Origin of the sequence: Amycolatopsis bullii (assembly GCF_014654205.1) — a bacterium.
Lineage (GTDB): Bacteria > Actinomycetota > Actinomycetes > Mycobacteriales > Pseudonocardiaceae > Amycolatopsis > Amycolatopsis plumensis.
Genome location: NZ_BNAW01000038.1, coordinates 1 through 87,688, shown reverse-complemented (window position 1 = coordinate 87,688; position 87,688 = coordinate 1). Strand labels below are relative to the sequence as shown.

At 71.9% G+C, this 87,688-nt stretch carries 89 protein-coding genes; 48 read left to right on the top strand and 41 right to left on the bottom strand.

Features of this window, described 5'->3' with window-relative positions; genetic code table 11:
• Positions 1-52: 52 nt before the first annotated feature.
• From IE317_RS31935 to IE317_RS31925, 3 genes are all read right to left on the bottom strand, one after another.
• Positions 53-823: a mechanosensitive ion channel family protein gene (locus tag IE317_RS31935; protein WP_191315081.1), complete on the bottom strand. Its 771-nt coding sequence runs from the start codon at positions 821-823 to the stop codon at positions 53-55.
• A gap of 210 nt (positions 824-1,033) precedes the next feature.
• The gene (locus tag IE317_RS31930; RefSeq protein ID WP_229903026.1) at positions 1,034-2,245 is read right to left on the bottom strand and encodes an ABC transporter permease; all 1,212 of its coding nucleotides are present in this window, start codon (positions 2,243-2,245) and stop codon (positions 1,034-1,036) included.
• Complete coding sequence (locus IE317_RS31925) at positions 2,242-3,150, bottom strand: ABC transporter ATP-binding protein (RefSeq protein WP_191315080.1); 909 nt, start codon at positions 3,148-3,150, stop codon at positions 2,242-2,244. The genes IE317_RS31930 and IE317_RS31925 overlap by 4 nt, the downstream gene beginning before the upstream one ends.
• Before the next feature lie 118 nt (positions 3,151-3,268).
• On the opposite strand from IE317_RS31925, the gene IE317_RS31920 reads away from it, so the two are divergent.
• From IE317_RS31920 to IE317_RS31895, 6 genes are all read left to right on the top strand, one after another.
• A complete protein-coding gene (locus IE317_RS31920) occupies positions 3,269-4,483 on the top strand; it encodes a PucR family transcriptional regulator (RefSeq protein WP_191315079.1) in 1,215 nt (404 codons plus the stop codon).
• Between the two features lie 85 nt (positions 4,484-4,568).
• A complete protein-coding gene (locus IE317_RS31915; protein WP_191315078.1) occupies positions 4,569-5,024 on the top strand; it encodes a nitroreductase family deazaflavin-dependent oxidoreductase in 456 nt (151 codons plus the stop codon).
• 182 nt (positions 5,025-5,206) lie between these two features.
• Positions 5,207-6,130 (top strand): ACP S-malonyltransferase, encoded by a 924-nt coding sequence (locus IE317_RS31910; protein WP_191315077.1) that lies wholly within the window; start codon positions 5,207-5,209, stop codon positions 6,128-6,130.
• Positions 6,127-7,110 (top strand): beta-ketoacyl-ACP synthase III, encoded by a 984-nt coding sequence (locus IE317_RS31905; protein ID WP_191315076.1) that lies wholly within the window; start codon positions 6,127-6,129, stop codon positions 7,108-7,110. Before IE317_RS31910 ends, IE317_RS31905 begins: the two co-directional genes overlap by 4 nt.
• A gap of 74 nt (positions 7,111-7,184) precedes the next feature.
• Positions 7,185-7,430, top strand: a complete 246-nt coding sequence (locus IE317_RS31900; RefSeq protein ID WP_004559006.1) for an acyl carrier protein — start codon at positions 7,185-7,187, stop codon at positions 7,428-7,430.
• Positions 7,431-7,458: 28 nt separating this feature from the next.
• Positions 7,459-8,709: a beta-ketoacyl-[acyl-carrier-protein] synthase family protein gene (locus IE317_RS31895; RefSeq protein WP_191315075.1), complete on the top strand. Its 1,251-nt coding sequence runs from the start codon at positions 7,459-7,461 to the stop codon at positions 8,707-8,709.
• Between the two features lie 52 nt (positions 8,710-8,761).
• Here IE317_RS31895 and IE317_RS31890 read toward each other — a convergent pair whose 3' ends face one another.
• Together IE317_RS31890 and IE317_RS31885 are read right to left on the bottom strand one after the other, a co-directional pair.
• The gene (locus IE317_RS31890; protein ID WP_191315074.1) at positions 8,762-9,358 is read right to left on the bottom strand and encodes a hypothetical protein; all 597 of its coding nucleotides are present in this window, start codon (positions 9,356-9,358) and stop codon (positions 8,762-8,764) included.
• Positions 9,359-9,390: 32 nt separating this feature from the next.
• Positions 9,391-9,894, bottom strand: coding sequence for a DUF3145 domain-containing protein (locus IE317_RS31885; protein WP_191315073.1), 504 nt, complete (start codon positions 9,892-9,894; stop codon positions 9,391-9,393).
• Between the two features lie 269 nt (positions 9,895-10,163).
• Here IE317_RS31885 and IE317_RS31880 point away from each other — a divergent pair, with 269 nt between their 5' ends.
• Complete coding sequence (locus IE317_RS31880; protein ID WP_191315072.1) at positions 10,164-12,128, top strand: hypothetical protein; 1,965 nt, start codon at positions 10,164-10,166, stop codon at positions 12,126-12,128.
• Positions 12,129-12,131: 3 nt separating this feature from the next.
• On the opposite strand, the gene IE317_RS31875 is transcribed toward IE317_RS31880, so the two are convergent.
• Entirely contained in the window at positions 12,132-13,520 is a 1,389-nt protein-coding gene (locus IE317_RS31875; protein ID WP_191315071.1) for a dihydrolipoyl dehydrogenase family protein, read from the bottom strand.
• A gap of 142 nt (positions 13,521-13,662) precedes the next feature.
• Here IE317_RS31875 and IE317_RS31870 point away from each other — a divergent pair, with 142 nt between their 5' ends.
• Positions 13,663-14,085 (top strand): Lsr2 dimerization domain-containing protein, encoded by a 423-nt coding sequence (locus IE317_RS31870; RefSeq protein ID WP_229903024.1) that lies wholly within the window; start codon positions 13,663-13,665, stop codon positions 14,083-14,085.
• A gap of 101 nt (positions 14,086-14,186) precedes the next feature.
• On the opposite strand, the gene IE317_RS31865 is transcribed toward IE317_RS31870, so the two are convergent.
• The 5 genes from IE317_RS31865 to IE317_RS31845 form a co-directional block, all read right to left on the bottom strand.
• Complete coding sequence (locus tag IE317_RS31865; RefSeq protein ID WP_191315070.1) at positions 14,187-14,918, bottom strand: lipoate--protein ligase family protein; 732 nt, start codon at positions 14,916-14,918, stop codon at positions 14,187-14,189.
• A complete protein-coding gene (locus tag IE317_RS31860; protein WP_191315069.1) occupies positions 14,915-16,303 on the bottom strand; it encodes an NAD(P)(+) transhydrogenase (Re/Si-specific) subunit beta in 1,389 nt (462 codons plus the stop codon). Before IE317_RS31860 ends, IE317_RS31865 begins: the two co-directional genes overlap by 4 nt.
• On the bottom strand, positions 16,300-16,614 hold the full coding sequence (locus IE317_RS31855; protein ID WP_191315068.1) for an NAD(P) transhydrogenase subunit alpha: 315 nt from the start codon (positions 16,612-16,614) through the stop codon (positions 16,300-16,302). The genes IE317_RS31860 and IE317_RS31855 overlap by 4 nt, the downstream gene beginning before the upstream one ends.
• Positions 16,611-17,723, bottom strand: a complete 1,113-nt coding sequence (locus IE317_RS31850) for a Re/Si-specific NAD(P)(+) transhydrogenase subunit alpha (RefSeq protein ID WP_191315067.1) — start codon at positions 17,721-17,723, stop codon at positions 16,611-16,613. The genes IE317_RS31855 and IE317_RS31850 overlap by 4 nt, the downstream gene beginning before the upstream one ends.
• 123 nt (positions 17,724-17,846) lie before the next feature.
• The gene (locus tag IE317_RS31845) at positions 17,847-18,506 is read right to left on the bottom strand and encodes a TetR family transcriptional regulator (RefSeq protein WP_191315066.1); all 660 of its coding nucleotides are present in this window, start codon (positions 18,504-18,506) and stop codon (positions 17,847-17,849) included.
• Between the two features lie 94 nt (positions 18,507-18,600).
• Between IE317_RS31845 and IE317_RS31840 the strand changes: the two genes are divergently transcribed.
• From IE317_RS31840 to IE317_RS31815, 6 genes are all read left to right on the top strand, one after another.
• On the top strand, positions 18,601-19,659 hold the full coding sequence (locus tag IE317_RS31840; protein WP_191315065.1) for a ferredoxin reductase: 1,059 nt from the start codon (positions 18,601-18,603) through the stop codon (positions 19,657-19,659).
• Positions 19,660-19,670: 11 nt separating this feature from the next.
• Positions 19,671-20,777, top strand: coding sequence for a fatty acid desaturase family protein (locus IE317_RS31835; RefSeq protein ID WP_191315064.1), 1,107 nt, complete (start codon positions 19,671-19,673; stop codon positions 20,775-20,777).
• A 7-nt stretch (positions 20,778-20,784) separates the two neighbouring features.
• Positions 20,785-20,985, top strand: a complete 201-nt coding sequence (locus IE317_RS31830) for a hypothetical protein (RefSeq protein ID WP_191315063.1) — start codon at positions 20,785-20,787, stop codon at positions 20,983-20,985.
• 301 nt (positions 20,986-21,286) lie between these two features.
• Positions 21,287-22,585 carry a sensor histidine kinase gene (locus tag IE317_RS31825; RefSeq protein ID WP_191315062.1) on the top strand — a complete coding sequence of 433 codons (1,299 nt, stop codon included), beginning with the start codon at positions 21,287-21,289 and terminating at the stop codon, positions 22,583-22,585.
• A 9-nt stretch (positions 22,586-22,594) separates the two neighbouring features.
• Positions 22,595-23,239 carry a response regulator gene (locus IE317_RS31820; protein ID WP_191315061.1) on the top strand — a complete coding sequence of 215 codons (645 nt, stop codon included), beginning with the start codon at positions 22,595-22,597 and terminating at the stop codon, positions 23,237-23,239.
• Between the two features lie 16 nt (positions 23,240-23,255).
• Positions 23,256-23,666 (top strand): secondary thiamine-phosphate synthase enzyme YjbQ, encoded by a 411-nt coding sequence (locus IE317_RS31815; RefSeq protein ID WP_191315060.1) that lies wholly within the window; start codon positions 23,256-23,258, stop codon positions 23,664-23,666.
• On the opposite strand, the gene IE317_RS31810 is transcribed toward IE317_RS31815, so the two are convergent.
• Entirely contained in the window at positions 23,604-24,596 is a 993-nt protein-coding gene (locus IE317_RS31810) for an ABC transporter permease (protein ID WP_191315059.1), read from the bottom strand. The two genes, IE317_RS31815 and IE317_RS31810, sit on opposite strands and share 63 nt — an antisense overlap.
• 105 nt (positions 24,597-24,701) lie before the next feature.
• Here IE317_RS31810 and IE317_RS31805 point away from each other — a divergent pair, with 105 nt between their 5' ends.
• The 3 genes from IE317_RS31805 to IE317_RS31795 all read left to right on the top strand — a co-directional run bounded on the left by IE317_RS31805 (position 24,702) and on the right by IE317_RS31795 (position 27,867).
• Positions 24,702-25,397: an HAD family hydrolase gene (locus IE317_RS31805; protein WP_191315058.1), complete on the top strand. Its 696-nt coding sequence runs from the start codon at positions 24,702-24,704 to the stop codon at positions 25,395-25,397.
• 22 nt (positions 25,398-25,419) lie between these two features.
• The gene (locus IE317_RS31800; protein ID WP_191315057.1) at positions 25,420-25,596 is read left to right on the top strand and encodes a hypothetical protein; all 177 of its coding nucleotides are present in this window, start codon (positions 25,420-25,422) and stop codon (positions 25,594-25,596) included.
• Between the two features lie 144 nt (positions 25,597-25,740).
• Positions 25,741-27,867, top strand: coding sequence for a bifunctional lysylphosphatidylglycerol flippase/synthetase MprF (locus tag IE317_RS31795; RefSeq protein WP_191315056.1), 2,127 nt, complete (start codon positions 25,741-25,743; stop codon positions 27,865-27,867).
• Here IE317_RS31795 and IE317_RS31790 read toward each other — a convergent pair.
• Complete coding sequence (locus IE317_RS31790) at positions 27,845-28,435, bottom strand: hypothetical protein (RefSeq protein ID WP_229903022.1); 591 nt, start codon at positions 28,433-28,435, stop codon at positions 27,845-27,847. The two genes, IE317_RS31795 and IE317_RS31790, sit on opposite strands and share 23 nt — an antisense overlap.
• A 103-nt stretch (positions 28,436-28,538) precedes the next feature.
• Positions 28,539-29,780, bottom strand: coding sequence for a citrate/2-methylcitrate synthase (locus tag IE317_RS31785; RefSeq protein WP_191315054.1), 1,242 nt, complete (start codon positions 29,778-29,780; stop codon positions 28,539-28,541).
• Positions 29,781-29,847: 67 nt separating this feature from the next.
• On the opposite strand from IE317_RS31785, the gene IE317_RS31780 reads away from it, so the two are divergent.
• Positions 29,848-31,080 (top strand): MFS transporter, encoded by a 1,233-nt coding sequence (locus tag IE317_RS31780; RefSeq protein ID WP_191315053.1) that lies wholly within the window; start codon positions 29,848-29,850, stop codon positions 31,078-31,080.
• On the opposite strand, the gene IE317_RS31775 is transcribed toward IE317_RS31780, so the two are convergent.
• Both IE317_RS31775 and IE317_RS31770 read right to left on the bottom strand, forming a co-directional pair.
• Entirely contained in the window at positions 31,071-31,901 is an 831-nt protein-coding gene (locus IE317_RS31775; protein WP_191315052.1) for a hypothetical protein, read from the bottom strand. The genes IE317_RS31780 and IE317_RS31775 overlap by 10 nt on opposite strands.
• Positions 31,901-33,649 (bottom strand): proline--tRNA ligase, encoded by a 1,749-nt coding sequence (locus IE317_RS31770; protein WP_191315051.1) that lies wholly within the window; start codon positions 33,647-33,649, stop codon positions 31,901-31,903. Before IE317_RS31770 ends, IE317_RS31775 begins: the two co-directional genes overlap by 1 nt.
• A 123-nt stretch (positions 33,650-33,772) precedes the next feature.
• Here IE317_RS31770 and IE317_RS31765 point away from each other — a divergent pair, with 123 nt between their 5' ends.
• Positions 33,773-34,126, top strand: a complete 354-nt coding sequence (locus tag IE317_RS31765) for a VOC family protein (protein WP_191315050.1) — start codon at positions 33,773-33,775, stop codon at positions 34,124-34,126.
• A 53-nt stretch (positions 34,127-34,179) separates the two neighbouring features.
• Complete coding sequence (locus IE317_RS31760) at positions 34,180-35,082, top strand: 2-hydroxyacid dehydrogenase (protein WP_191315049.1); 903 nt, start codon at positions 34,180-34,182, stop codon at positions 35,080-35,082.
• On the opposite strand, the gene IE317_RS31755 is transcribed toward IE317_RS31760, so the two are convergent.
• Genes IE317_RS31755 through IE317_RS31745 form a run of 3 tightly spaced genes read right to left on the bottom strand, consistent with a single transcriptional unit; the run spans position 35,063 to position 37,104 of the window.
• Positions 35,063-35,233 carry a DUF397 domain-containing protein gene (locus tag IE317_RS31755; RefSeq protein WP_191315048.1) on the bottom strand — a complete coding sequence of 57 codons (171 nt, stop codon included), beginning with the start codon at positions 35,231-35,233 and terminating at the stop codon, positions 35,063-35,065. The genes IE317_RS31760 and IE317_RS31755 overlap by 20 nt on opposite strands.
• A gap of 16 nt (positions 35,234-35,249) precedes the next feature.
• Positions 35,250-36,083: a helix-turn-helix domain-containing protein gene (locus IE317_RS31750; RefSeq protein ID WP_191315047.1), complete on the bottom strand. Its 834-nt coding sequence runs from the start codon at positions 36,081-36,083 to the stop codon at positions 35,250-35,252.
• Between the two features lie 55 nt (positions 36,084-36,138).
• Positions 36,139-37,104 (bottom strand): GNAT family N-acetyltransferase, encoded by a 966-nt coding sequence (locus IE317_RS31745; protein WP_191315046.1) that lies wholly within the window; start codon positions 37,102-37,104, stop codon positions 36,139-36,141.
• A gap of 55 nt (positions 37,105-37,159) precedes the next feature.
• Here IE317_RS31745 and yaaA point away from each other — a divergent pair, with 55 nt between their 5' ends.
• Positions 37,160-37,906: a peroxide stress protein YaaA gene (yaaA, locus tag IE317_RS31740; protein WP_191315045.1), complete on the top strand. Its 747-nt coding sequence runs from the start codon at positions 37,160-37,162 to the stop codon at positions 37,904-37,906.
• 28 nt (positions 37,907-37,934) lie between these two features.
• On the top strand, positions 37,935-38,330 hold the full coding sequence (locus IE317_RS31735; RefSeq protein ID WP_191315044.1) for a VOC family protein: 396 nt from the start codon (positions 37,935-37,937) through the stop codon (positions 38,328-38,330).
• Between the two features lie 17 nt (positions 38,331-38,347).
• Here IE317_RS31735 and IE317_RS31730 read toward each other — a convergent pair whose 3' ends face one another.
• A complete protein-coding gene (locus IE317_RS31730) occupies positions 38,348-39,421 on the bottom strand; it encodes an NAD(P)/FAD-dependent oxidoreductase (protein WP_191315043.1) in 1,074 nt (357 codons plus the stop codon).
• Positions 39,422-39,503: 82 nt separating this feature from the next.
• On the opposite strand from IE317_RS31730, the gene IE317_RS31725 reads away from it, so the two are divergent.
• The 3 genes from IE317_RS31725 (at position 39,504) to IE317_RS31715 (ending at position 41,469) form a co-directional block, all read left to right on the top strand.
• Positions 39,504-40,058: a suppressor of fused domain protein gene (locus IE317_RS31725; protein ID WP_229903021.1), complete on the top strand. Its 555-nt coding sequence runs from the start codon at positions 39,504-39,506 to the stop codon at positions 40,056-40,058.
• A 62-nt stretch (positions 40,059-40,120) separates the two neighbouring features.
• Complete coding sequence (locus IE317_RS31720; protein ID WP_191315041.1) at positions 40,121-40,780, top strand: alpha/beta fold hydrolase; 660 nt, start codon at positions 40,121-40,123, stop codon at positions 40,778-40,780.
• Positions 40,781-40,797: 17 nt separating this feature from the next.
• Positions 40,798-41,469: a winged helix-turn-helix transcriptional regulator gene (locus IE317_RS31715; RefSeq protein WP_191315040.1), complete on the top strand. Its 672-nt coding sequence runs from the start codon at positions 40,798-40,800 to the stop codon at positions 41,467-41,469.
• A gap of 237 nt (positions 41,470-41,706) precedes the next feature.
• Here IE317_RS31715 and IE317_RS31710 read toward each other — a convergent pair whose 3' ends face one another.
• The gene (locus IE317_RS31710) at positions 41,707-42,552 is read right to left on the bottom strand and encodes a LysR family transcriptional regulator (protein WP_191315039.1); all 846 of its coding nucleotides are present in this window, start codon (positions 42,550-42,552) and stop codon (positions 41,707-41,709) included.
• An 82-nt stretch (positions 42,553-42,634) separates the two neighbouring features.
• Here IE317_RS31710 and IE317_RS31705 point away from each other — a divergent pair, with 82 nt between their 5' ends.
• Positions 42,635-43,519: an MBL fold metallo-hydrolase gene (locus tag IE317_RS31705; protein WP_191315038.1), complete on the top strand. Its 885-nt coding sequence runs from the start codon at positions 42,635-42,637 to the stop codon at positions 43,517-43,519.
• A 6-nt stretch (positions 43,520-43,525) separates the two neighbouring features.
• On the opposite strand, the gene IE317_RS31700 is transcribed toward IE317_RS31705, so the two are convergent.
• Positions 43,526-45,058, bottom strand: a complete 1,533-nt coding sequence (locus tag IE317_RS31700; RefSeq protein WP_191315037.1) for a phytoene desaturase family protein — start codon at positions 45,056-45,058, stop codon at positions 43,526-43,528.
• A 284-nt stretch (positions 45,059-45,342) separates the two neighbouring features.
• Here IE317_RS31700 and IE317_RS31695 point away from each other — a divergent pair, with 284 nt between their 5' ends.
• The 3 genes from IE317_RS31695 (at position 45,343) to IE317_RS31685 (ending at position 49,480) form a co-directional block, all read left to right on the top strand.
• Positions 45,343-46,299 (top strand): RIO1 family regulatory kinase/ATPase domain-containing protein, encoded by a 957-nt coding sequence (locus IE317_RS31695; RefSeq protein WP_191315036.1) that lies wholly within the window; start codon positions 45,343-45,345, stop codon positions 46,297-46,299.
• 325 nt (positions 46,300-46,624) lie between these two features.
• A complete protein-coding gene (locus IE317_RS31690) occupies positions 46,625-48,205 on the top strand; it encodes a DEAD/DEAH box helicase (RefSeq protein ID WP_191315035.1) in 1,581 nt (526 codons plus the stop codon).
• Between the two features lie 99 nt (positions 48,206-48,304).
• Positions 48,305-49,480, top strand: coding sequence for an 8-amino-7-oxononanoate synthase (locus tag IE317_RS31685; RefSeq protein WP_191315034.1), 1,176 nt, complete (start codon positions 48,305-48,307; stop codon positions 49,478-49,480).
• Between the two features lie 84 nt (positions 49,481-49,564).
• Here IE317_RS31685 and IE317_RS31680 read toward each other — a convergent pair whose 3' ends face one another.
• Together IE317_RS31680 and IE317_RS31675 are read right to left on the bottom strand one after the other, a co-directional pair.
• Complete coding sequence (locus IE317_RS31680) at positions 49,565-49,996, bottom strand: GNAT family N-acetyltransferase (protein WP_191315033.1); 432 nt, start codon at positions 49,994-49,996, stop codon at positions 49,565-49,567.
• 17 nt (positions 49,997-50,013) lie between these two features.
• Positions 50,014-50,829: a S1 family peptidase gene (locus IE317_RS31675; RefSeq protein WP_191315032.1), complete on the bottom strand. Its 816-nt coding sequence runs from the start codon at positions 50,827-50,829 to the stop codon at positions 50,014-50,016.
• 313 nt (positions 50,830-51,142) lie between these two features.
• On the opposite strand from IE317_RS31675, the gene IE317_RS31670 reads away from it, so the two are divergent.
• Both IE317_RS31670 and IE317_RS31665 read left to right on the top strand, forming a co-directional pair.
• Positions 51,143-51,862 (top strand): M15 family metallopeptidase, encoded by a 720-nt coding sequence (locus IE317_RS31670; protein ID WP_373309174.1) that lies wholly within the window; start codon positions 51,143-51,145, stop codon positions 51,860-51,862.
• A gap of 97 nt (positions 51,863-51,959) precedes the next feature.
• Complete coding sequence (locus IE317_RS31665) at positions 51,960-53,354, top strand: mycothione reductase (protein ID WP_191315031.1); 1,395 nt, start codon at positions 51,960-51,962, stop codon at positions 53,352-53,354.
• Positions 53,355-53,361: 7 nt separating this feature from the next.
• On the opposite strand, the gene IE317_RS31660 is transcribed toward IE317_RS31665, so the two are convergent.
• On the bottom strand, positions 53,362-54,579 hold the full coding sequence (locus IE317_RS31660; protein WP_191315030.1) for a CynX/NimT family MFS transporter: 1,218 nt from the start codon (positions 54,577-54,579) through the stop codon (positions 53,362-53,364).
• Between the two features lie 48 nt (positions 54,580-54,627).
• On the opposite strand from IE317_RS31660, the gene IE317_RS31655 reads away from it, so the two are divergent.
• The 5 genes from IE317_RS31655 to IE317_RS31635 all read left to right on the top strand — a co-directional run bounded on the left by IE317_RS31655 (position 54,628) and on the right by IE317_RS31635 (position 58,569).
• Entirely contained in the window at positions 54,628-55,311 is a 684-nt protein-coding gene (locus IE317_RS31655; RefSeq protein WP_191315029.1) for a FadR/GntR family transcriptional regulator, read from the top strand.
• An 81-nt stretch (positions 55,312-55,392) separates the two neighbouring features.
• Positions 55,393-55,881, top strand: a complete 489-nt coding sequence (locus IE317_RS31650) for a hypothetical protein (protein ID WP_191315028.1) — start codon at positions 55,393-55,395, stop codon at positions 55,879-55,881.
• A 55-nt stretch (positions 55,882-55,936) separates the two neighbouring features.
• Positions 55,937-56,779: a DUF4097 family beta strand repeat-containing protein gene (locus IE317_RS31645; RefSeq protein WP_191315027.1), complete on the top strand. Its 843-nt coding sequence runs from the start codon at positions 55,937-55,939 to the stop codon at positions 56,777-56,779.
• Between the two features lie 30 nt (positions 56,780-56,809).
• A complete protein-coding gene (locus IE317_RS31640; protein ID WP_191315026.1) occupies positions 56,810-57,766 on the top strand; it encodes an ATP-binding cassette domain-containing protein in 957 nt (318 codons plus the stop codon).
• A complete protein-coding gene (locus IE317_RS31635) occupies positions 57,766-58,569 on the top strand; it encodes an ABC transporter permease (RefSeq protein WP_191315025.1) in 804 nt (267 codons plus the stop codon). Before IE317_RS31640 ends, IE317_RS31635 begins: the two co-directional genes overlap by 1 nt.
• Before the next feature lies 1 nt (position 58,570).
• On the opposite strand, the gene map is transcribed toward IE317_RS31635, so the two are convergent.
• The 3 genes from map to IE317_RS31620 all read right to left on the bottom strand — a co-directional run bounded on the left by map (position 58,571) and on the right by IE317_RS31620 (position 62,162).
• On the bottom strand, positions 58,571-59,428 hold the full coding sequence (gene map, locus IE317_RS31630; protein WP_191315024.1) for a type I methionyl aminopeptidase: 858 nt from the start codon (positions 59,426-59,428) through the stop codon (positions 58,571-58,573).
• A gap of 23 nt (positions 59,429-59,451) precedes the next feature.
• Positions 59,452-61,245 (bottom strand): penicillin-binding transpeptidase domain-containing protein, encoded by a 1,794-nt coding sequence (locus tag IE317_RS31625; RefSeq protein WP_191315023.1) that lies wholly within the window; start codon positions 61,243-61,245, stop codon positions 59,452-59,454.
• A gap of 62 nt (positions 61,246-61,307) precedes the next feature.
• Entirely contained in the window at positions 61,308-62,162 is an 855-nt protein-coding gene (locus IE317_RS31620; RefSeq protein WP_191315022.1) for a GNAT family N-acetyltransferase, read from the bottom strand.
• A 99-nt stretch (positions 62,163-62,261) separates the two neighbouring features.
• On the opposite strand from IE317_RS31620, the gene IE317_RS31615 reads away from it, so the two are divergent.
• Positions 62,262-62,468, top strand: a complete 207-nt coding sequence (locus tag IE317_RS31615) for a DUF4177 domain-containing protein (protein ID WP_191315021.1) — start codon at positions 62,262-62,264, stop codon at positions 62,466-62,468.
• Positions 62,469-62,606: 138 nt separating this feature from the next.
• Here IE317_RS31615 and IE317_RS31610 read toward each other — a convergent pair whose 3' ends face one another.
• The gene (locus IE317_RS31610) at positions 62,607-62,999 is read right to left on the bottom strand and encodes a VOC family protein (RefSeq protein ID WP_191315020.1); all 393 of its coding nucleotides are present in this window, start codon (positions 62,997-62,999) and stop codon (positions 62,607-62,609) included.
• Positions 63,000-63,004: 5 nt separating this feature from the next.
• A complete protein-coding gene (locus IE317_RS31605) occupies positions 63,005-63,799 on the bottom strand; it encodes a helix-turn-helix domain-containing protein (RefSeq protein WP_191315019.1) in 795 nt (264 codons plus the stop codon).
• A gap of 83 nt (positions 63,800-63,882) precedes the next feature.
• Here IE317_RS31605 and IE317_RS31600 point away from each other — a divergent pair, with 83 nt between their 5' ends.
• Positions 63,883-64,137: a hypothetical protein gene (locus tag IE317_RS31600; RefSeq protein ID WP_003057586.1), complete on the top strand. Its 255-nt coding sequence runs from the start codon at positions 63,883-63,885 to the stop codon at positions 64,135-64,137.
• A 56-nt stretch (positions 64,138-64,193) separates the two neighbouring features.
• On the opposite strand, the gene ispG is transcribed toward IE317_RS31600, so the two are convergent.
• The 3 genes from ispG to dxr form a co-directional block, all read right to left on the bottom strand.
• Positions 64,194-65,345, bottom strand: coding sequence for a flavodoxin-dependent (E)-4-hydroxy-3-methylbut-2-enyl-diphosphate synthase (gene ispG / locus IE317_RS31595; protein ID WP_191315018.1), 1,152 nt, complete (start codon positions 65,343-65,345; stop codon positions 64,194-64,196).
• A gap of 118 nt (positions 65,346-65,463) precedes the next feature.
• Complete coding sequence (locus tag IE317_RS31590) at positions 65,464-66,687, bottom strand: M50 family metallopeptidase (RefSeq protein ID WP_191315017.1); 1,224 nt, start codon at positions 66,685-66,687, stop codon at positions 65,464-65,466.
• Positions 66,688-66,690: 3 nt separating this feature from the next.
• On the bottom strand, positions 66,691-67,893 hold the full coding sequence (gene dxr / locus IE317_RS31585; RefSeq protein WP_191315016.1) for a 1-deoxy-D-xylulose-5-phosphate reductoisomerase: 1,203 nt from the start codon (positions 67,891-67,893) through the stop codon (positions 66,691-66,693).
• 94 nt (positions 67,894-67,987) lie between these two features.
• Here dxr and IE317_RS31580 point away from each other — a divergent pair, with 94 nt between their 5' ends.
• From IE317_RS31580 to IE317_RS31570, 3 genes are all read left to right on the top strand, one after another.
• Positions 67,988-68,245: a DUF2631 domain-containing protein gene (locus tag IE317_RS31580; protein WP_043786955.1), complete on the top strand. Its 258-nt coding sequence runs from the start codon at positions 67,988-67,990 to the stop codon at positions 68,243-68,245.
• A 25-nt stretch (positions 68,246-68,270) separates the two neighbouring features.
• Positions 68,271-68,930 carry a peptidylprolyl isomerase gene (locus tag IE317_RS31575; RefSeq protein ID WP_191315015.1) on the top strand — a complete coding sequence of 220 codons (660 nt, stop codon included), beginning with the start codon at positions 68,271-68,273 and terminating at the stop codon, positions 68,928-68,930.
• A 117-nt stretch (positions 68,931-69,047) separates the two neighbouring features.
• A complete protein-coding gene (locus IE317_RS31570) occupies positions 69,048-70,847 on the top strand; it encodes a hypothetical protein (RefSeq protein WP_191315014.1) in 1,800 nt (599 codons plus the stop codon).
• 61 nt (positions 70,848-70,908) lie between these two features.
• Here IE317_RS31570 and IE317_RS31565 read toward each other — a convergent pair whose 3' ends face one another.
• A complete protein-coding gene (locus tag IE317_RS31565) occupies positions 70,909-72,678 on the bottom strand; it encodes an MFS transporter (protein ID WP_191315013.1) in 1,770 nt (589 codons plus the stop codon).
• Positions 72,679-72,960: 282 nt separating this feature from the next.
• Entirely contained in the window at positions 72,961-74,409 is a 1,449-nt protein-coding gene (gene pdxR / locus IE317_RS31560) for a MocR-like pyridoxine biosynthesis transcription factor PdxR (protein ID WP_191315012.1), read from the bottom strand.
• Between the two features lie 28 nt (positions 74,410-74,437).
• Here pdxR and IE317_RS31555 point away from each other — a divergent pair, with 28 nt between their 5' ends.
• The gene (locus IE317_RS31555; protein ID WP_191315011.1) at positions 74,438-75,220 is read left to right on the top strand and encodes an L-histidine N(alpha)-methyltransferase; all 783 of its coding nucleotides are present in this window, start codon (positions 74,438-74,440) and stop codon (positions 75,218-75,220) included.
• An 88-nt stretch (positions 75,221-75,308) separates the two neighbouring features.
• On the opposite strand, the gene IE317_RS31550 is transcribed toward IE317_RS31555, so the two are convergent.
• Together IE317_RS31550 and IE317_RS31545 are read right to left on the bottom strand one after the other, a co-directional pair.
• Positions 75,309-78,554, bottom strand: a complete 3,246-nt coding sequence (locus IE317_RS31550; protein ID WP_191315010.1) for a tetratricopeptide repeat protein — start codon at positions 78,552-78,554, stop codon at positions 75,309-75,311.
• A gap of 240 nt (positions 78,555-78,794) precedes the next feature.
• Positions 78,795-79,523, bottom strand: a complete 729-nt coding sequence (locus IE317_RS31545; protein WP_191315009.1) for an alpha/beta fold hydrolase — start codon at positions 79,521-79,523, stop codon at positions 78,795-78,797.
• 46 nt (positions 79,524-79,569) lie between these two features.
• Here IE317_RS31545 and IE317_RS31540 point away from each other — a divergent pair, with 46 nt between their 5' ends.
• From IE317_RS31540 to IE317_RS31530, 3 genes are all read left to right on the top strand, one after another.
• Entirely contained in the window at positions 79,570-80,823 is a 1,254-nt protein-coding gene (locus tag IE317_RS31540) for a cytochrome P450 (protein WP_191315008.1), read from the top strand.
• Positions 80,823-81,716, top strand: a complete 894-nt coding sequence (locus IE317_RS31535; RefSeq protein WP_229903020.1) for a LysR family transcriptional regulator — start codon at positions 80,823-80,825, stop codon at positions 81,714-81,716. The genes IE317_RS31540 and IE317_RS31535 overlap by 1 nt, the downstream gene beginning before the upstream one ends.
• An 83-nt stretch (positions 81,717-81,799) precedes the next feature.
• Positions 81,800-82,546, top strand: a complete 747-nt coding sequence (locus IE317_RS31530; protein ID WP_191315006.1) for an SDR family NAD(P)-dependent oxidoreductase — start codon at positions 81,800-81,802, stop codon at positions 82,544-82,546.
• Between the two features lie 17 nt (positions 82,547-82,563).
• Here the strand turns inward: IE317_RS31530 and IE317_RS31525 are convergent, their stop codons facing one another.
• A complete protein-coding gene (locus IE317_RS31525; protein WP_191315005.1) occupies positions 82,564-83,376 on the bottom strand; it encodes a carbon-nitrogen hydrolase family protein in 813 nt (270 codons plus the stop codon).
• Complete coding sequence (locus IE317_RS31520; RefSeq protein WP_191315004.1) at positions 83,373-84,152, bottom strand: DUF1295 domain-containing protein; 780 nt, start codon at positions 84,150-84,152, stop codon at positions 83,373-83,375. Before IE317_RS31520 ends, IE317_RS31525 begins: the two co-directional genes overlap by 4 nt.
• A gap of 30 nt (positions 84,153-84,182) precedes the next feature.
• Between IE317_RS31520 and IE317_RS31515 the strand changes: the two genes are divergently transcribed.
• Positions 84,183-85,394, top strand: coding sequence for a threonine synthase (locus IE317_RS31515; protein ID WP_191315003.1), 1,212 nt, complete (start codon positions 84,183-84,185; stop codon positions 85,392-85,394).
• On the opposite strand, the gene IE317_RS31510 is transcribed toward IE317_RS31515, so the two are convergent.
• Positions 85,391-85,744, bottom strand: a complete 354-nt coding sequence (locus IE317_RS31510; protein ID WP_191315002.1) for an arsenate reductase family protein — start codon at positions 85,742-85,744, stop codon at positions 85,391-85,393. The genes IE317_RS31515 and IE317_RS31510 overlap by 4 nt on opposite strands.
• Before the next feature lie 53 nt (positions 85,745-85,797).
• Here IE317_RS31510 and IE317_RS31505 point away from each other — a divergent pair, with 53 nt between their 5' ends.
• Both IE317_RS31505 and IE317_RS31500 read left to right on the top strand, forming a co-directional pair.
• Positions 85,798-86,391: a TetR/AcrR family transcriptional regulator gene (locus IE317_RS31505; protein WP_191315001.1), complete on the top strand. Its 594-nt coding sequence runs from the start codon at positions 85,798-85,800 to the stop codon at positions 86,389-86,391.
• Positions 86,388-87,011, top strand: coding sequence for an enoyl-CoA hydratase/isomerase family protein (locus IE317_RS31500; protein ID WP_191315000.1), 624 nt, complete (start codon positions 86,388-86,390; stop codon positions 87,009-87,011). Before IE317_RS31505 ends, IE317_RS31500 begins: the two co-directional genes overlap by 4 nt.
• A 309-nt stretch (positions 87,012-87,320) precedes the next feature.
• On the opposite strand, the gene IE317_RS31495 is transcribed toward IE317_RS31500, so the two are convergent.
• A partial coding sequence (locus tag IE317_RS31495; RefSeq protein ID WP_191314999.1) for an HNH endonuclease signature motif containing protein occupies positions 87,321-87,688 on the bottom strand: 368 nt, incomplete at its 5' end.

Sequence of the window (87,688 nt, the reverse complement as noted above, 5' to 3'; positions counted from 1 at the left end):
AGTGGGCGCCGGCGGAGGCGACGTCGATCGGGCCCGCGCCGCTCCTCGGGCCTCAGCCCTGCGGGCGCGGGGTGCCGACCGGCGAGGTCGGCGTGCTGTCGACCGTCGCGCGCGGGGCGGCCGGGCCGGTGCCCATCTCGCCCGTGCGCTGGGCCGGGGTCTCCAGCTGGTGCTCCATGCTCGCCATCCAGCCGCGCCAGCGGTCCTGGGCCGGCTTGATCAGGCCGCCGCCGAAGCCGACGACGATCACGCCGCCGATCGTCGCCAGCACCGCGATCAGGATCGGGCCGGTGATCGCCGTCGCGACGTTCACCTGGCCGAGCGCCGCGATGATGCCGAACGCCATGATCAGCCAGTAGGCCGCCAGCGACAGCGGGCGCGCCGCGCCGCGGCCGGACAGCGTGGACGCGACGACGTCCCGCACCACCTTCGCGATCGCCGCGGCCACCACGACGAGCACCAGTGCCACCACGATCCGCGGCAGGAACGCGATGATGTCGTTGAGCAGCTGGCTCACCGGGTTGGTCGGCCCGAACACGCCGAACGCCAGCTGCAGCGCGATCAGCAAAATGAAGTAATACACCAATTTGACGAGGATCCCGGTCGCGTCGAACTTCTGCTGGCCGATCTTTCCGCTCAGCCCGGTCCGCTCGACCAGTTTCCCGAATCCGGCTTTCCCGAGCACGAGCGCCAGCCCTTTCGAGACGGCTTTCGCGATCAACCAGCCGATCAGCAGGATGATCAGGAATCCCACGAGTTTCGGGACGAACGTGGCCACCATGGCCCACGCCTGCCCGAGCCCGTCCTTGAGTTGCTCGCCCATACCGACTCCCTCCACGGATTTGCACCGGATCGTCGATCAAGTACCCAGGGGCGGCAACTCGTGCGCTCCACGATCGAGTGAGACGACTGGCGCGCGAAGATCACTCGTGGCCATACTGGTTCTACCGGTGGGGACCGGGGAGACGAGGCCGTCCGGCGCAGCGTAAACCGCAAGCGCCGGGCGGCCTCGAGCATTACACCGACGATTGCCTCAGGCGGCGCGCAGGGCGTCCCGGAGCTTCACTTTCGCGCCGGTCCGCATGACCGCGTTCCGGTAGATCCGCGCGGCGAACCAGATCAGCCCCGGAATCAGCAGCACCACGAGCCCCACCGACACCACGGCTTCCCAAACGGGCACTCCGCCCATCGCCAGCCGCATCGGCATCAACGTCGGCGAGAACACCGGAATCACCGAAAGCACTTCGACGAACGTGTTGCCCGGATCCGACGGCAGCACGGAAATGCCGATCACGTATCCGGCGATCACGAACATCAGCGCCGGCGTCGTCGCGCCGCCGACGTCTTCCTGGCGCGAAACCAGCGCCCCGAGCGCGGCGAACACGATCGAGTACATCAAGAACCCGAGCAGGTACCACACGATCAGCCAGGCGACCGTGCCCACGGCGGCCGAGACCGAGATCGTCAGCACGTCCGTGGCCAGCCCGGTCACCACCCCGCCGATGCCGATCACGACCATCTGGATCAGCCCGACCAGGCCGATGCCGAGCACCTTGCCCGCCATCAGCTGCCACGGCTTGATCGTCGACAGCAGCAGCTCGACCACCCGCGAGGTCTTCTCCTCGACGACGCCCTGCGCGACGGTCTGGCCGTTCAGCAGCAGCGACATGTAGATCAGGATGCCCGCGATGATGCCCAGCACGAGCTGCTGGCCGTTGTAGTCGTAGGGCTGCTCCAGCGGCGGGTCCTCGACGAACTTCGCCGAGGCGATCGCGGCCTGGAACCGGGCGGGGTCCCCGCCCAGCGCGGCGACCTGCTGGTTGACCGCCACCTGCTGGGCCAGCACCTGCAGGATGTTCGCGAGCTTGCCGTCGAGGTCCTTCTTCACCTGGACGTGCAGGCTCCGGCCGTCCCCGGTGAGCAGCGCGTCGAGCGAGCCGTCGGCCAGTTTCGCCCGCCCGGCGGCTTCGTCGGAAACCTGCGTGGTCTCGATGTTCTGGTCGAGGGTCTTCCCCGTCGCCGTCAGCGGCGCCGAGAAGCCGGCGGTGGCGGCGGTGAAACCGACCTTCGCGTCGGCGCCCCCACCGGCGAACAGCTTGACCGCCAGGATGCCGACCACGATCAGCAGCAGCGTGACCGCGGTGCTGATGCGGTAGGCCTTCGACTTCACGCGGGTGCTGATCTCGCGGGAGGCAACCAGGCCCACCGCGGCCGCCGGGCTCATCCGGACGTCGGGGGTGCTCATGCGGGGACCTCCTCGGTCGAGACGACGGACCGGAACAGTTCGGTCAGCGACGGTTGCTCACGGGCGAACTCGCGGACCGGCCCGGTGGCCAGCGCCGCCTTGAGCACGGCCTGGTCGTCGGCGTCCTCGCCCAGTTCGAGCTCGGTCACCGAGCCCGTCCGGCCGAGCACTTTCACCCCGGGCAGGCCGTCGGCCCACCCGGCTTCGGCCTCGGGGACGTCGACCCGCAGCCGCACCGCACCGCCGGCCCGCAGCTCGCCGACCGTGCCGACGGCCACCATCTGTCCACTGCGGACGATCCCGACCCGGTCGCAGAGCCGTTCCACCAGATCGAGCTGGTGGCTGGAGAACACGACCGGCACACCCTCGGCCGCCTTTTCCTTGAGCACCTGGCTCATCACGTCGACCGCGACCGGGTCGAGGCCGGAGAACGGCTCGTCGAGCACCAGGATCCGCGGCTCGTGCACCAGCGCCGCGGCCAGCTGCACGCGCTGCTGGTTGCCCAGCGACAGCTTCTGCACCTCGTCGTCGCGGCGGCCGGCGACCCCCAGCCGCTCGGTCCACCGCTGCGCCGACGCCTGCGCGTTGGCGGCGGCCATGCCGTGCAGCCGCGCGAGGTACGTCAGCTGCTCGGCCACCTTCATCTTCGGGTAGAGGCCGCGTTCTTCGGGCATGTAGCCGATGTGGCGGCGCGTTTCGTGCGTCACCGGCGCGCCGTCGTAGCGGACTTCGCCGGCGTCGGCGGACAGCACGCCGAGCGCGATCCGCATGGTCGTGGTCTTGCCGGCGCCGTTGCTGCCGACGAACCCGAACAGTTCCCCCGGCCGGACGTCGAACTTCATTTCCCGCAGGGCGACCACGTCGCCGTAGCGTTTGGATATCCCGTCTATTTCCAAACCGGTCATTCCGGTTCCCCCGTTCTCGCGTGGCCCCGATCCTAGGCAGTGCGTACACGCACCGCCTACCCTCGCGCGTTGCCGCGAGGGGCTACCAAAGTTGCGGGCACGTAGGATCGCGGGCGCCATGGATGGAACCACCACCCCGCGCCGGGTGCCGAAGCACCACGGACTGTCCGCGAAGACGCTCCGGCGGCTGGAGCACGCGTCCGGCAGCCTGGCGAGCGCGAGCATCGCGGTGATGGAGCGGCGGCTGCCGTGGTTCGCCCGGCTGCCCGCCGACCAGCGCGCGAGCGTCCTGCTGATCACCCAGGCCGGGGCCGCCGGTTTCGTTTCCTGGCTGCGGGACTCCAAAGAGGCCCTCAAGCTCACAACCGAGGCGTTCCGCGACGCGCCGGCCGAGCTGTCGCGGTGGATCAGCCTGCGCCAGGCGGTCGGCATGGTGCGGCTGGCCATCGAGGTGTTCGAGGAGCAGCTGCCCGAGTTCGCGGCGACCGAGGCGGAACGCGCCGCGCTGATCGAGGGAATCCTGCGCTACGGCCGGGAAATCGCGTTCGCGGCGGCCAATTCCTACGCCGCCGCGGCGGAGGCGCGCGGCGCCTGGGACGCCCGGCTGGAGGCGCTGGTCGTCGACGGCATCGTCCGCGGCGACGCCGAGGAGTCGGTGCTTTCGCGGGCCACGGCGCTGGGCTGGGAGCCCTCGGCCGCCGCCACGGTCCTCGTCGGCAACCCGCCGTCGGAGGACCCGCCGACGGTGGTGTTCGAGGTCCGCAGCCGCGCGGCCCGCGTCGGGCGTCCGGTGCTGCTGTCGGTGCAGGGTTCGCGGCTGGTCGTCGTGGTCGGCGGCCCGACCGACGGCGGGGTGAAGGAGCGGGAGATCCTGACCCGGATGTCGGTGGCGTTCGCCGAGGGCCCGGTGGTCGCCGGCCCGACGGTGCCGACGCTGGCGGAGGCCCACCACAGCGCGACGGAGGCGTTGTCGGGGCTGCGCGCGGTGGTCGGCTGGCCGGGCGCGCCCCGCCCGGTGCGCTCCGGCGACCTGCTGCCCGAGCGTGCGCTGTCGGGCGACGCGGAGGCCGAGCGCCTGCTGGTGGACACGATCGCCCGCCCGTTGGAAGAGGCCGGGCCGACGCTGCAGCGCACGGTGGAGGCGTACCTGGAGAGCGGCGGCGTGCTGGAGACGTGCGCGAAGACGCTGTTCGTCCACCCGAACACGGTCCGGTACCGCCTGCGCAAGGCGGCGGACCTGACCGGCTGCCAGGCGACCGACCCGCGGGACGCGCTGGTGCTGCGGATCGCCTTGACCGTGGGACGGCTCGCGAGGGCCCGCGGCCTCTGGTGATCGCCGGACGTCGAAAGCCGGGCGCCGGCTTCGTCTCGAAGACAAGAGCGGTCGCGGAGGCCGTTCCGGACCGGAAGGACACACCATGGCCGTCGCCGACGACCTCGACCGCGCCACCGACTCCACCGACCCGGAGTGGACGTGGGTGGCCGAGCAGACCCGCGCCTACCTGGACTCCGGCGGCACCGTGGGCCACGAGTCGAACGGCGTGCGCACGCTCATCCTCGCCACCACCGGCCGCCGGACCGGCCTGCCCCGGCGCACCTGCTTGATCTACGGCACCGCGGGGGACGAGTTCGTGGTCGTCGCGTCCAAGGGCGGCGCCGACGACGACCCCGCGTGGTTCAAGAACCTCCTGGCCGAACCGAGCGTCGGCGTCCAGGTCGGCACCCGCCGGTTCACCGCCCGCGCCCGGGTCGCGTCGCCGGACGAGCGCGGCCCCCTCTGGGCGGAGATGGCGGCGATCTTCCCCCTCTACGACGAGTACGCGCGGAAGACCGATCGCGCGATCCCCGTCGTCGTGCTCACCCCGCAGGAGTGAGCGTTCCCGAGACGGGCGTCACGTGATGGACTTAACAGCGAAAGGTGATTGAACCCGACAAGGCATCCGGGTTACGCGCGAGCTTCCACGCCGCATCTTTGGAGGGTTCCGACAAAGACGCCGCACAGACACTGTGAACGTCGGCATCCCGGGAAACCCCGTTCGCCGTGTTGTCTTGAAGGGTGACAGCAGCAGTCCTCGCTCCCGGTCAGGGGTCCCAGGCCCCCGGTATGTTCACGCCCTGGCTCGACCTCGACGGCGCGCGCGAGCGCGTCGCGCAGTGGTCCGAGCGCGCGGAGCTCGACCTGCTCCGCCTCGGCACCGAGGCGGAGGCCGACGAGATCCAGGACACCGCGATCGCCCAGCCGCTGATCGTCGCGCTGTCGCTGCTCACCTTCGAGCACCTCCAGGCCACCGCCCCGGTGCCCGCGGACGCGCCGGTCGCCGGCCACTCCGTCGGCGAGCTCGCGGCCGCCGCGATCGCCGGGGTACTGCAGCCGGAAGACGCCGTTGCGCTCGCCGCCGTCCGCGGCGCCGAGATGGCGAAGGCGTGCGCGCTGGAACCGACGTCGATGGCCGCGGTCATGCTCGGGGACCCCGAGCAGGTCGTCGCGTGGCTCGAAGGACAGGGCCTGACCGCGGCGAACCGCAACGGCGCGGGGCAGATCGTCGCCTCCGGTGCCGCCGACACGATCGAGAAGATCGTCGCCGAGCCCCTCGAAGGCACGAAGATCCGCGCCCTCAAGGTCGCCGGCGCGTTCCACACGCACTACATGGCGCCCGCCGAGAAGGCCATGCGCGCCCACGCCGCCGGGCTGACCCCGGCCGACCCGGTCCGCCCGCTGCTGTCCAACGCGGACGGTACCGTCGTCACCAGCGGGGCCGAGTACCTGTCGCGGCTGGTTTCCCAGGTCACCCGCCCGGTCCGCTGGGACCTGACGATGGACGGCCTGGTCTCGCTCGGCGTCACCCGCACGATCGAACTCGCGCCCGCGGGCACCCTGACCGGCCTGGTCAAGCGGCAGCTCAAGGGCGTCGTCACCACTACCACCGCGCTGAAGACGCCGGCCGAGCTGGCCGCGCTGCGCCAGGAGGACGCCTCGTGACCGACCGACCGGCCCTGAGCCTCAACATCGGCTCCCGCGGCAGCCGCGTGCTGGGTATCGGCAGCGCGCAGCCGGAGAAGATCGTCACCAACGACGACCTCTCGAAGATCATGGACACCAGCGACGAGTGGATCCAGGCACGCGTCGGCATCGTCGAGCGGCGCTTCGCCGAGAAGGACGAGTCGCTGACCGACTTCGCCGTCGCCGCCGGCAAGGCCGCGCTCGAGGACGCCGGCGTCGACCCGTCCGAAGTGGACACGGTGATCCTGCCGAACTGCACGATGCCGACGCTCATCCCGAACGCCGCCGCGCAGGTGGCGGCCCGGATCGGGATCCCCAGCCCCGGTGCGTTCGACCTCAACGCCGCGTGCGCCGGGTTCTGCTACGGCCTCGGTGTCGCCTCGGACCTGATCCGGGCCGGCTCGGCGAAGAAGGTCCTGGTCATCGGCGCGGAGAAGCTCACCGACTCCGTCGACCCGGTCGACCGGGCCAACGCGATCATCTTCGCCGACGGCGCGGGTGCCGCGGTGGTCGGCGCGTCCGACGAGCCGGAGATCGGCCCGGTCTCGTGGGGCAGCGCGGGCGACCTGGTCGACCTGATCTACATGCGCGACCAGAAGTACATCTACCAGGAGGGCCAGTCGGTCTTCCGGTGGGCGACCACCCAGATCGCGCCGATCGCGCTGCGCGCGCTCGAGGTCGCCGGGCTGAAGCCGTCCGATGTGGACGTGCTGATCCCCCACCAGGCCAACCTGCGCATCGTCGAGGCGATCGCCAAGAAGCTGCGGGCCAACGGCGCCCGCGACGACATGGTCGTCGCCGACGACATCAGGTACTCCGGCAACACCTCGTCGGCGTCCATCCCCCTCGCGCTGGACCACATGCGCAAGGCCGGGACGGCCAAGCCCGGCGACGTGGTGCTGGCGGTCGGGTTCGGCGCGGGCCTGTCCTACGCCGGGCAGGCGTTCATCTGCCCCTGACCACCGTTACGCTCCCCGCGGGCATTCGCCCGAGGGAAACAGACCCCCAGTAAGACCGAGAAGGGAACACCCCCATGGCTGACAACGCTGAGATCCTCGCCGGCCTCGCCGAGATCGTCGAAGAGGTCGCCGGTGTGGCTCAGGACGACGTCACCGCCGAGAAGTCGTTCGTGGACGACCTGGACATCGACTCGCTGTCGATGGTCGAGATCGCCGTGCAGGCCGAGGACAAGTTCGGCGTCAAGATCCCGGACGACGAGCTCGCCAACCTCAAGACCGTGGGCGACGCGGTGAACTACGTGTCGGCCAACTCGAAGTAAGTCCTCTTCCCTCCTTGAGGAGACTCCCATGAGCAACATCGACGTCGTGATCACCGGTCTCGGCGCCACCACACCGCTCGGCGGGGACGTCACGTCCACCTGGGACGGTCTGCTGGCCGGGGCGAGCGGGGTTCGCGCGATCGAGGCCGACTGGGTCGAGGAGCTGCAGCTGCCCGTCAAGATCGGCGGCCAGCTGGCCGTCGATCCCTCGGAGGTCCTCCCGCGGGTGCAGGCCCGCCGGATGGACCGCTGCGAGCAGGTCGCGCTGATCGCCGCCCGGCAGGCGTGGGCCGACGCCGGGTACACCGAGCCGACCGACGAGCACACCGACGTCGACCCCGACCGCCTCGGCGTGTCGATCGGCACCGGCGTCGGCGGCCCGGTCACCCTGCTCACCCAGAACGACCTGTTGCACCAGCAGGGTCTCCGCAAGGTGTCGCCGCTGACCGTGCCGATGCTGATGCCGAACGGCCCGGCCGCGCACGTCGGCATCGACCTCAAGGCGCGGGCCGGGGTGCACTCCCCGGCCTCGGCCTGTGCCTCGGGTGCCGAGGGCATCGCCAGCGGCGTGGAGATGATCCGTTCCGGACGCGCCGACGTCGTGATCGCCGGGGGTGCCGAAGCGTGCATCCACCCGATCACGCTGGCCGGGTTCGCCCAGGCCCGCACGGTCTCCACGCGCAACGACGACCCGGCGAGCGCGTCGCGGCCGTTCGACGCCAACCGCGACGGCTTCGTCCTCGGCGAGGGCGCCGGCGTGGTCATCCTGGAGCGCGCGGACCTGGCGAAGGCCCGCGGAGCGCGCGTCTACGCGACGATCGCCGGCCACGGCATCACCTCGGACGCCTACCACATCACGGGCAACCACCCCGAGGGCATCGGCCAGATCGCCGCGATGCGCGCGGCGATGAAGATGGCCGGCGTCACCGCGGCGGACGTCGGGCACGTGAACGCGCACGCCACGTCCACTGTGGTCGGTGACATCGGCGAGGCGGCGGCGATCCGCAACGCGATCGGCGAGCACGTGGTCGTGACGGCGCCGAAGGCTTCGCTCGGCCACCTCGTCGGCGGAGCGGGCGCGGTCGAGGGGATCATCACGATCCTCTCGCTCTACCACGGCCTGGTGCCGGCCACCCGGAACCTGACCGACCTGGACCCGCGGGTGCAGCTCGACGTCGTCGCGGGCGAACCCCGCAAGGTCGAGCTGACCGCGGCGATCAGCAACTCGTTCGGGTTCGGCGGCCACAACACGGCGCTGCTGTTCACCCCGGCGGCCTGAACGTCCCGGAACTGAAGAAGGGCCCGGCTTCGGCCGGGCCCTTCTTCGCGTTTCAGCACTTTTCGTGTTCGGGCGGTGGCCCGCCGTCGACGGCGGCGACCTTCAGGGTCCCCTCCTCGACCACCAGCGGCATGACGAGCCGCCACTTGATGCACGGCTCGCGGAAGAACGGCGGGGCGTCCTCGATGTCCTGCCGGCTGGTGAACCCGACCAGGACCCGCAGCGAGTTCCCGGACGAGCGCTCGATCCGGTAGACGAGGGCATCGCTGTCCTTTGTGCTCCGAACGCCCTTTTTCCAGTCGCCCTGCGACTGGCCGGCGGCCCGCTCGTCGGTGACCACGGCGGTCCACTGCGGGTACTGCTTGGTGTTGATGGCCTCGAAGTACTTCTTCAGCACCTTGCGGACGGCGTCGGCCTGCGGGTGCGCCCGCGCGTCGTCGGTCATCCGGACGTCGTCGTCCACCGCGGCCGGCGCGCCGCTGCTGGACGGCGCCGTCGTCGGCACCGCGCTGGAGGCATCGTCGGCCGGCTGGTCGGGCCGGCGGTAGATTTCGCGCGCGAGCAGGCCGCCGCCGACGGTCACGGACAGCACCACGACCACGACGGGCACCAGCCAGCGCTGGCGAGAGCTGGGGGCGGGGGTGGTCACGCCGGAGAGCGTACCGGCCCCCGTCCCGGGGCTCAGCCGACCTGGTGCAGCCAGGTCACCGGCGCGCCGTCACCGGCGTGGCGGAAGGGCTCGAGCGCTTCGTCCCAGCTCGCGGCCAGGAGTTCGTCCAGCTTGTGCGCGAGGGACTCGCCCCCGCGGGTCATGCTGACGAGCGCGCGGAGCTGGTCCTCGCCCACCACGATATCGCCGTTGGCGCTGGTCCGGCCGTGCCAGAGGCCGAGGCCGGGCGCGAAGCAGAACCGTTCGCCGTCGACGCCCGCACTGGGCTCTTCGGTGACTTCGAACCGAATCATCGGCCACGCCTTGAGGGCGGACGCCAGTTTGGCGCCGGTGCCCGCGGGCGCGCGCCAGCCGCATTCGGCGCGAAGCTGACCCGGACTGGCCGGCTGCGCCGTCCACTTCAGGTCAACGCGGGCACCCAGGGTGCCCGAAATGGCCCACTCGACGTGCGGACACACCGCAGACGGCGACGAGTGGACGTACACCACACCTCGGGTGCTGCCACGGGTGCTCACTGCTACCTCCGCTTGCTCGACGAGGGACGTCTTCCCCTACGCCCTACTCCGAGCTGCAGCGCGGGCCTCAGCGCGGCTCCCGAATGCCGCCTCCGATGCGTTGTAGCACATTCTGCACCCCAACCGTGCCGTTTGGCCACATGAACACCACAAGTCACCCGCGGCACCACTTTCGGAGGGCAAGCGGCCGCGGCGCGCCCGTGTCGCGCGGATCATTGCGCTGCGCGCGCTAGCGTGTTGACCCGGACCGACGAGCAGGGAGGGAAGCGGTGCGACTGGTGCGCCTGGAGCGGCAGCAGTCCCGGGTGGCGGACGACATCCGGGCGGCACTGGCGTCCCTGGGCCGCGGCAGCACCGTGATCGGCGGGATCGCACTGGTGGGCGTGGGCGGGGTGGCCGAGCGCCCGATCGAGGCGGTGGTCCTGCTCCCCCACGGAGTGATCATCGTGATCGGAGTGGATCTCCCGGACCCGGCCCTCCGCCTGGAGGCGCCGTTGGGAGGCCCCTGGAAGGCGGACGGCTGGCCCCTGGTCGCCGACGACGATTCGGTGAACCCGGCCACGGAGGCCCTGGACGTTTCCCAGGCGTGCGAACGGCTGATCGCTTCCCTGGTCCCGGGGACGGCCCCGGTGGGCACGATCATCGCGGTGGGCCCATACGTGGAGACGGTCGACCAGCCGGCGGCCGACCTGGCGGGCCCGGTCCGCGTCCTGCACCCCACCCCGACGACGATGCTGGCGGCCACGGTGTCCTTGGCGACGGCCCACCGGCCCCGGTCGGTGGACCAGGTGCGGGCCCTGATCCGCGGGCTGGCGCCGTCGGCACCGGAGTTTTCGGACGAGGTCCTGCTGGGTGAGGGCTTCAGCAGGCTGACGGACGACTCGCCGCCGGAGTCCCTTTGGGACGATCCCGCGGAGGAGGTGCGGAGCGCGGCAGGTTCTGAGGCCGGTCCAGTCGCCGCGGGCACTCCGGCCACGGCGGGTCCGGTCGGCTGGCGGACCGAGACCCCGGTCGAAGCCCAGCCGGAGCCGCCTGCAGAGGGCAGTTCTCCGGCCGCCGAGGCCGAGCCCATCGTCGAGCCGGAGCTTCCCGCAGAGGCGGAAACCACTTCCCCGGCTGCCGAACGCACCGAAACTCTCCCCGCACCTGCCCAGCAGGAACCGGACAACCCCGCCGCACCGGCCTTTCCCGGCACCGAAACCACTCCCCCGCCCGCCGAAGCACTCCCATCCCCGGTCCAGCCGGAACCGGACCCCACCACGCGACCGGTCTTCCCCGGCACCGAGACCGCGGAGCCACCCCGGCCCCCGGATCCCACCCCCGCAGCGAAGCCGGACCCGGCCGAATCCGCCGCCGCCGAGGCCGAGGCCGAGGCCGAGGCCGAGGCCGAGGCCGAGGCCGAGCGGATCGAAACCGTCTCCGCCGAAGCCGGGCAAGCACCGGAAACTCCCGCGCCACTGGCCGAAGCCGAGCCGTCCAGCACTCTCCCGAGCGACGCCGAAGCCGAAACTAAGGCCGAACCGCAGCCGACCGGCTCCTACCCGAGCGAACCCGAGCCGCAAAGCTCCCCGCTCCCCGCAGCCGCCCCGCAACCCTTCCCCCGTCCGCGGCCGAAGCCCGAACCCACCTCAACCGCTCCGCGCACCGTCCGGTGGCTGCCTCTCGGTGCCATCGCCGTCCTCGTGCTCCTCGGCGTGGCCGCCATCGCGGTCGCCACCACCGGTGACGGCACCGCCGCCGCCCCCGCTCCGCCGCCGACGACGGCGACGGCCGTCAGCACTTCCAAGCCCACCCCCGCGCGCAGCCTCCAGTTCGCCCTGCGCGCCGCCGGCGGGGACCAGCGGTGTGCTTCCCACGCCTTCGGGGATGCCCAAGCCAGCCTGCAGCAGACCAGCTGCTCCGGCGTCAGCCGCGCCAGCTACGCCGCCACCGTCGACGGCCGCGCCGGGGCCGTCACCATCGGGGTCGTCGCCTTCCCCGATGCCGCTCAGGCCGCCGCCTTCAAGGCCGTGGCCGACACCCCCGGCGGCGGGGGCCTCCTCGACCTCGCCACCGAGACCAGCCAGTGGGGCGCCACGCCCGCCCCGCGCTTCGAGAACGCCGCCTACGCCAGCAAGCTCGACGGCTCCTCCGTCCGGCTCGTGCAGGCCGTCTGGGCGCCGGGACCGTCCACTCCGGACGATCCCGGCCTGGTCAGGGCCGCCCAGGCCGCCCTCGACCTGCCCGTTCAGTGACGTTCAGAGCCCGTACGCCTCCAGCAGCCGCAGCCACACCTCGCTGATCGTCGGGAACGACGGCACCGCGTGCCACAACCGGTCCAGGGGCACCTCGCCGACGATCGCGATCGTCGCCGAGTGCAGCAGCTCCGAGACGTCCTGGCCGACGAACGTCACACCCAGGAGCACGTTCCGCTCGGTGTCGACGACTATCCGGGCCTTGCCCGTGTAGCCGTCCGCGTGCAGCGACGAGCCCGCCACCGCGATGTCGATGTCGACGACCCGGTCGGATGACCCCGGCCGCGCGTCCGCCAGGCCGACCGCCGCCACCTCCGGGTCGGTGAACACCACCTGCGGCACCGCGTGGTGGTCGGCCGTGGCCGTGAAGCGGCTCCACGCCTCGGACGAGACCGGAGCACCCGTGGCCAGCGCCGCGACCGTGTCCCCCGCCGCGCGGGCGCCGTACTTGCCCTGGTGGGTGAGCGGCGCCCGGCCGGTGACGTCGCCGGCCGCGAACAGCCAGCCACCGTCCACTGCGGACACCCGGCCGGTGTCGTCGGTCTCCAGCGGGCGCCCGGGCTCGATGCCGAAGCGCTCGAGCCCGGCCGTCGCGGGACGGCGGCCGGTCGCCACCAGGAACTCGTCGACGACCAGCGCCGAACCGTCCTTCAGCGTCAGCTCGGTCCCGAACTGCCCGGCGGCCACCTGCGAAACACCCGAGTCCGTGTGCACGACGACGCCGGCTTCACGCAGCCCCGCCAGCACGAGGTCGCCCGCGAACGACGCGTTGCGCGGCAGCGGCCGCGGGCCGGTGATCACCAGGTGGACCTCCGACCCGAGCGACGCGAACGCCTGCGCCATCTCGACGCCGACCACGCCACCGCCGAGGACACCGAGCCGCGGCGGCACCGAAGACGCCGACGTCGCTTCCCGGGAACCCCACGGCCGGATCGTGTCGAGCCCGGGGATCGACGGCGTGCTCGGCACGCTGCCGGTGCAGACGATCACCGCGTGCCGCGCGGTCAGCACCCGGTCGCCGCCGACGGTCACCTCCTTCTCCCCGGTGATCTCGCCGTGCCCGCGGATCGGCTCGATGCCCGCGCCGCGCGCCCAGTCGACCTGTCCCGAGTCGTCACCCTTGCCGGTGAACCAGTCACGGCGCGCGAACACCGCCGCGGGGTCGATCCGGTCGCCGACCGGCACGCCGGGCACCCGCTTGGCGGCGGCGAGGAGATTTCCCGGCCGCAGCAACGCCTTGCTCGGGATGCAGGCCCAATAGGAGCACTCGCCGCCGAAGCGTTCGTGCTCGACGAGGGCGACCTTCAGGCCTCCGCGGGCCGCCCGTTCGGCGGCCACCTCCCCCACCGGACCCGCGCCGATCACCACTACGTCAAAAGTCTCTCCAGCCATGGCATCAGGTCACACCACCACGCGGGATCACGCAAGCCAGCGGCTATCCTCCGTCAGGAAGCTGCAAGTTTTCGGCGGCACCGCGTGCCGCCGGCCCGGTGCTCGCGAACACGTCACACGTTCGAAGCACGGGAGGTTTGTCGTGGCCAGGAACACGGCTGTGCAGGTGCTGGATGATCTGACCGGCGAGCCAGCGGCGGAGACCGTCGGCTTCGGCCTCGACGGCATCGATTACGACATCGACCTCTCCTTCGCCAACGCCGAGGCGTTGCGCGGGCTGCTGCAGCGGTACGCCGACGCCGGGCGCCGCACCGGCGGCCGCAGGAACCGGCCGCGGATCGTCCCCGGCGCGCAGAAGACCTCGCCCAAGAGAACCGCGCCCGCGAAGACCGCCCCGAAACCGGCCACCAAGGCCGCGCCCGCCAAGGCCGTCACGGCCAAAGCCACTACGGCGAAGGCCGAGCCCGCGAAGCCCACCCGCACCAGGAAGGCCGCGGAGCCGAAGACCACCACCCGGACGGCCGCCCGCAAGGTCCCGACCGTCACGTTCTCGGCGGCCGAGTAAGTCCACAGTAGACACGCTCTCCCCGGGGCGTGAGTGGTAAGGCGGGTTCTAACCCTCCTTACCACTCACGACCGGCCGCGGCAGAGGGCGGGGCCGGATGGTCAGGCCGCGCGCTGGGCGCCGTCGGCGTGCCAGGACGGGTAGCGGTAGCGGGTGTGCAGCAACGCCCGCTGCTGCGCCAGCTCGGCGGCCGACGGCGGCCGGGGCACGAACGTCCCGAGCAGCTGCGACGCCGCCGCGCGCACCGCGGCCTCGACCGCCGGGAACCCGGGCCGCAGGCCGTGCTCGGCCAGCGACGCCACGGGGCTGCGGTGCGAGTCCAGCGGGCGCGGGTCCGGCGGCGCGCTGGTCAGGTACCGGCCGACGAGCCCCGCCGACGTCTCGACCAGCAGCGTCGAATGGGCCAGCAGGCCGGTCCTGGTGCGGAACACGGCGAATCCGCACAGCTTCGCGTCGTCGATGAACAGCCCGCGGTCGCCGATCCGCGGCACCAGCCCGAGCTGGTCGACGGCGGCGCTCATCACCTGGCCGAGCGCCTCCAGGGGCCGGTCCGCCGGGCCGGGCAGAACCAAAGTCACGTTCAGGTTGCCGGGGTCGTGGAACACCGTGCCGCCGCCGCTGGCCCGCCGCAGCACCGGGACGCCGTCGCGCTCGCACTCCGGAACGCGCACCTCGCGGGCGATCCGCTGCCCGCGTCCCACCACGACGCACACCGGGTTGCGCCAGAGCCACAGCACGGGTGACTCCGGCGCAACCCGGAGGAGCGCTTCGTCGAAAGCGAGGTTTTCGGCCGGATCCGTGAACGCCGCACGAACATCCGACCCGGTCGTCATAGCGCCTTGAGTTCCTCCACGATCTCGCCCACCGACGACTTGGCGTCCCCGAAGAGCATGCTGGTCTTCGGATCGTAGAACAGGTCGTTGTCGATGCCGGCGAACCCGGAGGCCATCCCGCGTTTCAAGACGATCACGGACCGGCTCTCGTTGACCTTGAGGATCGGCATCCCGTAGATCGGCGAGCTCGGGTCGGTCTGCGCGGCCGGGTTCGTGACGTCGTTCGCGCCGATCACCAGCGCGACGTCGGTCTGGGCGAACTCGGAGTTGATCTCGTCCATCTCCTTGAGCTGCTCGTAGGGCACGTCGGCCTCGGCGAGCAGCACGTTCATGTGCCCGGGCATCCGGCCGGCGACCGGGTGGATCGCGTACGCGACCTGGATGCCCTTCTTCTCCAGCAGCTTCGCCATCTCGCGGACGGTGTGCTGAGCCTGCGCCACGGCCATGCCGTACCCCGGCACGACGACGACCTTGCTGGCGTACGCCATCTGGATCGCGGTGTCGGCCGCGCTGGTCGAACGCACCGGGCGCGCTTCCTTCTCCCCGCCGCCGGCCGCCACCGCCGGGCCGCCGCCGAAGCCGCCCGCGACGATCGCCGGGATGGACCGGTTCATCGCCTTGGCCATCAGGTTGGTCAGGATCGAGCCGGACGCGCCGACGATCATGCCGGCCACGATCAGCGCCGTGTTGTCCAGCGCCAGGCCCATCGCCGCGGCCGAGAGCCCGGTGAAGGCGTTGAGCAGCGAGATCACGACGGGCATGTCCGCGCCGCCGATCGGCAGCACGACCGTGAGCCCGAGGATGCCCGCCGCGACCAGCAGCCCGATGATCAGCAGCTCGTTGTCGTTGCCCGCGATGATGAGCACCGCGCACACGACCGCGATGGCCAGGAGCAGCAGGTTGACCGGCTGCTGGAGCTTGCCGAGGGTGATCGGGCGGCCGCTGATCAGCTCCTGGAGCTTGCCGAAGGCGACGTTCGAGCCCCAGAAGGAGATCGACCCGATGATGGCGGCGAACAGCGACGCGATCGCGATGTACGCCGGTTCGTGCGCGTAGCCGTCGGTGGAGTTGAACTCCACCCACGCGATGAGCGCGACCGCGCCGCCGCCGACGCCGTTGAACAGCGCCACCATCTGCGGCATCGCCGTCATCTTGACCTTGCGCGCCGACGGGACGCCGACGACCACGCCGATCCCGACGCCGAGGGCGATGAGCACCCAGTTGCCCATCCCCGGGGTGAGCAGCGTCGCGATCACGGCGATGCCCATGCCGACCGCGGCGATCCAGTTGCCGCGGACCGCGGTGCGCGGGCCGGTCAGGCCCATCAGGCCGTAGATGAAGAGGGCGAACGCGATGATGTAGAGGATCGCGATGAAGTCGGTCACTTCGCGTCCTCCTCGTCGGCCGGGGCGGGCTTCTTGGCCTTGAACATCGACAGCATCCGGTCGGTGACCAGGAACCCGCCGACGACGTTGATCGTGCCGAAGGCGATCGCGATCACCAGCAGGATCTTGTTGAACACGCCGTCGACGCCGAGGCCGAGCACGACCAGCCCGCCCAGCAGCACGATGCCGTGGATGGCGTTGGTGCCCGACATCAGCGGCGTGTGCAGCGTGTTGGGCACCTTCGAGATGACGGCGAAGCCGACGAACCCGGCGAGCACCAGCACCGCGAGGTTCTGCACCAGGGGACTCATGCCGGGCTCCCTTCGCGCCCGGCCACGCAGGCACCGGCGACGATCTCGTCTTCGAAGTTCAGCTCCAGCGCGCCTTCCTTCGTCACGAGCAGCTCCAGGAGCTCGACGACGTTGCGCGCGTACAGCTCGCTGGCGTGCGAAGGCATTTCGGCGGGCAGGTTCAGCGGGGACGAGATGGTGACGTCGTGCTCCACGACGTCCTCGCCCGGCTTGGTCAGCTCGCAGTTGCCGCCGGTCTCGCCGGCGAGGTCGACGACGACCGACCCAGCGGGCATGCCCTTCACCGCGTCCGCAGTGACCAGCGTCGGCGCCTTGCGGCCCGGGACCAGCGCGGTGGTGATCACGACGTCGAACTTCGTGATGGCTTCGGTGAGGCGCCGCTGCTGCTCCTCGCGCTCTTCCGGCGTCAGCTCGCGGGCGTACCCGCCTTCGCCGACCGCCTCGATGCCGAGGTCGAGGAACTGCGCGCCGAGCGACTTGACCTGCTCGGCGACCTCCGGGCGGACGTCGTAGCCGGTGGTCTGCGCGCCGAGCCGTTTCGCCGTGGCCAGTGCCTGCAGGCCGGCGACACCGGCGCCGAGCACCAGCACCTTGGCCGGCGGGACGGTGCCCGCCGCGGTGGTGAGCATCGGGAAGAACCGCGGGAGCTTCTGCGCGGCGAGCAGCACCGCGCGGTAGCCGCCGATGCTGGCCTGTGACGACAGCGCGTCCATCGCCTGCGCGCGGGAAATCCGCGGGATCGCCTCCATCGCGAAGGCGCGTAACCCATCTTCTTCGAGCTTCGCGAGCCCCTCCGGGTTGCCGCGCGGATCGAGGAACCCGACGAGCACGGCACCCCGGCTCAGCTTCGCGACCTCCTCCGGCGATGGCGGGTTGACCTTCACGACGATCGGCGCGCCCCAGGCGTCGCCGAGTTCGGCGCCGGCTTGGGTGTACGCGTCGTCACTCAGGTGCGCGCCGGATCCGGCGCCCGGCTCGACGACCACGCGCAGCCCGCGCTGCGCGAGCCGCCCGACGAGCTTGGGCACCAGGGCGACCCGCCGCTCCCCGGGGCGTGATTCGGCCACCACACCCACGGTGAGCTGCTGACTCTGTTCGCTGTCCGTCACACGACCTCCTCATCGGCGAGGCACGATCCGAGGGTTGTACCACGCCGGACCGGCAGTCCCCAGTGACCTGGGTCGCAAGTCTGCCGGTTGTGCCGGGAAATACGAGCGCCGTCGAGGAAACGTTCAGGTCGTTTTCCAGTGCGGGACGCCGAGCAGGACCAGCCGCAGCCGTTTTTCCGCCGTTCCGGTGATTTTCGCGTCTTCACCTGGGCGGGCTTCCAGCAGTTCGACAATGGTCGTCAGCATCACGGAAACGATCAAGTCGGCCAGCATGTGCAGGTCTTCGGTGCTCCACGACCGCAGCGGCGCGAACCGCGCGAGGTCGATCGCGAGGTCGCCGGAAAACATCCGCAGTTCGACGCCGATCGCCTGGGCGAGCGGGCCGCCGGCGTACCGCTCGCGGGTGAGGAACCGGAAATGGTCCTCGTGCGCCCGGACGAATTGGTGCACCGTGGCCACCGAGGCGCTGATCATCCCCTGGTAGGTGTCCGGATCCGTGCGGGCGGAGCGCATCATGCCGCGCAGCGTGCGCGTCGCCTCTTCGACGAGGGCGACGCCGAGGTCCTCCATCGTGGCGAAGTGCCGGTAGAAGGCCGTCGGGACGATGCCGGCGCCCTTCGCGACTTCGCGCAGGGAGAGCGTGGCGAACGGGCGGTCGGCCAGCAGCTCCAGTGCGGTGTCCAGCAACGCCTGGCGGGTGCGCAGTTTGCGCTCCTGGCGGCTCACCGGCGTCAGTGGTTCGGACACATCTTCCAGCGTACGGGTGTCCACCGCGTTGCTCACGTCACATCCTCGGGGTCTCGCGTTGACAGGCTGTCCACTCCTGCAGTGCACTATTGAGTGTACAGTCGTTCACTGTAACCGAGGAGGTTCGGAGATGACGGCGCTCATCCCCCGGCGGGTGCGCGGCCTCGCCTCGCTGGCCGAGGCGCTGCTGACGCCGCACGGGATGGACCGGTACCTGGAGCTCGTCGACCCGATGCTGGTCCGCCGCGAGATCCGCGGGCTGGTCACGGCGGTGCGCAAGCAGACGCCGGACACCGTCACCCTCACCGTCCGGCCCAGCCGCGCGTGGCCCGGCTTCACCGCCGGCCAGTACGTCCGCATGCAGGTCGAGATCGACGGCGTCCGGCGCACGCGCTGCTATTCGCCGTGCGGTTCGCAGTACGACCGCGAACTGGAGTTCACGGTCAAGGAGCAGGGCCTGGTTTCCGGGCACCTGAACCGCGCGATCGGCGTCGGCTCGGTGGTCAATCTGTCCACTCCGGACGGCGCGTTCACGCTGCCCGTGGCGCGCCCGGACCGCGTGCTGCTGATCAGCGGCGGCAGCGGCATCACGCCGGTGCTCGCGATGGCCCGCACCCTGGTCGCGGAGGGCCACCCGGGCGAGATCGTGTTCCTGCACTACTCGAACGGCCCGGCCGACGTGCTGTACCGCACCGAACTGGCCGAGCTCGCCGCCCGGCACCCCGGCCTGCGGGTCGTGCACGCCTACACCCACACCCCCGGCGGCGACCTCACCGGATTCTTCTCGGCCGAGCACGTCGAGCCGCGGTTCCGCGACGCGGAGACGTTCGTCTGCGGCCCGAAGCCGCTGATGGACGCCGTCCGGGCGGAGCTCGGTGAACGCGTGCACACCGAAGAGTTCACGCCGCCGGCGCTGACCTTCGACACCGCGGACGCCGAAGGCCGGGTGCGGTTCAAGCGCAGTGGCCGCGAATGCGCCAACTCGGGGAAACCGTTGCTGGAGCAGGCCGAGGAAGCCGGGCTGTCACCGGAGCACGGCTGCCGGATGGGCATCTGCTTCTCCTGCACCCAGCTGAAGACCGCCGGCCGCGTCCGCAACGCGCGGACCGGTGAGGTTTCCGGCGACGAAGACGAAGAAATCCAGCTCTGCATCTCCGTCCCGGTCGGGGACGTCGAGATCGACGCGTAGGGAGTTTCACCATGACCGGTCTGCAGGACCGCCTGACCCCGGAACAGGTCGAGGAGTTCGGCCGCGAGCTCGACGCGCTGCGGCAGCGGATCGTCGACGACCTCGGCCAGGAGGACGTCGACTACATCCACGACATCATCAAGACCCAGCGCGGCCTGGAGGTCGCCGGGCGGGCGCTGCTGTTCGCCGGGTTCTTCCCGCCGGCGTGGCTGGCCGGCGTCGGCGCGCTCTCGCTGGCCAAGATCCTCGACAACATGGAGATCGGCCACAACGTCATGCACGGCCAGTACGACTGGACGCGCGACCCGGCGCTGAGCTCGCAGCGGTTCGAGTGGGACACGGTGGCGCCCGCGGAGAACTGGCGGCACTCGCACAACTACATCCACCACACGTACACGAACATCGTCGACAAGGACCGCGACGTCGGCTACGGCATCCTGCGGATGGACACCGCCCAGAAGTGGCACCCGTACTACCTGGGCAACCCGGTGTACGCGACGCTGCTGGCGATCTTCTTCCAGTGGGGCGTCATGCTGCACGACCTCGAGGTCGAGAACGTCGTCAAGGGTTCCCGCAGCTGGGCCGACAACGTGCCGGTGCTGCGCCGCATCGTACGCAAGGCCTCCCGGCAGATCGGCAAGGACTACGTCCTGTTCCCGCTGCTGACCGGCCCGCTGGCCCCGCTGACGTTCCTCGGCAACGCGACGGCGAACCTGACCCGCAACCTGTGGGCGTTCGCGATCATCTTTTGCGGCCACTTCCCGGCGGACGTCGAGAGCTTCACGGAAGAGGAGACGGAGTCGGAGTCGCGCGGCCAGTGGTACCTGCGCCAGATCCTGGGCTCGGCGAACATCACCGGCGGTCCCCTGTTCCACATCCTGAGCGGCAACCTGTCCCACCAGATCGAGCACCACCTGTTCCCGGACATCCCGGCGCGCCGGTACCCGCAGATTGCCGGCGAGGTGCGCGAGATCTGCGAGAAGTACGGGCTGCCGTACCACACCGGGCCGCTGCGCAAGCAGCTCTGGTCGGTGGCGAAGAAGATCGTGAAGCTGGCCCTGCCCGCCCCGCAGTCCCCGGCTACCGTGGAACCCGACCGGCAGCTCCGAGCAGCGTGAGGGTGACATGGTGGGCCAGTTCGAACGCGAGAAGGACACCCTGCAGGTGATCACCGAATCAGCGGCGACGCACGTCGGCAACATAGCGAGCATCGTCACGGGCGCGATCCGCGACATCGCGCGGGAGACGGGCGAGTGGCTCACCGACGTGATCGAGATGCGGGAAGCCGCGCAACGGGCCCGGGAGGACGACCCGGACACGCCCTGACCCGAGTGCTGCTACCGGTGGGCACCGATGAGTCATCACCGGCCATCCGCTGAACCGGTCCGCGGCCTCCGGAATTGTGGATAACCCGGCCGGGATCGGCGGTGGGCCCCGAAAACTGTCGGTGCCCACCGGTAGCGTGGAATTCGGGGGGCGCCCCCGCGCGGGGGTTGCATGCGGGGGCTCGCAGCCCGGCCCCGCACGTCACCACCCCGAGCGGCACGACCCGCCCGCCACAACCCCGCGCGTCACAACCCCGAGCAGCACCTCCGGCCTTCCCGGGCCGAAGCCGGGGGAAAACCGGATGGGCCCACCGCCCGCCCCGGGCAACACTGAACCCGTGACCACCCTCGCCCCACCCCACCCGCTGCGCCGCGTCTTCGGCCCCCTCGCCACGCGGGACTTCCGGGCCGAGTACCTCTGGCTCTGGCTCGCCGCCCCGCTCACCGCCTTCGCGCTGCTCAGCTTCCTGGCCGTCCTCGTGCTCGGCCTCTGGCTCACCCCCGTGCTGCTGGGCTTCCTCGTCCTCGCCGGTGCCGTCTTCTACGCCCGCGGCCTCGGCGCCGCCCACCGCCGGCTCGCGAAAGGCCTGCTGGGCGTCAGCGTTCCCGCCCCGCGGCGGCCCGAACTCAAGCCCGGGCTGTGGAGCTGGTTCAGAGCGCGCGTCGGCGATCCCGCGGGCTGGCGGGCGGCCGGTTACCTGCTCCTGCGGCTGCCGCTGACCTTCGCCGGCGTCCTCACCGTCTTCGCCGCGACCCTCTACAGTTTCGCCGCCACCCCCTACTCCTTCTTCTGGTTCCCCATGGGCGAACGCCGGCTGCCCGTCTTCGGCATCCACGCCGACAACTGGGCCGGCGCGCTGGCCTGGTCGGCGTCCGGGCTGCTCGTGCTGGCCGCGCTGCCCCGCCTGACGCACGCCTTCGCCGCCCTCGACCGGCTGCTGGTCGTCGGGCTGCTCGGCGAACGCGAGCTGTCCGAACGCGTCCGCGACCTCGAAGCGAGCCGCGCGACGGCGGTCGAGGACGCCGCCCTGCGGCTGCGGCGCATCGAACGCGACCTCCACGACGGCGCCCAGGCCCAGCTCGTCGCGCTGGCCATGAAACTCGGCCTGGCCAAGGACGAACTGGCCGACGTCGACCTCCCGCAGGTCAAAGAGCTGGTCACCGCCGCGCACGCGAACGCCAAGCAGGCCCTCACCGAGCTGCGCGACCTCGCCCGCGGCATCCACCCGGCCGCCCTGGACGCGGGCCTCGACGTCGCCCTCGCCACGCTCGTCGCGACCTCCGGCATCGACGCGCGGGTCGCGGTCGACCTGCCACGCCGCCCACCGCCCTCGCTGGAGACGATCGTCTACTTCAGCGCCGCCGAGCTGCTCACGAACGCCGCCAAGCACGGCGGGACGACACTCGTCGAAGTCACCGAAACCCGGGACCTCCTCCAGCTGCGCGTGCGCGACAGCGGCCCCGGCGGCGCCCGGATCGTGCCGGGCGGCGGGCTGGCCGGCGTCGCGGAACGGCTGCGGACGGTCGACGGCGAACTGACCGTCACCAGCCCGCCGGGTGGTCCGACCGAAGTGACCGCGCGGGTGCCCCTGCCCCGCTAGGGTCGCGTCATGCGGATCGTCATCGCGGAGGACTCCACCATCCTGCGCCAGGGTCTCGTCGAGCTGCTGACCTTCCGCGGCCACGAGGTCGTCGCCGCGGTGAAGGACGCCGACGCCCTGCGCGAGGCGGTCACCGGCCACGCCCCCGACGTGTCCATTGTGGACATCCGGATGCCGCCGACGCACACCGACGAGGGCCTGCGGGCGGCGATCGCGCTGCGCCGCGAGCTCCCGGGCTGCGCGATCCTGCTGTTCTCCCAGTACGTCGAGACGAAGTACGCGGCCCAGCTGCTGGCCGGCCGCGCGGGCGGCGTCGGCTACCTGCTCAAGGACCGCGTCGCCGAGGTTTCGGACTTCCTCGACGCGCTGCGCCGGGTCGCGGACGGCGAAACGGTCCTCGATCCCGAAGTCGTCAGCCAGCTGTTCTCGGCGACGCGCCAGACCGACGCGCTCGGCGGTCTCACCCCGCGGGAGCGCGAAGTGCTGGGCCTGATGGCGGAAGGCCGGTCAAACTCCGCGATCGCGACCGGGCTGTTCCTCTCGCCCGGCTCGGTCGAGAAGTACGTGACGTCGATCTTCGGCAAGCTCGGCCTGCCACCGTCCGAAGGGGACAACCGCCGGGTGCTCGCGGTGCTGCGCTACCTCGAATCCTGAGCCTAGGCTGGACCGCATGTACTCCACCGAGATCGAGGTCCGCACCGGTTCCGAAGCCGTCGTCCACGACCTCACCCACGAGGCCGAGGCCTTCCTGCGCGACGCCGACGCGACCGACGGGCTGCTGCACGTCTGGGTCCCGCACGCCACCGCCGGGCTGGCCGTCCTGGAAACCGGCGCCGGCAGCGACGAGGACCTGCTGACCGCGCTTGACGAGCTGCTCCCCCGCGACGGCCGCTGGCGGCACCGGCACGGGAGCCCGGGTCACGGCCGTGACCACGTGCTCCCGGCGCTGGTACCGCCCTACGCGACGATCCCGGTGCTCGGCGGCGTCCTCGCCCTGGGCACCTGGCAGTCGATCTGCCTAGTGGACACCAACCTCGACAACCCCGTCCGCAAGGTGCGGTTCAGCTTCCTGGCGGGCTGACCGGACCGGCCACAGCGCCACCAGCAGGCCCGCGGCCAGCAGGGCACCGAGCACCCACAGGGCGGTCGTCACGTCCGGTGCGTCCGGCACGCCCTGCAGCAGGCTGCGCAGGCCTTCGGTGGAGAACCGGAACGGCGTCCACGACCACAGCAGCGCGCGGTAGGCCGGGTTCAGCAGCTCCGGCACCTGCCCGGCCACGGCCGGCGCGACCAGGTACAGCGGCGCGAGGACGGCCATCGCGCGCAGGCCCAGCAGGCGCAGCAGCCCGGCCTGCAGCGCCGCGAACGCCGTGGCGGCGAGGAAGACGAAGCCGAGGACCTCCGCGGTCAGCGGCAGCGTCGAATCCCATAGCGCGAAGAACCCGGCCACCACCGCCGTGATCAGCACGCCGGCCCCGATGACCTGCAGGAACCGGGCGCCGGCCCCGACCGTCCGGCCCGTCCGCTTCGCGAGCTGGATCAGCGCGAGGCCCGCGAGGAGCGCGCCGATCCACGCCAGCGCACTCGCGGCCAGCGGCGCGACCCGGCCCGCGAGCCCCACCGGGTGCAGGACCTCCTGCTTCGGCGGGCCGGCCAGCGCGGTGGCGGCGCCGGTCAGCGCCTGCTGCGCGACCTGGGTGCCGGCCGGGTTGACCGCCCCCGAAGTCACGACGGTGGCGGACGGCCCGGGCGCGAGTTCGAGCACGCCGTAGACCTTCTTGTCTTCCAGGAGCTGCCGCGCTTCGGCCGGGGCCGCGACGGTCCAGGCGAGCTGGCCGCCGCCGTGCGCGGCGATCCGCTGCGCGATCTCCGGCGGCGCGGCGACGGCGACCGGGACGCCGTCGGGCGCGACGGTGGCCTGCGCGCCGAAGGTGAGGAATCCGAGCACCACCGCCACCAGCGCGCCGGCCAGGGCGGCGACCAGGGCGAGCGCCCCTGCGGGACGGGTCATCACTGCCTCCACTTATTCGTCACTCGTTGAATTACGACTCAAGGTACGACCCGGCCGCCGAGAAGTCAACGCGCGTTGAATAGCCGTCCCGGTAGCCTCGGACCCGTGACGAAGAAGCGACTGGTGCTCTGGGACATCGACCACACGCTCGTGGACTTCTCCGAACTGGGCGCGGCCTGGTACGGGACCGCGTTCACCACCGCGACCGGGGCGGCCCTGCGCGTGCACCCGGTGTTCGGCGGCCGCACCGAACGCGCGACGACGACCGACCTGCTCACCGCGAACGGCTTCGAGGCCACGGAAGAGACGATCCAGGCGCTGTTCCAGGCCCTGGTGGCGGAGTCGGAACGCCACCGGCACACGTTCGCGGAGACGGCCCGCGCGCTGCCGGGCGCGGCCGAGGCGCTGACCGCGTTCGCCGCCGGTGGGGACGTCGTGCAGACGCTCGTCACCGGCAACCTGCCGGAGATCTCCCGGCACAAGCTCGTCCCCTTCGGCCTGGACGAGCACCTCGACCTGGAGATCGGCGGCTACGGCACGCTGTCGGTGCACCGCCCCGACCTGGTCCCGCACGCGGTGGAACGGGCGGCGGCCAAGCACGGCACCGAGTTCGCCGCGGACGCGGTGGTGGTCATCGGCGACACACCGAACGACGTGCGGGCCGCGGTGGACAACGGCGTGGTCTCCGTCGCCGTGGCCACCGGGCACTATTCGGCCGAGGAACTGCTGGCGGAGGGCGCGCACACGGTGCTGCCCGACCTGACCGACACCGAAGCGGTCCGGCGCGCGGTCCTCGGCTGAGCCGCATCGAGGGGGCGGAAGCGTGAGCAAGAACAAGAAGAACTGGATCATCGCCATCGCCTTGGTCCCGGTGGCGGCAGCCGGCTTCTACTACACCCTCTCGGATCCGCCGACCTGGTGGGTGGGCATCGCGGCAGCGGTCATCGGACTTGCTCTCATGCTGCTGATGGGCTGGATCGCCATCCGTCCCGAGAAGTAGCCTTGAGGCCGCCGACCACCTGCTGACCTGCGCGCATCAACCTTGGGAGGGGTAAACCCTCAGCCGAAAGTACGACACCCTTAGGGGAAATCTCGTTCCCTTGCCTGATGCCGGTGGCGCCGGGAACTCGACAGACTCTTCCCCATGACTCACGCAGGGGCGGCGGCCAGGCCCGCCGGAGGGGGACGCATCCGGAGCACGGTGGCCGTTCTCCGACAGCGGTTGCCGTTCACCAGCGGCGTCACGCTCGCGATGCTCGTGCTGGCCGTCGCGACCGGGGCACTCTGGAACGCGGCCGAGGAGCGGGCGGTGTACCCGTTCGTCGCCTACGGGCTGCCGTCGCTGGAGGCGGGCCGGTGGTGGACCATGCTCACCGGGCCGTTCTTCGCCGTCATCCCTTGGTACTACGTCCCGATGGTCGGCAGCTTCGCGCTCTTCGCCGGCTTCGCCGAGTGGAAGCTGGGGACGCGGCGCGCGATGGCCGTGACCATCGGCGGCCAGTTCGTTTCGGTGCTCGTCGCGACCCAGTTCCTCGCGCTGTGCCGCAACTCCGGCTGGCTGTGGGCCGAGCGGGTCGCGGGCAGCCTCGACGTCGGGTTCTCCGGCGGCGCGCTCGCCGCGGTCGCGATCGCCAGCGCGACCCTGCGGCCGCCGTGGGCGTTGCGCCTGCGGGCCGGGCTGTGCGTGTACGCCGGGGTCGCGATCGTCTACGTCGGCACGCTGGCCGACCTCGTGCACTTCTTCGCGCTGCTGCTGGCGCTCCCGCTGGGCAAGCGCCTGGTCGGCACGCGGCGGGCCGGGGCGCAGGCGACCCCGAACCTGCGGGAGTGGCGGGTGCTGGTGGTGGCGGGCCTGCTGCTGCTCACCATCGCCGAGATCGTGATGTTCCTGGTGCCCGGCGACGGCCCGTTCGGTTCCGACGACGGCGTTTCCCTGTCGGCGCCGGAGCTCGTCGTGCTGGTCCTGCTGGTGGTGCCGATGCTCAACGGCCTGCGCAAGGGCGGCCGGGTCGCGTGGCGCTGGGCCGTCGCGCTGTCGGCGTTCGTGACGCTGCAGGGGCTCGCGGTCGCCACGCTCGTCGGGCTGGCCGACGTCTTCGGCGGGGACTACGACACCGCGGGCCTGCCGCTGTTCTTCGTGGACAATCTCTTGTGGACGGTCGAACTGGCGGTCCTGATCGCTGCGCGGCACGCCTTCCGCGTCCCTTCGCGACGCCGGCTGCGGCGCCACGCGCAGGGTCCGGGGCCGGCGCTGGCCCGCAGCCTGCTGGGGCGCCACGGCGGCAGCACCCTGTCGTGGATGACGACCTGGCCGCGCAACACCTACTTCGTCCGCGAGGACGGCCGGTCCTACCTCGCCTACCGCCGCCACGCGGGGGTCGCGGTCGCGCTCGGCGACCCGATCGCCCCGGACGGCACCGCGGCCGCCACGGTCACCGAATTCGCCGCGATGTGCGAGAACTCCGGGCTGGTGCCGTGTGTGTTCTCGGCGACGGAAGCCACCGTCGCGGCGACGCGCGAGCTCGGCTGGCAGCACGTCCAGGTGGCCGAGGACAACGTGCTGGACCTCGACGGCCTCGAGTTCCGCGGCAAGGCGTGGCAGGACGTCCGCTCGGCGCTGAACAAGGCGGCCAAGCAGGACATCGAGTTCCGGCTGGTCCGCCTGGCCGACCAGCCCGAGCCGATCCTCGCGCAGGTCCGGGCGCTGTCGGAGGAGTGGATGTCCGGCAAGGCCATGCCGGAGATGGGCTTCACCCTCGGTGGTCTCGACGAGGCGATGGACCCGGCGACCCGGGTCGGCCTGGCGGTCGACGCGGAGGGCACGGTCCACGGCGTGACGTCGTGGCTGCCGGTCCACACGGGCGCGGGCAAGATCGGCGGCTGGACGCTGGACATCATGCGCCGCAGCGCCCACGGTTTCCGCCCGGTGATGGAGTTCCTCATCGCCTCGGCGTGCCTGGCGTTCCGCGACGAAGGGGCGCGGTTCGTCTCGCTGTCGGGAGCACCGCTGGCCCGCAGCGGCGACGGCTTCCCGGCGCGCCCGGTGGACCGGGCACTGGAGTCGCTGGGCCGCGTGATGGAGCCGTACTACGGATTTCGTTCCCTGCACGCGTTCAAGGCGAAGTTCCAGCCGCGGCACGTCCCGCTGTACCTGGCTTTCCGCGACGCGGCCGACCTTCCGCGGATCGGACTGGCGCTGAGCCGGGCTTACCTGCCGGACGTCCGGCTGCGGCAGCTGGCGAAGCTGGTCAGTAGCTCTCGGGCACGCTGATCCGCTGCGGGAAGCGGATTTTCCGCCTGGTCACGACGTTCTGCTCCTTCGGGATCAGCCGTCCGTCGGTCAGGCGGAGCCAGTGGCCGTTCCGCGAGTCGGTGAAGGCGAGCATCACGCCCGGGGTCATGCCCGGGCGCTGCCACTCCTCGCGGATCGGCATCCGCCACTTGCCGGGCGGCAGGATGGCGTAGAGGTACTCGTCGTCCTCGACGATCGGCCCCCGGTGCAGGGTGGACCCGGTCATCGGCAGGTTGTGCACCAGGTCGAACGAGACGACGACGTGGTTGACCGCCTCGGCGTTCGCGTTGGAGACGACCATGTAGCCGTCCTCGACCCACGCGGTGACCTTCGCGGCCTGTTCCTGCCTCTCCCGCAGGTCCCGTTCCCGCCGGTCGGCCTGCGCGATCCGCCCGTCGCGGATGGCGATCCACAACGCGACCACGACGGCGCCGATCGTGCCGATGCCCCCGACCCACTGGCCGGAGGCACCCCACCAGTCCGGATCCCGCGGCTCGACGAGCCAGCTCCAGGCCTTGGCCAGCAACGGTCCGAAGAGGAGCAGCACGCCGGAAACCGCGAGCACCCCGAACGCGGCGGATCTGATCCGCCTGAGCCGTCTCTCCGCATCCCCACCCGTCATGGGGACACAGCCTGCCGAATTCCGGCGATCAGCGGTAGGTGTCCGCCGAGGGTCCGCGGCGGGCCCGGGCTCCGGTGTAGATCCCCGTCGGCCGGAGCCGGTCCGGTGGTTCGCGGTACTCCTCCAGCGCGTGGGCGATCCAGCCCGCGGTCCGGGCGACCGCCCGGATGGTTTCTCCCGCTCCGGCGACCATCTCGTTCGCGTGGCACAGCACAGCGAGCGCGAAATCGACGTTGGGCCGGATCCGCGGACGGTCCGCGGTCGCGTCGCGCAACCGGACGACCGTGGACTTCAAATCGTTCGGCAAGCCCGTGTCGAGCAGGATTTCCAGGAGCCGGGCGGCGCGTGGGTCGCCCGCGGGGTAGAAGTCTTCGCCGAAGCCCGGCGCCTGTCCGCCGCCGTCGCGCAGGTGCTCCGACAGTTCACCGACCGGGTCCCCGCCGCGCAGAGCGTCCCGCAGGAACCGGTGCGCCAGCCCGGCCGCCGCGCCGTGCCGCGGGCCGTCCAGCACGCCGAGCCCGGCGCCGACCACGGCGTACGGGTGGGCTCGCGTCGACGCCGCGAGCCGGGCCGCCATCGTGGAGGCGGCGAGATCGTGGTCGGCCAGCAGCACCATTGCGGCGTCCAGCGCACGCAAGGCTTCGTCGGTGGGCGGTCGTGAGGTCAACGCGGGCCACAGCCGCGCGGCCAGGGAAGGCTGCCGCGGCTCGGCGCCGATTTTCGGCAATGCTTCGGCCAGCACCGCCAGCAGGGTGCGCCCGGTCCGCACGACAGTGTCCGGCTGGACGTCGTAGCGCAACGGATCGGCGGTGGCGGCGGCCGCGACGACAATCGGCAGCAGATCGCACGGACGAGCGTCCGCGGCGAGCGGCTTGATCGCGGTCTTGGCCCTCTTCGTCGTGGCGGCCGGCGCGGACAGCCTCTGTGGTTCGTCGAGTGAACCCGTCCACAGGAGAGCGACGACGGCCTCGAACCCGGCGGAACCCGCCAACCGGGCGACGTCCTCGCCGCGGTAGTACAGCCTGCCGTCCGTTATGGACGTCAGCCTGGTCTCGATCGATGACGTCGAGCCCTTGGCCGGGACGCCGCGGGCGTGCTTCGCGGCCAGCTGCCGCACCTCGTCCGCCGCGAACCGGCTCGACCTGCCGTCCTCTCCGCGCCGCCGGCTCAGGAGGCCCCGGCTGACGTAGGCGTACACCGTCTCCGGCTTCACCCCGAGCAGCCGGGCGGCCTGGTCGGTGGTGAGCGCCGCAGTTTCGTCCGTGGCCATGGGGATAGCTTCTCACATTGATTCAGTCAAGATTGACGAGGCTGATCAATGTGATGATGCTCAATACATGCGAGGGAAAACGGGATGGCGCGGCACGGCTCCCCTGCACGTCCCGGCCTACCGCCGGTTGTGGACCGTCGCCGCGCTTTCGCATTTCGGCACCTGGATGCACAACACCGCGGCCGCGGCCCAGCTCGCGAACTTCTCGGCCGTGCCGGCGGTCAACGCCCTGCTGCCGGCGGCCGCGACGCTGCCGGTCTTCCTCCTTGCCTTGCCGGCGGGCATGCTCGCCGACCGGATCGGCCGCGGCACGGTCCTGTTCTGGGCCAATGCGGCGAGTGCGCTGACCGCCGCACTGTTCGCCGCGCTCGATTTCGCCGGAGCGCTGGGACCGGGCGCGCTGCTGGCGCTGACGTTCGCGCTGAACGCGGCTTGGGCGGCGGCCTACCCGGCGTGGAACGCCGAGGTTTCCTCGACGCTGCCCGGGGAGCTGATCAAGGACGGGGCCGCGCTCAACAGCCTGTCGTTCAACATCGCCAGGACGCTCGGGCCCGCGGCGGGCGGCTGGCTGTTCGGCGCCGTCGGCGGGCTGCCGGTCTACGCGGTCAACGCCTTGTCGTTCGCCGGTTTCGTGCTGTGCTTCCGCGATTCCCGCCGGATCGGGCAACTGGACGACGGCCCGGATGGCTGGCGTGCGGGGTGGCAGGAAACCACCACGTTGCTGCGCGAATCCGTTCCGTACCGCGCTTTGCTGACCCGGACCTGGCTGTTCTTCCTCCTGGCCCAGGTGATGTTCGCGCTGACCCCGGTGTACCTGCTGACTGTGCGACGGCTCCCCGAACCCGTCGTCGGGCTGGCGCTGGCGGCGTTCGGCGTCGGCGCCGTCTGTTCGGCGGTCGCTTACCCGGCGGTCCGGCACGTCGTGACCGACCGCGTGCTGCGGGCAGGTTGCGCTTCGGCCGCCGCGCTCGGGCTGGCCGTGCTTCCGCTGGCGGAGCACGTCGGCCTGCTGCTCGTGGTGGCGACGGTCTTCGGCGCGGCCTTCGCCGGCACGATCACCATGAACAACGCCTTCCTGCAGCTTTCGGTGGCCCTGCGGCTGCGGTCGCGGGCGGTCGCGCTCTACACCGTCGTCCTCTACGGCGCGCAAACCCTCGGGGCGCTGGCTGCCGGCGCCCTGGCGAACCTGTGGGGTGTCGGCCCCGCGGCCTGGGTGGCGGCGGCCCTGCTCGTCGTCTCCGCGTTGGCCGGACTGCCGGCCGGATCGGAGCCCCGCGACCGTTCCGGCGATCAGCGGTAGGTGGTGGGTGGCGGAGTGGTCGTGCTGCGGGCCGCTACCGGGACGAACCGGTAGCTGCGCACGATCCGCTCCAGTTCCTCGCGCGCGGAACGGTCGCTGTCCGCGTAGGCCACCACCACGCCGGACGTCCCCGAATTCCCGCCGAAAGCCAGCGTCGCCACCGCGGCGTGCCGGGTCGCGCACTCCCCGGGTGCCGCCGGCGTCACCTCGGCGACCACGACCCGAGCGGGAATCGCCGTGCCGTCGGCCTTCGTGACCTGCGCGTCCGCACCCGGGCCGACCTGGGGTGATCCGCCGTACGCGGCCGTGGCCAGGTCCGTCGCCGCCTTGCGGGCTGCCGCGTCGAGGTCCGTCAGCGGCTCGGTCGTCACGCCCGCGCCGCCGCACTTGGCCAGGAACGCGCTCGTGATGAGCCGGATCCCGTCCCAGCCGTGCTGCGTGCCGGGCGACGGCTCCCAGTTCGGCGGGACGTCGTAGGCGTACGAGCCGTCGCGGCCCGCCACGGACTGCCACCCCGCGACCGCCGCCGGCACCGCCGCGCGCGGCGAAGGCGTCACCACCACCGGCGCGGGCGGCGGCGAAGAGGACGCCGGGTGCTGCTTGCCGACGCCCAGCGCGTTCAGCACGCCCGCGACCAGGGCGATGAACACCAGGCCGAACCACGGCGCCCGCCGCCACTTCAGCGGCTTCGGCCTCGCGCGGATGCGCTTCGGCTGGGCGCGCGGCGCGTCCGCGGGTTCGTAACCGCCGAACCCGCGAAGCGCCGCGTTGTCCTCATACCCCGGCGCCGGGTCTTCGGAGCGCCGGGAGAACACACCCATCAGGAGCGGACGAGCTTGACCAGGTGCTCGACGACGGCGTCGACCGCGATCTCCTCGCGCTCGCCCGAACGCCGGTCCTTGACCTCGACGACGCCGTTGGCCAGGCCGCGCCCGACGACCAGGATGGTCGGCACGCCGACCAGCTCCGCGTCCGCGAACTTGACCCCCGGGGTCGCCTTGCGGTCGTCGAGGATGACCTCGACGCCGGCCGCGTCCAGCTCGGCGGCGATCTTCTCGGCGCCGGCCGCGACCGTCTCGTCCTTGCCCGCGATGACGATGTGCACGTCGAACGGCGAGACCACCCGCGGCCAGATCAGGCCGAGGTCGTCGTGGTTCTGCTCGGCGAGCACGCCGACCAGCCGCGAGACGCCGACGCCGTAGGAGCCCATGGTGATCCGGATCGGCTTCGAGTCGGGGCCGAGCGCGTCGACCTCGAAGGCGTCGGTGTACTTGCGCCCGAGCTGGAAGATGTGCCCGATCTCGATACCGCGCGCGGCGACCAGGGTGCCGTGCCCGTCCGGCGACGCGTCGCCCTCGCGGACCTCGGCGGCCTCGATGGTGCCGTCCGGGGTGAAGTCGCGGCCGGCCAGCAGGTCGACGACGTGGTGGTCGACCTTGTCGGCCCCGGTGACCCAGGCGGTGCCGGGGACGATCCGCGGGTCGGCGAGGTAGCGCACGCCGTTGTCCTGCAGCGCCTTCGGGCCGATGTAGCCCTTGACGAGGAACGGGTTCTTCGCGAAGTCGGCCTCGTCGAGCAGCGCGACCTCGGCCGGCTCCAGCGACGCTTCGAGGCGCTTCATGTCCACTTCGCGGTCGCCCGGGACGGCGACGCAGACGAGCGTCCACTCGTCCGAGCCCGGCTGGCGCGTCTTGAGCATGACGTTCTTCAGCGTGTCCGCGGCGGTGAACGTGCGGCCCAGGCCGGCGTTGTTGAGGAAGTCGACGAGCGTGTCGATGGTGGGCGTGTTCGGCGTGTGGTGCACCTGCGCCTCGGGGCGGCCCTCGATCGGCTGCGCGGGCGGCGCGGGCGTGACGACGGCCTCGACGTTCGCCGCGTACCCGGACTCGGTGCTGCGGACGTAGGTGTCCTCGCCCGTTTCGGCGACCGCGAGGAACTCCTCGGACGCCGAGCCGCCCATGGCGCCCGACGTCGCCTTCACGACGACGTACTCGAGGCCGAGGCGGTCGAACAACTTGGTGTAGGCGTCGCGGTGGGCCTGGTAGGAGCGCGCGAGGCCGTCGTCGTCGAGGTCGAAGGAGTAGGAGTCCTTCATGACGAACTCGCGGCCGCGCAGGATGCCGGCGCGGGGGCGCGCTTCGTCGCGGTACTTGGTCTGGATCTGGTACAGCGTGACCGGGTAGTCGCGGTACGAGCTGTACTCGCCCTTCACGGTCAGCGCGAAGAGCTCCTCGTGCGTCGGGCCGAGAAGGTAGTCGGCGCCCTTGCGGTCCTTGAGGCGGAAGAGGCCGTCGCCGTACTCGGTCCAGCGGCCGGTGGCCTCGTAGGGCTCCTTCGGCAGCAGCGCGGGGAACTGGATCTCCTGCGCGCCGATGGCGTTCATCTCCTCGCGGACGACGGCCTCGATGCGGCGCAGCACGCGCAGGCCGAGCGGCAGCCAGGAGTACCCGCCCGGGGCGACCCGGCGGACGTAGCCGGCACGTACCAGGAGCCGGTGGCTCGGTACCTCGGCGTCCGCCGGATCCTCGCGCAACGTGCGAAGGAACAACGACGAAGTCCTGGTGATCACTGCGGGGCTCCCTGCGCCGGGCGGGTGTGAAAGTCCCGCTCAGGGTAGTCAATCCCCCCGCCGTGACTCCAACGGGTTACTCGGCGGCCCGTTTTTGTCGGTGGTGCCCGCTAGCTTCGTGGCATGGCGATCCACATGGGCATGATCACGATCGACTGCGCGGACCCGCGGGGGCTGGCGCGGTTCTGGACGGCGGCGCTGGGCACGACGGTGGCGCAGGACTACGAGGGCGAGTTCCTCATCCTCGCGCCGCCGGAGGGCGGGCTGCCCCTGGCGCTGCAACGCGTGCCGGAGCCGAGGGCGGGCAAGAACCGGGTCCACGTCGACTTCGGCGGCGACGATCGCTTGGCGGAGGTGAAGCGGCTGGTGGGGCTGGGCGCGAAGGAGGTGGCGGAGCACGAGGTGCCGGGCCTGGCGTGGACGGTGCTGACCGATCCGGAGGGCAACGAGTTCTGCGTGTCGGCGGGGGTGCACTGAGAGCTGAGCAGTTTCGCCCGGTTGCTGCCCGCGGTAGCGGGTAGAAAGGCGGCATGAGCGCTCGCGTACTGCTGCCGTGGACCGACATCGACGTGCCGGAGGAGCTCGGCGCCGCGTACTACGACGGCGTCGGCGCCCCTCCGGCGAACCTCGGCGACGTCGAGGTCTACGTGCTGCCCTACGACCGCGGGCCGGAGCCGCCGAAGCTGATCGGGGAACTGCCGTCGCTGCGGGTGGTGCAGTCGCTGTCGGCCGGGGTCGAGACGCTCGTGCCGCTGCTGCCCGGCGGCGTGCGGCTGGCGAACGGCCGCGGGCTGCACGACCTGAGCGTCGCCGAGCACGCCCTCGCGCTCATCCACGCGGCGCAGCGGGACCTGCCCCGGTGGTTCGCGCAGCAGGCACGCGGCGAGTGGGCGCGCGAGCACACCCGGTCGCTGGCCGACAGCCGGGTGCTCCTGGTCGGGTACGGCTCCATCGGGCAGGCCATCGAGCGCCAGCTCGTCGCCGCCGAGGCCGTGGTGACGAGGGTGGCGAGCCGCCCCCGTCCGGACCAGGAGGTCCACGGGGTCGCCGAACTGCCGGCGCTGCTGCCCGAGGCCGACATCGTGGTGCTGGTCCTGCCCGACACCCCGGCCACGCGAGGTCTCATCGGCCCGGCCGAGCTGGCCGCCCTGCCCGACGACGCCCTGGTGATCAACGTCGGCCGCGGCACGGCGATCGACACGGAAGCGCTGCTCGCCCAGACGAGCACCGGGCGCCTCCGCGCCGGTCTCGACGTCGTGGAACCGGAGCCACTGCCCGCGGACCATCTACTGTGGACGGTGCCGGGCGTGGTGATCACCCCGCACATCGCGGGCGGATCGGCGTCGTTCTATCCGCGCGCGAAGAAGCTGGTGGCAGAGCAGTTGCGGAGATACGTGAAGGGTGAGGAGCTGCTCAACGTCGTAGAGAGCTGACGGCGGCGGCCCACGCGGCGCGGGAGACGGTCAGTTCCCCGTGCTCCCGGGCCTTCGTGTCCCGGATGGCGATCGAGCGATCGAGCTTCACCTCGACGCACTCGGATTGGCCACCGCTGTAGCTCGACTTGCGCCAGGTGACGTTCTCCATGCGACAGCCTCCCGGGTTATCGTGCGACCTCCCGGAACAGGTCCCGGGTGGCGTCTTCGCTCAACGCCCTGTTAGCCAAGATCTTAGCCTGGCGCCGGTAGTCGCGGACAACATCTTCATCGTGCAGGAATGCGGTGGCATGGGAACTTTCCAGGTGCACGATGGGCGGCAGAGAACCGAATTCATACAGGACAAACGGGCCGATCAGCCCGGGGTGATAACCGATGTTCCGCGGCACTATCCGCAGCGAGACATTGGGAAGATCGGCCACCCGGGTCAGGTGGTCCATCTGATCGGACATGATCTCGGCGCTGCCGATCTGCTCGCGGATCGCCATTTCGCCGAGGAATGCGGTCAGCCGGACCGGTTCCGGCTTCACCAGGATCCGCTGGCGCTCCAGCCGCGCCACCAGCATCGCGTCGGCTTGCGCCAGGCCGATCTCGGCATTGGTCAGCACATCGCGGGCATAATCCGGCGTTTGCAAGATTCCCGGCAACACCGCCAGCGACCACATCGTGATGCGGGTGGCGGTGCGCTCGTACTCGACGATCCCGCTCAGCGCGGGCGGCAGGTCCGACGGGTTCGAGTCGAGCCAGTTGTCGTCGCGGGCGTGCCTGGCCAGGCGCATCATGCGGTCGTAGGTCACGTCGTCGACCCGCAGCGCGCCCAGCAACCTCGCCACGTCCTCGGGCTGCGGCACCCGCTGTCCCTTTTCCCACGCCGACAGCAACTGCGGCAGAATCCGGACCATCCGGGCGAGTTCGCGCAGCCCTTTTCCCCGCGCTACCCGCACTTCACGCAGCGAAGCGGCCAATGCCCTCGAACCGGGCGAGGTGGAAGTCGGCTTCATGTCGTGATGGTACGAATGCCGTCCATTCCCCGATCGGCGGTGGGGCGTCCCACATTCAGGACAGCACGTACACGTGCCATTCGTCGTCGACGCGATATCCGCACCGTTCGTAAACACCCAGCGCGCGGTGCGCATTGTCGACGTCGACGTTGAGGGCGGACCGGTCGAATCCCGCGTTCTTCGCCGCGCGGAGCGTGTGCCCCAGCAGCCCGGACGCGACGCCGCGGCCGCGCAGCACCGCCCGGGTTCCCACCCAGGTGGCGTAGTGCTCGCGGATGCCCGTCGCCTCGGTTTCGGACGCGTAGTGGTGGCTGAGGACGAACGCCAGCACCTTGTCACCGTCACTGTCGCCGTCGAGCACGAGGAACGACAGGTCCGGGCGGAAGTCCTTCGAGCCGGTGACCAGGTGGCGCCAGGCGTCGGGCCCGTAGACCGTGCTGCCCCAGTGGCCGGCGAAGGTGTCGTTGCGGGCGGCGAGGGCGGCGAGGTCGTGCTCGAAGCCGAACGGCACCGCCTCGATGCCGTCCGGCAACGGGGGCTGTGGCGGCAGGTCGGCGAGGCTGACGCGCATGGTGACCATCGTCCGGCGGTGGGTGTAGCCCGCGCGGGTGAGGACGCCGGCGATCCAGCGTTCGTTCTGGTGGCTGCCGTGGTGGAGTTCGAGCGGCGCGCCCGGGAAGGCGCGCTCGTGGACCTCGCGGCTCGTGCGCGCGAACCACTCGACCAGGTGAGTGCCGACGGCGTCGGTCCGGTGGTCCGGCTGCACGACCGACTGGATCCGGATCATGTGCACCGGTTCGGCGGCGTCGCGGCGGCGGGCCAGGCCGTAGCCGACCAGGTCGTCGCCGGCCCAGGCGCCGACGGTGGCGCGGGCCAGGTCGACGTTGGGGCCGGCCAGCTCCTCGCGGAGGTCTTCCGCGCTGAAGTGCTCACCCGTCCGGTCGACTTCCTCGGCCGCCGCGTAGAGCCGGGCGAGGGCGGGAGCGTCGTCCAGGGTCAGCGGGCGCCAGGTCAGGTCCATCCCGCGAGGCTAGGCCGGACGGCGGCGCCGGTGCACCCCGATTTACGCTCGCGGTGTGCTGGTGCTCCTCCCCCCTTCCGAGACCAAGGCCGACGGCGGCCGCGGTGCCCCGCTCGACCTCGACGCGCTGTCGTTCCCCGAGCTGAACTCGACGCGCGCGAAGCTCGCCGACGCGCTGGCCGAGCTGGCCGCCGACGTCCCCGCGAGCATCGCGGCCCTCGGCATCACCGAGCGGCAGGCGGGCGAGGTGGCGCGCAACGCGCAGCTGTGGACGTCCCCGACGATGCCGGCGCTGCGCCGCTACACCGGCGTGCTGTACGACGCGCTGGACGTGAAGAGCTTCACGAAGGCGGGGCTGGAGAAGGCCCACCGGCGGCTGGCGGTGACGTCGTCGCTGTTCGGCGTGGTGTCGGCGACCGACCCGATCCCGGCGTACCGCCTCTCGGGCGGCAACTCGCTGCCGGCGCTGGGCACCGTCCGCGGGCTGTGGAAGCCGGTCCTCGAGCCGGTGCTGCGGGAGGTGGAGGGCCTGGTGGTCGACCTGCGCTCGGGGACGTACTCGGCGTTCGCGAAGCTGCGCCCGGACGCGGTGACGGTCCGCGTGGTGACGGAGAACGCCCGCGGCGAGCGCGTCACGGTCAGCCACTTCAACAAGGCGTACAAGGGACGGCTGGCGCACGTGCTGGCGGCCACCCGGGCCGAGCCGTCCACTGTGGACCAGTTGGCCAAGGTGATCACCAAGGCCGGCCTGGTGGTCGAGCGCACCGGCGAGCACGCGCTGGAGCTGGTCACCGAGGGCTGACGGGCCGGAGGCCGGTTAAGGTCGGGGTGTGCTCGGTCACCTGGGGATCAACGTGCCGGACCTCGGCGCGGCCAAGCGGTACTACGACGCTCTGATGCCGCTGGTCGGCTTCGAGCCGTTCCTGAGCGCCGGCGACCAGTTCGCGTACCGGCCTGCGGGCGGCAAGCCGGGCACGTTCCTGTTCTTCTACCCGGCGACCGACGGCGGTGTCCACCGCGCGGAACGGACGGGGCTGCAGCACCTGGCGTTCATGGTCAAGACCCGCGCGGCCGTCCACGCCGTGCACGACCACGTCCGCTCGACCGGGGACGCGGTGCTGCACGAGCCGCAGGACTTCCCGCAGTACCCGCCGCCCTACTTCGCGCTGTTCTGGCTCGACCCGTTCGGCCTCAAGCTGGAAGCCGTCTGCCACCACGACCGCTAGCGAGGGCCGGGACTCCGTCAGAACCGGTCCGGGGCGAACGGGCTCAGGTCGAAGCCCGGGTCCTCCCCCAGCGCCACCGCCGCGACCAGCTTTCCCGCGAAGGGCGCGTTCGTCAGCCCGCCCGCGCCGAAGCCCGTCGACACCGCCAAGCCCGGCCTGATCGAACCCAGCACCGGGAGACCGTCCGGTGTGCCCGGGCGGAAGCCGACCCGGGTCTCCGCGAGGGTGGCGTCCGCCAGGCCCGGTGCCACCGCCAGCGCGTTGTCCAGCACCTCACGCTGCCCAGCCGCCGTGACGCGGTAGTCGAAGCCCGCGTCCGCCTCGCGCGTCGCGCCCGCCACCACCCGGCCGCCACCGAAGGCCAGGAGGTAGTGGCTGCCGGGCCGCGGCAGGACCACCGGCCACGCCGCCGTCTCCGTGCCCGGCAGGTCGAAGTGGCTGATCTGGCCGCGGTGCGGCGTCACCGGCAGGTCGATGCCCAGCGGGGCCAGCAGTTCGCGGCTCCACGCGCCGGCCGCCACCACCACGCTGTCCGCTTCCAGGGGACCGTCCGGGCCCGCGACCGTGCCGTCCGCGCGGAAGGCGACCTCGCCCTCGGCGAACTTCGCGCCCCGGCGCTCGGCGGCCGCCAACAGGGCACGGCGCAGCAGGTGGCCGTCGACGCGGCCGGCGCCCGCGAAGTGCACCGCGCCCAGCCCGGGCGCCAGTGCCGGGAACAGCTCGCGGGCCTGCGCCGGGTCGAGGCGCCGGACCTCGCCGATCTCGGGCGCGTCCGCCGCCCGGGACGTCAGCCGCTCGTGTGCCTCGGCCAGTTCCGCGTCGTCGGCCGAAACCACCATGCCGCCGACCACCTCGAACGACGAACCTTCCAGCTCCGCGGTGAACTCCCGGTAGTACCGGGCGGCCGCCGCCGCGAGCGGGTACAGCGCGTCGTCCCACTGCGATGTCCACGGGCTGACGATGCCGGCGCCGGCTTCGGTCGCCGTCCCCGGGCGGGCCGCGTCGGCCACGATCACTTCCGCGCCGCGGCCCGCGAGGTGCCAGGCCGTCGCCGCGCCGCCGATTCCGCTGCCGATCACGAGCACTCGCATTCCCCCACCCTGCCCGATCTTGCCGCGCCGCGGCCAGCGAGATGATCCACGCCGGCGCCCGGCCGGTCGTATGCTGCGCGCCATGCCGAGCCGTGCCGAGCGGTATCTCGCCCATCTCGACACCCTGACCGGGTCCGCCGCGCCCCGGCTGCAGCCCATCCCGTCGACGCAGCCCGGGCTCGACGACGTCATCGCGGTCGTCTACGCCGACGAACCCGAGCCGCGCTACCTGACCGGCGCGACCTACGGGCTTTCCCTGGCCGACCACCCGGACTGGCACGGGGTGCGGCCGGAGCTGTGGATCAGCGTCCGGTCCGACGACCCGGTCTGGGCGCTGGCCATCGGTTACCTGGCCGAGCAGCTGCGCGGCACGTGCCCGTTCGTCTACGGCGACACCATCGACTTCGGCCAGCCGATCGCGCCGGAGTCGTCGATGACGGCGTTCGCCGTTTCGGCGCCGGCGGGCCTCGACGCGCACCAGTACACGCTGATCGACGTCGGCGGCGCCCCGATCAGCATCGCGGGCTGCTACCCGGTGCACGACACCGAGCGGAAGTACATCCGCGAGCACGGCATCGACAGTTTCTGGCAGCTGGACTGGGACCTCTACGACGTCCGCCGCCCGCCGGTGGTCTGACCCCTTCTCGAAGGAGAACTTGCTACTTCAAAAACAGGAAGTCGATGCGCTAGCCTTCCGCCATGACCACGTTCGTTCTCGTCCACGGCGCCTGGCACGGCCCGTGGGCCTGGGACCGGCTCGTCCCGCTGCTGCACGCCGCCGGGGCGCGCACGCTGACCCCGGAACTCGGCGCGTCCGACGGCCTCCACGACCACGCCGAAGCCGTTGTCGCCGCGCTGGACACCCTCCGCGACGACGACGTCGTGCTGGTCGGGCACAGCTACGCGGGTCTGGTCGTCCGCGAAGCGGCCGACACCCGCCCGGACACCGTCGGGCGCGTTGTCCTCGTCGACGGCTGGGCCGGTCCCGACGGCAGCAGCATGTTCGGCCTCGCGCCCGAGACCACCGTGCAGGCCCTCCTCGGCGCGGCCGGGGGCGGCTCGGCGATTCCCGCGCCACCCCCGGCGGCCTACGGCGTCACCGATCCGGAAGACGTGGCCTGGCTGGCGCCGCGGCTGGTCCCGCAGTCCCTGCGCTCGTTCACCGAGGCCACCCGGCTGAGCGGGGCCGTCGACCGGATTCCGGGCACGGCCGTCTGGTGCCGGCCGAAGACCTACGCGTTCGAGGAGTTCGGCGAGGCCGTCGGCTACCGGACAATCCCGCTGGACGCGCCGCACGACGTCATGCTCACCCACCCCGAGCCACTCGCCCGCCTGCTGCTTCAAGAAGCGGAAGCGTGAGGTTCTAAAGTGGTGAGGTGGACCAGCGGACGTACAACCAGTACTGCGCGACCGCGCGCACGCTCGACCTCGTCGGCGAACGCTGGACACTGCTGCTGATCCGCGAACTGCTGACCGGACCCAAGCGCTTCGGCGACCTGCAGGCGAGCCTCCGCGGCCTCGGCACCGGACTGCTCGCCGCCCGCCTCAAGCACCTGGAACGCGACGGGCTGGCGCGCAAGGTCACGCTGCCGCCGCCGGCCCGGACCCCGGCGTACGCGCTCACCGAAGCCGGTGAAGAGCTCGGGCCGGCGGTGCTGGCCCTGGCGCGGTGGGGCCTGAAGTGGGCGATGGGCGAACGCCGCGAGACCGAGACGTTCCACCCCGGCTGGGCCGTGCTCGGGCTGCGGGCGTGCTTCGACGCCGAGGCCGCCGGCGACCTGCGCGCGGTGTACGAATTCCGTATCGGCGACGAGGTGTTCCACGCCCGCGTCGACCACGGGACGATCGAGGCGCTCCACGGCCCGGCCCAGCATCCCGACGCCACCATCACGATCGGCGAGGCGGCGTTCCTCGAAGTGACCGGCGGAACCCTGACGCTGGCAAAGGCGATCGAGACCGGCGCCGCCACAACCTCCGGCGACCGCACGGCGCTGCGCCGGCTCCAGGGCTTGTTCCGGCTGCCGTCGCCGCGCGACCGCACGGCCTGAGGTCCGGCGCCGGGGGCTCAGGCCCGGTAGGCGGCCACCGCGAGCCGCCTGAGGTCCGGCGCCGGGGCTCAGGCCCGGTACGCAGCCGCCGCGAGCCGCGCAACCTGCAGTCCCGCGCCGAGGCTCAAGCCCGGTACGCAGCCGCCGCGAGCCGCGCAACCTGCAGTCCCGCGCCGAGACTCAGGCTCGACAGGCGCCCGCCGCGAGCCGCGCGACCCGAAGTCCGGCGCCGGGGGCTCAGGCCCGGTACGCGCCCACCGCGAGCCGCGCGAACGACCGGACCAGCGGCCCGGCGTCCTTCCAGGCGACCACCACCGGGCTCGGCGCCAGATCGGCCAGCGGCAGCACCACCAGCTCCCCCGGCGGCCGGTGCCCGAGCGGCATCAGCCCGACCGTGCCGTTCCACAGCACGGCCTGCAGGCACTCCTGCACCGCCCGCACCACCGGCCCTTCGCGGGGTTCGCCGCCGTGCCAGTACGCCTGCCAGACCGGGTCGGTGCCGTCCGGGAACCGGAACCAGCGCCGTCCGGCCAGGTCGGCGAGCGTGAGCCGGTCGCGGCCGGCGAGGGGGTCGTCGGCGCGCAGCACCGCGCCCACCGGGTCGGCCCGCAGCTCCTGCACAGTCAGGCCGGTCTGGTCGAAGGGCCCGCGGGTCAGCGCGACGTCGACCAGCCCGGCCCGCAGGCCGCAGGTGGGGTCGGTGAGGTCGGTGTCGCGGACGCGGACCTCGACGTCCGGGTGCTGCCGCCGGTAGGCGTCGGCGAGGCGGTTCGCGGCCGGGTCCGCGCCGTCGCCGAGGATGCCGACGGTGAGGACCGGCGCGCCCGCCGCCGTGGCGACGCGCACGCGGGCCTGGTCGGCCTGTTCGAGCAGGGCCCGCGCCTCGGCCAGCAGCGCCGTCCCGGCCGGGGTGAGCGTGACGCCCGCGGCGGACCGCAGCAACAGGACCGCCCCGACGTCGGTTTCCAGCTGCTTGATCGCGCGGCTCAGCGGCGGCTGGCTCATGTGCAGCCGCGCAGCGGCCCGGCCGAAGTGGAGTTCTTCGGCGACCGCGACGAAGTACCGCAGCGTGCGCAGCTCCATGACCGGCGACGATAGGCGCCCGGTATCGGCACCACCGAACCGGTCTTGGACGACGGTGCACGGGTGGCGGTGGAATCGGGGCATGACCGAGCTGACCGATCCCGCGGTGCGCGTCTCCGGCGCCCGGGAGATCGCCCCCGACCTGCTGGTGATCCCGAACGACCACGTCGACCTGGTGCCCAACATCGGTGTCGTCGGCGGCACGGAGGCCGTCCTCGTCGTCGACACGGGCATCGGCACCGCCAACGCGGCGCAGGTCCTCGCCTTCGCCCGCGAAGTGGCGAAGGGCCGGCGCCTGTACCTGACCACGACGCACTTCCACCCGGAGCACGCGTTCGGCGCGCAGGTGTTCGCCGGCGAGGCCACCTACCTGGTCAACCGCGGCCAGGCCGAAGACCTCGCCGCCAAGGGCCCGGGCTACCTGGAGATGTTCCGCGGCCTGGGCGAGACGATCGCCCGCCGCCTCGACGGCGTCCGCGTGCCCACCCCCGACCTGGTCTACGACGAGCACACGCTCGACCTCGGCGGCCGGACCGTCCGGCTGCGCCCGACCGGCCGCGGGCACACCGCGGGCGACCAGGTCGTCGAGGTGCCGGACGCCGGCGTGCTGTTCACCGGCGACCTGGCCGAGACCGGGCAGTTCGCCATCTTCCCATGGTTCCCGCCGCACGACACGGACGTCTCGGGCGTGGGCTGGCTCGCCGTCCTGGACCGGCTGATCGCCGCCGGGCACCGGGTGGTGGTTCCCGGGCACGGAGAGGTCGGCGGCGGGGCGGTGCTCACCGACGTCCGTGCCTACCTGCGAGAACTGCGGGACGAGACCTGGCGACGCCGGGATTCGGCGATGGGCGTGGACGAAATCACCGCCGAAGTCCGCGCGCTGCTCCTCGAACGCCACCCGGACTGGGCCGGCCGGGAGTGGATCGAGCCGGGCGTCGCGTGTCTGTGCACCGAACACGACGCCTGACCCGGTTCACCCGGCGCCGAGCACCGCCATCGCCGCGTTGTGGCCGGGAATGCCGCTGACACCACCTCCTCTCACGGCACCCGCGCCACACAACAGAATGCGTTCGTGGGCGGTCTCGACGCCCCATCGGCCGGCCTGGGCCGGATCTTCGGCGAACGGCCACGACAGGTCCCGGTGGAAGATGTGCCCCGCCGGAAGGCCCAGCTCGGCTTCCAGGTCCAGCGGGGTCTTCGCCTCCACGCAGGGCCTGCCGTCCGGCGCGGTCAGCAGGCAGTCCTCGATCGGCTCGGCCAGCACGCTGTTCAGCGAAGCCAGCGTTGCGCGCAACGCCGCTTCGCGTGCCTCTTCGTTGCGCCCCTCGAAGAGGCGGGCCGGCATGTGCAGGCCGAACAGGGTGAGCGTGTGCGTGCCGGCCGAGCGTTCGGCCGGGCCGAGGATCGACGGATCGGTCAACGAGTGGCAATAGATCTCGCACGGTGGCAGCGAGGGGATCCGCCCCGCCGCCGCCTCGCGGTACGCCGTCTCCAGCTGCCGGTAGCTCTCGTTGACGTGGAAGGTGCCCCCGAACGCGTCGGCCGGATCGACGGCCGGGTCCCGCAGCCTCGGCAGCCGCGTCAGCACCATGTTCACCTTCAGCTGGGCGCCTTCCGGGCGCTCCGCCGGTTCCTCGCCCAGCAGCCTGGCGAGCGTCGCCGGCGCGACGTTCGCCAGGACGTGCCCGCCCCGGACGACGAATTCGGTGTCGTCACGCCGGTAACGCACCTCGCCGTCCGGGTCGATCGCGAGCACTTCCGCGCCGGTCGTCAGGCGCGCGCCCGCCGCGGCGGCGACCGCCGCGAGCGAACGGGTGACCGCGCCCATGCCGCCGACCGGGACGTCCCAGTCGCCGGTGCCGTTGCCGATCACGTGGTAGAGCAGGCACCGGTTCTGCCGCAGGTCCTCGCCGTCCGCCGGGGCGAACGTGCCGATCAGCGCGTCGGTGAGCACCACGCCGCGCACCGTGTCGTGGCCGAACCACGAGGTGAGCGCTTCGCCGATCGGCCGTTCGAACAGCACGGACCACGCCTCGGCGTCGCCGACGCGTTCGCGGAAGTCCACTTCGGACAGCAGTGGTTCGGTGAGCGTGCCGAACGCGCGCCCGGCGACGCGCCCGGTCAGCTCGTAGAACCGTTGCCAGGCCGAGAAGTCCGAAGTGGACCCGGTGACCGCCCGGAACGACGACGCCGTCCGGACGGCGTCGTCGTTGTCGACAAGGAGACCGATGCCGCCCGACGGGGTGTAGGACGACATCCGGCGCCGTCGCAGCTCCACGTCGAGGCCGAGGTCGGCCACGATCTTCTTCGGCAGCAGGCTGACCAGGTACGAGTAGCGCGAAAGCCGGACGTCCACGCCCTCGAACGCCCGGAACGAGACGGCGGCGCCACCGGTCTCACCCCGCCGTTCGAGCACGAGCACCGACCGGCCCGCCCGCGCCAGGTACGCGGCCGCCACCAGGCCGTTGTGCCCACCGCCGACGATCACCACGTCGTAGCTGTCCATCCGCCGCCCCTCCTGATTCGGCCTGCCCTTCAATCGTGACCATGCCGCCGGGCCGAATTCAAGGAATCCGCCGGAATACTCCTTTCGCGGCGCCCCCGCTAATTCGGTTGCGCGGCGCCGGAGAGGTCCGGCATCCTGTGCCCACCCGGCAGGGAGCCGGTGCGGTGAGAACGGGAGGTGCCTGAAGTGATGACTGTCCGGGCCCTTTCGCGCCCTCACCCACCCGCCCCCCGAGGCTGACCACGCGCCCGGTGGGGCATCCCTGATCGAGGAGAAACCCACCAGTGCGTCAGCACGACTACGAAGACCTTTACGACGACCAGCCCACGCGCCGCCAGGCACGGACCCGCCGCCGCGGGCGGTTCGACGAACCGGAACCCACGCGCAGCGGACGGCTGACCGAAGCCGAACGCGTCCGCCTCACGAAACTGCGCGACGACGCCTACACCGAAAACCAGCTACCCGATGGTGCCGACCGGTGGTCCACCTGGGACGACGCCGAACACGGCCCGTCGCCCCGGCCGGAGTGGGTCGTCACCGAGCTCGCCGCGGTCGACACCGACCTCGGCGTCCTCAAGACCGGCAAGGAGGCCGACGTCCACCTCCTGCGACGCGGGCTGCCCGGCACGCCGGGCGTGCTCCTCGCCGCGAAGCGCTACCGCAGCGACGAGCACAAGCTGTTCCACCGCGACGCGGGCTACCTCGAAGGCCGGCGGATGCGCCGGTCGCGCGAGATGCGGGCGATGGCGCAGCGCAGCGCGTTCGGCCGCAACCTCATCGCCGAACAGTGGGCGGTCGCGGAGTTCGCCGCGCTGAGTCGCCTGTGGACACTCGGTGCGCCGGTGCCCTACCCGGTGCAGCGCGAGGGGACGGAACTGCTGCTCGAGTTCCTCGGCGAGGAAGACGGCACGGCCGCGCCCCGGCTGGCCCAGGTCCGCCCGGACCCCGGCGAGCTGAAGGACCTGTGGTTCCAGGCCACCGCCGCGCTCGAGCTGCTCGCCTCCCAGGGGCTCGCGCACGGCGACCTCTCGGCGTACAACCTGCTGGTGCACCGGGGCAGGCTGATGGTGATCGACCTGCCGCAGGTCGTCGACGTGGTGGCCAACCCCGGCGGCGTCGAATTCCTGGCGCGGGACGTGCGCAACCTGGCCGGCTGGTTCCACGGCCGCGGCCTCGGCGAGCACGTCACGAACACGGAAGAACTGCTGGCCGAGCTCGTTTCGGCGGCCGGTTTGACGTGAATCCGCAGCGGCGTCGCGGCTGTGGTGCGGACCACGGCTGCGACGCCGCCCACAACCGGTGACCTCGATGAGTAGTCCTGGCTCCGGTTCGGGTACAGTAAGCACAGACCGCAACCGGCGGCGTGGATGAGTTGGTGTCCGTCGCCTCCAGAGCCAAGCAATGGCTCGCGGTGATCCGAAGTAATCCCAGCGGCGCGCAGTGTCGGCAAGCGATGACACGGTGTGCCGGGTCCGTCCCTGTGAACGCCCATCGCACACATCTTGCCCTGCCTGCGCGCGGGCTGCCCGGGCCTCCCTTGCGACGAACCACGTCCGAGAGGCATTTGTGACCGTCACGTTCAACTCCGGCCCTTCCTCGACGTCCGCGCACGCGGACCGTCCCGACCGCAAGCCGCGCACCCGCCCGGCCGGCGGAGACATGCTGCGCGACGACGCAGTCGAGCTCGTGGCCACCAAGACCTTCGCCCAGCTGGGCCTGCCGGAGCCGCTGCTCCGCGCCCTGGCCGACGCGGGCATCAACAGCCCCTTCCCGATCCAGTCCGCGACCATCCCGGACGCGCTGGCCGGCCGCGACGTGCTGGGCCGCGCCCAGACCGGCTCCGGCAAGACCCTCGCCTTCGGCCTGGCCATGCTGGCCCGGCTCGACGGCGGCAAGGCCCGCCCGAAGCGCCCCCGCGCGCTGATCCTGGTCCCGACCCGCGAGCTGGCCATGCAGGTCGCCGACTCGCTGACCCCGCTGGCCAAGGCCCTCGGCCTGTGGTGCCGCACGGCCGTCGGCGGGATGGCCTTCGCCCGCCAGGCGGACGCGCTCTCCCGCGGTGTCGACCTGCTGATCGCCACGCCGGGCCGGCTGTCGGACCACGTCCGGCAGGGCACCGCGCACCTGGGCGACTGCAACTTCATCGCCCTCGACGAGGCCGACCAGATGGCGGACATGGGCTTCATGCCGCAGGTCCGCGAGATCATGGACCTCACGCCGCCGGGTGGCCAGCGGCTGCTGTTCTCGGCGACCCTCGACGGTGACGTCAACCGCCTGGTCAGGCAGTACCTGACCGACCCGGTCACGCACTCGGTCGCGCCGTCGACCGCCAGCGTGACGACCATGGACCACCACGTGCTCCAGGTCTCCCACCAGGACAAGCAGGACGTCATCACGCAGATCGGCGCCCGCGAAGGCCGCACGATCATGTTCGTGCGCACGAAGCACCACGTCGACCGCCTCACCGAGCGGCTGCGCGAGCAGGGCGTGCACGCGGCGGCGCTGCACGGCGGCAAGACGCAGGGGCAGCGCAACCGCGTCCTCGCCGACTTCAAGGACGGCCACACCCCGGTGCTGGTCGCCACGGACGTCGCCGCGCGCGGCATCCACGTCGACGACATCTCGCTGGTGCTGCACGTGGACCCGGCCGCCGACCACAAGGACTACCTGCACCGCGCCGGCCGGACCGCGCGCGCCGGGGCGTCCGGTGTGGTCGTCACGCTGGCGACGCACGACCAGCGCCGGATGGTCCGCCGGCTGACCGACCGCGCCGGCGTGCGCGCGGAGTCGACGACGGTCCGCCCGGGCGACGCCGAGCTGTCCCGCATCACCGGTGCCCAGGAGCCCAGCGGCGAGCCGGTCGTCGAGCGGCGGCGCGAGAACCCGCGCCGCGGCGGCGGCTTCCGCGGTGACCGCGGCTTCGGCGGTAGCCGGGGCGGCGAGCGCGGCGGTTCTTACCGCGGCGAGCGCAGCTACGGCGACCGTGACCGCGGTGGCGAGCGTGGCGGCGACCGCGGTGGTTACCGCGGCGGAGACCGCGAAGGCCGTCCCGGCGGCTTCGGCAGCCGCGGCCGTCAGCCCCGTTCGGGCAACGCCGGTGGCTACGGCCGTCCCAGCCGTGGCCCGCGTCGCGGCTACGACAGCTGAGTTTCTCCTTCGGAAGCCCCGGACCACGCGGTCCGGGGCTTCCGGCGTTTCCGGGCCCGCTTGGCGGTGGCGCGTGGGCCGGATGGGAGACTGCGGGACGTGACTACGCCGCCGACGCCCCCGCCCGACGAGGTTTTCGACTGGCTCGACGCCGAGGCGGAGAAGCGGGCGAACGCGGGACTCGTGCGGCAGCTGCGGCCGCGTCCCGCCCAGGCCGACGAACTGGACCTGGCCGGCAACGACTACCTCGGGCTGGCCCGCGACAAGCGCGTCGCCGGGGCCGCGGCGGCCGCCGCGTTGCGCTGGGGCGCCGGGTCGACCGGGTCGCGGCTGGTCACCGGATCGACCGAGCTGCACACCGAGCTGGAGCTGGAGCTCGCCCGGTTCTGCGGCGCGCAGGCGGCGCTCGTGTTCTCCTCCGGCTTCGCCGCGAACCTCGGTGCGGTGACGGCGTTGTCCGGGTCGGAGTCGGCGATCGTCACCGACAAGTACATCCACGCGTCGCTGATCGAAGGCTGCCGGCTGTCGCGCGCCGACGTCGCCGCGGTCGCGCACTCGACGCCGTCGGCGATCAAGCACGCGCTGGCGACCCGGCGCAAGCCGCGGGCGCTGGTGGTGACGGACTCGGTGTTCTCGGTCGACGGCGACCTCGCGCCGCTCGAGGAGCTGGCCGGGATCTGCCGGGCGCACGGCGCGGCGCTGCTGGTGGACGACGCACACGGCTTCGGCGTCCTGGGCGAAGGCGGCCGCGGCGCCGTCCACGCGGCCGGACTGTCGGGCGCGCCCGACGTCGTCACGACGTTGACGCTGTCGAAGTCCCTCGGTGCGCAAGGCGGCGCGGTGGTGGGGCCGCGTCGCGTGATCAAGCACCTGGTCGACACCGCGCGGAGCTTCATCTTCGACACCGCGCTGGCGCCCGCGAGCGCTGCAGCGGCGCTGGCGGCGTTGCACGCGCTGAAGGAGGAGCCGGGGCTCGCGGCGAAGGTGGTCGAGAACGCGGGCAACCTGGCGATGTCGTTGAAGGCGAACGGGTTGAAGGCGAGCGTGCCGGACGCCGCCGTGATCTCGGTTCAGGCGCCGTCCGCGGAGACGGCGGTGGCGTGGGCCGCGGCGTGCGCCGAGCAGGGCATCCGGGTCGGGTGCTTCCGGCCGCCGTCGGTGCCGGACGGGATCTCGCGGCTGCGGCTGACCGCGCGGGCCGACCTCACGGAGTCCGATGTGGACCGGGCGGTGAAGGTGATCACCGCGACGGCCCCGCGGGGCGCGATCAGCTGAACTCGCGTGATCCCAGGCAGGACTCGCGTGATTGGACGGGCATCTCGCGTGATTGGCGGGGCATCACGCGTGTCTGCGGGGGCATCACGGGCGGCGGCGCATCTTGATGTGGGGGATTCCGTCGTCGTCGAGGTACTCCTGGCCTTCCGCGACGAAGCCGTAGCGGGCGTAGAAGCCCTGGACGTACGTTTGGGCGTCGAGGACGTACTCGCCCGGGATGGTCAGGGCCGCGTCCATCAGGCGGGCCGCGAGGCCGGCGCCGCGGGCGGGGGCCGCCGTCACCACGCGGCCGATGCGGCGGATGCCGCCCGGGTCGAGCAGGACGCGCAGGTACGCCAGGACCGCGCCGCCGTCCTCGAACCACAGGTGGCGGGTGTCCGGGAGCAGGTCACGGCCGTCGAGCTCCGGGTACGCGGCCTTCTGCTCCACGACGAACACGTCGACGCGCAGGCGCAGGATGTCGTGGAGCTCGGCGGCGGTCAGCTCGGGACCGGTGGCGTCGTGCAGGGTCGGCATACCCCTGCTTAGCACGCTCAGCCGAGGAGGCGGGGCTTGGCCTGGGCCTTGATGTCGTCGGAATACGTGGAGACGCGCGTGTACACGCCCGGCTTGTTGGCCTTCGCGCAGCCGTCACCGAAGGAGACGATGCCGATCAGCGTGTCGCCGACCACGAGCGGGCCGCCGGAGTCGCCCTGGCAGGCGTCGACGCCGCCCTCGGCGTAGCCCGCGCACACCATGGTCCGCTGGTCGTAGACGCTGTAGTCGGCTTTGCATTCGGTGTCCGAGACCAGCGGGACCTCGGCGCTGCGCAGGTAGTCGGACCGGGCGCCGCCGTCGGCGATACGGCCCCAGCCGAGCACGGTCGCCTGGGTGCCCTTCGCGTACAGCCCCGCGTCACCGCTGTCGGGCAGCTTCGCGGGCCGGTAGTCGAACTGGCCGCGGACGGTCAGCACCGCGATGTCGGTGCCCTTCGTCGGGTCGCTGTAGCCCTGGCCGACCCAGACCTTCGAGACGCCGAGGACCTGGCCGTCGGTCGTGCGCTTGTCCTCGCGGCCGGCCACCACGCGGATGTCCTGCTTCGCCACCGCCTTCGCGCAGTGCGCCGCCGTCGCGACCGCCGTGGAGCTGACGATCACCGCGCCGCAGAACTGGTTGCCGCCCGCGTCGGTCAGGTACACCGCATACGGGTGGTCCGACAGCGAAGCCTTCTCGCCGCCGACGATCCGCGGCTGGTTGGCCGAAGCCGGGTCCGCCGCCGCCGTGCCCACCACGACCGGGACGGCGACCGCGGCGACCGCGAGGAGCGCGCCGCTCACGAACAGCAGGGATCGGCGGGACTTCACGGACATGGGACTTCCCCTTTTCGACGCAGCACGGAGCTGAGCACTCGGCACCCGGACAACTCCGGTGCGTGAACGACGTGCGCTCAATACCCTAAGCCGAGGGGGCCCAAAACGGCGTCACTGGAACGGGTGGTCTCCGCGTTCGGCGCGCTTCTGCCAAGCTGACCGGATGTGGCGAAGGGCGGCGGCGTGCGCAGCACTGGCCCTCGCCATGAGCGCGTGCTCCGCGGAACCACCGCCCTCACCTGCGCCATCGCCTTCGCCGAGCCCGGCGAGCACAACGAGCACAACGAGCGCGGCGAGCACCACGGCCGCACCGGTGACGGCGTCGAGCGCACCCGCCGCCCCCTGGCGGGTGGGTGCCCGGCCGCTCCCCCGCCGTCCGGACGGCTTCGGCGAGGTCGAGCCGACTCCACCCGAACTGGTGAATCGGGCACTTCCGACAAAAGACCTCCTGCCGCCGCCCGCGGGGAACGCCTACGCCTCGACGATCAGCGCCGTGCCCGCCGACGTCCTCGCGCGCAGCACGTGGCAGCCCGCCTGCCCCGTCAAGGCGAGCGACCTCCGCTACCTGACGATGTCCTTCTGGGGCTTCGACGGCCGTGCGCACACCGGGGAAATGCTGGTGAACGCCCGGGGCGCGGCGGGCATCACGAAGGTCTTCGGGCAGCTGTTCGCCGCGCGCTTCCCGCTCGAGGAGATGCGCGTGACCGCCCCGGCCGAGCTCACCGCGCCGCCGACCGGGGACGGCAACGCGACCAGCGCGTTCGTCTGCCGCCCGGCCCGCGGGCAGACGACCTGGTCGGCGCACGCCTCCGGGCTCGCCGTGGACGTCAACCCGTTCTGCAACCCCTACACCCAGGGCGACCTCGTGCTGCCCGAGCTGGCCTCGGCGTACGTCGACCGCGCGCGCGAGCGGCCCGGCATGGTGCAGGCCGGCGACGCGACCGTGCGCGCGTTCGCGGCGATCGGCTGGAGCTGGGGCGGCACCTGGACCAGCCCGAAGGATCGGATGCACTTCACCGCGACCGGCCACTGACCACGTAATACGACGTTAAGCACAACAGGGAACACGCGGTTCTCGGGCACGGTTGGCTAGGGTGAAACGACCGGAACCGGACCCCGCGGAGGATGCAGTGCCCCACTACGACCTGGTGATCGTCGGGACGGGATCGGGGAACTCCATCCTCGGCCCCGGTTTCGCCGGCAAGAAGACGGCGATCGTGGAGAAGGGCACCTTCGGCGGCACCTGCCTCAACGTGGGCTGCATCCCGACCAAGATGTTCGTGTACGCCGCCGACGTGGCGTACACGCCTTCGCACAGCGCCAAGTACGGCGTCGACGAAGAGCTGAACGGCGTGCGCTGGCGCGACATCCGTGACCGCATTTTCGGGCGGATCGACCCGATCGCCGAGGGCGGCGCGGAGTACCGCCGCAGCCACGAGGACAACGCGAACGTCGACGTCTACGAGGGCGCGGGCCGCTTCACCGGCCACAAGGAGCTGCGCGTCAGCTTCACCGACGGGCGCCCCGACGAGGTGCTGACCGCCGACCGGTTCGTGCTGGCCGCGGGCGGACGTCCGGTCATCCCGGAGATCCCGGGCCTGGACGACGTCGAGTACTACACGTCCGACACGGTGATGCGGCTCGACGAGCTGCCCGAGCGGATCGTCATCCTGGGCGGCGGCTACATCGCGGCCGAGTTCGCGCACGTCTTCGGGTCCTTCGGTGTGCAGGTCACGCTGGTCAACCGGTCCGGGCGGCTGCTGCGCTCGGAGGACGAGGACGTCAGCGCGCGCTTCACCGAGCTGGCGACCGAGCGGTTCGACGTCCGCCTCGACCGCAAGACCGTGCGGGCGCGCAAGACGGAACGCGGCGTCGCGCTGGACCTCGAGGGGCCGCAGGGCGCCGAAACCGTCGAGGGCGGCGTGCTGCTGATCGCCACCGGCCGTCGTCCTAACTCGGACCTGCTGGACGTCGCCGCCACCGGAGTGACCACAATGGACAGTGGGCACGTCGTGGTCGACGATTACCAGCAGACGGCGGTCGAGGGCATCTACGCCCTCGGCGACCTGTCGTCGCCGCACGAGCTCAAGCACGTCGCGAACCACGAAGCCCGCGTGGTGCAGCACAACCTCCTGCACCCGGACGAGCGGATCACCGCGGATCACCGGTTCGTGCCGCACGCGGTGTTCACGCACCCGCAGGTGGCCTCGGTCGGGCTCACCGAGCAGAAGGCGCAGGAGCTCGGCGTGTCCTATGTGGTCTCGAAGCAGGACTACGCCGGGATCGCCTACGGCTGGGCCATGGAGGACACCACGGGCTTCGCGAAACTCCTGGCCGACCCGGCGACCGGGCAGCTGCTCGGCGCGCACATCATCGGCCCGCAGGCGTCGTCGGTGATCCAGCCGCTCATCCAGGCGATGAGCTTCGGCCTCGACGCGCGGAGCATGGCGCGCGGCCAGTACTGGATCCACCCGGCCATGCCGGAGCTGATCGAGAACGCGCTGCTCAACCTGCCCCTGGACTGAGGCCCGCTCAGACGAAGCGGTGGCGGCCGGCGAGGGCGCCGAACACGATCTGGACGCCGAGGAGGCCGAGCAGCATGGCCAGCGGCACGGCCCAGCCGTGCGCGAGGTCGTGCAGCAGGCCGAACAGGAACGGCCCGAGCGCGGCGAACAGGTAGCCGAAGCCCTGCGCCATCCCGGACAGCCGGGCGGTGTCCGCGCCGGTCCGCGCGCGCAGCGCGATCACGGTCAAGGCCAGGGAGAACGTGCTCATCCCGAGCCCGACCAGGATGCTCCACAGCAGCGGTGACCACGACGGCGCGAGCATCAGCCCGATGGTCCCGGCGACGCCGAACACGCTCAGGCCCACGATCCACGGGCTCTGGCCGCGCCGCCGGGCCGCCATCGGCGCGACGACGAGGCTGATCGGCACGGCGATCAGCGAGACCAGGCCGAACAGCAGCCCGGCGTCGTCGCGCGGCACGCCCGCGTCCATCAGCACCTGCGGGAACCAGCCCATGGCGGCGTAGGCGTAGAAGGCCTGCAGGCCGAAGTACGCCGTGACGATCCAGGCCAGCCGGTTGCGCAGCAGCGAACGACCGCTTCCGGCGCCGTCGGCGGGCCGCGGGGCCCGGCCGGTGCCGCGGGCTGCGAAGATCCAGGCCAGCAGCGCGACGACGGCGAGCACCGCCCAGCTGCCCAGGGCCGGGCGCCAGCCGCCGAGCGTGTCGCCGAGTCGCGGGGTGACGGCCGAGCCGAGGGCGCCGCCGCCCTGCAGCGCGGCGGTGTAGACGCCGGTCAGCACGCCGATGCGGGCCGGGAAGGAGTCCTTGATGACGACCGGGATGAGCACGTTGATCAGGGCGATCCCGGCGGTGGCGACGAGGGTGCCGCCGAGCACCACGGCCGGGCCGTCGAGCACGCGCAGCAGGAGCCCGGCGGCGAGGGCGGCCAGCGCGAGCGCGATGGCGGCGCCGATCCCGGCCCGGCGCGCGAGCAGCGGCGCGGCCAGCCCCGCGCCGGCGAAGCAGAGTGTCGGCAACGTCGTGAGCACGCCGGCCCAGACGACCGAAACACCCAGGTCCTGGCGCATTTCGGCGAGCATCGGCCCGACGCCGGTGATGGCCGGACGCAGGTTGAGGGCGGTGAGCACCACCGCGACCGCGAGCAGCGCCCCGGCGGCGACCACCCCCGGCGCCCGGACCTCGACGGCGGCGTCCAGTTCGGGTTCACGGTGTTCGACGCGCATGCCCGCTACTATCGCATACGTAGGATGATTGGATGAAGGGATAATCCTGTGCCTCTGGCCACCACGCGCCGGGCCGGCCTCGTCGACCAGGTCATCGAGCAGCTGCGGACCGCGGTCACGCAGGGCGAATGGCCGATCGGCGAACGCATCCCCACCGAGGCCGAGCTCGTCGAGCAGCTCGGCGTCGGGCGCAACACCGTCCGCGAAGCCGTCCGCGCGCTCGCGCACACCGGGCTCCTCGAAGTCCGGCAGGGCGACGGCACCTACGTCCGCGCGACCAGCGAGGTCTCCGGCGCGATCCGCCGGCTCTGCGGCTCGGAACTGCGGGAAGTGCTGCAGGTCCGGCGCACCCTGGAGGTCGAAGGCGCGCGGCTCGCCGCCGCCGAGCGGACCGAGGAAGAAGTCGCCGACCTGCGCGCTCTGCTCGTCCGCCGCGAGACCGACCTGCGGGCCGGCCGCTGGCAGGACTTCGCCCGCACGGACGCCGAGTTCCACTGCGCGGTGGTCGCCGCCGGGCACAACCGGCTGCTGACCGAGCTCTACCGCGGGCTGACGGAGGTCATCGCGGCCAGCATCGCGACCACGGCCAGCATCGCGCCGGGCGCGGACCACGTGCCGGAAATCGGTCACGAAGGTCTCGCCGAAGCCATCGCCGACCGCGACCCGGACCGCGCGGCCGCCGAGGCCTGCGGGTTCCTCGACGAGCTCCTGGAGCGCATCGAATCCGCTTGACCTGCGGTTTCACTCATCGATGACCCCTAAGGGTGCCATTTCAGGGTTGTCGTGGCACCACCGTGGTGCCACATTAGTGCCATGGACCTGACACCCTTCGTGGACAGCCTCCGCCGCGAGTTCGCGGTAGCCGCCGAGGCGGCCGGCGAGGACGCTGTCACCCTGGCCGAGCGGTTGGCCTCCCCGCTGGAGTCCGCCATCCGGCTCACCTTGCTCGACGCGCTGTCGGCCGCGGCCGACGAGATCACCCGGGATCTCGCTCCCGGCTCCGTCGAAGTGCGCCTTCGCCGTCGCGAAGCGGAGTTCGCGGTCTCCGTGCCCACGGCGCCCGAACCGGCTCCGGCGGAAGCCCCGCCGCCGCCCGAGGCCGACGACGGTGCCGTCTCCCGGATCAACCTCCGGCTTCCCGACCAGCTGAAGCAGCGGATCGAGGAGGCCGCGAGCCGCGACCGGCTCTCCATCAACGCCTGGCTCGTCCGGGCCGCGAACACCGCACTCGGCGCCGACGCGAGCCGCCCCCCGCACCGCCGTTCCGTTTTCGGCGAGAAGTACACCGGCTGGGTTCGCTGACCCGCCTCCTCTGACCGGCCAAAACACTTTAGCAGCACCCCAGGAGGGCGCAGCCATGCCTGTTTTCCCCACCCCCGAGCCGATCGCGGCCACGATCGACGTGAGCATCGCCGACGTCCGGATCGTGGCCGGTGACCGCGCGGAAACGACCGTCGAGGTCATCCCGGCCGACCCGGCCGACAACGAAGACGTCAAGGCCGTCGCGAAGACCCGCGTCGAGTTCGCCGGCGGTGAACTGCTGGTCAAGGGCCCGAAGTACGTCACGAAGCTCTGGGGCAAGAGCGGCGCCCTGCACGTGACGATCGAGCTGCCGTCGGGCTCACAGATCACCGGTACCGCCGCGATGGGCGACTTCCGCGTCGCCGGCCGGGTGGGCCCGAGCCGCTTCAAAACCTCCGTCGGCGACATCCACCTCGACGAAACCACCCGGCTCGAGGCGAGCACCGCGACCGGCGACGTCACCGTCGAGCGCGCCACCGGGCACGCCGAGGTCGGCACCGGCTCCGGCGAGCTGCGGATCCGCGAAATCGACGGCACCGCCGTGCTGAAGAACTCCAACGGCGAGACCCGGGTCGGCGAAGTGACCGGCGACCTGCGCGTCAACACCGCCAACGGCGACATCGTCGTCGACCTGGCCCACGCGGGCGTGCACGCCAAGACCGCGTCCGGGGACATCCGGCTCGGCGAGGTCGTGCGCGACCGGGTCGTCCTCGAGACCGCGGTCGGCGAGATCGAGGTCGGCATCCGCGACGGCAGTGCCGCGTGGCTGGAGCTGAACTCGCTGACCGGGTCCGTGCGCAACACGCTCACGCCGTCCGACGGACCGGGCGACACCACCGAGACCGTCGAAGTCAAGGCCCACACCTACACCGGCGACATCGTCATCCGCCGGGCCTGAACACACACACACCGAAGACAGGGGAAATCCATGCCGGACGCCATCGTGGCCGAGGGATTGGTCAAGAAGTACGGGAAGGTCACCGCGCTCGACGGAATGACACTGGCCGTTCCGGAAGGCACGGTGCTGGGGGTGCTGGGGCCGAACGGCGCCGGGAAGACCACCACCGTCCAGATCCTCACGACGCTGCAGAAGCCGGACGCGGGTCACGCGACCGTCGCCGGGTTCGACGTCGTGAAGGACGCGCACGAGCTGCGCTCGCACATCGGCGCCTCGGGGCAGTACGCCGCCGTCGACCAGGAACTGACCGGGGCCGAGAACCTCGAGATGGTCGGCCGGCTCTACCACCTGGGCACCAAGCGGGCCAAGGCCCGCGGCCGGGAGCTGCTCGCCCGGTTCAGCCTGGAAGACGCCGCCGACCGCCCGGTGAAGGGCTACTCCGGCGGCATGCGGCGCCGCCTCGACCTGGCGGGCGCGCTCGTCGCCAACCCGCCGGTGCTGTTCCTCGACGAGCCCACCACCGGGCTCGACCCGCGAGCCCGCACCGAGCTGTGGGACGTCATCACCGAACTGGTCGCGGGCGGCACCACGCTGCTGCTGACCACGCAGTACCTGGAAGAAGCCGACCGGCTGGCCGACAGCATCGCCGTCGTCGACCACGGTCGCGTGATCGCCCGCGGAACCGCCGACGAGCTCAAGGACCTGGTGGGCGGCGAGCGGATCGAGCTGACCGTCGGCACCCACGACGACGTGCTCGTGGCCCGCCGCGCCCTGACCCGGCTGGCCAGCGGCGAGCCGCAGGCCGAGGCGTTCCGGCTCACCGTCCCCGTGACCCACGGCGCGAAAGCGCTTACCGAAGCCCTGGCGCTGCTGGCCGCCGAAGGCGTCGACGTCCGCGACGTCGGTGTCCGCCGTCCCACCCTCGACGACGTTTTCCTCACCCTGACCGGCCACGAGACGGCCGAACCCGCGAAGGAGGCCGTGTGATGAACGCGGTGCAGATGGCCGTCACCGACGGCGTGACCGTCGCCAAGCGCAACTCGATCAAGATCGTCCGGTCGCTGGACCTGCTCGGGTCCATCGTGTTCATGCCGGTGATGTTCGTGCTGCTCTTCGGCTACGTGTTCGGCAGCGTGATCGACATCCCCGGGATGTCCTACCGCGAGTTCATGCTCCCGGGGATCTTCGTCCTCGCCGTGGCGATGGGCAGCATCGTCACCGGCTACGGGCTGACCGACGACCTGCAGAAGGGCATCATCGACCGGTTCCGGTCCCTGCCGATGTCCCCGGCCGCGGTGCTGATCGGCCGCACCACGGCGGATCTGATCCTCAACGTGACGAGCCTGCTGATCATGGGCCTGGTCGGCCTGCTGGTCGGCTGGCGCATCCACACCGGCGTCTTCGAGGCCCTCGGCGGGGTGCTCCTGCTGCTGGCTTTCGCCTACGCGCTGTCGTGGGTGATGGGCACGCTCGGCCTGGCCGTGCGCAAGCCCGAGGTGTTCAACAACGTCTCGAGCGTGGCGATCTTCCCGCTCACGTTCCTGGCCAACACCTTCGTCGACAGCGGCCGCCTGCCCACCCCGCTGCGGGTGATCGCCGACTGGAACCCGGTCTCGGCGATCACCCAGGCGTCACGGGAGCTGTTCGGCAACACGAGCGCGGCGATGCCGGTGCACGCCGCCTGGCCGATGCAGCACGCCGTGCTCGCCTCGGTGCTGTGGATCGCGCTGCTGCTGGCGATCTTCGTGCCGCTTTCGGTGCGCTGCTACAAGAAGGCCACCAGCCACTGACTCAGGGCAGGGTGAGGATCTCGCTGCCGTCGGCCGTCACCACGAGGGTGTGCTCGAACTGGGCCGTCCACTTCTTGTCCTTCGTGGTGACGGTCCAGTCGTCGGCCCAGATGTCGTAGTCGATGGTGCCCAGGGTGATCATCGGCTCGATCGTGAAGGTCATGCCCTCCTCGATGACCGTGTCGACGGAGGGCTCTTCGTAGTGCAGGATCGTCGGCGGCGTGTGGAACGCCGGGCCGACGCCGTGGCCGGTGAAGTCGCGGACCACGCCGTAGCCGAAGCGCTTGGCGTAGGACTCGATGACCCGGCCGATCACGTTGAGCTGACGGCCCGGGCGGACCGCCTTGATCGCCCGCATGGTCGCCTCGCGGGTGCGCTCCACCAGCAGGCGGGCCTCCTCGGAGACGTCGCCGGCCAGGAACGTCGCGTTCGTGTCGCCGTGGACGCCGCCGATGTAGGCGGTGACGTCGATGTTGCAGATGTCGCCGTCCTCGATCACCGTCGAGTCCGGGATGCCGTGGCAGATCACCTCGTTGAGCGAGGTGCAGCACGACTTCGGGAAGCGGCGGTAGCCCAGCGTCGAGGGGTAGGCGTGGTGGTCGAGCAGGAACTCGTGCACCACCTTGTCGATGTCGTCCGTGGTGGCGCCCGGCTTGACGGCCTTGCCGCCTTCCTCCAGCGCCTGGGCCGCGATGCGGCTCGCTACCCGCATCGCCTCGATCACCTCGGGCGTGCGCACGCCGTTGCCGGTGTCCCGCTTCGGCGCCGGCTTGTCCACGTACTCGGGACGGGCGATGGAACTGGGGACGTCACGGCGCGGCGTCTGGACGCCGGGAACGAGCGGGGCACGAACGGACATGCCCCCACCTTACGACGGTCCGCTCAGCCGATCCCCGCCAGGAACCGGTGGGCGGCCTGCACCGCCGGTTTGGACGACCCGGCGTCGGTGAGGAGCACGGCGAACGCCAGGTCGCCGCGGTAGCCGACGAACCACCCGTGCGAGTGGGAGCCGTCGCCGAACTGGGCGGTGCCGGTCTTGCCCGCCACGTCGGGGATGTCCCGCAGCCCGGTCGCGGTGCCGGTGGTGACGACTTCCCGCATCATCCCGCGCAGCGCGTCGAGGACCTCCGGCGACGGCGGATCACCGACGTTCTTCGTCGTCGCCGGCAGGCCCTTGACGATCGACGGCGACGGTACCTTCCCGGCCTGCACCGTGGCCGCGACCAGCGCCATGCCGAACGGGCTGGTCAGCACCCGGCCCTGGCCGAAGCCGTTTTCCGCTCGCTGGACGGCGGAGTCGCTGGCCGGGACGTCGCCGGTGACCGTGGTCAGGCCCGGGACGACGAAGTCGGCGCCGAGGCCGAAGGACCGGGCCGTGTCGGTGAGCGACGACCCGCCGAGGCCGGCGGCGAGCCGGGCGAAGGTCGTGTTGCAGGACCGCGCGAACGCCGTCTTCAGCGGCACCCGGCCCAGGTCGAAGCGGCCTTCGTTCGGCACGACCCGGTTTTCGATCGTCGTGGTCCCCGGGCAGTCGACCGGGCTGCCCGCCTCGGCCTCCCCCGCCGACAGCGCGGCCGCCGCCGTGACGATCTTGAACGTCGACCCCGGCGGGTAGCGCCCGGACAGCGCCAGCGAGCCTTCCTCGTCGGCGGCGTCGTTCTGCGCCACGGCCAGGATGTCTCCGCTCGAGGGCTGGATCGCCACGAGCGCGGCGGAGTACGGCTCCGGTTCGAGGGCCTTCTCGGCGGCGGCCTGGATCTTCGCGCTGAGCGTGCTGGTGACGGCGGGCGCGGGCCGCGGCGGCTCGGCCTTGAGCTCCGCGGCCTCGCCGCCGGTGACGTCACGGGTGACGATCCGCCAGCCCGCCGCCCCGGCCAGCTGCTGTTCGACCAGCGCGCGGATGCCGGGCAGGACCTGCTGCCCGGACCCGCGCGTCACCGGCAGCAGCCGCTCCTGGCTGGCGAAACGGACGCCGGGCAGGTCGTAGATCGCCGGCTTGACCCGCTGGTAGTCGCCGGCCCGCAGGGTGATCACCGGGTAGGCGTCGCCGGGCTTGGTCTTGCTCATCCCGTCCAGCACCGACCGGCCGGTGACCGAGGGCTCGTACCGGTGCAGCGCCTTGGCCAGCGTCCCGGCGACGGCGTTCGCGTCGCCGGTCTTCTGCGGGTCGACGACCACGCCGATCACGGTCTGCGGGCGCATCAGCGCCACGCCGTCGCGGTCGAGGACCGGCGCGGTCTCGGGCAGCTGCGGCAGCAGGCCGAGGGTCTGCCCGACGGCCAGCTGGGGGTGCACGACCGTCGGCTGCCAGTGCACCTGCCAGCCGTTCTCGGCCGCCCGCAGCTGGGCGTCGGCGCGGTAGGACCAGGTGCGCCCGTGCGGCAGGTGCCAGGTGAGCCGGTAGCCGGCCGACACGACGTCGCCGTCCGGCTGCTTCACCTCTTCGTCGTCGACGTCGAGCGCTTCGGGCTCGAGCACCCCGCGCACCTGGCTCAGCACGGTCTTCGCGGCTTCGGGCGAGTCGGTGTTCGCCGCCGCGGCCGCGACGTCCCCGGACGCGACGGCGTCCAGGAAGGCGGAGAGGGCGTCCTCGGGACCGTCGCCCGAGCACCCGGCCGTGGTCGCGGCGACGAGCAGCAGCAGCACCGCGAGAGCACGGTGTCGACGTGCGCTCATGGGCGGATGATGCCTGGTCAGAGCGGTGCGACGGCCAGCGAAACACCGCCACGGAAGAGTGGTTAGAACAGCACCGTCGCGTACTGGCCGACCTGTTCGAAGCCGATCTTGCGGTAGGCCGCGAGGGCGGGGGTGTTGAAGGCGTTGACGTAGAGGCTGGCGGTGCGGCCCAGGCCGCGGACGAGCCGGTTCACCACCGCGGCGGTGCCGGCCGTGCCGAGCCCGTCGCCGCGGCGGTCGGGGTGCACCCAGACCCCCTGGATCTGCCCGACGGTGGCCGACATGGCGCCGATCTCGGCCTTGAAGACGACTTCGCCGTCCTCGAAGCGGGCGAACGCGCGGCCGGCCCCGATCAGCTCGGTGACCCGGGCGCGGTAGCTGGCACCGCCGTCGCCGCTGCGCGGGTCGACGCCGACCTCCTCGATGAACATCGAGACGGCGGCGGGCAGGTACCGCTCGAGTTCGTCGGGCCGGACGGGCCGGACCAGCGGATCGGCGGCGACGAGCGGGGTGCTGTCCAGGGCCATCAGCGGCTGGTCGCCGCGGACCTCGCGGGCGGGGCCCCACTCGCCTTCGAGCTCGTCCCACAGGCCGAGGACCTGCTCGGCCGGGCCGACGAGCGAGGAGCAGGTGCGTTGCCTTCTCAGTGCGCGGTCGGCGAAGGAGCGCAACGCGGGCGCGTTGCCGCGGAGCGGGATGAGGTTGGGCCCGGAAAAGCACAGCCCTTGGAGCCGTCCGGCCCGGACCGGACGGCTGTCGGCGGCCCAGAGCTCACCACCGAGCCGCCACGGGTCGAGACCGGCCGCCTCGACCCGGGCGCTGACCATGCAGCTGCCCACCGGGTCCGCGGCCAGCGCGGCACGGACCGCCGGATAGTCCCGATCATCGAGCAGCCGTGCACCTGCAAGCCGCAACACGGGCTCCAGGGTGCCAGATTCGGCCGGTAAACGGAACGCGAGGCCGTCGACACGGTGAGATGAACACCCCGGCCGGGCTTCCCGGGCAGAATCGGGGGCATGCAGCGGTACACGTACAAGGTGGTCGAGGTCCGGGAGAAGCTGGTCGGCGGCAAGATGTCGGGGGCCAAGCTGGAGAAACTGCTGAACGACCACGCCGGCGACGGGTGGCAGCTGAAGGCGATCACCGCCACCGAGGTGAAGGGCCGGGTCGGGCCCGGCGGGGTCGACGGCTTGCTGGTCACCTTCGAGCGTCCGGTGCAGTAGCCGGCGGCCCCACGCCGGTCGCGCCCACCAGCCCCACGCCGGTCGTGAGTGGTAAGGAGGGTTAGAACCCGCCTTACCACTCACGACCCGGATCGGGGCCGCGCAGGTGATTCCCAGCCCGCGCGGCGGCACGCCTGGTCAGGCCGCGCCGCGGTAGCTGCCGATCGTCCAGGAGTTGCCTTCCGCGTCGCGCAGGCTGAACGTGTGCGAGCCGTAGTCGGTGTCGGTCAGCTCGGCCGTGATCTCTACGCCCGCGTCCTTCACGCGGGCGTAGATCTCGTCCACCTTGTCCGACACGACGTACACCGCGGAGGCGCCCGGCTTCATCGCGTCGTGGACGCCGTCCGGCGGGCGGACGCTGCCCAGCATCACCGCACCCCCCTCGGGCCAGCGCAGCTCGGCGTGCGCGATCAGCTCGCCCTCGGGCACCACCAGGGCCTCGGTGAAGCCCAGGACGTCGACGAGGAAGCGGACCGCGGCCGGGGCGTCGTCGTACCGGAGGGCGGGCCAGACGTTCGGTTCAGGAGTCATGCTCCTCAGCTTCGCGCCACCTCCGCCTCCTGGTCTTGGAGGAACGGGAGCTCCTCGGCGATCCACGTCCCCGGCGTGCAGCCGGCCAGCGCGCGCCACTCGTTGGTCAGGTGCGCCTGGTCGTAGAACCCGCACTCGGCCGCCAGCGCCGCCAGGTCCGTGTGCCCGCGCCGCAGCAGCCGCCCGGCCCGCTCGAACCGCAGCACCCGCGCCGCCTGCTTCGGGGCCAGCCCCAGCTCCGTGCGGAAGCGCTCGCCCAGGTGGCGACGGCTCCAGCCGACCTCGTCCGCCAGGTCCGCCACGCGCACCCGGCCATCCGCGCCCCGCATCCGGCGCCACGCCTCCCCCAGCTCGGGCGGCGGCGCCACCGGCTCGACGGCCCGGGCGGCCAGGACGTCGTCCAGCAGCGCGAACCGCTCGCGCCACGGCAGCTCCCGCAGCCTCTCCGGCAACCAGCCGAGGCCGAAGCCGGCGAGGTCGGCCACCTCGCCGCTCAGCTCGGCCGCGGTCACGCCGAACAGCGTCCGCACGCCCAGCGGGTCGAGATCCAGCTGGAGGCCCTCCTGCACGCGGTCCTGCCGGATCAGCACCGCACGCGTGTGGAGCCCGCCGACCAGGGCCTGGAAGCTCTGCCCGCCCATCCTCACCGGCCCGGCGAGACTGATGACGAGCGTCACATGCCGGGACGGCAGGCCGCGGTGGACGGCCAGCGTGACGTCCTCCTGCGCGTACCCGACATAGCGCGTGACCAGGGGCCGCACCACGGGGTGCGGCTCGCGAACGGCCCAGGTCACGCTCATGGATTCAGGCTAATCGTCACCACCGACAGTTTCCGCGTCTGATAACACGGACGGTGCGTCCCCACCGCGGAAGGAACCACCCGATGACGATCCAGGAGCAGGCGCAGCAGCTGGAGCTGCTCGCCGACCAGGTGCCGACCGGCATCGCGCTCGCCACGAAGAGCGACCTCGAAGACCTCCAGGCCCAGGTGCTCGGCCTGCTCGGCGAGACGTCCACGGCGACCGCCATCCAGGGCGCCATCCAGCTCGCTTCGCAGCAGATCGACGAGGTCGCGGCCGCGCTGGAGAACGTCCGCCTGCAGATCCGGGACGCCGCCCAGCACCACCTACAGGGCTGACGACACGCTGAAGCCCTCCTCGCCCGAGGGTGAGGAGGGCTTCAGCGGCAGCGAATTCAGCCGGCGGTGACCACCGGCGCGCCCTCACCCAGCGACTCGCCCGCCTCTTCGGCGATGCGCATGGCCTCTTCGATGAGCGTCTCGACGATCGCGTGCTCCGGCACGGTCTTGATGACCTCGCCCTTGACGAAGATCTGACCCTTGCCGTTGCCCGACGCCACGCCCAGGTCGGCCTCGCGGGCCTCGCCGGGGCCGTTCACGACGCAGCCCATGACGGCCACGCGCAGCGGGATCTCCATGCCCTCGAGCCCGGCCGTGACCTGCTCGGCGAGCGTGTAGACGTCGACCTGCGCGCGCCCGCACGACGGGCACGACACGATCTCCAGCTTGCGCTGCCTGAGGTTCAGCGACTGCAGGATCTGGATGCCGACCTTGACCTCTTCGACCGGCGGCGCGGACAGCGAAACGCGGATCGTGTCGCCGATGCCCTGGCGCAGCAGCGCGCCGAACGCGACGGCCGACTTGATCGTGCCCTGGAACGCCGGGCCGGCCTCGGTGACGCCGAGGTGCAGCGGGTAGTCGCACTGCTCGGCGAGGAGCTCGTAGGCGCGCACCATGACCACCGGGTCGTTGTGCTTCACCGAGATCTTGATGTCGTGGAAGTCGTGCTCGGCGAACAGCGACGCCTCCCACAGCGCCGACTCCGCGAGCGCCTCCGGGGTGGCCTTGCCGTACTTGTCCATGATCCGCTTGTCGAGCGAGCCGGCGTTGACGCCGATCCGGATCGGCGTGCCGTGGTCCTTCGCGGCCTGCGCGATCTCCTTGACCTGGTCGTCGAACTTCCGGATGTTGCCCGGGTTGACGCGCACCGCCGCGCAGCCGGCCTCGATCGCCGCGAAGACGTACTTCGGCTGGAAGTGGATGTCGGCGATCACCGGGATCTGCGACTTCTTCGCGATCGCGGGCAACGCCTCGGCGTCGTCGGCCGACGGGCACGCCACGCGGACGATGTCGCAGCCCGCGGCGGTCAGCTCGGCGATCTGCTGCAGGGTCGCGTTGACGTCGGAGGTGAGCGTCGTCGTCATCGACTGGACGGAGATCGGGTGGTCGCTGCCGACACCGACCGGACCCACCTGGAGCTGGCGGGTCTTGCGGCGCTCGGACAGGACGGGCGGGGGCAGGGCGGGCATACCGAGTGCGACGGTCACGGCTTCCAGCGTACCTACCCCTACTGGGCCACCTTCACCATGTCAACCGTCACGGTGAGCAGCGTTACGGCGGGTATGAGGCACAAGAGAGGGGCGGGAACCCCTCCGTGGCCCGTCGCTACTGCAGCCGGATCGGATTGACGATGTCCGCGGTCACTGTGAGTAGCGTCACCGCACCGCCGATGAGCACCAAGACCATCGTGATCCCGGACAGCCTCGTATAGTCCACCGGGCCGCCGGCCGCCTTGCCCCGCCGGGCGCGGATCCAGTCGCGGACGCGCTCGTACCAGACGACCGCGATGTGTCCGCCGTCCAGCGGCAGCAGCGGCAGCAGGTTGAACACGCCGATGAAGAAGTTCAGGCTGGCCAGCAGGAAGAAGAACAGCACCCAGATGCCCCGCTCGACGGCCTCGCCGCCGATCCGGCTGGCGCCGACGACGCTGACCGGGGTGTCCTTGTCGCGTTCGCCGCCGAAGATCGCGGTGACGACGGCCGGGATGCGCTCGGGGAACTGCACGAGCCGCTGCGCCGTCTCGGCGAACATCGTGCCGGTGAAGCTGACCGTGGCGCCGACCGCGGCGACCGGGCCGTACTGGACGGTCGGCGGTTCCATCTTCGGGGAGGCGCCGATCATGCCGACCTCCTTGACGTTCTCGCCGTTCCAGCGGGGCACCTTCGGCACGTCGACGACGAGCCACAGCTGCTGGGTGCCGCGCTGCACCTCGAACACCGTCTTGCCGCTGGTGGCCTGCACGGCGGTGAGCATCTCGTCCCAGGTCGCCACCGGCTTGCCGCCGACGGCGAGCACCCGGTCGCCGGGCCGCAGCCCCGCCGTCGCCGCCGGGGTCAGGGCCTCCTTCGGGCAGGGGGCGTTGGCCTGGGCCTCGGCCTGTTCCTTCGACAGCGTCGGGCGGGCGCAGGAGGTCGAGTCCAGCACCGGAACGGTCGGGCCGGCGTTGAGGTTCGGCAGGCCCATGGTCACGGCCATCAGGTAGAGGACCACGAACCCGAGGATGAAGTGGGTGATCGACCCGGCCGACATCACGACGGTGCGCTTCCAGGTCTTGAACCGCCACATCGCGCGCGGCGCCTCGTCCGGGGTCACCTCGTCGAGCGCGGTCATGCCGGCGATGTCGCAGAACCCGCCGAGCGGGATCCACTTCAGGCCGTACTCGGTCTCGCCGCGGCGCCACGAGAACACCGTGGGCCCGAAGCCCACGAAGTACCGGCGGACCTTCATGCCGAAGGCCTTCGCGGTGAACATGTGGCCGGCCTCGTGCAGTGCGACCGAGACACAGATCCCCAGCGCGAAGAGCACCACACCGATGATGTAGGCGAGCACCCGCTACTTCCCCTCGATGATCGAACCGGCCCGCGCACGAGCCCAGCGCTCGGCCGCGAGAACGTCCTCGACGTCGCGTGGTTCGCGACGCCATTCGTCGGCGGCTCCCACCACCTCGGAAACAGTGTCCACTATCGACGTGAAGCTGGTGTTCTGCGCCAGGAACGCCGCCACGACCTCCTCGTTCGCGGCGTTGTAGACCGCGGGCAGGCAGCCGCCGACGCCGCCGCAGTGGCGGGCCAGCTCCACGGCCGGGAAGGCCTCGTCGTCCAGCGGCTCGAACGTCCAGGTCGCGGCCGTGTCCCAGGTGCACGCGGCGGCGGCGCCGGGCACCCGATCGGGCCAGTGCAGCGCGAGCGCGATCGGCAGCCGCATGTCGGGCGGGCTGGCCTGGGCGATCGTCGAGCCGTCGGCGAAGGTCACCATTGAGTGCACGATCGACTGCGGGTGCACGGTGACGTCGATCTTCTCCGGCGCGATGTCGAACAGCAGGGCCGCCTCGATCAGCTCCAGGCCCTTGTTGACCAGGGTGGCGGAGTTGATCGTGATGAGCGGACCCATGGACCAGGTCGGGTGCGCCATCGCCTGCTCGACGGTGACGCCGGCCAGCTCCGCGCGCTTGCGGCCGCGGAACGGGCCGCCGGAGGCGGTGAGCACGAGCCGGGCGACTTCGCTGTCCTTCCCGGCCCGCAACGCCTGCGCGATCGCGGAGTGCTCGGAGTCGACCGGCACGAGCTGCCCGGGCTTGGCGGCGGCGAGCACGAGCGGCCCGCCGGCGATGAGCGACTCCTTGTTGGCCAGGGCCAGGGTGGCGCCGGTGGCGAGTGCTTTGAGCGTCGGCTCGAGGCCGCGGGAGCCCGGCAGGGCGTTGAGGACGGTGTCGACGGGAACGGCGTCGATCAGCTCGGTGACGGCGTCGGAGCCCGCGAAGAGCCTCGGGAGCTTGAAGTCGCCTCGGGCGTACCCGCGCTTCTGGGCCTCGGCGTACAGCGCGAGCTGGACGTCTTCGGCGGCCGTGGCCTTGGTCACGGCGACGGCGTCGACACCGTGGGCGATCGCCTGCGCGGCGAGCGCGGCCGGATCGGCCCCGCCCGCGGCGATCCCGGCCACCCGGAACAGGTGCGGGTTGCGCGCGGCGACGTCGAGGGCCTGCACGCCGATGGACCCGGTCGAGCCGAGCACGAGAACGCTTCGCGAGGTAGTCATCGCCGGTCATTGTCGCGCGGGGCGTCTCCGCGGCGCACCCGGAGGTGTGGGATCATCGGCGGGTCCGAGGTTCACGGGGTTTGAGGAGTTCATCGTGGCAGGCAAGGCGGTCGAGAAGAGGCGGCCCGAGGTCGACCCGCGCGACGAGCCGTCCGCGGCCTGGGGCTGGCACGGCTCGTTCCCGAAGGCCACCCGCATCGCCGGCTGGGTCAGCGCGATCATCCTGCTGGTGATGATCAAGGGCAACCACGAGAACAACACCGAGAACGTCTGGCTGGTCGGCTTGGCGGCGTTCCTCGTCCTGCTGCTGGTGCTGGACATCCGCAAGCAGCGCACGGCCTGGCGCAAGTAATTCGTCATTCGCTAACGTCCCCGGCATGAAGCTGCGCTGGGGACTGGCTCTGCTCGCTGTGCTGGGTGCCCTGGTGGTGCCTGCCTCTCCGGCCTCGGCTTCGGTGCCGCTGGTCCGGTGCGAGTTCACGCCGACGCCGTCGAACCCGGCGGCCCGTCCGGTGGTGCGTCCCTCTTCTGTGGCGTTGACCCGCGGAACGGTCGATGTGACGTTCCGCTTCAACTACGGGCCGGTGACCGTGCGGCTGGACCGCGCCGGGGCTGCGCCGTGCGCGGTGCACAACATGGTCTCGCTGGTCCTGCAGCGGTTCTACGACCGGTCGCAGTGCTGGCGACTGTCCAACTCCGCTCGCCTCGGGGTCCTCCAGTGCGGGGACATCTACGAGGTCGAGAAGGGCGGGCCGGGGTACAAGTTCCCGGACGAGGTCACGGGCACCGAGACTTATCCGCGCGGGACGATCGCCATGGGGAACCAGGGGCCGGGGACGAACGGGTCGGAGTTCTTCATCGTGCACTCGTTCGCGAACATCCCGGCTCATTATTCGGTGATGGGGCGGGTCATCCGGGGGATGTCCGCGATCGACCGGATGGTGGCGGACGGGATCATCCCGACCGATCCGAACGGGCCGCTCGATGGGGCACCGGCGCACCCGGTGAAGATCCAGCGCGCTACCGGCGGCTGCTAGATCTCATTTCGGGTATTCTTCCTCAACGCTGCCGTGTCCTGGCGGGCTGATATCTCTGCCCTCGTTTCCGGCCAACCGGTCGTGCCATCGGGGTAGCCGGTGGCTGAGCATGACAGGGTGGACCGATTTCCGCGCGTGACCGATCGCCCCGCTGAGTCCGGGGCGCGGGCCGGGCAGGGTGGGGCGCGAAAGAAAGCCAGTTCCCCGGTTCCGGCAGCGCAGATTTCGCCGCTGGACCGTAAGGTGGTCGTCGCCCTTCAACGCGGTGTGGGAAACCGGGCCGTGTCGAGCCTCCTCGGCACCACGCCGGCTGTCGCGGCGGCATCGGCACCGGCTGGCCTGAGCGTCCAGCGTCACCCACCACCGACGAGCGCCGCGACCAGCAAGGCCGACAAGATCAATTGGACGGTCAAGTCGATCGCCAAGCAGAAGAGGCTGATGACGCTGCCCGACCCCTCCTGGGGACCCGGTGCGCTGCACCACAAGATTTCCAAGGAGACGCTGAGCGGCATCGTCGATGACGACGGCCTGCGACTCGTGCTCTCTTACAACGCCTCGGCCGGCACTCCGGGGCGTGCCGGTGCCCGGGAGTTCTGGGAGGCGTGCTGTGACGTCGCCGGCCCCGAGGTGGTCGGGGAGGCGGCCGGTAACCCCTACAAACTCCTGTGGAACATGGCGGTCAACCTGTCGGTGGGACCGCCGAGCCCGGTCGGCGACCCGGGGATCGGCTTCGACGCCGACACCGAACCGGACCCGGACCGGCCTCAGCAGCGAAAACTGGATCAGGTGTCCGCTCATCTGAAGAAGCTCGAGGACGTCTACTTCCGGCTGAAAGCTCAGCCCGTCGTCCACGACGATGACTGGCGAGAGATGACCGGACACCTTCGAGCGGCCCAATCAGCGCACGCGGGGCTCGACGGCGTCCTGACCGCTCCAAAAAAAGAGCAGTGGAAGCACGACAAGAAAACCAAGCAACACCACCGCAAAGGGCTGCGCTGGTGGCCGGGCAGCAAAGGCGGTGCGATGCTGTTTCACCAAGACCGGGAGAAGCCGGAGGATATCCAGGGGTACGCGTCGAGCGATAAGCCCGTCGCCAAACAGACAGCCACCTCGGCCGGGGGATTCTCCCTGACGCTGACCGTCGACGAGGCGGCCGTCCACCATATTTGCCAACGCCACACCTACCGGCACTTCGACTTCGGCCAAGCCAAGGCGGTCAACAACTTCTGGCCACCGAAAATGGATTTCAGCACGGCGACGGGCAGGGTCCGCGACACCCTTCCCGATATCACCCGGATATGCCTGGAAGAATTGATCGCCCGCGAATCCACGGGATCCACTGACTCCTGGATCGGGCAAGAAGTCAAGCTGAAGAACTGCGCCGCCGGCGGTTACACGGTCTTCTGCACCGCTGTCATCCGCGAGGCCGAGGGCAAGACGAGCCGGGGAGTCGTCAAGACGATCGCGCCAGACGGCGACAGTGGTCATGCCTTCCTCGCTTCGCAGCTGGCGAAGATCGCCCGCCGTTTGGGGATCGAGCCTGCCCGCGGTCCCCAAGCGGCCGCCGCCCCGGGTCCCCAAGCGGCCGCCGCCCCGGGCCCCCAAGCGGCCGCCGCCCCGGGCCCCCAGGCGGCCGCCGCCCCGGCTCCTCGGGCGCCGTCCGGTCCAGCGGCCACGACGGTCGTTGCGGATTTTCAGCTCAAACGGAAGTGGCATCAAGAGGGCACGGCGCTAACGGGTACGTCCGTTCCGGCACCGCCGGAGGTGCTGAACGCCGCCAAGAAGGATCTGCTGGACCACGGTGACCACGTCAAGATCAACGGTGTCGTCTACACAGTGACCGTGGTCCGCGTCGGGCCGGCAAAGACAGACCCGGTCCACTCCGCGAGCGTCACCCAGTCTCCGAGCGGGACGTAGCGCTCGGCAGGATCAAAAGAAAGCCGGGTGCCACCCGGCACCCGGCTTCCCTGCGGCACCTTCAGCGTTCGCTCGACGGCGACACCAGTTCGCTCGGCCCGCTGCCCGACTCCCCGGCCACCGCGGCCAGTTCTTCGCCCACCGACTCGCCGTCCGGCGTGCGATTGCTCTTCGTCAGCAGCGACGCCACCGCACCGATCAGGCACACCACGATCGCGAACCCGAAGGCCACCGCCAGCCCCGACTGGAACGGGCCCGAGATCAGGTTCGGGAAGAAGCTCCGGCCGGTCAGGAACGACGCCTGGTCCGGCGGCAGCGACGCCAGCTGGCCACCGAGGAGCTGCTGGATCGGGTTGTAGCCCAGGAACGCCGCGAACAGCACCGCCACCGCCGGGAGGTTCGCGATCTGGGCCGCCGACGCCGCCGGGACGCCGTGTTCGGTCAGGCCCGCACTCATCGTCGACGGCAGGCTCGAAGACAGGCCCGCGATGATCAAGCTGAAGAAGAAGCCGATCGACAGGACCATCGCCGCGTTCTGGAAGGTCGTCATCATGCCCGCGCCCGAGCCCCGGGCGTCGGCCGGCAGGCTGTTCATCACCTCGGCGCGGTTGGGCGAGGAGAACATGCCCATGCCGATGCCGTTGACGAGCAGGATCGCCGCGAACGCCCAGTAGTCGAAGTTGACCGGCAGGATGATCAGCAGCAGGAACGTGATCGCCGTGATCAGCAGGCCGCTCGAGGCGAGCAGGCGGCTGCCGATGCGGTCCGCGAGGATGCCCGACGTCGGGGCGGCGAGCAGGAAGCCGACCGTCATCGGGAGCATGTAGATGCCCGCCCACAGCGGCGTCTGCTCGAACGTGTAGCCGTGCTGCGGGAGCCAGATGCCCTGCAGCCAGATGATCAGGATGAACTGCAGGCCGCCGCGGCCGAGGGACGCCGTCAGGTTGGCGACGTTGCCCCAGGTGAACGAGCGGATCCGGAACAGCGACATGCGGAACAGCGGGTTGTCCACCTTCGACTCGATGACCACGAACGCCACCAGCACCGCGAGCCCGCCGATCAGGCAGGTCAGCACGAACGGGCTGCCCCAGCCGGTCGGGGACGAGCCGTAGGGCTGGATGCCGTAGGTGATGCCGATCAGCACGGCGATCAGGCCGACGGCGAAGGTGATGTTGCCCCACCAGTCCATCCGCGCGTGCTTGCGGACGCCGGTGTCGTGCAGCTTGAGGTACGCCCAGATCGTGCCGATCACGCCGAACGGCACCGAGACGAGGAAGATCAGGTTCCAGTCGACCGGCGCGAGCACCCCGCCCACGACCAAGCCGAGGAACGAACCCGCGATGGCCGCGACGCCGTTCATGCCGAGCGCGAGCCCGCGCTGGTTGGCCGGGAAGGCGTCGGTGAGGATCGCCGAGGAGTTCGCCATCAGGAAGGCGCCGCCGACGCCCTGCACGATCCGCCAGCCGATCAGCCACAACGCGGCGGCGTCGCCGTCGAACCAGGTGACGGCCAGCATGATGGAAGAAACGGTGAAGACGGCGAAGCCGAGGTTGTACATCCTCGCGCGGCCGTACATGTCGCCGAGCCTGCCGAAGCTCACCACCAGCACCGCGGTGACCACGAGGAAGCCCATGATCATCCACAGCAGGTAGCTCGTGTTGGCCGGTTCCAGGGGGTTGATGCCGATGCCCTTGAAGATGTCGGGTAGCGCGATCAGCACGATCGAGGAGTTGATCGTGGCGATCAGCATGCCCAGCGTCGTGTTGGACAGCGCGATCCACTTGTACCGCGGCCCCAGTTCCGCGATCGAATACGTCCGGCGTTGCGCCACTGTGCAACCTCTCTGCTCGCCCAGTCCCTTAGCTAGGCTAAGCAACTTGCTTGCGTATGGCAACCAACAGCGCGGATCGCCTGGGAGAGCATGATCACAGTCGCTTGATTGTCCTTTGAGGACTGTTTACCGGACGGCCTTTGCCGGACGGGTTGTCCACAACTCTCCCGAACAGGGCAGGGCTGTGGACAACCCCCGTGCGCGGGCCCGGAACTGTCGGCGCTCTCCGGTAACGTTGAAATCGGGGATCCCCCTCACGGCGAGGGCCTTCGCACGCCCTCATCAGGGCCGCACCAGCCGCCCCAGCACGGCCACACCCTCGGCGATCTCCGTCGCCGTCCGCGCCGCATACCCCAGCACCAGCCCCGGCCGTCCCGGGCGTTGCCGGTGCCACGACAGCGGCTGGACCTTCACCCCCTCCGCCAGCGCGGCCGCCGCCACCGCAACGTCGTCCACCTCGGCCTCGAAGGTCACCGTCAAGTGCAGCCCGGCCGCCGCGCCGTGGACCACCGCGCCCGGCAGTGACGCCGACAACGCCTGGATCATCGCGTCCCGGCGACGGCGGTGGCGCCCGCGCACCACCCGCAGCTGCCGTTCCAGCTCGCCCGTCTCCATCAGCCGGGCCAGCACCAGCTGGGCCAGCACCGCGTTCCCCAGGTCGGCGAACCGCTTGGCGGCCACGAGATCGGCGAAGAACCGCGGTGGTGCCAGCAGCCAGCCCACCCGCAGCGCGGGCGCCAGCAGCTTCGACACGCTGCCCATGTAGCACACCTCCGGCAGCATCGACCGGACCGCGGGCACCGGCGCCCGGTCGTACCGGTGCTCGGCGTCGTAGTCGTCCTCGAGCACGATGCCGCCGTCCGCCGCCCAGCGCAGCAGCTCCCGGCGCCGCGAGCCGCCCAGCACCACGCCCGTCGGGAACTGGTGGGCCGGCGTCAGCAGCACCGCGGGAGCGTCCAAGCCGGCGACCTGCACGCCGTCGTCGTCGACCGGCACCGGCGGCGTCGCCAGGCCGCAGTGGTGCAGGTGCTGGCGGGCGCCGAGCGACCCCGGGTCCTCGACGGCCACCGCGGCCACGCCGTGCTGCCGCAGCACCTCCCCCAGCAGCGTCAGGGCCTGCGCCACCCCGGACACCACGATGATCTCGCCCGGGTCCACCCGGATGCCGCGGTTGCGGGCCAGCCAGCGCGACACCGCCAGCCGCATCGACGGCGCACCGCGCGGGTCGCCGTAGCCGAAGTGGGACGGCTCCAGCTCCTCCAGTACCGCCCGCTCGGCACGCAGCCACGCCGCCCGCGGGAACGCCGTCAGGTCCGGGACGCCCGGCGTCAGGTCGATCCGGGCCGGCGCCGCGCGGACCGCGTCGAAGACTTCCGCGCCGGGCAGCGGCGTGATCACTTTCGCAGGGAAAAAGTCCGGCGCCGGGGACGGCGGCAGCACGGGCGCGGCGACGATGACCGTCCCCGCCCGGCCGCGGCCCGCGGCGTGGCCGTCGTCGATCAGCCGCTGGTAGGCCTCGGTGACCACCCCTCGCGAGACGCGCAGCTCGGCGGCCAGCACCCGGGACGCGGGCAGCCGGCCGCCGATCGGGAGCCTGCCGTCGGCGACCGCGGCGCGCAGCTGCCCGGCGAGCCAGTCCGCGAGCCCGCCCGGCGGCGCCGACCGGACGTCCAGCTGGAGGAAGTCCGACCCTATGGATCCCTCCGCAGACGTGGTTTTGGCTCTGTCCATCGGACCATTGTCGCAGGACGCTGGACTCATGGACACCGCTTACGTGCACGGATACGCCGAACCCGAGACCCGCCGCCTCGGCGACCAGGCCGACACCCTCGCCGACCTCCTGCACGCGGGCACGGCCTACCCCGCCGGCTCCCGCGTGCTCGAGGCCGGCTGCGGCGTCGGCGCCCAGACCGTCCACCTGGTGGCCCGCAGCCCCGGCGCGCACCTGACCGCGGTCGACGTCTCCGCGGCATCGCTGCGGGAGGCGAAAGCCCGGGTGCGCGGTGTCGACTTCCGGCAGGCCGACCTGTTCGACCTGGACGGCGAATACGACCACGTCTTCGTCTGCTTCGTGCTGGAACACCTGGCGGAGCCGAAAAAAGCCCTCGCGCACCTGAAGACCCTGCTGCGGCCCGGTGGCACGATCACGGTCATCGAGGGCGACCACGGTTCGGCGTTCTTCCACCCGCGCAGCGAACACGCCCAGGCCGCGATCGACTGCCTCGTCCGCCTGCAGGCCGACGCCGGCGGCGACGCGCTCATCGGCCGCCGCCTCCACCCGCTGCTGACCGGCGCCGGGTTCGGCGACGTCGGCGTGGCACCGCGGACCGTCTACGCCGACGCGTCCCGGCCCGCGCTGGTCGCCGGGTTCACCCGCGACACCTTCACCGCGATGGTCGAAGGCGTGGGCGAAACCGCCGTCGCCCGCGGGCTGATCACGCCGGACCGCTGGGACCGCGGCGTCGCGGACCTGCACCGGACGACCCGCGAAGACGGCACCTTCTGCTACACGTTCTTCAAGGCCACCGGGAGCAGGCCGTGAAGCCCCGGCCCCGGCTCGCGGGCAGCACCGACGTCGTCGACCGCGACCTCGAACGGCTGGAACACGACCTGGCCACCCTCGAACCCGGCTACCCCGCGACGCACTCCAAGGCCGTCAGGTGGTTGCGGACGCGGATCGCGCCGGGCACGCGCTCCCCGGCGTAACAGGCCAGCGCGCGTTCCCAGTGTTCGCGCGCGGCCTCCGGCTCGCCGAGTCCATTGTGGACTTCGCCGAGCCCGCAATGGGCCCGGCCCTGTTCGGGACGGCAGCCCGTTTCCTTGGCCACGGCCAGTGCTTCGCGGTGGTACCGCAGCGCGTCCGCGGAGGCACCGCGCGCCGCGGCGAGGCTGCCCAGGCTGTTGAGCACGCGGGATTCCACACCGCGGTCACCGCATTCGCGGGCCAGGCTCAGCGCTTCTTCGAGGTGCCGGGCCGCTTCCGCGTGGCGGCCCTGCGCCAGCCGCACGTCGCCGAGGTGCTTCAGCGCGACACTGCGGTTGGGCGGGCTGCCGGTCTCCTGCGCGATTTCCAGCGCACGCTCCAGGTGTTCCGCGGCTTCGGCGTACCGGCCGCGCGCGTGCTCGACGTCGCCGAGGATGCCCAGGGCGTACCCCTCGCTCACCCGGACGCCCATGGCGCGCAGGTGCCCCAGCCCCTCTTCGATCACCCGGACCGCTTCGTCGTGCCGGCCCAGCGCCGACAGCGCGTCGCCCAGGTTGACCAGCGCGTAGCCCTCGCTCGTGCGGTCGGCGATGTCGCGTGCCAAGGCGAGCGCCTCTTCCAGGTGGCCGATCGCTTCGCCGTAGCGGCCGATGCCGCGGCAGGAACAGCCGAGCACCACCAGGACCAGGCCCTCGCTGGTGCGGTCGCCCGTCTTCCTGGCCAGGGCCAGCGCTTCCGTGGAGTACCGGATCCCGTCGGCGAACCGGCCCAGCGCGCGGCACACGAGCCCCAGCGTGTTGACCGAGTGGATTTCGGTGCGCCAGTCGCCGGTCTCCCGGGCCAGCACGAGCGCCTCCTCCAGGTACCGCAGGGCCTCCGGCGACCGGCCGACGCGCCAGTGGCCCAGCGCGATCAGGATGAGCGGTTCGGCCTCGGCCGCCCGGTCGCCGGCGTGGTGGGCCAGCGCCGAGGCGTGCGTGTGCAGTACCAGCGCTTCCTCGTGGTAGCCGCCGACGTCGAGGTAGTGCCAGAGGATCCCGGACAGCAGCCGCAGGTGGTCGGGCCAGCCGTGCCGCGTCGCGTGCGCGGCGACCGCCAGCAGGTTGCGGCGCTCGGCCTCCAGCCACGCGGGCGCGTCGAGCACCTTGACGTCGGGGTCCGGCACGCGCGGCCGCAGGTGCCGCTCCTGGGGCAGGACGACGTCCATCGCCTGCCCGGCCGAGGCGACGTAGAAGTCGAACAGCCGCTGCTGTGCCTCGTGGCTCTCGGCCGGGTCCCCGGCCGCGAGTTCGGCGGCGTAGACGCGCAGCAGGTCGTGCAGCTGGATGCGGTCGTCGCCGGTCTGCTGGGCCAGGTGGGCGCGCACCAGGGCGCCGGCCAGCCGTTCGGCCTCCGGCAGCGGGACCCCGGCGAGCGCGGCCAGCGCGGGCGGCGTCAGGTCGCGGCCGGGGTGCAGGCCGCAGAGCCGGAACACGCGCGCGGCGTCGGCCGCGAGGTTGCGGTAGGACCAGGAGAACACCGCACGGACCGCGGTCAGCGGGTCGCCGCCGCCGTCGAGCAGGTCGAGCCGCCGCCGTTCGTCGGCGAGCTCGTCGGCGAGCGCGGCCAGCCGCTCCCCCGGGCGGCTCAGCGCCAGCTCCGCGACCAGCCGCAGGGCCAGCGGCAGCCGGGCCGCGTAGCCGATCAGCGCCGCGGCGGCCTCGGGTTCGTCGTCGACGCGCGGGCCGAGCAGCGCCCGCAGCAGGTCACGGGCCTCGGCCTCGGTGAGCAGGTCGACGAGCACCCGGCGGGCGCCGTGCCGGGCGACCAGCCCGGGCAGCGCGTCCCGGCTGGTCACCAGCACCAGGCAGGTCGGTGAGCCGGGCAGCAGCGGGCGGACCTGCCCGACCGCGTTCGCGTTGTCCAGCACCAGCAGCATCCGCCGCCCGGTGAGCGCGGTGCGGAACTTCGCGGCGCGCTCGTCCGGCTCGGCGGGGATGTCCGAGCCCGCGACGCCGAGAGCGCGCAGGAACCCCGACAGCGCGTCACCCGGGTCGACCGGCCGGACCGTGCCGTAGCCGTGCAGGTCGAGGTAGAGCTGGCCGTCGGGGAACTCCCCCGGCACGCGCTGCGCCCAATGGACGGCGAGCGCGGTCTTGCCGACCCCGCCGGTGCCGGAGAGGACGGCGATGCGCGCACTCGTGTCGCCTTCTTCGCGACGCAGCAGGGCGTCCAGCTCGGCCAACTGGGCGGCGCGGCCGCGGAAACCGGGCACGTCCGCGGGCAGCTGGGCCGGCACCCGGGCCGGCGGCTCCGGCGCGGCGAAGTCCTGCCGCAGCACCTGCCGCTGGGCCGCCCGCAGCTCGGGACCGGGTTCCAGGCCGAGCTCGCCGGCCAGCCGCCGGCGCACCTCGTCGAAGACGTCCAGCGCGGCGGCCTGCCGCCCGGACGCGGCGAGCGCCAGCATCAGCTTGGCGTGCGCGGACTCGTTCAGCGGCTCCTCGGCGGTCAGCACCCGCAGCTGCACGGCCGCGTCTTCCGGCGCGGCGACCTCGGCGTAGGCCAGCACGGCCTTGGCGCGCCGCATCGCCAGCCCGAGCCGGGCGGGGTGCTGACGCAGCCGTTCGACGTCGGCGAGCGCGGGGCCGCGCCAGAGGTCGAGCGCCTCGGCGTAGGCGTCCCGCGCGAGAAGGGCTTCGAAGCGCAGCAGGTCGAGCTCGTCCTCGCCGGCCGCGAGCCGGTAGCCGCCCTTGTCCGTGACGATCAGGTCGGCGGGCCGCAGCGCCCGCCGCAGCCGCGCGACGTAGGTGTGGAGCAGCTCCAGGCACGACGGCGGAGGCTCGTCCCAGATGACGTCGACGAGGTCCTCGCGCCGGACGGTCCGGTTCGGCTGCAGGGCCAGCAGCGCCAGCAGCAGGCGCTGTTTCTCCGCCCCGATCTCCACTTCTTCGGTACCGCGCGTCACCGTCAGCGGGCCGAGGACGCCGAGCCGCACGGGCTCCGGCGGGGCTTCGGCGAGCGCTTCCCGCAGCCTGCGGGCCGTCTCCGGCCGGGGCCGCCGGACGCTGCCGAGCTCGGCGTTGCGCACCGCGCGCAGGCTCACTCCCGCCCGCTCGGCGAGCTGCGCCTGGGTGAGCCCGGCGAGCACGCGGCGGTCCCGCAGCCATCCGGCGAACGACGGGCCTTCGTCCACAGGCGTCCTCTCCTGCGTCCCCCGAGCGGAACGTACCTCTCCAGCATCACGATCGTGCCGCCCGAGCTGTACCACCGATCGGCGAAGATAACCGTTTCCGCAGGTACGGACGGTGACGGCGGCGGGGAACGGGAGTACAGGCGCTCGTCCACCGCCCTTTCCTAGGCTGTTCGCGTCCGATGGTGGCGAGGGGTTGGCGGAGCAGCCGTCGAGTGGGGTACGACGGCTGCACCCGCTGCTTCACACCCCGAAGCGCTCGAGCAGGGCCCGCACGGCGGCCGGGTCCTCGACGTGGGCGTTGTGCCCGAGACCGGCGAGCGTGACGGCGCCGGGATCGAGCGCCCGCAGCTGCTCCGGACGGCTCATCGGATCGTTCTCGCCGGCGGCGAGCACGACCGGGCAGCGCGCCCCGGCCAGCAGGGCCGGCATGTCCGGTGCGCCGAGGCCGAACGCGGCCGGGTCCATCGCGAGGCGCCAACCTCCCTCGGTCTCGCGAAGCCCGGCCGGGTCGGCCGGCGCGATCCCGAGCAGCCCCGACACCTTCAGGTACGCCTGCTCGGCGTCCACCCGCGTCGCGAACACCCGCGGTGGCTTGGCCGCGAAGGACGCGGCGCGGTTCAGGTCGTCCTGGCTCCACTCGACCTTCACGCCGAGGGCCAGCACGCCGTCGACCTCGACGCCGTACCGGCCGGACGCCAGCTCCAGCGCGAGGACACCGCCGAGCGAGTGCCCGGCGACGATCAGCGGCCCGCCGTCCGGCAGCGCACGGGCGACCGCCTCGGCGAGCGTGGCGAAGCTGTAGTGCGGCAGCGGCGCGGACGGGCCGTGGCCGGGCAGGTCGGGCACCAGGACGCGCCGGTCGAGCTGGACGGCGAAATGGTTCCAGACGGCACCGGTCGCGCCGAGGCCGTGCAGGAGGAGGACGGCCGGTTCGCCCTTGCCGCCGATGCGCATGTTGAGCGTGTCCATCCGCGCAGCCTCCCAAATTGTCGGTGGGCGCGGCTAGGGTCGGGCCGTGACGATCACCGATCCGGACACCTACGTGCGAGGTGTCCCGTACGAGGAGCTGGCGCGGCTGCGGCGCGCCGGCCCGGTGGTGCGCGTCGACGACTTCTGGGCCGTGCTCGGGCACGCCGAGGTGCGGCGGGTGCTGCGGGATCCGGCGGTGTTTTCCTCGCAGCTCGGCGGGACGCAGATTCGCGACGCGGCCGACCTCGCGTACGTGCGCCGGATGATGCTGAACATGGACCCCCCGGAGCACGGCCGGCTGCGCGGGCTGCTCACGAAGGCGTTCACCCCGCGCGCGATCGCGAAGCTCACTTCGCAGATCGAAGGCTGGGCGCGGGACCTGGTTGCGGCGGTCGCCGATCGCGGGGAGTGCGACTTCGCGGCCGTGGCGGCCGATCTCCCCCTGGTGACGCTGGCCGGGGTGTTCGGCGTGCCGGAACAGGACCGGCGGCTGATGTACGACTGGAGCAACCGGGTGATCGGCTACCAGGACGCCGAGTACGCGGTCAGCTCGACGGTGTCCCTCGCCGAGGTGAGCGACCTCGCCCGGGCGGCGCTCGCCGTCCGGCCGTCACCGGGGCCGGACGGGTCGATGCCGGACCCGCGGACGCGCGCGGGCATGCCCGATCTCTACGCGTACGCGAACGCCCTCGGCGAGTACAAGCGCGAGCACCCGGGCGACGACGTGATGAGCAACCTGATGCGGCACGTCGGCGACGACGGCGGCCGCGTTTCGCTCGCCGAGTTCGAGAACCTGTTCTGGCTGTTTTCCGTGGCGGGCAACGAAACCCTGCGCAACGGCCTGCCCGGTGGCCTGCTCGCGCTGCTCTCGCACCCCGCGGAATACCGACGGTTGCTGGCCGACCGGTCGCTGCTGCCCTCGGCGGTCGAAGAGATGCTGCGGTGGTGGACCCCGGTGATGCACTTCCGGCGCACCGCCGCGTCCGACGTCCGATTGTCCGATGTGGACATTGCGGCCGGGGACAAGGTCGTGGTGTGGTTCTCTTCCGCCAACCGGGATCCTGCGGTGTTCCCCGATCCGGACACCTTCGACATCGGCCGGACGCCGAACGACCACCTGACCTTCGGCCACGGCCCGCACTTCTGCCTCGGCGCGCACCTGGCGCGGGTGCAGCTGCGGGCGATGTTCGACGCGGTGCTCGACCTGCTCGGGTTCGTGGAGCTCGCCGGAGAACCGGTGCGGCTGCGGTCGAACTTCCAGAACGGCCTCAAATCGCTGCCGATCCGGTGGGCCGTCTGATGGAGATCCGCGAGCTGAAGGCGTTCGTCGCGGTCGTCGAGGCGGGCGCGATGTCGAAGGCGGCCCGGCAGCTGCACGTCAGCCAGCCGGCGCTGTCCCAGACGATCACGGCCCTCGAGCGGCGGCTCGGCGTCCGGCTGCTGGTGCGCACGAGCACCGGCGTCCAGGTCACCGACGCCGGGACGACACTGCTCGGCGAGGCCCGCGCGGTGCTGGCGCGCCACGACCAGGCACTCGCGGCCATGGCCCGGCACACCGCGGCCGGCGGCGGCGTGCTGCGCGTCGGCGTCCCGCTGGAACTGCCGCCGGACCTGCTGCCTTCGGCGCTCGCGCGGCTCCCCGACACGCGGGTGCAGGCCCGGCACCTGTCGTCGGTGGCGCAGGTCGCCGCGCTGCGGGCCGGTGAGCTGGACGTCGGGCTGGTCCGCGAGCGCCCGGCCGGACCGGACCTGGACGCGGTGCTCGTGGTGACCGAGGACGTCGGCGTCCTGCTGGCCGCGGACCTGGCCGAGAAGCTGGGCTCGCCGGTCCGGCTGGAGGACCTGGCCGGCCTGGAGTGGTTCGCCTTCCCGCGCGCGGGCAGCCCGGCCTGGTACGACGAGCTGGCCGCGATCCTGCGCAGTCACGGCCTCGACGTCGGCCCGGAGGTGCCGGAGGAGCAGCGGCTGATCGTCGAGCTGAAGATCCCGGCGGTCAGCGCGGGCGGGGCGTACGCGTTCGCGCCGCCCGAGTGGCCGTACCCGCTGCCGGACACCGTCCGGTGGGTGCCGCTGGCCGGGAACCCGATCGTCCGGCGGACCTGGGCGGTGTGGCCGGCGACGTCGCGGCGGCGGGACGTCGCCGAGTTCGTCGCGGCGCTGGAAGACCATCGGCGGAACGGATCGGAGGTATAAGGAGGGCCGAACCCGGTTCTGGAAGCCTTCTCCGGGAGATCTCGCTTGAACCCTTCGACCGAGAATTCGAAGGAGTTTGAACGATGACTGCAGAACTGTCCGGGTCGACGGCACTGGTGACCGGCGGGACGAGCGGGATCGGCCGCGCGACGGCGGTCGCACTGGCCGGGCTGGGCGCGCACGTCGTGCTGTCGGGCCGGGACGCCGGGCGCGGCGCCGAGGCCGTCGCGACCATCCGCGCGGCGGGCGGCAAGGCGGACTTCGTCGCGGCGGACCTGACGGACGCCGCGTCGGCGCGCGCCCTCGCGGACCGCGCGCGGGAGCTGGGCGGGCCGATCGACGTGCTGGTCAACAACGCCGGGATCTTCCCGACCGGCCCGACCGAATCCTTCGCCGAGGCGGACTTCGACGCGGTCTTCACGACGAACGTGAAGGTGCCGTTCTTCCTGGTCGCCGCCTTGGCGCCGGAGATGGCGGCGCGCGGCCACGGCGCGATCGTCAACGTGTCCACGATGGTCGCGGTGCGCGGCATGGCGGGCATGGCGGTGTACGGCGCGTCGAAGTCGGCGATCGAGCTGATGACGAAGGCGTGGGCGGCGGAGTTCGGGCCGTCCGGCGTCCGGGTCAACGCGGTCAGCCCGGGCCCGACCCGCACCGAAGGCACGGCGGTGTTCGGCGACGGCCTGGACGAGCTGGCCGCGGCAGGCCCGGCCGGCCGAGTGGCCTCCCCGGAGGAGATCGCAGCGGCGATCACGTTCCTGGCCACGGGTGACGCGAGCTTCGTCCAGGGCGCGATCCTGCCGGTGGACGGCGGCCGCTTGGCGGTGTGAGCCCTCGCGGGACGGCGTCACTTCAGGAAGGTGACGCCGTCCCGGGGTCGTTCGTCCACCGTCAACGCGAACACGTCCGGCCGCGCGTAGTGCCCCGAGACGTCGAGGCTCTTGCGGGCCTCGACGATCTCCTCCAGGTCGATCTCCGCCGTGATCACGCCTTCCGCGTCGTGCAGCGGGCCCGCCAGCACGTCGCCCAACGGACCCACGATCACGCTGCCGCCGCGGAACGGATCGTCGCCGTCGGCCTCGTACGGGCACGCCGAAACCACGAAACAGCGGCCTTCGTCGGCGATGTGGCGCATCGACGCCTGCCAGACGTCGCGGTCGTCCGCCGTCGGGGCGCACCAGATCTCGACGCCCTTCGCGTACATCGCCGCGCGCAGCAGCGGCATGTGGTTCTCCCAGCAGATCGCCGCACCGGCCAGGCCCGCCGCCGTCGGGACCGCCGGGAGCGTCGAACCGTCGCCGCGGCCCCAGAACAGGCGTTCGCGGGCCGTCGGGACGAGCTTGCGGTGCTTGGCGACCAGCCCGAGGGCCGGGTCGAGGAAGACCACCGTGCTGTACAGCGTCGAGCCGTCGCGCTCGATGACGCCGACGACCAGGGTCGCGCCGGTCCGGGCGGCGAGCGCGGCCAGCTCCGTCGTCTCCGGGCCCGGCACCGTCACCGCGGCGTGGAAGTACTCGGGGAACGGCGTCCGGCCCGGGTAGCCGCCGAGCACCGCCTCCGGCAGCACGACCAGGTCGGCGCCGCGGAGCTCGTCCTCGAACGCCAGCACCCGGTCGATCGGGACGCCGGTGGCGAGCTGCAGCGCGGCGACGACCGTCATCCGCGGACCGGCCACGGGACGACCGCCGACGTCCGCCGCTGGTAGTCGGCGTATTCGGGGTACCGCGACTTCGTGATGCTCTCGGTGAACCGCGTCGAGCCCACGAACAGCAGGGTCAGCAGGACGGCGCCGGCGACCGTCCACTGCAGACCGCCGGCGACGACGCCGAACGCGGCGATCGCCCACCACTGCGCCTGCTCGAAGAAGAAGTTCGGGTGCCGCGAGTAGCGGAACAGCCCGGTCTGCAGGAACCGCGTCGGCGCCCGGCCCGCGTGCTTCTCGCGGTGGAACGCCCACTGCTGCTGGTCGGCGACCGTCTCCCCCACCAGGAAGCCGGCGAACACCACTGCGACGACGACGTCCGCCACGCCGAACCCGCCGGGGTGTTCCAGCGCGGTCAGCGCGGGCAGCGTGATCAGCAGCAGGATCACGTTCTGGTACAGCGAGATGAAGAAGAAGTTGAACAGCTGGAACTGCCACGGCGCCATCCGCTCGCGCAGCACCGCCCACCGGTAGTCCTCGCCGCCGGGCGCGTACCCGCCCTTGCGGGCGAAGTTGAACGTCAGCCGGGCGCCCCACAGCGCCACCAGCGCGAACATCACGTCGAGCCGCGCGTCGGCGAACCCGGCGGCACCGGCGAAGATCCCCACGTAGGCCACCGGCACGATCGACCAGATCCGGTCGACCCAGGAGTACTCCCTGGTCAGCACGGAGGCCAGCCAGGTACCGAGCGTCACCCCGGCGAAGACGAACAGGCACACCCACAGCGCGTCCATGTGCTCACTTTAGGACCTAGGATCGGCGCCGTGCCGTACTCGTTCCTCAGCCACCTGGAATGTTCCCGGACGGGCGAACGCGTGGACGCCGACGCGGTCCAGGGCCTCTCCCCGGCGGGCGCGCCGCTGCTCGCGCGCTACGACCTCGACCGCGTCCGCGAAGCCGTGACTCCGAAGGAGATCGCCGGGCGCGAGCCGACGCTGTGGCGCTACCACGAGGTGCTGCCCGTGCGCTCGGCCGAGCACGTCGTCAGCCTCGGCGAGGGCATGACGCCGTTGCTGCGGCTGCCGCGCTACGGCCGCGAGCTGGGCCTGTCGCGCCTGTGGATGAAGGACGAAGGACTGGTCCCGACCGGCACGTTCAAGGCCCGCGGCGCCGCGGTCGGCGTCTCGCGGGCGGCCGAACTGGGCGTGCGCGGGATCGCGATGCCGACGAACGGCAACGCCGGCGCCGCGTGGGCGCTGTACGCGGCGCGCGCGGGGCTGTCGAGCCTGGTGGCGATGCCGGACGACGCCCCGGCGATCACCATGCGCGAGTGCGTCGCCGCCGGGGCGGAGCTGTACCGGGTGGACGGTCTCATCGGGGACGCGGGCAAGCTCGTCGCGGCGGCGGTCGGGCGGCGACCCGGCGTGCAGGACGTCTCGACGCTGAAGGAGCCGTACCGCATCGAGGGCAAGAAGACGATGGGGTACGAGATCGCCGAGCAGTTCGGCTGGCGGCTGCCCGACGTCATCCTCTACCCCACCGGCGGCGGCGTCGGCATCATCGGGATCCACAAGGCGTTGCTGGAGATGCGGGAGCTGGGCTGGGTTTCCGGTCCGCTGCCGCGTCTGGTCGCCGTCCAGGCCACCGGGTGCGCACCGATCGTCACGGCCTTCGAGCGCGGTGAGCGGGAAAGCAAGCCGTTCCCCGACGCCCGGACGGTCGCCTTCGGCATCACGGTGCCCAAGGCGCTGGGCGACTTCCTCGTGCTCGACGCCGTGTACGCGACCGAGGGCACCGCGATTGCCGTCACCGACGAGGAACTGCTCGCGGCGCAGCGCGAACTGACCTCTTACGAAGGCACCTTCGTCTGTCCGGAAGGCGGAGCGTGCTTCGCCGCGCTGAGGCACCTTCGCGAGTCAGGGTGGCTCGAAGGCGACGAAGACGTCGTCGTGCTCAACACCGGCGCCGGGATCAAGTACCCGGAGACGGTGCCCCTCGACGTCCCGCGCCTGGCCAAGACAGACGCGATCCCTTAGAGGACCGACCGCACCGTTTCGGGGTCGCGGGCGACGACCGTCGTGCCGTCGTCGGCCGTGATGATCGGCCGCTGGATGAGTTTCGGGTGCTCGGCCAGCGCCTCGATCCACTTCGGCCGGTCCTCGGGCGTGCGGCCCCAGGTCTTGAGGCCGAGTTCCTTCGCGACGGGCTCGGCGGTGCGCGTGATGTCCCACGGTTCGAGGCCCAGGCGCGCCAGGACGGCTTCGAGTTCGGCCGCCGTCGGCGGGTCCTCGAGGTAGCGGCGCACGGTGTACTCCGCGCCGGCCTCGTCGAGCAGCGACACCGCGGACCGGCACTTCGAGCACGCCGGGTTGATCCAGATCTCCACGGCGGCAGCCTACCGCGCTGGTTTTGGAGCACGTGTTCTGTTACGGTCGCGCCATGCCCCGCCCCCGCGTCCACGACCTCGACGCGCTCCTCGACGTCGCCGAGCGGCTCGTCGCCTCCTCGACGGAGGTGACGGTCCGTGGCCTGGCGGCGGCCGCAGGTGTCCCGAACGGGACGATTTACCACGCGTTCGGGTCACTCAGCGCCCTGCTGGCCCAGGTCTGGCTGCGCGCGGCGACGGCGTTCCTCGACCTCCAGACCTCGCTCGTGGACCAGGCGGCCTCCCCGGTGGAGGCGGTCGTCGCGGCCGCGGACACGCCCGCGGAGTTCGCGCTGCTGCGTCCCGACGGCGCGCGGATGCTGCTGAAGGTGCGGGGCGATCGGCTGTTCGGGCCGGAGGTGCCCGACGAGCTGGCGGAAGCCCTGCACGCGGTGGACAACCGCCTGGTCGCCCTGCTGGTCCGGCTCGCCCGGCAGCTGTGGAACCGCGGGGACGGCCTGGCGGTCGAGGTGATCACGACGTGCGTCGTCGATCTGCCGACCGCGTTCTTCCGGCGCGACATCACCGATCCGCTGGTGCGGGAAAGGCTGGCCGCCGCGGTGCGGGCGGTGCTGACCGTGCCCCCTCGAGAAAAGGACCGACCGTGACCGTTTCCGTGCTCGATTGGGGCGACGGCGAAAACCGCTTCTCCCCGGACTGGCTGCAGCGCGTCCATTCCTTTTTGGACGGAGTCGAGGGAGCCCTGGTGACCACCGGAGGCGGCAAGTTCTATTCGAACGGCCTTGACCTCGAATGGCTGACCGCCCACGGTGACCAGGCATCCGAGTACGTGGCGGAGGTGCAGGAGCTGCTGGCGCGCGTGCTGACGCTGCCGGTCCCGACGGTCGCGGCGATCAACGGTCACACGTTCGGCGCGGGAGCGATGCTGGCGCTGGCGCACGACTTCCGCGTGATGCGCGCGGACCGGGGTTATTTCTGTTTCCCGGAGGCGGACATCAACATCCCGTTCACCCCGGGCATGGCGGCGCTGATCCAGGGCAAGCTGACCCCATCGGCGGCGATCGCATCGATGACGACGGGCCGCCGCTTCGGCGGCCCGGAGGCGGCGGAGATCGGGTTGGTGGACGAGGTCACGGCCGAGGGCGAGGTGGTGAAGGTGGCGCACGAGCGAGTGGCGGCGCTGGCGGGGAAGGACCGCGGAACGCTGGGGGCGATCAAGGAGACGATGTTCGCACCGGCGGTGGCGGCTTTGCGGGCGGCGGGGTAGGCCTCCGGCCCCCGATATCCAGCTTACCGGGCACCACCGACAGTTTCCGGCGAGCGGCGGGACCGATCGGCGGAATGCGACCGTAGCGGACAGTTCCGGTGAACGACGAGAGCCATCGGCGAAAAGCGACCGCAGCGGGCAGTTCCCGTGAACGACGAGAGCCATCGGCGAATTGCGACCGTGCGGGCAGGTCCGCGCCGTGTCGGCCCGGCATGGGGCGCAGGCGGCGGTTCCTGGGGCTGTCCGGCGGCACACCCGAAGGCACGGGTTTGGGCCCGCAGCCGTTGTGGCTGCGGGCCTGTCCCATGTTCAGGCTGCGAAGGGCAGCGGTTCGTGGAGGTTGTTGCGCCGAGGTTTTCGGCGGCGGTCGATGAACTCTGGGGGAAGGAATTCCGGTAGGCCGTCGGCGGCGATGCGGACTTCCCAGCCCGAGCGGTGCAGCAAGCGGTGGTGGTGGGCGCACATCAGCACCAGATTGCTCAGGTCAGTCGGGCCGCCGTCTGCCCAGTGGCGGATGTGGTGCCCTTGGCAGTGCCGGGGTGGCCGATGGCAGCCCGGGAATGCGCAGCCCCGGTCCCGCAGGAACAACGCTCGCCGCAGCCCCGCGGAGATCAGGCGGCGGAGGCGGCCGAGGTTGAGGGGTTCGCTCTTCGCGCCCAGGACTGCGGGGATGATCA

Coding starts and splice junctions, on each gene's coding strand:
- IE317_RS31935 (WP_191315081.1), bottom strand. CDS start 823: ATGGGCGAGCAACTCAAGGACGGGCTCGGGCAGGCGTGGGCCATGGTG.
- IE317_RS31930 (WP_229903026.1), bottom strand. CDS start 2,245: ATGAGCACCCCCGACGTCCGGATGAGCCCGGCGGCCGCGGTGGGCCTG.
- IE317_RS31925 (WP_191315080.1), bottom strand. CDS start 3,150: ATGACCGGTTTGGAAATAGACGGGATATCCAAACGCTACGGCGACGTG.
- IE317_RS31920 (WP_191315079.1), top strand. CDS start 3,269: ATGGATGGAACCACCACCCCGCGCCGGGTGCCGAAGCACCACGGACTG.
- IE317_RS31915 (WP_191315078.1), top strand. CDS start 4,569: ATGGCCGTCGCCGACGACCTCGACCGCGCCACCGACTCCACCGACCCG.
- IE317_RS31900 (WP_004559006.1), top strand. CDS start 7,185: ATGGCTGACAACGCTGAGATCCTCGCCGGCCTCGCCGAGATCGTCGAA.
- IE317_RS31895 (WP_191315075.1), top strand. CDS start 7,459: ATGAGCAACATCGACGTCGTGATCACCGGTCTCGGCGCCACCACACCG.
- IE317_RS31875 (WP_191315071.1), bottom strand. CDS start 13,520: ATGGCTGGAGAGACTTTTGACGTAGTGGTGATCGGCGCGGGTCCGGTG.
- IE317_RS31865 (WP_191315070.1), bottom strand. CDS start 14,918: ATGACGACCGGGTCGGATGTTCGTGCGGCGTTCACGGATCCGGCCGAA.
- IE317_RS31855 (WP_191315068.1), bottom strand. CDS start 16,614: ATGAGTCCCCTGGTGCAGAACCTCGCGGTGCTGGTGCTCGCCGGGTTC.
- IE317_RS31840 (WP_191315065.1), top strand. CDS start 18,601: ATGACGGCGCTCATCCCCCGGCGGGTGCGCGGCCTCGCCTCGCTGGCC.
- IE317_RS31835 (WP_191315064.1), top strand. CDS start 19,671: ATGACCGGTCTGCAGGACCGCCTGACCCCGGAACAGGTCGAGGAGTTC.
- IE317_RS31830 (WP_191315063.1), top strand. CDS start 20,785: ATGGTGGGCCAGTTCGAACGCGAGAAGGACACCCTGCAGGTGATCACC.
- IE317_RS31825 (WP_191315062.1), top strand. CDS start 21,287: ATGGGCCCACCGCCCGCCCCGGGCAACACTGAACCCGTGACCACCCTC.
- IE317_RS31820 (WP_191315061.1), top strand. CDS start 22,595: ATGCGGATCGTCATCGCGGAGGACTCCACCATCCTGCGCCAGGGTCTC.
- IE317_RS31815 (WP_191315060.1), top strand. CDS start 23,256: ATGTACTCCACCGAGATCGAGGTCCGCACCGGTTCCGAAGCCGTCGTC.
- IE317_RS31810 (WP_191315059.1), bottom strand. CDS start 24,596: ATGACCCGTCCCGCAGGGGCGCTCGCCCTGGTCGCCGCCCTGGCCGGC.
- IE317_RS31795 (WP_191315056.1), top strand. CDS start 25,741: ATGACTCACGCAGGGGCGGCGGCCAGGCCCGCCGGAGGGGGACGCATC.
- IE317_RS31785 (WP_191315054.1), bottom strand. CDS start 29,780: ATGGCCACGGACGAAACTGCGGCGCTCACCACCGACCAGGCCGCCCGG.
- IE317_RS31780 (WP_191315053.1), top strand. CDS start 29,848: ATGCGAGGGAAAACGGGATGGCGCGGCACGGCTCCCCTGCACGTCCCG.
- IE317_RS31775 (WP_191315052.1), bottom strand. CDS start 31,901: ATGGGTGTGTTCTCCCGGCGCTCCGAAGACCCGGCGCCGGGGTATGAG.
- IE317_RS31765 (WP_191315050.1), top strand. CDS start 33,773: ATGGCGATCCACATGGGCATGATCACGATCGACTGCGCGGACCCGCGG.
- IE317_RS31760 (WP_191315049.1), top strand. CDS start 34,180: ATGAGCGCTCGCGTACTGCTGCCGTGGACCGACATCGACGTGCCGGAG.
- IE317_RS31755 (WP_191315048.1), bottom strand. CDS start 35,233: ATGGAGAACGTCACCTGGCGCAAGTCGAGCTACAGCGGTGGCCAATCC.
- IE317_RS31750 (WP_191315047.1), bottom strand. CDS start 36,083: ATGAAGCCGACTTCCACCTCGCCCGGTTCGAGGGCATTGGCCGCTTCG.
- IE317_RS31745 (WP_191315046.1), bottom strand. CDS start 37,104: ATGGACCTGACCTGGCGCCCGCTGACCCTGGACGACGCTCCCGCCCTC.
- IE317_RS31730 (WP_191315043.1), bottom strand. CDS start 39,421: ATGCGAGTGCTCGTGATCGGCAGCGGAATCGGCGGCGCGGCGACGGCC.
- IE317_RS31725 (WP_229903021.1), top strand. CDS start 39,504: ATGCCGAGCCGTGCCGAGCGGTATCTCGCCCATCTCGACACCCTGACC.
- IE317_RS31720 (WP_191315041.1), top strand. CDS start 40,121: ATGACCACGTTCGTTCTCGTCCACGGCGCCTGGCACGGCCCGTGGGCC.
- IE317_RS31710 (WP_191315039.1), bottom strand. CDS start 42,552: ATGGAGCTGCGCACGCTGCGGTACTTCGTCGCGGTCGCCGAAGAACTC.
- IE317_RS31705 (WP_191315038.1), top strand. CDS start 42,635: ATGACCGAGCTGACCGATCCCGCGGTGCGCGTCTCCGGCGCCCGGGAG.
- IE317_RS31700 (WP_191315037.1), bottom strand. CDS start 45,058: ATGGACAGCTACGACGTGGTGATCGTCGGCGGTGGGCACAACGGCCTG.
- IE317_RS31680 (WP_191315033.1), bottom strand. CDS start 49,996: ATGCCGACCCTGCACGACGCCACCGGTCCCGAGCTGACCGCCGCCGAG.
- IE317_RS31675 (WP_191315032.1), bottom strand. CDS start 50,829: ATGTCCGTGAAGTCCCGCCGATCCCTGCTGTTCGTGAGCGGCGCGCTC.
- IE317_RS31660 (WP_191315030.1), bottom strand. CDS start 54,579: ATGCGCGTCGAACACCGTGAACCCGAACTGGACGCCGCCGTCGAGGTC.
- IE317_RS31650 (WP_191315028.1), top strand. CDS start 55,393: ATGGACCTGACACCCTTCGTGGACAGCCTCCGCCGCGAGTTCGCGGTA.
- IE317_RS31645 (WP_191315027.1), top strand. CDS start 55,937: ATGCCTGTTTTCCCCACCCCCGAGCCGATCGCGGCCACGATCGACGTG.
- IE317_RS31640 (WP_191315026.1), top strand. CDS start 56,810: ATGCCGGACGCCATCGTGGCCGAGGGATTGGTCAAGAAGTACGGGAAG.
- IE317_RS31635 (WP_191315025.1), top strand. CDS start 57,766: ATGAACGCGGTGCAGATGGCCGTCACCGACGGCGTGACCGTCGCCAAG.
- map (WP_191315024.1), bottom strand. CDS start 59,428: ATGTCCGTTCGTGCCCCGCTCGTTCCCGGCGTCCAGACGCCGCGCCGT.
- IE317_RS31625 (WP_191315023.1), bottom strand. CDS start 61,245: ATGAGCGCACGTCGACACCGTGCTCTCGCGGTGCTGCTGCTGCTCGTC.
- IE317_RS31615 (WP_191315021.1), top strand. CDS start 62,262: ATGCAGCGGTACACGTACAAGGTGGTCGAGGTCCGGGAGAAGCTGGTC.
- IE317_RS31610 (WP_191315020.1), bottom strand. CDS start 62,999: ATGACTCCTGAACCGAACGTCTGGCCCGCCCTCCGGTACGACGACGCC.
- IE317_RS31605 (WP_191315019.1), bottom strand. CDS start 63,799: ATGAGCGTGACCTGGGCCGTTCGCGAGCCGCACCCCGTGGTGCGGCCC.
- IE317_RS31600 (WP_003057586.1), top strand. CDS start 63,883: ATGACGATCCAGGAGCAGGCGCAGCAGCTGGAGCTGCTCGCCGACCAG.
- dxr (WP_191315016.1), bottom strand. CDS start 67,893: ATGACTACCTCGCGAAGCGTTCTCGTGCTCGGCTCGACCGGGTCCATC.
- IE317_RS31575 (WP_191315015.1), top strand. CDS start 68,271: ATGAAGCTGCGCTGGGGACTGGCTCTGCTCGCTGTGCTGGGTGCCCTG.
- pdxR (WP_191315012.1), bottom strand. CDS start 74,409: ATGGACAGAGCCAAAACCACGTCTGCGGAGGGATCCATAGGGTCGGAC.
- IE317_RS31555 (WP_191315011.1), top strand. CDS start 74,438: ATGGACACCGCTTACGTGCACGGATACGCCGAACCCGAGACCCGCCGC.
- IE317_RS31545 (WP_191315009.1), bottom strand. CDS start 79,523: ATGGACACGCTCAACATGCGCATCGGCGGCAAGGGCGAACCGGCCGTC.
- IE317_RS31535 (WP_229903020.1), top strand. CDS start 80,823: ATGGAGATCCGCGAGCTGAAGGCGTTCGTCGCGGTCGTCGAGGCGGGC.
- IE317_RS31530 (WP_191315006.1), top strand. CDS start 81,800: ATGACTGCAGAACTGTCCGGGTCGACGGCACTGGTGACCGGCGGGACG.
- IE317_RS31525 (WP_191315005.1), bottom strand. CDS start 83,376: ATGACGGTCGTCGCCGCGCTGCAGCTCGCCACCGGCGTCCCGATCGAC.
- IE317_RS31520 (WP_191315004.1), bottom strand. CDS start 84,152: ATGGACGCGCTGTGGGTGTGCCTGTTCGTCTTCGCCGGGGTGACGCTC.
- IE317_RS31505 (WP_191315001.1), top strand. CDS start 85,798: ATGCCCCGCCCCCGCGTCCACGACCTCGACGCGCTCCTCGACGTCGCC.